The sequence below is a fragment of the Citrobacter sp. Cb004 genome (assembly GCF_030337065.1).
GTDB classification, from domain to species: Bacteria; Pseudomonadota; Gammaproteobacteria; order Enterobacterales; family Enterobacteriaceae; genus Citrobacter; species Citrobacter braakii.
Genome location: NZ_JAOWCH010000046.1, coordinates 229,697 through 345,039 on the forward strand (window position 1 = coordinate 229,697; position 115,343 = coordinate 345,039).

Annotated in this window: 107 protein-coding genes, 3 tRNA genes and 1 pseudogene (2 of these 111 running past the window's edge); 57 read left to right on the forward strand and 54 right to left on the reverse strand. The window is 50.6% G+C overall.

Annotation, left to right across the window (positions count from 1 at the left end; translation table 11 throughout):
* From pphA to yobA, 5 genes are all read right to left on the reverse strand, one after another.
* On the reverse strand, window positions 1–570 hold the 5' portion of the coding sequence (gene pphA, locus OGV65_RS06295) for a protein-serine/threonine phosphatase (protein WP_286454748.1). Its footprint begins 72 nt before the window's first position; 570 of the gene's 642 nt are visible here — the first part of the coding sequence; its start codon is at window positions 568–570; the stop codon falls past the left edge of the window.
* A gap of 77 nt (window positions 571–647) precedes the next feature.
* Window positions 648–1,928 carry a hypothetical protein gene (locus OGV65_RS06300; protein WP_181220538.1) on the reverse strand — a complete coding sequence of 427 codons (1,281 nt, stop codon included), beginning with the start codon at window positions 1,926–1,928 and terminating at the stop codon, window positions 648–650.
* 581 nt (window positions 1,929–2,509) lie between these two features.
* A complete protein-coding gene (locus tag OGV65_RS06305; RefSeq protein WP_003833793.1) occupies window positions 2,510–2,848 on the reverse strand; it encodes a YebY family protein in 339 nt (112 codons plus the stop codon).
* 20 nt (window positions 2,849–2,868) lie between these two features.
* Window positions 2,869–3,741: a copper homeostasis membrane protein CopD gene (gene copD / locus OGV65_RS06310; protein WP_049271209.1), complete on the reverse strand. Its 873-nt coding sequence runs from the start codon at window positions 3,739–3,741 to the stop codon at window positions 2,869–2,871.
* 3 nt (window positions 3,742–3,744) lie between these two features.
* The gene (gene yobA, locus OGV65_RS06315; protein ID WP_047415373.1) at window positions 3,745–4,119 is read right to left on the reverse strand and encodes a CopC domain-containing protein YobA; all 375 of its coding nucleotides are present in this window, start codon (window positions 4,117–4,119) and stop codon (window positions 3,745–3,747) included.
* Between the two features lie 143 nt (window positions 4,120–4,262).
* On the opposite strand from yobA, the gene OGV65_RS06320 reads away from it, so the two are divergent.
* The 3 genes from OGV65_RS06320 to exoX all read left to right on the forward strand — a co-directional run bounded on the left by OGV65_RS06320 (window position 4,263) and on the right by exoX (window position 5,942).
* Window positions 4,263–4,493, forward strand: coding sequence for a DNA polymerase III subunit theta (locus tag OGV65_RS06320; protein WP_286454750.1), 231 nt, complete (start codon window positions 4,263–4,265; stop codon window positions 4,491–4,493).
* A 106-nt stretch (window positions 4,494–4,599) separates the two neighbouring features.
* Window positions 4,600–5,256, forward strand: a complete 657-nt coding sequence (locus OGV65_RS06325; RefSeq protein WP_047415371.1) for a carbon-nitrogen hydrolase family protein — start codon at window positions 4,600–4,602, stop codon at window positions 5,254–5,256.
* Between the two features lie 23 nt (window positions 5,257–5,279).
* A complete protein-coding gene (exoX, locus tag OGV65_RS06330; protein ID WP_181220539.1) occupies window positions 5,280–5,942 on the forward strand; it encodes an exodeoxyribonuclease X in 663 nt (220 codons plus the stop codon).
* Here exoX and ptrB read toward each other — a convergent pair.
* From ptrB to yebG, 4 genes are all read right to left on the reverse strand, one after another.
* Window positions 5,924–7,999: an oligopeptidase B gene (gene ptrB, locus OGV65_RS06335; protein ID WP_286454752.1), complete on the reverse strand. Its 2,076-nt coding sequence runs from the start codon at window positions 7,997–7,999 to the stop codon at window positions 5,924–5,926. The genes exoX and ptrB overlap by 19 nt on opposite strands.
* An 86-nt stretch (window positions 8,000–8,085) precedes the next feature.
* A complete protein-coding gene (locus OGV65_RS06340) occupies window positions 8,086–8,745 on the reverse strand; it encodes a tellurite resistance TerB family protein (protein ID WP_016156220.1) in 660 nt (219 codons plus the stop codon).
* A gap of 101 nt (window positions 8,746–8,846) precedes the next feature.
* Complete coding sequence (gene yebF / locus OGV65_RS06345) at window positions 8,847–9,200, reverse strand: protein YebF (RefSeq protein ID WP_103766151.1); 354 nt, start codon at window positions 9,198–9,200, stop codon at window positions 8,847–8,849.
* 121 nt (window positions 9,201–9,321) lie between these two features.
* Entirely contained in the window at window positions 9,322–9,612 is a 291-nt protein-coding gene (gene yebG / locus OGV65_RS06350) for a DNA damage-inducible protein YebG (protein WP_003833810.1), read from the reverse strand.
* 132 nt (window positions 9,613–9,744) lie between these two features.
* On the opposite strand from yebG, the gene purT reads away from it, so the two are divergent.
* Window positions 9,745–10,923 (forward strand): formate-dependent phosphoribosylglycinamide formyltransferase, encoded by a 1,179-nt coding sequence (gene purT, locus OGV65_RS06355; RefSeq protein ID WP_286454753.1) that lies wholly within the window; start codon window positions 9,745–9,747, stop codon window positions 10,921–10,923.
* A gap of 66 nt (window positions 10,924–10,989) precedes the next feature.
* On the opposite strand, the gene kdgA is transcribed toward purT, so the two are convergent.
* From kdgA to zwf, 3 genes are all read right to left on the reverse strand, one after another.
* Window positions 10,990–11,631: a bifunctional 4-hydroxy-2-oxoglutarate aldolase/2-dehydro-3-deoxy-phosphogluconate aldolase gene (gene kdgA, locus OGV65_RS06360; protein WP_016152768.1), complete on the reverse strand. Its 642-nt coding sequence runs from the start codon at window positions 11,629–11,631 to the stop codon at window positions 10,990–10,992.
* Between the two features lie 34 nt (window positions 11,632–11,665).
* Window positions 11,666–13,477, reverse strand: a complete 1,812-nt coding sequence (gene edd, locus OGV65_RS06365; RefSeq protein ID WP_047358576.1) for a phosphogluconate dehydratase — start codon at window positions 13,475–13,477, stop codon at window positions 11,666–11,668.
* 232 nt (window positions 13,478–13,709) lie between these two features.
* A complete protein-coding gene (gene zwf, locus OGV65_RS06370) occupies window positions 13,710–15,185 on the reverse strand; it encodes a glucose-6-phosphate dehydrogenase (protein WP_003034896.1) in 1,476 nt (491 codons plus the stop codon).
* 367 nt (window positions 15,186–15,552) lie between these two features.
* Between zwf and OGV65_RS06375 the strand changes: the two genes are divergently transcribed.
* Both OGV65_RS06375 and pyk read left to right on the forward strand, forming a co-directional pair.
* Window positions 15,553–16,422, forward strand: a complete 870-nt coding sequence (locus tag OGV65_RS06375) for a MurR/RpiR family transcriptional regulator (protein WP_019076523.1) — start codon at window positions 15,553–15,555, stop codon at window positions 16,420–16,422.
* Between the two features lie 118 nt (window positions 16,423–16,540).
* On the forward strand, window positions 16,541–17,983 hold the full coding sequence (gene pyk / locus OGV65_RS06380; RefSeq protein WP_016152765.1) for a pyruvate kinase: 1,443 nt from the start codon (window positions 16,541–16,543) through the stop codon (window positions 17,981–17,983).
* A 45-nt stretch (window positions 17,984–18,028) separates the two neighbouring features.
* Here the strand turns inward: pyk and lpxM are convergent, their stop codons facing one another.
* The 3 genes from lpxM to znuA all read right to left on the reverse strand — a co-directional run bounded on the left by lpxM (window position 18,029) and on the right by znuA (window position 21,399).
* Complete coding sequence (gene lpxM / locus OGV65_RS06385) at window positions 18,029–19,000, reverse strand: lauroyl-Kdo(2)-lipid IV(A) myristoyltransferase (protein WP_286454754.1); 972 nt, start codon at window positions 18,998–19,000, stop codon at window positions 18,029–18,031.
* A 119-nt stretch (window positions 19,001–19,119) separates the two neighbouring features.
* Window positions 19,120–20,439, reverse strand: a complete 1,320-nt coding sequence (mepM, locus tag OGV65_RS06390) for a murein DD-endopeptidase MepM (protein WP_016152763.1) — start codon at window positions 20,437–20,439, stop codon at window positions 19,120–19,122.
* Between the two features lie 15 nt (window positions 20,440–20,454).
* A complete protein-coding gene (gene znuA / locus OGV65_RS06395; protein WP_019076521.1) occupies window positions 20,455–21,399 on the reverse strand; it encodes a zinc ABC transporter substrate-binding protein ZnuA in 945 nt (314 codons plus the stop codon).
* 78 nt (window positions 21,400–21,477) lie between these two features.
* Here znuA and znuC point away from each other — a divergent pair, with 78 nt between their 5' ends.
* The 5 genes from znuC (at window position 21,478) to roxA (ending at window position 26,517) form a co-directional block, all read left to right on the forward strand.
* Window positions 21,478–22,233, forward strand: coding sequence for a zinc ABC transporter ATP-binding protein ZnuC (znuC, locus tag OGV65_RS06400; RefSeq protein ID WP_016152761.1), 756 nt, complete (start codon window positions 21,478–21,480; stop codon window positions 22,231–22,233).
* On the forward strand, window positions 22,230–23,015 hold the full coding sequence (gene znuB / locus OGV65_RS06405; RefSeq protein WP_016152760.1) for a zinc ABC transporter permease subunit ZnuB: 786 nt from the start codon (window positions 22,230–22,232) through the stop codon (window positions 23,013–23,015). The genes znuC and znuB overlap by 4 nt, the downstream gene beginning before the upstream one ends.
* A 153-nt stretch (window positions 23,016–23,168) precedes the next feature.
* Complete coding sequence (phoP, locus tag OGV65_RS06410; protein ID WP_003846709.1) at window positions 23,169–23,840, forward strand: two-component system response regulator PhoP; 672 nt, start codon at window positions 23,169–23,171, stop codon at window positions 23,838–23,840.
* The gene (gene phoQ, locus OGV65_RS06415) at window positions 23,840–25,303 is read left to right on the forward strand and encodes a two-component system sensor histidine kinase PhoQ (RefSeq protein WP_016152698.1); all 1,464 of its coding nucleotides are present in this window, start codon (window positions 23,840–23,842) and stop codon (window positions 25,301–25,303) included. Before phoP ends, phoQ begins: the two co-directional genes overlap by 1 nt.
* Before the next feature lie 92 nt (window positions 25,304–25,395).
* Window positions 25,396–26,517: a [50S ribosomal protein L16]-arginine 3-hydroxylase gene (gene roxA / locus OGV65_RS06420; protein WP_016152697.1), complete on the forward strand. Its 1,122-nt coding sequence runs from the start codon at window positions 25,396–25,398 to the stop codon at window positions 26,515–26,517.
* Window positions 26,518–26,621: 104 nt separating this feature from the next.
* On the opposite strand, the gene pepT is transcribed toward roxA, so the two are convergent.
* Window positions 26,622–27,848: a peptidase T gene (gene pepT / locus OGV65_RS06425; protein ID WP_016152696.1), complete on the reverse strand. Its 1,227-nt coding sequence runs from the start codon at window positions 27,846–27,848 to the stop codon at window positions 26,622–26,624.
* A 250-nt stretch (window positions 27,849–28,098) separates the two neighbouring features.
* Between pepT and potA the strand changes: the two genes are divergently transcribed.
* Window positions 28,099–29,235, forward strand: coding sequence for a spermidine/putrescine ABC transporter ATP-binding protein PotA (potA, locus tag OGV65_RS06430; protein ID WP_047501985.1), 1,137 nt, complete (start codon window positions 28,099–28,101; stop codon window positions 29,233–29,235).
* The gene (potB, locus tag OGV65_RS06435; protein WP_286454755.1) at window positions 29,219–30,082 is read left to right on the forward strand and encodes a spermidine/putrescine ABC transporter permease PotB; all 864 of its coding nucleotides are present in this window, start codon (window positions 29,219–29,221) and stop codon (window positions 30,080–30,082) included. Before potA ends, potB begins: the two co-directional genes overlap by 17 nt.
* A 150-nt stretch (window positions 30,083–30,232) precedes the next feature.
* Here potB and OGV65_RS06440 read toward each other — a convergent pair whose 3' ends face one another.
* Together OGV65_RS06440 and OGV65_RS06445 are read right to left on the reverse strand one after the other, a co-directional pair.
* Complete coding sequence (locus OGV65_RS06440) at window positions 30,233–30,511, reverse strand: hypothetical protein (protein ID WP_227021707.1); 279 nt, start codon at window positions 30,509–30,511, stop codon at window positions 30,233–30,235.
* A gap of 73 nt (window positions 30,512–30,584) precedes the next feature.
* Entirely contained in the window at window positions 30,585–30,761 is a 177-nt protein-coding gene (locus OGV65_RS06445; protein ID WP_213083733.1) for a YnfU family zinc-binding protein, read from the reverse strand.
* 153 nt (window positions 30,762–30,914) lie between these two features.
* On the opposite strand from OGV65_RS06445, the gene OGV65_RS06450 reads away from it, so the two are divergent.
* Window positions 30,915–31,148, forward strand: coding sequence for a YnaE/YdfK family cold shock protein (locus tag OGV65_RS06450; RefSeq protein WP_029139493.1), 234 nt, complete (start codon window positions 30,915–30,917; stop codon window positions 31,146–31,148).
* 19 nt (window positions 31,149–31,167) lie between these two features.
* Here the strand turns inward: OGV65_RS06450 and OGV65_RS06455 are convergent, their stop codons facing one another.
* Together OGV65_RS06455 and OGV65_RS06460 are read right to left on the reverse strand one after the other, a co-directional pair.
* Window positions 31,168–39,750: a GH36-type glycosyl hydrolase domain-containing protein gene (locus tag OGV65_RS06455; protein ID WP_286454756.1), complete on the reverse strand. Its 8,583-nt coding sequence runs from the start codon at window positions 39,748–39,750 to the stop codon at window positions 31,168–31,170.
* 156 nt (window positions 39,751–39,906) lie between these two features.
* Window positions 39,907–40,071 carry a YnfU family zinc-binding protein gene (locus OGV65_RS06460; protein WP_175299807.1) on the reverse strand — a complete coding sequence of 55 codons (165 nt, stop codon included), beginning with the start codon at window positions 40,069–40,071 and terminating at the stop codon, window positions 39,907–39,909.
* 318 nt (window positions 40,072–40,389) lie between these two features.
* On the opposite strand from OGV65_RS06460, the gene OGV65_RS25410 reads away from it, so the two are divergent.
* On the forward strand, window positions 40,390–40,506 hold the full coding sequence (locus OGV65_RS25410; protein WP_350185928.1) for a YnaM/YnfT family protein: 117 nt from the start codon (window positions 40,390–40,392) through the stop codon (window positions 40,504–40,506).
* Between the two features lie 262 nt (window positions 40,507–40,768).
* Here the strand turns inward: OGV65_RS25410 and OGV65_RS06465 are convergent, their stop codons facing one another.
* The 4 genes from OGV65_RS06465 to cspG form a co-directional block, all read right to left on the reverse strand.
* Window positions 40,769–40,942 (reverse strand): GnsA/GnsB family addiction module toxin, encoded by a 174-nt coding sequence (locus tag OGV65_RS06465; protein ID WP_016152691.1) that lies wholly within the window; start codon window positions 40,940–40,942, stop codon window positions 40,769–40,771.
* A gap of 206 nt (window positions 40,943–41,148) precedes the next feature.
* Complete coding sequence (locus tag OGV65_RS06470) at window positions 41,149–41,379, reverse strand: hypothetical protein (protein ID WP_019076503.1); 231 nt, start codon at window positions 41,377–41,379, stop codon at window positions 41,149–41,151.
* A 73-nt stretch (window positions 41,380–41,452) separates the two neighbouring features.
* Entirely contained in the window at window positions 41,453–41,641 is a 189-nt protein-coding gene (gene ymcF / locus OGV65_RS06475; protein WP_286454808.1) for a cold shock small protein YmcF, read from the reverse strand.
* A 10-nt stretch (window positions 41,642–41,651) separates the two neighbouring features.
* The gene (gene cspG / locus OGV65_RS06480) at window positions 41,652–41,864 is read right to left on the reverse strand and encodes a cold shock protein CspG (protein ID WP_016152690.1); all 213 of its coding nucleotides are present in this window, start codon (window positions 41,862–41,864) and stop codon (window positions 41,652–41,654) included.
* A gap of 1,301 nt (window positions 41,865–43,165) precedes the next feature.
* Between cspG and OGV65_RS06485 the strand changes: the two genes are divergently transcribed.
* Window positions 43,166–44,257: an FUSC family protein gene (locus OGV65_RS06485; protein WP_200051658.1), complete on the forward strand. Its 1,092-nt coding sequence runs from the start codon at window positions 43,166–43,168 to the stop codon at window positions 44,255–44,257.
* A gap of 490 nt (window positions 44,258–44,747) precedes the next feature.
* Here OGV65_RS06485 and ymcF (OGV65_RS06490) read toward each other — a convergent pair whose 3' ends face one another.
* Window positions 44,748–44,936, reverse strand: a complete 189-nt coding sequence (gene ymcF, locus OGV65_RS06490; RefSeq protein ID WP_286454757.1) for a cold shock small protein YmcF — start codon at window positions 44,934–44,936, stop codon at window positions 44,748–44,750.
* A gap of 428 nt (window positions 44,937–45,364) precedes the next feature.
* Window positions 45,365–45,577 (reverse strand): transcription antiterminator/RNA stability regulator CspE, encoded by a 213-nt coding sequence (cspE, locus tag OGV65_RS06495; protein WP_005127641.1) that lies wholly within the window; start codon window positions 45,575–45,577, stop codon window positions 45,365–45,367.
* 552 nt (window positions 45,578–46,129) lie between these two features.
* Between cspE and OGV65_RS06500 the strand changes: the two genes are divergently transcribed.
* The gene (locus OGV65_RS06500; protein WP_016152687.1) at window positions 46,130–46,342 is read left to right on the forward strand and encodes a KTSC domain-containing protein; all 213 of its coding nucleotides are present in this window, start codon (window positions 46,130–46,132) and stop codon (window positions 46,340–46,342) included.
* A 139-nt stretch (window positions 46,343–46,481) separates the two neighbouring features.
* Here OGV65_RS06500 and OGV65_RS06505 read toward each other — a convergent pair.
* A pseudogene (locus tag OGV65_RS06505) lies at window positions 46,482–46,589 on the reverse strand (antitermination protein Q); the annotation flags it as partial.
* Window positions 46,590–46,841: 252 nt separating this feature from the next.
* On the opposite strand from OGV65_RS06505, the gene potC reads away from it, so the two are divergent.
* Both potC and potD read left to right on the forward strand, forming a co-directional pair.
* On the forward strand, window positions 46,842–47,621 hold the full coding sequence (gene potC, locus OGV65_RS06510) for a spermidine/putrescine ABC transporter permease PotC (RefSeq protein ID WP_003030794.1): 780 nt from the start codon (window positions 46,842–46,844) through the stop codon (window positions 47,619–47,621).
* Between the two features lie 27 nt (window positions 47,622–47,648).
* Window positions 47,649–48,695 carry a spermidine/putrescine ABC transporter substrate-binding protein PotD gene (gene potD / locus OGV65_RS06515; RefSeq protein WP_029139492.1) on the forward strand — a complete coding sequence of 349 codons (1,047 nt, stop codon included), beginning with the start codon at window positions 47,649–47,651 and terminating at the stop codon, window positions 48,693–48,695.
* A 51-nt stretch (window positions 48,696–48,746) separates the two neighbouring features.
* Here the strand turns inward: potD and cobB are convergent, their stop codons facing one another.
* The 5 genes from cobB to lolC all read right to left on the reverse strand — a co-directional run bounded on the left by cobB (window position 48,747) and on the right by lolC (window position 53,774).
* Complete coding sequence (gene cobB, locus OGV65_RS06520) at window positions 48,747–49,568, reverse strand: Sir2 family NAD+-dependent deacetylase (RefSeq protein WP_016152685.1); 822 nt, start codon at window positions 49,566–49,568, stop codon at window positions 48,747–48,749.
* Between the two features lie 15 nt (window positions 49,569–49,583).
* A complete protein-coding gene (gene nagK, locus OGV65_RS06525) occupies window positions 49,584–50,495 on the reverse strand; it encodes an N-acetylglucosamine kinase (RefSeq protein ID WP_016152684.1) in 912 nt (303 codons plus the stop codon).
* A 141-nt stretch (window positions 50,496–50,636) separates the two neighbouring features.
* Window positions 50,637–51,881 carry a lipoprotein-releasing ABC transporter permease subunit LolE gene (gene lolE / locus OGV65_RS06530; RefSeq protein ID WP_016152683.1) on the reverse strand — a complete coding sequence of 415 codons (1,245 nt, stop codon included), beginning with the start codon at window positions 51,879–51,881 and terminating at the stop codon, window positions 50,637–50,639.
* The gene (gene lolD / locus OGV65_RS06535) at window positions 51,881–52,582 is read right to left on the reverse strand and encodes a lipoprotein-releasing ABC transporter ATP-binding protein LolD (RefSeq protein ID WP_003832278.1); all 702 of its coding nucleotides are present in this window, start codon (window positions 52,580–52,582) and stop codon (window positions 51,881–51,883) included. The genes lolE and lolD overlap by 1 nt, the downstream gene beginning before the upstream one ends.
* Window positions 52,575–53,774: a lipoprotein-releasing ABC transporter permease subunit LolC gene (gene lolC / locus OGV65_RS06540; RefSeq protein WP_003030806.1), complete on the reverse strand. Its 1,200-nt coding sequence runs from the start codon at window positions 53,772–53,774 to the stop codon at window positions 52,575–52,577. Before lolC ends, lolD begins: the two co-directional genes overlap by 8 nt.
* Window positions 53,775–54,035: 261 nt before the next feature.
* Between lolC and OGV65_RS06545 the strand changes: the two genes are divergently transcribed.
* From OGV65_RS06545 to ldtC, 3 genes are all read left to right on the forward strand, one after another.
* Window positions 54,036–55,100, forward strand: a complete 1,065-nt coding sequence (locus OGV65_RS06545; protein ID WP_181220547.1) for an acyltransferase family protein — start codon at window positions 54,036–54,038, stop codon at window positions 55,098–55,100.
* A gap of 118 nt (window positions 55,101–55,218) precedes the next feature.
* Window positions 55,219–58,665, forward strand: a complete 3,447-nt coding sequence (gene mfd / locus OGV65_RS06550; RefSeq protein WP_181598336.1) for a transcription-repair coupling factor — start codon at window positions 55,219–55,221, stop codon at window positions 58,663–58,665.
* Between the two features lie 148 nt (window positions 58,666–58,813).
* A complete protein-coding gene (gene ldtC, locus OGV65_RS06555) occupies window positions 58,814–59,779 on the forward strand; it encodes a L,D-transpeptidase LdtC (protein WP_016156209.1) in 966 nt (321 codons plus the stop codon).
* Between the two features lie 85 nt (window positions 59,780–59,864).
* On the opposite strand, the gene bhsA is transcribed toward ldtC, so the two are convergent.
* Window positions 59,865–60,122 (reverse strand): multiple stress resistance protein BhsA, encoded by a 258-nt coding sequence (gene bhsA, locus OGV65_RS06560; RefSeq protein ID WP_029139491.1) that lies wholly within the window; start codon window positions 60,120–60,122, stop codon window positions 59,865–59,867.
* Window positions 60,123–60,365: 243 nt separating this feature from the next.
* Between bhsA and comR the strand changes: the two genes are divergently transcribed.
* Window positions 60,366–61,001 carry a TetR family copper-responsive transcriptional repressor ComR gene (comR, locus tag OGV65_RS06565; protein ID WP_016156207.1) on the forward strand — a complete coding sequence of 212 codons (636 nt, stop codon included), beginning with the start codon at window positions 60,366–60,368 and terminating at the stop codon, window positions 60,999–61,001.
* 254 nt (window positions 61,002–61,255) lie between these two features.
* Complete coding sequence (locus OGV65_RS06570; protein WP_019076496.1) at window positions 61,256–63,436, forward strand: TonB-dependent siderophore receptor; 2,181 nt, start codon at window positions 61,256–61,258, stop codon at window positions 63,434–63,436.
* A 57-nt stretch (window positions 63,437–63,493) separates the two neighbouring features.
* Here OGV65_RS06570 and OGV65_RS06575 read toward each other — a convergent pair whose 3' ends face one another.
* The 8 genes from OGV65_RS06575 to hinT form a co-directional block, all read right to left on the reverse strand.
* Window positions 63,494–64,033 carry a glycine zipper 2TM domain-containing protein gene (locus tag OGV65_RS06575; protein ID WP_003030814.1) on the reverse strand — a complete coding sequence of 180 codons (540 nt, stop codon included), beginning with the start codon at window positions 64,031–64,033 and terminating at the stop codon, window positions 63,494–63,496.
* Window positions 64,034–64,200: 167 nt separating this feature from the next.
* Window positions 64,201–65,505, reverse strand: a complete 1,305-nt coding sequence (gene ndh / locus OGV65_RS06580; RefSeq protein ID WP_286454758.1) for an NADH-quinone dehydrogenase — start codon at window positions 65,503–65,505, stop codon at window positions 64,201–64,203.
* A 236-nt stretch (window positions 65,506–65,741) separates the two neighbouring features.
* The gene (gene ycfP, locus OGV65_RS06585) at window positions 65,742–66,284 is read right to left on the reverse strand and encodes an alpha/beta hydrolase YcfP (protein ID WP_003030817.1); all 543 of its coding nucleotides are present in this window, start codon (window positions 66,282–66,284) and stop codon (window positions 65,742–65,744) included.
* 21 nt (window positions 66,285–66,305) lie between these two features.
* A complete protein-coding gene (gene nagZ, locus OGV65_RS06590; RefSeq protein WP_047501964.1) occupies window positions 66,306–67,331 on the reverse strand; it encodes a beta-N-acetylhexosaminidase in 1,026 nt (341 codons plus the stop codon).
* Between the two features lie 10 nt (window positions 67,332–67,341).
* Window positions 67,342–68,166: a thiamine kinase gene (gene thiK, locus OGV65_RS06595; protein WP_286454761.1), complete on the reverse strand. Its 825-nt coding sequence runs from the start codon at window positions 68,164–68,166 to the stop codon at window positions 67,342–67,344.
* Window positions 68,147–68,788, reverse strand: a complete 642-nt coding sequence (gene lpoB / locus OGV65_RS06600; RefSeq protein WP_016152673.1) for a penicillin-binding protein activator LpoB — start codon at window positions 68,786–68,788, stop codon at window positions 68,147–68,149. Before lpoB ends, thiK begins: the two co-directional genes overlap by 20 nt.
* Before the next feature lie 13 nt (window positions 68,789–68,801).
* The gene (locus tag OGV65_RS06605; RefSeq protein WP_019076489.1) at window positions 68,802–69,176 is read right to left on the reverse strand and encodes a YcfL family putative periplasmic lipoprotein; all 375 of its coding nucleotides are present in this window, start codon (window positions 69,174–69,176) and stop codon (window positions 68,802–68,804) included.
* Between the two features lie 2 nt (window positions 69,177–69,178).
* Complete coding sequence (gene hinT, locus OGV65_RS06610) at window positions 69,179–69,538, reverse strand: purine nucleoside phosphoramidase (RefSeq protein WP_016156204.1); 360 nt, start codon at window positions 69,536–69,538, stop codon at window positions 69,179–69,181.
* A 348-nt stretch (window positions 69,539–69,886) separates the two neighbouring features.
* Between hinT and fhuE the strand changes: the two genes are divergently transcribed.
* A complete protein-coding gene (gene fhuE, locus OGV65_RS06615; RefSeq protein ID WP_286454762.1) occupies window positions 69,887–72,073 on the forward strand; it encodes a ferric-rhodotorulic acid/ferric-coprogen receptor FhuE in 2,187 nt (728 codons plus the stop codon).
* Window positions 72,074–72,148: 75 nt separating this feature from the next.
* On the opposite strand, the gene OGV65_RS06620 is transcribed toward fhuE, so the two are convergent.
* Window positions 72,149–73,039 (reverse strand): LysR family transcriptional regulator, encoded by an 891-nt coding sequence (locus tag OGV65_RS06620; RefSeq protein ID WP_286454764.1) that lies wholly within the window; start codon window positions 73,037–73,039, stop codon window positions 72,149–72,151.
* 145 nt (window positions 73,040–73,184) lie between these two features.
* Here OGV65_RS06620 and OGV65_RS06625 point away from each other — a divergent pair, with 145 nt between their 5' ends.
* From OGV65_RS06625 to OGV65_RS06645, 5 genes are read left to right on the forward strand one after another with little or no spacing between them, the layout of a single operon-like run.
* Complete coding sequence (locus OGV65_RS06625; RefSeq protein WP_047501958.1) at window positions 73,185–73,784, forward strand: cysteine hydrolase family protein; 600 nt, start codon at window positions 73,185–73,187, stop codon at window positions 73,782–73,784.
* Window positions 73,781–74,818 carry a hydrogenase expression/formation protein HypE gene (gene hypE / locus OGV65_RS06630; protein ID WP_049282090.1) on the forward strand — a complete coding sequence of 346 codons (1,038 nt, stop codon included), beginning with the start codon at window positions 73,781–73,783 and terminating at the stop codon, window positions 74,816–74,818. The genes OGV65_RS06625 and hypE overlap by 4 nt, the downstream gene beginning before the upstream one ends.
* Complete coding sequence (hypF, locus tag OGV65_RS06635; RefSeq protein WP_286454766.1) at window positions 74,793–77,126, forward strand: carbamoyltransferase HypF; 2,334 nt, start codon at window positions 74,793–74,795, stop codon at window positions 77,124–77,126. Before hypE ends, hypF begins: the two co-directional genes overlap by 26 nt.
* A 22-nt stretch (window positions 77,127–77,148) precedes the next feature.
* Window positions 77,149–77,868 (forward strand): HAD family hydrolase, encoded by a 720-nt coding sequence (locus OGV65_RS06640; protein WP_200010154.1) that lies wholly within the window; start codon window positions 77,149–77,151, stop codon window positions 77,866–77,868.
* A gap of 17 nt (window positions 77,869–77,885) precedes the next feature.
* On the forward strand, window positions 77,886–79,034 hold the full coding sequence (locus OGV65_RS06645) for an MFS transporter (RefSeq protein ID WP_235116484.1): 1,149 nt from the start codon (window positions 77,886–77,888) through the stop codon (window positions 79,032–79,034).
* 98 nt (window positions 79,035–79,132) lie between these two features.
* Here the strand turns inward: OGV65_RS06645 and OGV65_RS06650 are convergent.
* A tRNA-Asn gene (locus OGV65_RS06650) sits at window positions 79,133–79,208 on the reverse strand.
* A 160-nt stretch (window positions 79,209–79,368) separates the two neighbouring features.
* Here OGV65_RS06650 and OGV65_RS06655 point away from each other — a divergent pair.
* Together OGV65_RS06655 and OGV65_RS06660 are read left to right on the forward strand one after the other, a co-directional pair.
* Entirely contained in the window at window positions 79,369–80,856 is a 1,488-nt protein-coding gene (locus OGV65_RS06655) for an EmmdR/YeeO family multidrug/toxin efflux MATE transporter (protein WP_286454767.1), read from the forward strand.
* 99 nt (window positions 80,857–80,955) lie between these two features.
* A tRNA-Asn gene (locus tag OGV65_RS06660) sits at window positions 80,956–81,031 on the forward strand.
* 42 nt (window positions 81,032–81,073) lie between these two features.
* On the opposite strand, the gene cbl is transcribed toward OGV65_RS06660, so the two are convergent.
* Both cbl and nac read right to left on the reverse strand, forming a co-directional pair.
* Window positions 81,074–82,024 carry an HTH-type transcriptional regulator Cbl gene (cbl, locus tag OGV65_RS06665; protein ID WP_016152661.1) on the reverse strand — a complete coding sequence of 317 codons (951 nt, stop codon included), beginning with the start codon at window positions 82,022–82,024 and terminating at the stop codon, window positions 81,074–81,076.
* A gap of 101 nt (window positions 82,025–82,125) precedes the next feature.
* Complete coding sequence (nac, locus tag OGV65_RS06670) at window positions 82,126–83,043, reverse strand: nitrogen assimilation transcriptional regulator NAC (RefSeq protein WP_016156200.1); 918 nt, start codon at window positions 83,041–83,043, stop codon at window positions 82,126–82,128.
* Between the two features lie 60 nt (window positions 83,044–83,103).
* Here nac and OGV65_RS06675 point away from each other — a divergent pair, with 60 nt between their 5' ends.
* The 3 genes from OGV65_RS06675 (at window position 83,104) to OGV65_RS06685 (ending at window position 84,875) form a co-directional block, all read left to right on the forward strand.
* Window positions 83,104–83,256, forward strand: coding sequence for a hypothetical protein (locus OGV65_RS06675; RefSeq protein ID WP_194831205.1), 153 nt, complete (start codon window positions 83,104–83,106; stop codon window positions 83,254–83,256).
* A gap of 113 nt (window positions 83,257–83,369) precedes the next feature.
* Window positions 83,370–83,445 (forward strand) — tRNA-Asn (locus tag OGV65_RS06680).
* A gap of 161 nt (window positions 83,446–83,606) precedes the next feature.
* On the forward strand, window positions 83,607–84,875 hold the full coding sequence (locus OGV65_RS06685; RefSeq protein ID WP_003030858.1) for a tyrosine-type recombinase/integrase: 1,269 nt from the start codon (window positions 83,607–83,609) through the stop codon (window positions 84,873–84,875).
* Between the two features lie 179 nt (window positions 84,876–85,054).
* On the opposite strand, the gene OGV65_RS06690 is transcribed toward OGV65_RS06685, so the two are convergent.
* From OGV65_RS06690 to OGV65_RS06725, 8 genes are all read right to left on the reverse strand, one after another.
* Complete coding sequence (locus tag OGV65_RS06690) at window positions 85,055–85,447, reverse strand: helix-turn-helix domain-containing protein (protein WP_003030860.1); 393 nt, start codon at window positions 85,445–85,447, stop codon at window positions 85,055–85,057.
* Between the two features lie 54 nt (window positions 85,448–85,501).
* Window positions 85,502–85,825, reverse strand: coding sequence for a cytochrome o ubiquinol oxidase subunit IV (cyoD, locus tag OGV65_RS06695; protein ID WP_023137324.1), 324 nt, complete (start codon window positions 85,823–85,825; stop codon window positions 85,502–85,504).
* On the reverse strand, window positions 85,822–86,439 hold the full coding sequence (gene cyoC / locus OGV65_RS06700; RefSeq protein ID WP_023137325.1) for a cytochrome o ubiquinol oxidase subunit III: 618 nt from the start codon (window positions 86,437–86,439) through the stop codon (window positions 85,822–85,824). The genes cyoD and cyoC overlap by 4 nt, the downstream gene beginning before the upstream one ends.
* Window positions 86,429–88,426, reverse strand: coding sequence for a cytochrome o ubiquinol oxidase subunit I (gene cyoB / locus OGV65_RS06705; protein WP_023137326.1), 1,998 nt, complete (start codon window positions 88,424–88,426; stop codon window positions 86,429–86,431). Before cyoB ends, cyoC begins: the two co-directional genes overlap by 11 nt.
* A 2-nt stretch (window positions 88,427–88,428) precedes the next feature.
* Entirely contained in the window at window positions 88,429–89,355 is a 927-nt protein-coding gene (cyoA, locus tag OGV65_RS06710; protein ID WP_023137327.1) for a ubiquinol oxidase subunit II, read from the reverse strand.
* A 105-nt stretch (window positions 89,356–89,460) separates the two neighbouring features.
* A complete protein-coding gene (locus OGV65_RS06715) occupies window positions 89,461–90,993 on the reverse strand; it encodes a DHA2 family efflux MFS transporter permease subunit (RefSeq protein ID WP_023888190.1) in 1,533 nt (510 codons plus the stop codon).
* A gap of 3 nt (window positions 90,994–90,996) precedes the next feature.
* Window positions 90,997–92,196, reverse strand: coding sequence for an HlyD family secretion protein (locus tag OGV65_RS06720; protein WP_003036413.1), 1,200 nt, complete (start codon window positions 92,194–92,196; stop codon window positions 90,997–90,999).
* Complete coding sequence (locus OGV65_RS06725) at window positions 92,196–93,608, reverse strand: efflux transporter outer membrane subunit (RefSeq protein WP_003036410.1); 1,413 nt, start codon at window positions 93,606–93,608, stop codon at window positions 92,196–92,198. The genes OGV65_RS06720 and OGV65_RS06725 overlap by 1 nt, the downstream gene beginning before the upstream one ends.
* A gap of 272 nt (window positions 93,609–93,880) precedes the next feature.
* Between OGV65_RS06725 and OGV65_RS06730 the strand changes: the two genes are divergently transcribed.
* The 20 genes from OGV65_RS06730 to mobC all read left to right on the forward strand — a co-directional run bounded on the left by OGV65_RS06730 (window position 93,881) and on the right by mobC (window position 111,753).
* On the forward strand, window positions 93,881–94,555 hold the full coding sequence (locus OGV65_RS06730; RefSeq protein ID WP_003036407.1) for a TetR/AcrR family transcriptional regulator: 675 nt from the start codon (window positions 93,881–93,883) through the stop codon (window positions 94,553–94,555).
* Window positions 94,556–95,293: 738 nt separating this feature from the next.
* A complete protein-coding gene (locus tag OGV65_RS06735) occupies window positions 95,294–96,220 on the forward strand; it encodes a hypothetical protein (protein WP_003036404.1) in 927 nt (308 codons plus the stop codon).
* Between the two features lie 146 nt (window positions 96,221–96,366).
* Entirely contained in the window at window positions 96,367–96,552 is a 186-nt protein-coding gene (locus OGV65_RS06740; protein WP_003036401.1) for an AlpA family transcriptional regulator, read from the forward strand.
* 121 nt (window positions 96,553–96,673) lie between these two features.
* Entirely contained in the window at window positions 96,674–97,261 is a 588-nt protein-coding gene (locus OGV65_RS06745) for a DUF2857 domain-containing protein (protein WP_003036399.1), read from the forward strand.
* Window positions 97,251–97,460: a TraR/DksA family transcriptional regulator gene (locus tag OGV65_RS06750; protein WP_003036397.1), complete on the forward strand. Its 210-nt coding sequence runs from the start codon at window positions 97,251–97,253 to the stop codon at window positions 97,458–97,460. Before OGV65_RS06745 ends, OGV65_RS06750 begins: the two co-directional genes overlap by 11 nt.
* Before the next feature lie 396 nt (window positions 97,461–97,856).
* The gene (locus OGV65_RS06755) at window positions 97,857–98,078 is read left to right on the forward strand and encodes a hypothetical protein (RefSeq protein WP_003036394.1); all 222 of its coding nucleotides are present in this window, start codon (window positions 97,857–97,859) and stop codon (window positions 98,076–98,078) included.
* A 70-nt stretch (window positions 98,079–98,148) separates the two neighbouring features.
* Complete coding sequence (locus OGV65_RS06760) at window positions 98,149–98,793, forward strand: lytic transglycosylase domain-containing protein (protein WP_003036391.1); 645 nt, start codon at window positions 98,149–98,151, stop codon at window positions 98,791–98,793.
* Window positions 98,790–99,068 (forward strand): TrbC/VirB2 family protein, encoded by a 279-nt coding sequence (locus tag OGV65_RS06765; protein ID WP_003036389.1) that lies wholly within the window; start codon window positions 98,790–98,792, stop codon window positions 99,066–99,068. Before OGV65_RS06760 ends, OGV65_RS06765 begins: the two co-directional genes overlap by 4 nt.
* A gap of 11 nt (window positions 99,069–99,079) precedes the next feature.
* Window positions 99,080–101,827 (forward strand): VirB4 family type IV secretion/conjugal transfer ATPase, encoded by a 2,748-nt coding sequence (locus OGV65_RS06770; protein WP_003036386.1) that lies wholly within the window; start codon window positions 99,080–99,082, stop codon window positions 101,825–101,827.
* A gap of 22 nt (window positions 101,828–101,849) precedes the next feature.
* A complete protein-coding gene (locus OGV65_RS06775) occupies window positions 101,850–102,578 on the forward strand; it encodes a TrbJ/VirB5 family protein (protein ID WP_003036383.1) in 729 nt (242 codons plus the stop codon).
* Window positions 102,579–102,589: 11 nt separating this feature from the next.
* Entirely contained in the window at window positions 102,590–102,862 is a 273-nt protein-coding gene (locus tag OGV65_RS06780) for an EexN family lipoprotein (protein WP_003036380.1), read from the forward strand.
* A gap of 78 nt (window positions 102,863–102,940) precedes the next feature.
* Window positions 102,941–103,972 (forward strand): TrbL/VirB6 family protein, encoded by a 1,032-nt coding sequence (locus OGV65_RS06785; protein WP_003036377.1) that lies wholly within the window; start codon window positions 102,941–102,943, stop codon window positions 103,970–103,972.
* 89 nt (window positions 103,973–104,061) lie between these two features.
* Complete coding sequence (locus tag OGV65_RS06790; RefSeq protein WP_020078407.1) at window positions 104,062–104,202, forward strand: hypothetical protein; 141 nt, start codon at window positions 104,062–104,064, stop codon at window positions 104,200–104,202.
* Complete coding sequence (locus tag OGV65_RS06795) at window positions 104,195–104,878, forward strand: VirB8 family type IV secretion system protein (RefSeq protein WP_003036371.1); 684 nt, start codon at window positions 104,195–104,197, stop codon at window positions 104,876–104,878. The genes OGV65_RS06790 and OGV65_RS06795 overlap by 8 nt, the downstream gene beginning before the upstream one ends.
* Window positions 104,875–105,765, forward strand: coding sequence for a P-type conjugative transfer protein VirB9 (virB9, locus tag OGV65_RS06800; protein WP_003036368.1), 891 nt, complete (start codon window positions 104,875–104,877; stop codon window positions 105,763–105,765). The genes OGV65_RS06795 and virB9 overlap by 4 nt, the downstream gene beginning before the upstream one ends.
* Entirely contained in the window at window positions 105,762–107,066 is a 1,305-nt protein-coding gene (virB10, locus tag OGV65_RS06805; protein ID WP_003036367.1) for a VirB10/TraB/TrbI family type IV secretion system protein, read from the forward strand. Before virB9 ends, virB10 begins: the two co-directional genes overlap by 4 nt.
* A complete protein-coding gene (gene virB11, locus OGV65_RS06810) occupies window positions 107,056–108,075 on the forward strand; it encodes a P-type DNA transfer ATPase VirB11 (protein ID WP_003036362.1) in 1,020 nt (339 codons plus the stop codon). The genes virB10 and virB11 overlap by 11 nt, the downstream gene beginning before the upstream one ends.
* Before the next feature lie 60 nt (window positions 108,076–108,135).
* Entirely contained in the window at window positions 108,136–108,438 is a 303-nt protein-coding gene (locus OGV65_RS06815) for a TrbM/KikA/MpfK family conjugal transfer protein (protein WP_003036360.1), read from the forward strand.
* Between the two features lie 699 nt (window positions 108,439–109,137).
* Entirely contained in the window at window positions 109,138–110,997 is a 1,860-nt protein-coding gene (locus OGV65_RS06820) for a type IV secretory system conjugative DNA transfer family protein (protein WP_023337491.1), read from the forward strand.
* Between the two features lie 9 nt (window positions 110,998–111,006).
* Window positions 111,007–111,753, forward strand: coding sequence for a MobC family replication-relaxation protein (gene mobC / locus OGV65_RS06825; RefSeq protein WP_003036354.1), 747 nt, complete (start codon window positions 111,007–111,009; stop codon window positions 111,751–111,753).
* A 193-nt stretch (window positions 111,754–111,946) separates the two neighbouring features.
* Here the strand turns inward: mobC and OGV65_RS06830 are convergent, their stop codons facing one another.
* Window positions 111,947–112,894 (reverse strand): ArdC family protein, encoded by a 948-nt coding sequence (locus OGV65_RS06830; RefSeq protein ID WP_003036351.1) that lies wholly within the window; start codon window positions 112,892–112,894, stop codon window positions 111,947–111,949.
* A 514-nt stretch (window positions 112,895–113,408) separates the two neighbouring features.
* Between OGV65_RS06830 and OGV65_RS06835 the strand changes: the two genes are divergently transcribed.
* Together OGV65_RS06835 and OGV65_RS06840 are read left to right on the forward strand one after the other, a co-directional pair.
* The gene (locus OGV65_RS06835) at window positions 113,409–114,443 is read left to right on the forward strand and encodes an SIR2 family protein (protein WP_003036348.1); all 1,035 of its coding nucleotides are present in this window, start codon (window positions 113,409–113,411) and stop codon (window positions 114,441–114,443) included.
* A gap of 2 nt (window positions 114,444–114,445) precedes the next feature.
* Window positions 114,446–115,343 carry the start of an ATP-binding protein gene (locus OGV65_RS06840; RefSeq protein WP_003036345.1) on the forward strand. It continues 914 nt past the right edge of the window, so 898 of the gene's 1,812 nt are visible here — the first part of the coding sequence; it begins with the start codon at window positions 114,446–114,448; its stop codon lies off the right edge, out of view.

The following is a 115,343-nucleotide window of genomic DNA, read 5'->3' on the forward strand; positions in this document are numbered from 1 at the left end:
ATCCAGCCGCTGACGCAGAGGCGTATGACCAAACCAAAAGTGATCCGCGCCGCGAATGCCGTTGCCTTTATTCATCAGCCTTGTGCGATCCCACAGTACCCGCTGTAAATCGACCTCTTTTTGCCACTGATAATTATCATCAGGGTAATCTGCGTGAGCAACAACGTGTATGCCGTTCTGGCAACGCAGCTCCAGAATCCAGGGTAATTGCCGACACGTTTCAAGAGCGGCTGTCGCCGCTGGCTGCTCCGCCTGCGCAAACCACGAACCGCCATTCATAAACCACAGGAATTGCTCCCCGGTTGCCAGCGCGTCCAGCCCCATCTGTTCATGATTCCCTCTGACCGCGATAATCCAGCGTTTACGCAGTAGTTTCAGGCAACGCAGACTGTCTGGTCCGCGGTCGATAACATCCCCCACTGAAACCAGCAGGTCCTGCCACGGATCAAAATGACACAGGCGCAATTTCGCCATCAATAATGAGAAGCAACCGTGGATATCCCCAACCACCCAAACATGTCGCCAGCGCGTCGCTTCCACTCTTTGATAAGCATTGTCAGGCAGTCCCATTTGACCTCCTGTACACAAATATTGCCCTGTTCTAAATTAAACCATAGCAGTAAAAAACAGAGCGACCGAATCATACATCACGGTCCTACGCTATCCACGCGTCGACGAGGTACTAACGCAACAGCTTCCAGTTCTGCTTCCAGTTCAGCTACTATAGATTGCAGGTCATAAGTGGGTGCATTACGCGCACGAGCTCTTTCTTCTCTTTTCTGTTTACAACACAATTCCTGATAGAAATCATTAACCGCAGGGATATCCCCGGTAATTTTTATCACATCATGTTCATGATAAAACAGCAACGGCGGCCCACCTTTGGTATCAAATGCAACGGCCTTAAGCGGCGTGAGCTCCATCGCCTCAATAAAACCTTTGTCACAAGTCAATATTCCAGGGAAAAAATATCGCTCATCATTTCCTGTATTGAAGGTAAGTGCTTGCTCTAAATACCGACAATGAGTCAGATCCCAGGCCATACCATGTAATGCCGACCACATATTTTTCGACTTTTTATGTATTTTGTTAAAAAACCTAAATTCTGTCCCTCGTATAAAAAACTCACTCGCTAGAATTAACTCTCTTGTCGCCAAAAAGCATACTTTGGTGTGAGCAAAACTTAATAGATCGATCAATTTATTTTTGAGCGATCTGGCAGGCGATTTGATTTGGATGATACTCATCATAAGAACATAAGCGTAAATACTATCGTGCCTGTCTCTTAACGCACGCCTGAACTCAGAGTCTTTGTTTTTAGTGAGCAGTGAGCTAAAATGTCTGTCGGTATTAATAAAAAGCTCACCTTGCGATATTTTTGAGGTCAATATTCCGCTGGTTCCTGACTTAACGAGATCAACATCTTTTATAAATTCGTAACCCATCAACTTATCGAATATTTTATGGTGATTCTCTTTCTCATCCAGATTTTTAAGGTTCTCCAGCTCATATAACACAGAGTCTACTTGTGTATTCTGATGAGAAATAAATTTAAATATTTCTTCGATGTCATCATCCAGACCAGAACCTTTACCATTGATATATGGTCTGAGATAACTTAATGCCTGGCTATCAAGAGATATTGAGTAATCTATTTTAAATGTGGAGTGTCCTTTATCGCTGAACATTTCCTCTATGGTTTGAGGATCCATAACGAAAACATTTTCATCATTGAATAAAGAGCGTATAGACGCCCCATGCTTGAATTTCTTGTTAGTTTGAAACCCTGGATATGGCCCTTTAGGCGATGAAAAGACAAATTTATACTCTGGGATTAATAGATAGAAACTGGTGTATAGTTTTAATGCTGCAGAGAGATCTTCAGCATTACCAATCTCCATCACGAGTCTTTCTTTTAACTTTTCCATTTCTTATATCTCGTTATTGAGAAACTGAGTCCATGTATCAGGGGCCAGAACGGCATCAATTGATGGATAATTATACCGCTATTGATACAAGTGAGTCTAAACCTCTCGGCACTAGTGACAACTGAAATGCTGGCGCATAAGCAGACCATACGCCTGGAGAACAGGAAAAAATGGGCATCACGATCTGATCTTTTTCTGCGCAAATGAAGTGTAAATGTTAAAAGCAGTGTGGTATAAGGAAGAAATCCCGAATTGTGATATGCGGACAAATTTCGGAAACTTTCGGACATGATGTCCTAAGTGATTGAAATAAAATCCACACAAAAAGAGACCGAATACGATTCCTGTATTCGGTCCAGGGAAATGGCTCTTGGGAGAGAGCCGTGCGCTAAAAGTTGGCATTAATGCAGGCTAAGTTACCCTGCCATTTAAGAATAGATGACAGCGCCAGGTTTTCCAGTCCGCGACTAAAGTGGCCTGAAAAAAAGGACGATTGTCACACATCCAAACGTAAAAACCGCAAGTTCTCCTGAGAGAGACTTGCGGTTTTTTATTGGAAATCAGAACGCTACATCTGACAATTAGCAGAGCTTTTCTGCACGCTCCACAAACGGTGCGAGGCTCATTTTTTCGCCCGGTTTCGCCGGGTCGTCAATCTGGATAATCTCGATCGGCTTCGCCGTAGTTTTCCCACTCTCTACCTGCTGTCTGGCAACATCATTCAATGGGTATTGCACCAGCGTACTGGGATTGATGACATACAGCGCGTTACCAGGACGGCAGGTCAGCATCACCTCTTCCCGATTAAACGCCCACTTATCTTTGCCAACCTCAAAACGGCTGACGGTGATGACCTGTGGCGCAGCCAGCGCGGCCCCTGAACTTGCCAGTAGTAATAACGAGATAATGATTTTTTTCATGCGTTTCGCCAATCCATCAATCAGAAAGGTTCGAGGGTTGCAAACAGGCTGACAATCGCCAGCACAACGGCCCCAATTCCCCATTCCAGCTTAGTCATCCAAACAAAATAGAGTGTCATACTGCGGTTATCCTGCCGCATGCGTGGTACCAGAACATACCTATTCACCAGCGCAATCGCCACCATTAGCATCACCAGAGCACCTTTTAACAAAAGCAGTTGCCCGTAAGCCATGTGCCAGGGAACAGAAAAACCGACAATAAACAGCGCATTCATGATACCGGTAAGTAAAACTCCGATAACGAAAAGATGCCCGTAGCGGGAGAAACGCATCATAGTATTGATGGCCTGTTCCCGCCAGCGGCCTTGCGCCATTTGCATACAGTAAAGTACGGGCAGCAAACCGCCGAACCAGGCGGCAGCGCATACCAAATGCAAGGCGTGGTTAACCTGCTGGATTGCACCAGCGATACCGCTATGCAGCGTCGCGTGTCCGACGCCAGCCAGCAAAATAAACTGCGCAATCGTCAGCATTAACAGCCTTCGCGGCATGCTGCGCGGCACTATAATTACCACCACCAGCGTGACCAACGCGAGGATAATCTGCCATAACCAGACGCCGCCAAACTGCGTTTGCAACACGGCGCCCCATATGTCACTAGAAATAACATCCCGCCAGCCTGAGCCCATTAAACCACCCTGGATCGCCAGCATCAGCGTCGCGCTAATAAAGCTCCACGCTGCGGCATGTCGTTGCAGACGCAAAAAACGACGCATCATTAAACGACGAACCGAAACGGGAGCCAGCCATGCGCCGTAGAGCGCACAGCCAAAGACCAGCATCAACGTGGTAAAATGGATAAACCGTAGTGCAACCCAGGTAAATTCCAGCATCGGTTATTTCACGCTAAAGGTATATTGCCCCTTTGTCTTATGGCCATCCACGGAGACGACGTGCCAGTCGACAGTATATTTTCCGGCCTCAAGCGTTTGAGCAAGCGGAATAATCAGTTGTGTTTTGTCCTGTTCACTGCGTGATGCCTTGCCCGTTTTGATCTGTTCTTTGTTTGGGCCTGTTAGCGTTGCGCCGCTGAATCCCGGCTCGACACCTTCAGAGAAATTCAGCGTCAACGCCTGAGGAGATACCGCAACATCGGCATTAGCCGCCGGGCTTTGTTTCGTCAGGTGAGCATGAGCCAGGGCGGCGGGAGTTGCCAGAAGGCTGGCGAGTACGATGAGAGCGTTGCGAAGCATAGATGCAGATGAAGCCATTTCAACTATTCCTTTTTGTTATGTCTAATCTATAGAGAATAACCTTCTACAATGATCGAGTCGAGAATCATCATTTCGGTCTTGCCATTAATGCACACTCTTAGTAACTTTGCGCGCCGAAAGACAGAGAAAAGGAGAAGCCCATGAACATCAATCTGGCCAAACTTGAGCAAGCTGAAATGGAAAAGGTCAATGTTGACCTGGCCGCGGCGGGTGTCGCATTTAAGGAGCGATACAACATGCCGGTTGTTGCCGAAGTCGTTGAGCGTGAACAGCCCGAACATTTACGCGACTGGTTTCGGGAAAGACTGATCGCGCACCGTCTGGCATCCGTTTCCCTTTCACGTTTACCCTACGAGCCTAAAGTTAAATAAAACTTATATTACGTTACGATTCCTTACATGATGCCTGCTACAGTATAAGTATATTCTTAATCTATACTTTAAAGATGGTTGTAGACACTATGAAAAGGAAATCATTATGTCGCACTGGAAAATCGCAGCAGCACAGTACGAACCTCTTCAAACCTCAGTTACCGAACATGTCGCGCATCACCTGCAATTCATTCAGGCAGCCGCTCAATGCCAATGTGAATTGCTGGTTTTCCCCTCCCTTTCCCTGTTGGGTTGTGTTGATGAGAATGACGCGCTCCCTGCCCCACCCGATGAAGCGTTGTTAGAACCTCTCGCGCATGCAGCCGTGACTTATCGCATGACGATTATTGCGGGGCTATCGGTAGAACATAACAATCGGTTCGTAAAAGGTATCGCGCTTTTCTCTCCCTGGATGACCTCCCCCTTAATGTTTCATCAGAGCCACGGGGCCTGTATCGCCAGACAGCAAAATGCCATCAGTGTTGTGGATAGCCAGCCGGAAGGTATCGATATCGACCCGGCGTACTCGCTATTCACCAGCAGTCAGTCTGTCAGTGAGCCCGAATTGCTCTCCTCCACATCTCGTCTACAGAGTTTCTCGCATAAATTTGCCATTGCGGTATTAATGGCCAATGCGCGTGGCAGCAGCGCGTTATGGGATGAGCAAGGTCGATTGATTGTTCGCGCAGACAGCGGTTCCTTACTCTTAACCGGTCAACGCACGCCACGGGGTTGGCAAGGTGATATCATTCCTTTACGCTAATCGTTTTGGGTCAGGAGCATGGCATGTTGCGCATAATAGATACGGAAACCTGTGGTCTGCAGGGAGGCATTGTTGAGATTGCTTCTGTCGATGTGGTTGACGGAAAAATAGTCAACCCCATGAGCCACCTGGTGCGTCCTGACCGCCCCATCAGCCCTGAGGCGATGGCAATTCATCGCATTACGGAAGCGATGGTGGCCGATAAGCCGTGGATTGAAGATGTCATCCCCCAATATTACGGCAGCGAATGGTACGTGGCGCACAATGCAAGTTTTGATCGCCGCGTATTACCCGACATGCCCGGGGAGTGGATTTGCACCATGAAACTCTCCCGTCGTTTGTGGCCAGGAATCAAATACAGCAACATGGCGCTGTATAAATCGCGCAAACTGAGCGTGCAGACTCCAGCTGGCCTGCATCATCACCGTGCCCTGTACGACTGCTACATCACCGCGGCACTGCTGATCGACATCATACAAACGTCAGGCTGGTCAGCAGAACAGATGGTCGATATTACCGGCCGTCCTGCGTTACTCACTACTTTCACTTTTGGTAAGTATCGCGGAAAACCTGTATCAGAAGTGGCTGAACGCGATCCGGGCTATCTGCGCTGGTTATTTAATAACCTCGACAGTATGAGCCCGGAGCTGCGCTTAACGCTGAAGCACTATCTGGATAACGCCTGAGCAGACGCCTGCCCAGGCAGTGTCCCCTGCGCCAGTCCGATCAAAAACGCGTATTCCAGGGCCACGCCTTCGTATGATTTAAAACGCCCGGATTTTCCGCCATGCCCGGAATCCATATCCGTGCAGAGTAACAGCAGACGATCGTCCGTTTTCAGCTCACGCAGTTTTGCCACCCATTTTGCCGGTTCCCAGTATTGCACCTGGGAGTCGTGTAATCCCGTCGTAACCAGCAGATGAGGATAAGCCTGCGCTGTAACATTGTCATACGGGCTGTAGCTTTTCATGTAGGTGTAATACTCTTCGTCCTGCGGATTCCCCCACTCTTCAAACTCACCGGTCGTCAGGGGAATGGACTCATCCAGCATCGTGGTCACCACATCGACAAAAGGCACTTGCGCAATGACGCCATGGAAGAGTTCCGGGCGCTCATTAATGGCAACACCCATTAACATTCCTCCGGCGCTCCCCCCCATGCCATAACACAGCGAAGGCGCGCCATAACCCATTTTTAGCAGCGCGTCGCAGACGTCGAGGTAGTCATTGAAGGTATTTTTCTTGAGCAGAAACTTACCGTCTTCGTACCACTGCTGTCCTAACTCGCCGCCGCCACGCACATGAGCAATGGCATAAACAAAGCCGCGATCCAGTAAGCTCAAGCGGCTGCTGCTGAAATCGGCGTCCATGCTGGCGCCATACGAGCCATAGCCGTAGACCAGTAACGGGTTTTTCCCTTTCAGGAAATACTTTTGATGGTAAACCAGCGAAACCGGAACCTCGGTGCCATCACGCGCGGTGATCCAGACGTGTTCGCTACGGTAGTTCGCCGCATCAAACCCTGGGACCTCCGTCTGTTTGAGTACGCGACGTTCTCCGGTGTCCATATCCAGTTCAAACAGCGTGTCCGGTGTGGTCATGGAGGAATAGCCATAACGCAGACGCAATGTCTCAGGTTCTGGATTATAGGCAAGCCATGTCACATACGCCGGATCATCAAAAGCGATGCCGACCACTTCGCGCGTTTTACGATTAATCTGTCGCAGGCTGGTTAAGCCCCGCTGACGCTCTTCCACCACCAGCCAGTCTGTGAACAGCGTAAAGCCCTCCAACATGACGCTGTCGCGCGGCGGGATCAGCGTCTCCCAGGCTTGTTCATCACGCACACGGGTACGGTACAGGCCGAAGTTTTTACCCTGACGGTTGGAACGCAGATAAAACGTATGCTGATAGTGATCGAGGCTGTACTCGTGATCTTTGCGTCGCGCTAAAAAGACTAACGGCTCGGCATCCGCCAGTTCTGCGTCAAGCAGCAAAACCTCACTGGTGGTCGCGCTGGCGATATGAATAACCACATAATGTAACGAGGTGGTTTTATGCAGACTGACATAAAACATGTCATCGGCTTCTTCATACACCAGCTCATCCAGTGATGACGGCGAGCCGACGGTATGCCGCCACACTTGATACGGGAGCAGCGTCGTTGCGTGTTTGCGCACGTAATAGAAGGTTTGCGAGTCATTCGCCCAGACCAGATCCGCTTCAACGTTTTCCAGCACTTCCGGATACCAGTTGCCGCTTTGCAGATTGCGAAAACGCACACCATATTGCCGACGAGAGAGATAATCTTCGGCCAACGCCATGATGGTGTTATCCGGAGATATCGCCAGTCCCCCCAGCGTATAAAACTCACTGTGGGCCGCGCGCTGGTTACCATCCAGCAAGGTGTCCCATTCATCCCACTCTTCACTGAAGGCAGACTGACGCTGATAAATGGCATATTCGCACCCCGGTTCATAAATATGCCGGTAGCGATAACCATTCTTCACATAGGGGGCGGAAGCATCCTGAGGCGGGATACGGTCGATAATCTCTTTCAGGACGCGATCCTGCAATGCCTGCTGCGAGGCCATAATCTGGCGGCCATACGCATTTTCTTGTTGCAGATAATCCAGCACTTCTGGCTGCGAGCGGGTGTCATCTCGCAGCCAGTAATAATTATCAACACGGGTATCGCCATGATTCGTCATGGCGTGGGGAATACGAGAAGCTTTTGGTAGCATGTCATTGTTCTTTTGCTTAAACATCCTATAAGGGTGGCAAAAGACAGCAATGATGCAAGCGAAACATGCGCCTTAACGGTAAGTAATTAACCCGGTAAAGCCTGTTTTTGTTCCTTGAGATCCTGTTCAATGCCTTCACGAACATCCTGCGGGATCTTCAACGCATCGCCCAGCGCGTTCAGATAGCTACGCTCCATAAAGTGGTCGATATCAATCGCCGCACAGCTCAGGAAGTAAATTTCCAGCGCCTCTTCTTCGTTGCGGATCCCTTGTGCCAGGCGCTGAGGATCTAACGGTTGTTCAATGGCGCGTTCGATCAGAACGCGGCCCTGCTCTTCCACGCCTGCTTCACGGAGCTGCTGCTCAATGGCGGTACGTTCTTTGGCATCAATATGACCATCGCTTTTCGCCGCAAAAACCAGCGCCAGGATCAGTCGTTCGGTTCGCTCATCCAGCGGCGAGCTTTGTGCACCGAACTGCGGCTCACCCTGATGCGCCGCGCGAACCTTATCTTTGTATTTGTTCCATAACACGGTACCGGCAACCGCACCGCCGCCCACCAGAAGCGCGCTGGTGCCGTATTTACTCAGTAATTTACGTGAAGATTTGTTGGCAACCAGTAATCCTGCCAGACCGCCTAACGCGCCGGGAACCAGAAGTTTACTCAGCCCTTGCTCACCAGAAGATGACGCGGAAGATCCTTTTTGCCCAAGAAGAGATTGAAGTTGATTCAGCCAGTTAGCCATGTTGCCCCTCAAGTACAGACGAATAATCATCAAAGCGTACCCGAGGGGATGTCAGGAAGTGTTCAGGTCATCAAAAGAAGTGCAAATACCTTCTACCTTCGTTACTGCGACTGATACTCCGCCGTTCCGGCTTTGCAGTCGACTTTTACCTGGTAGTGAATATCCGCGCTTTTACCGCGAACCGTGAGGGGAACTGACCATTTCCCATCTTTGCCCGTAATATCGGGCGTGTTGACCCAGGCGACAGGATCGGCTTGCCCGACACGTTTTTGATCGTCAGCCCAGCGCGCGATGCGATTTTGCTGATAATCACGTTTCACGCTCGCCGCGATACCGTCAGCATTCAGTCCTTCGCACTTGGGGAACTGAACTTTCTTGCTTTCCATATTTGCCGCAAATACAGCTACGCTGGCAGACAACAACAGCAGGCTCAACAACGCTCTTTTTTTATACATTCTTTTCTCCTTAATCTCCCCTTCGTCCTTCAGGTTGCCTGTTGCAACGTGAAAAGACGTCAGGGATTGCACAATGATTCAGGGAAAAGCATGGTACAAAACGTCAGGAGCGCAAGTCGTTTCAGGCAGCCTGAGTATCATCCTCAGCGTGCGCATCGTTTTCGACCGCCTGCGGAGAGGGCAGCTTGCCGTTTTTCAGAATGGCGCTCAGCACATCTTTCTGCTCAGCCAGCCACAGGGAAAGCGCTTCGCGCTGCTCGTCTTCCAGCGCTACCGGCGATTGCTCCAGCCATGTGTCGAGCAAATCTGCTGTATCAAGCATTTTGTCATACGCATCGGCTTCCTTTTTGCTGGTAAACGACATTTTTTCCTCACCTTCCCGAATGACTACGTATTTAACTTCAACCGCCATTTTTGCAGCCTCTTAAATTACCTGTATTTATGTACAGTATATTCTTTTTGCGCCTTGAAATCAACCTGGTAATAAAGACAGACGCAAACGTTTTCGTATATACTGCGCCCAGATAAAACAGGGGATTAATTTATGACGTTATTAGGCACAGCGCTGCGTCCCGCAGCAACGCGAGTGATGTTATTAGGTTCAGGTGAACTGGGTAAAGAGGTGGCGATTGAATGCCAACGCCTGGGTGTGGAAGTCATTGCCGTGGATCGTTACCCCGACGCGCCAGCCATGCACGTTGCCCATCGCTCATACGTAATCAACATGCTGGATGGCGATGCTTTACGCCAGCTCGTCGAGCGTGAAAAACCACATTATATCGTGCCGGAAATAGAGGCGATTGCCACGGATATGCTGGTAAAACTGGAACAGGACGGTCAAAACATCGTGCCGTGCGCCCGGGCGACGCAGTTGACCATGAACCGCGAAGGAATCCGTCGTCTCGCCGCCGAAGAATTATCTCTACCGACCTCTTCTTACCGCTTTGCTGACAGCGAAGCCCGCTTTCGCGAGGCCGTCGCCGAAATCGGCTATCCCTGCATCGTGAAGCCGGTAATGAGTTCCTCCGGTAAGGGACAGAGCTTTATCCGTTCCGCCGATCAACTCACTGAAGCCTGGAATTATGCTCAACAAGGCGGCCGAGCAGGTGCCGGACGCGTTATCGTCGAAGGCGTAGTGAATTTTGATTTTGAAATCACCCTGCTTACCGTCAGCGCCGTTGATGGCGTGCATTTCTGCGCACCGGTAGGACATCGTCAGGAAGATGGCGATTATCGCGAATCATGGCAGCCGCAGCAAATGAGTGACCTGGCGCTGGCTCGAGCGCAGGAGATTGCCCGTAAGGTGGTGCTGGCGCTGGGCGGCCACGGTCTGTTTGGGGTAGAGCTATTTGTCTGCGGTGATGAGGTCATTTTCAGCGAAGTTTCCCCTCGCCCTCACGACACGGGTATGGTGACCTTGATTTCGCAGGATCTGTCTGAGTTTGCCCTGCATGTACGCGCATTTCTCGGTCTGCCGGTTGGCGCAATCCGTCAGTATGGGCCTTCTGCTTCTGCCGTTATTCTGCCGCAGCTTACCAGCCAGAATGTCACGTTTGATAACGTACAGGCCGCTGTGGGCACAGGTATGCAAGTCAGATTCTTCGGCAAGCCAGACATCGACGGGAGCCGTCGTATGGGCGTTGTGCTGGCCACAGCGCAGAGTATTGAAGACGCGGTGACACGCGCGAAAGACGCGGCGGCACAGGTGAAAGTCGCAGGATAAAAAACGGGCCAGATGGCCCGTTTCAGACTCGCAGGCCCGGTAATGATTACCGGGCATTTTGCGTTATTACAGCTTCGCGCCTTCGACTGCTTCACGAGCCAGCTTGGTAATGCGTGCGTAATCACCAGCTTCCAGCGCATCTGCCGGAACCAGCCAGGAACCACCGATGCACAGCACGCTTTTCAGTGCCAGGTAATCACGGTAGTTCGCTGGAGAGATACCGCCGGTTGGGCAGAAACGGACCTGAGAGAACGGACCCGCAATTGCCTGCAGCGCTTTAGTACCGCCGTTTGCTTCCGCCGGGAAGAATTTGAACTCTTTCAAACCGTAGTCCATACCCAGCATCAGTTCAGACACGGTGCTGATGCCTGGGATCAGCGGAATAGTGCCTTCAGTTGCAGCTTTCAACAGCGGCTCGGTCAGGCCCGGGCTGATAGCAAACTGCGCACCCGCTTCAGTGACTTCAGCCAGCTGTTGTGGATTCAGTACGGTACCCGCACCAACGATAGCGTCGGGAACTTCTTTTGCGATCGCGCGAATGGCATCCATCGCACATGCGGTACGTAAGGTCACTTCCAGAACGCGCACGCCCCCTGCAACCAGCGCTTTTGCCATTGGCACCGCGTGTTCCAGTTTATTAACCACGATAACCGGTACAACCGGGCCAGTGGTCAGGATTGCTTCTGCACTTGTCTTCCAGTTTTTCATCAGAGTTTTCTCTCGCCTGATTACAAAATAAGTCTTAAAAAGTGATACAGGTTGCGCCCTGCTCCGCACCGGACAGCTTTTCACGCAACGCGCTGAACATTTCACGTCCCGTACCCACGCGCGATGCGCTGAGATCAGGAATGTGTGGCTGACGGGAGGCAAGTTCCTCTTCATCCACCAGCAGCGTCAATTCACCTGTCTGTCCATTCACACGAATGATGTCGCCATCGCGTACTTTTGCCAGCAGCCCGCCATCATAGGCTTCCGGGGTTACATGGATTGCTGAAGGCACTTTACCTGAAGCACCTGAAAGTCGTCCATCGGTAACTAACGCAATTTTGAAACAACGGTCCAATAATACACCAAGTGGCGGCATGAGTTTATGTAATTCTGGCATTCCGTTCGCTTTTGGCCCCTGATGGCGCACAACCACCACGCAATCCCGGTCAAGCAGACCGGCATCGAACGCGGGTAACACATCATGCTGACTTTCAAAGACGACTGCCGGTGCTTCAATAATCTGGTTTTCTACCGGTACCGCCGACGTTTTCATCACCGCACGCCCGAGGTTGCCGCTCAGCACTTTGGTGCCGCCGTGGTGGGAGAATGGTTGGTCAAAGGTGGCGATCACGTTGCTGTCCAGAGACTTCACCGCCCCTTCGCGCCAGTCCAGTTCACCCTCGTTAAGCCACGGTTCCATGGTGTAGCGGGATAAACCGAATCCGGCAACGGTGTTCACATCTTCATGTAGCAGACCCGCATTAAGCAGTTCACGCATTAACACCGGTACGCCACCCGCCGCCTGGAAGTGGTTAATATCTGCCGGACCATTCGGGTACAGACGCGCCATCAGCGGCACGATATCGGACAGATCGGAGAAATCATCCCAGTTAATCAGAATCCCGGCCGCACGCGCCATAGCCACCAGGTGCATCGTATGGTTGGTAGAGCCCCCGGTCGCCAGCAGCGCCACAATACCGTTCACTACCACTTTTTCATCGATCATTTTACCGATCGGCATCCATTCATTGCCGTTGCCGGTCAGGCGTGTTACCTGACGGGCTGCAGCCGCGGTCAGCGCTTCACGCAGCGGCGCATCAGGATGTACAAATGAGGAGCCAGGCAGTTGCATACCCATAAACTCCACCACCATCTGGTTAGTGTTCGCCGTGCCGTAGAACGTACAGGTACCCGGAGCGTGATAAGACGCCGCTTCGGATTCAAGGAGCGCCATGCGATCGACTTTACCTTCAGCATACAGCTGACGGATACGCACTTTTTCTTTGTTCGCCAGACCGCTCGCCATCGGACCGGAAGGAATAAAGATTGACGGCAGATGACCAAATGACAGCGCAGCCATTACCAGGCCCGGGACAATTTTGTCGCACACGCCGAGGAACAACGCGCCGTCGAACATGTTGTGGGAAAGGCCCACTGCAGCAGACATCGCAATCACTTCACGACTGAGCAGCGAAAGCTCCATACCATCCTGTCCCTGGGTCACACCGTCGCACATTGCAGGTACACCGCCAGCAACCTGGCCTACTGCATTGGCTTCATGCAGTGCTTTACGAATGATGGCCGGATAGTGTTCATACGGCTGATGCGCGGAAAGCATGTCGTTATAGGAGGTAATGATCGCGATATTGTTACGCAGCATGCTTTTCAGCGAGGCCTTATCGTCCGGCTGACACGCAGCAAAACCATGCGCCAGGTTACCGCATGCCAGTTGCGAGCGATGAACGGTAGTTGATTTCGCTTGTTCAATACGGGCGAGGTAGGCGGAACGTGTGTCACGAGAACGTTCGACGATACGTTGTGTTACGCGTAACAAATTCGGATTCATAGAGGCTCCTAAAATTTATCTGTCAGAGCGTTGGATCAACAATGTGTTTCAGTTGGGTAAAAATAGCTGAATCGCTTGTTGGCCGTAGCTCAGGGGCAAAATCGTTTCAGGCAGTGTAATAAAAAAAGCCCCGCGGGTGAATCCACGCGGAGCTTAAAAGTGCAAAAATTATTCTACAATCTGTGTTAGATCATGTTACCGGTAAAATAACACCTATGGGCTAGATGATATTTTACTCGAATTCGTTCCAGGAACGACCATCTCGGGTAATCATCGCCACAGAAGCAACCGGGCCCCAGGTCCCTGCCTGATACGGCTTCGGCGCGTCGTTGTCCATCGCCCAGGCTTCGGTAATTGAGTCGACCCACTTCCATGCTTCTTCAACTTCATCACGACGCACAAACAGCGCCTGAATTCCGCGCATTGTTTCAAGCAGCAGACGCTCATAGGCATCGGCAAGGTGCGTCTGGTTGAAGGTTTCGGAATAGCTCAGATCAAGCTTGGTAATTTGCAGATTATGCTTGTGATCCAGACCCGGCACTTTGTTCAGTACCTGGATATCGACACCTTCATCAGGCTGCAAACGGATGGTCAACTTGTTCTGCGGCAGATCCTGCCAGGATTCTCTGAACAGATTCAGCTCAGGCGTTTTGAAGTAAACCACCACTTCAGAGCACTTCGTCGGTAAACGTTTACCGGTACGCAGGTAGAACGGAACTCCCGCCCAGCGCCAGTTATCGATATCCACACGGATCGCCACAAACGTTTCCGTATTGCTGCTCTTGTTCGCGCCTTCTTCTTCCAGATACCCCGGCACTTTTTTGCCCTGGGCAAAACCCGCGGTGTACTGACCGCGAACCGTTTTTTCACGTACGTTCGAACGATCGATACGACGCAGCGATTTCAGTACCTTCACTTTTTCATCACGAATGCTGTCGGCGCTCAGATCGGACGGCGGAGACATCGCAATCATGCACAGGATCTGCAGCAGGTGGTTCTGAATCATGTCGCGCATTTGACCTGCCTGGTCAAAATAGCCCCAACGGCCTTCAATACCCACTTCTTCCGCCACGGTAATTTCTACGTGATCGATAGTGCGGTTATCCCAGTTGTTCACAAACAGGGAGTTGGCAAAACGCAGTGCCAGCAGATTCAGGACCGTCTCTTTGCCAAGATAGTGGTCGATACGATAAACCTGACACTCTTCGAAATACTCGCCGACCTGATCGTTGATTTCACGGGATGTTGCCAGCGACGTACCCAGCGGTTTTTCCATCACAACACGGGCTGGTTTAGCATTCAGCTTTGCTTCACCCAGGCCTTTGCAGATCGCGCCAAAGGTGCTCGGCGGCATCGCGAAATAGTTAATGGTGGTACGTGATTTTTGATCCAGCATTTCGCCCAGACGGCTAAACGCGGCGGTGTCATTGACGTCCAGATTACAAAACTCCAGACGACCGCTGAGAGTCTCCCACAAACCTTCGTCGATTTTTTCTTTCATGAAGGTTTCGAGCGCTTCACGCACAACCTTGGTATAGGCTGCTTTGTCCCAGTCGGCACGCCCTACCCCAATGATACGGGTTTCCGGGTTAATCTGGCCGGCCTTTTCCAGTTGATACAGGGAAGGCAGCAATTTCCGCCGCGCCAGGTCGCCCTTCGCGCCGAAAATGACCAGGTCACATGCCTGGGCTGTTTGCGTTACCGCCATGTCATTCTCCTCAATTAAGTGCCTGGTGCTTTTGCCAGACACTGGTTGTAATTTTATTACAGTGCACTGTACTGCTTTTACGTGAATCCGGAAACCGTAAACGCTTATCCAGCCGTGCTGTTACCGCGAACAGTCGCTTTATGGGCGTTTGTCGTCGCAAATTGGACAAAAAAGTCATCTTTTTTCGTACCCCTGAAGACGTAAGAAAACCCGACTCCGATCATGTAATGAAAAAAAACAACAACTATTCTGTCCATTTTGCCCCGTTGCTGCATTAGCAGGGGTAATATCTATACACGAAATTATGCCCCGATTTCTCCGTATCATTGAAATCGTTTTGCCCATGACCCATGAGTCTACCTACATCATGAATATGCTGGAAAAAATCCAGTTAAAACTGGAACAGTTGAGCAAGTCAGAGCGTAAAGTCGCCGACATTATTCTTGCCTCTCCCGAGCGGGCAATCCATTCAAGCATCGCCACACTTGCTGTGGAAGCCAATGTCAGCGAACCGACGGTGAACCGTTTCTGTCGCAGCATGGATACCCGCGGCTTCCCTGATTTTAAACTGCATCTGGCGCAAAGTCTGGCAAATGGCACCCCATATGTTAATCGCAATGTGGATGAGGATGACAGCGTAGAATCTTACACGGGGAAAATCTTCGAGTCAGCGATGGCAAGCCTCGACCACGTCCGCCAGTCTCTGGATAACGCAGCGGTAAACCGGGCAGTAGATTTATTAACTCAGGCGAAAAAAATTGCCTTCTTTGGCCTCGGTTCTTCTGCCGCAGTGGCGCATGACGCAATGAATAAATTTTTCCGGTTTAACGTACCGGTAATCTATTCCGACGATATTGTTCTGCAACGCATGAGTTGCATGAATTGTAGTGACGACGACGTTATTGTGCTTATTTCTCATACTGGAAGAACCAAAAGTCTGGTGGAACTGGCGCAGTTGGCGCGGGAAAATGACGCCATGGTTATCGCCCTCACCTCTCCCGGCACGCCACTGGCGCGTGAAGCAACGCTGGCAATTACTCTCGATGTACCGGAAGATACTGACATTTATATGCCCATGGTCTCTCGACTTGCTCAACTGACCGTGATAGATGTGCTGGCTACAGGATTTACTTTGCGCCGTGGGGCAAAATTTAGAGATAACTTGAAGCGTGTCAAGGAAGCGCTCAAGGAATCGCGTTTTGATAAAGAATTACTCATCAAGAGTGATGACCGCTAAAAGCAATAACAATGTTCTACCCTTTTATCATCCGGGTCGTTCATTTACCGTTAATATTTGAGAACGACCGGATTAATGTTCACGCAACACCAAGTTGTTTCAGTCAACGGAGTATTACATGTCCAGAAGGCTTCGCAGAACCAAAATCGTTACCACGTTAGGCCCGGCAACTGACCGCGATAATAACCTTGAAAAGATTATCGCCGCGGGTGCGAACGTCGTACGTATGAACTTTTCTCACGGCTCTCCAGAAGATCACAAACTGCGGGCGGATAAAGTCCGTGAAATTGCCGCAAAACTGGGACGTCATGTAGCTATTTTGGGTGACCTGCAGGGACCTAAAATCCGCGTATCAACCTTTAAAGAAGGTAAAGTATTTCTTAACGTTGGCGACAAGTTCCTGTTAGACGCCAACCTCGGCAAAGGCGAAGGCGACAAAGAAAAAGTCGGTATTGATTATAAAGGACTGCCTGCTGACGTCGTCCCAGGCGATATCCTGCTGCTCGACGACGGCCGCGTACAGCTTAAAGTGCTGGAAGTTCAGGGCATGAAAGTCTTCACCGAAGTTACCGTCGGTGGCCCGCTGTCCAACAATAAGGGCATTAACAAACTGGGCGGCGGTCTCTCTGCTGAAGCCCTGACCGAAAAAGACAAAGCCGACATCGTCACCGCTGCGCAAATCAGCGTTGACTATCTGGCCGTCTCCTTCCCGCGCTGCGGCGAAGATCTGAACTATGCCCGCCGTCTGGCGCGCGACGCTGGCTGCGATGCGAAAATTGTCGCCAAGGTAGAACGTGCAGAAGCCGTCTGCGACCAGAATGCGATGGATGACATCATCCTTGCCTCCGACGTGGTGATGGTGGCGCGTGGCGACCTGGGCGTTGAAATTGGCGATCCTGAGCTGGTAGGTATTCAGAAAGCGTTGATTCGCCGCGCACGTCAGCTGAACCGTGCGGTCATTACCGCCACGCAGATGATGGAGTCGATGATCACCAACCCAATGCCGACCCGTGCGGAAGTGATGGACGTGGCTAACGCCGTCCTCGACGGTACCGATGCCGTTATGCTCTCTGCAGAAACTGCAGCAGGTCAGTACCCGGCTGAAACCGTCGCGGCTATGGCGCGCGTCTGTTTGGGTGCTGAGAAGATCCCGAGCATCAACGTCTCTAAACACCGCCTTGACGTGCAGTTTGATAACGTTGAAGAAGCGATTGCCATGTCAGCGATGTATGCCGCTAACCACCTGAAAGGGGTCACCGCTATCATCACAATGACGGAATCCGGTCGTACTGCGCTGATGACTTCACGTATCAGTTCTGGTCTGCCGATTTTCGCGATGTCTCGTCATGAACGTACGCTGAATCTGACTTCCCTGTATCGCGGTGTCACCCCGGTTCACTTTGACAGCGAAACAGACGGCGTCGTTGCCGCCAGTGAAGCAGTGAACCTGCTGCGCGATAAAGGCTATCTGGTTTCCGGCGACCTGGTCATTGTGACGCAAGGCGATGTCATGAGCACCATTGGCTCAACGAATACCACGCGTATTCTGACCGTCGAGTAACGCCCCGTTTGATGTAAAAAAGCCTCTCGATTGAGAGGCTTTTTTTTATTTCTTCGGATAAAGATCTTTACGCTTATAAGGCTCAATTTCACCGGGTTTGCGCGTCTTAAGCAGTTTTAGAATCCAGGTGTATTGCTCGAGATGCGGCGTCACAAAGATTTCCACTTCTTCGTTCATTCGTCTGGCAATGGTGTGGTCATCCGCCGTCAGGATGTCATCCATCGGAGGACGAACCTGAATCGTTAAGCGATGCGTTTTACTATTGTATACTGGGAACAGCGGCACCACACGGGCATGACACACCTTCATCAGGCGGCCAATCGCCGGTAACGTGGCTTTATAGGTAGCAAAAAAATCCACAAACTCGCTGTGCTCAGGGCCATGGTCCTGATCCGGCAGGTAGTATCCCCAATATCCCTGACGTACAGACTGAATAAACGGTTTGATGCCATCATTACGCGCATGCAAACGACCACCGAAACGACGGCGTACCGTGTTCCACACATAATCGAATACCGGATTTCCCTGATTGTGGAACATCGCAGCCATTTTCTGTCCCTGGGAAGCCATCAGCATCGCTGGGATATCTACGCCCCAACCATGAGGAACCAGAAAAATCACTTTTTCATCGTTGCGACGCATCTCTTCGATGATTTCCAGCCCCTGCCAGTCGACCCGATGCTGAATTTTTTCCGGGCCGCGTATGGCGAGTTCCGACATCATGACCATCGCCTGAGGTGCAGTCGCAAACATCTCATCGACAATAGCTTCACGCTCAGCTTCGCTGCGTTCAGGAAAGCAGAGGGATAAATTGATCAGTGCTCTGCGACGCGAGCTTTTTCCCAGCCGCCCGGCCATTCTTCCGAGCTTTGCCAGAATTGGATCGCGAAATGATGCCGGCGTTAACGAAATACCTGCTATCGCCGCCACACCAAGCCATGCACCCCAGTAGCGCGGATGGCGAAATGATTTGTGAAACTCAGGGATATATTCAATATTCTTTTTTTTCGTTTCCATGCTCTTCCAGTGTCTGGTGCGGCGAAAAGTAGATCTGCTGATAGTGTAGCGGCGCGCGATGCGCCGTACAAAATAAAAAAGCCGGCACGCATAACGTACCGGCTCTGTCAGCGTGTTAATTAATCGAAACGCAACTGAGGAACAACCTCTTTCACCTGTGCCAGGTAATCGGTGCGATCCGACCCGGTCAGACCTTCTGTGCGCGGCAGTTTCGCCGTCAGAGGATTCACTGCCTGCTGGTTGATCCAGACTTCGTAGTGCAGATGCGGACCCGTTGAACGCCCGGTATTGCCAGACAGCGCGATACGATCGCCACGTTTCACTTTTTGTCCTGGTTTGACCAACAACTTACGCAGGTGCATATAACGCGTGGTATAGGTGCGACCATGACGAACCGCAACATAGTATCCGGCTGCGCCGCTGCGCTTGGCTACAACCACTTCGCCATCACCCACCGACAGCACCGGCGTCCCCTGCGGCATCGCAAAGTCGACACCTTTGTGCGGCGCAACGCGTCCGGTCACTGGGTTCAGACGACGCGGGTTAAAGTTGGAAGAGATGCGGAACTGCTTAGCCGTCGGGAAACGCATGAAGCCTTTCGCCAGTCCGGTACCGTTGCGGTCATAGAACTTACCGTCTTCAGCACGGATAGCGTAATAATCTTTACCTTCAGAACGCAAGCGTACGCCCAACAGTTGGCTTTGCTCACGCTTACCGTCCAGCATTTCGCGAGACATCAGTACCGAGAACTCATCGCCTTTTTTCAGTTTGCGGAAATCCATCTGCCACTGCATGGCCTTAATCACTGCGCTGATTTCAGAGCTGGTCAGTCCGGCATCTTTGGCACTGGCGACAAAACTTCCGCCCACGGTGCCTTTGATTCGGCTGTTAACCCAATCGCCCTGCTGCATTTCGCTGCTCATTTTGAAACCCGTCGCGGTGCGATCGTAAGTACGGGTTTCACGTCGGGAGACTTCCCAGGTCAGGCGCTGCAAATCACCTTCCGCGCCTAACGTCCAGGAAAGTTGCTGACCAATTTTCAGGTTACGCAGTTGTTTGTCGGAAGCCGCGAGTTGGCTGATGTCACCCATATCGATGCCGTACTGATTCAGAATACTGCTCAGCGTATCGCCCGTGGAGACGACATACTCATGCACGCCGGCTTCACCAGACGTTTTGTCATCCAGTTCGTCCTGTGGGATGGCTTCGTCTTCCTGAGCGGCCTGATCGATAGGTTCGCTGGCCTCAGGCAATAGTGAACGAATCTCGCTTTTTTCCAGCTCGATAGTTTTGACGATGGGTGCAGAATCAGGATGGTAAACATAGGGCCGCCAGACAGCGACGGCCAATGTCAGTACGGTAAGCGACCCCAGCATAACGCGATGGGGCCGCGGCAGATTATTAAATGCCAGAGCGACAGAGCGGGCTATCTGTTGCACGTAATCACTTCCTCATTAATCTCCTTTCAGGCAGCTCGCATACTGGTTGGCTAATTGGTTCAAAAACGCTGAATAGCTTGTTTTACCCAGTTTGATATTCGTTCCGAGCGGATCCAACGTTCCCATTCGAACGGATGTCCCTCTCGCGACGGCTTCAACGACCGCTGGCCTGAACTGTGGCTCAGCAAAAACGCAGGTTGCTTTTTGCTCAACCAACTGTGTTCTTATTTCATGTAAACGCTGCGCACCAGGTTGAATCTCAGGGTTCACGGTAAAGTGACCAAGCGGTGTTAGTCCGTAGTGTTTTTCGTAGTAGCCATAGGCGTCATGAAAAACGAAGTAACCTTTTCCCTTGAGCGGCGCGAGCTCGTTACCTACCTGCTTATCGGTTGCGGCTAATTGTGCCTCAAAATCCTTCAGGTTGGCGTCAAGTTTGGCTCGACTTTGCGGCATAAGTTCCACTAATTTTTCATGGATTGCAACCGCTGAGGCCCGTGCTATCTCTGGGGAAAGCCAAAGATGCATGTTGTAATCGCCGTGATGGTGATGCTCGTCACTTTTTTCACTGCCGGCATCATTATGTCCATGATCGTCATCATCGTCGTCAGCACCTTTCATGAGTAACGGTTTCACGTCATTGAGCTGCGCAATCGTTACCTGTTTTGCGTTAGGAATATTCTTGACTGATTTTTCCATAAACGCTTCCATCTCAGGTCCAATCCAAACGACTAAGTCCGCGCCCTGTAAGCGTTTTACGTCTGAAGGACGCAATGAGTAATCGTGTTCGGAAGCCCCGTCAGGCAGCAGAACCTGGGTGTCAGTAACCCCGTCAGCAATGGCTGAAGCGATAAACCCCAGTGGCTTAAGAGAAGCCACGACAGCGGCATTTGCCGACTGTGTTGCACTACCCCAAAGAGCAGCGGATAATGCTGCGAAAAGAAGCGTATTTTTATGTAACATAATGCGACCAATCATCGTAATGAATGTGAGAATTGTGATATTATAACATTCTATAACTTCTGCAAGACTAAAATTGATATGACGACTTTGGTTTCACTGGAAAATGTCTCGGTCTCTTATGGTCAACGCCGCGTCCTCTCTGACGTATCGCTTGAACTTCGACCCGGTAAAATATTGACGCTTCTCGGTCCAAATGGTGCCGGGAAATCTACGCTGGTGCGCGTTGTATTAGGGCTGGTAGAGGCTGATGAGGGAGTTATCAAGCGTAATGGTCGATTGCGGATTGGCTATGTGCCGCAAAAACTGTACCTCGATACGACGCTTCCGCTGACGGTAAGTCGGTTTATGCGCCTACGTCCCGGCACCAAAAAAGAAGATATCCTTCCGGCACTGAAGCGTGTTCAGGCCGGACATCTGATGAATGCGCCGATGCAAAAACTCTCTGGCGGGGAGACACAACGCGTCCTGTTGGCCCGTGCTTTATTGAATAAACCTCAGCTACTGGTGCTTGATGAGCCAACCCAGGGCGTGGATGTCAATGGGCAGGTCGCACTGTACGATCTTATCGACCAGTTGCGACGTGAACTGGATTGCGCCGTACTGATGGTTTCTCATGACCTGCATCTGGTGATGGCAAAAACCGATGAGGTACTGTGCCTGAACCATCATATTTGTTGTTCTGGTGCGCCGGAAGTGGTTTCCATGCACCCGGAATTCATCTCAATGTTCGGACAACGCGGTGCCGAACAACTCGGAATTTACCGTCATAATCATAATCACCGCCACGATTTACAGGGTCGTATCGTCTTACGCCGGGGAAATGGTCACTCATGATTGAATTGTTATTACCCGGTTGGTTAGCCGGGATCATGCTGGCCTGTGCCGCTGGCCCGCTCGGCTCGTTTGTGGTCTGGCGTAGAATGTCTTATTTCGGTGATACGCTGGCCCACGCTTCGCTACTGGGGGTCGCCTTTGGCCTGCTGCTGGATGTAAACCCTTTCTATGCGGTCATCGTCGTCACCTTATTGCTGGCAGGCGGTCTGGTATGGCTGGAAAAGCGCCCTCACCTTGCGATCGATACTTTATTGGGCATTATGGCCCACAGCGCGCTGTCATTAGGGCTGGTTGTCGTCAGCCTGATGTCCAATATCCGTGTGGATCTGATGGCCTATCTGTTTGGTGATTTGCTCGCCGTGACGCCAGAAGATCTTATCTCCATCGCCATTGGGGTGGTTATCGTTCTGGCGATTTTGTTCTGGCAGTGGCGCAACCTGCTGTCGATGACCATCAGTCCGGATCTGGCATTTGTGGATGGCGTGAAGCTGCAACGCGTTAAGCTACTGCTGATGCTGGTCACAGCATTAACTATTGGCGTGGCGATGAAATTTGTCGGGGCGTTAATTATCACCTCGCTGCTTATTATCCCTGCGGCAACCGCCCGTCGCTTTGCCCGTACGCCAGAACAGATGGCAGGGGTTGCCGTTGGTGTGGGAATGATAGCGGTTACAGGCGGGCTGACCTTCTCGGCCTTCTATGACACCCCGGCAGGTCCTTCCGTGGTGCTGTGTGCTGCGCTGCTGTTTATCTTCAGCATGATGAAAAAACAGGCGAGCTAATGCGTATTTTAGCCGGATGGAGGCTATCGCCTTATCCGGCTTTTTATTTCATGAACGAAATGACTCCCTTCCCGCGGTTTATTAAATGTTTATCCCCACAGCCACATAATCAGCGTTAAACTATTTATACCGTTATTTTAGGGAGAAACGATGATGCGCGTACTGGTTGTCGAGGATAATGCTTTATTACGCCACCACCTCAAGGTTCAGTTACAGGATTTAGGGCATCAGGTGGATGATGCAGAAGATGCGAAGGAAGCGGACTATTATCTGAATGAACATCTGCCGGATATCGCGATCGTTGATTTAGGACTCCCCGATGAAGACGGTTTGTCATTGATCCGCCGTTGGCGCAGCAATGAGGTTTCGTTGCCGATTCTGGTGTTAACCGCGCGTGAAGGCTGGCAAGACAAGGTGGAAGTACTCAGCGCCGGAGCCGACGATTACGTCACAAAACCGTTTCATATCGAAGAGGTGGCTGCGCGCATGCAGGCACTGATGCGTCGCAACAGCGGTCTGGCATCGCAGATTATTTCTCTTCCTCCTTTCCAGGTGGACCTCTCTCGACGCGAGTTATCCGTCAATGATGAAGTTATCAAGCTCACGGCGTTCGAATACACCATTATGGAAACACTTATCCGTAACAACGGCAAAGTGGTCAGTAAAGATTCGCTCATGTTACAGCTTTACCCGGATGCCGAGCTGCGTGAAAGCCACACCATTGATGTTCTGATGGGGCGTCTGCGTAAAAAAATACAGGCGCAATACCCAGATGATGTCATCACCACCGTGCGTGGCCAGGGATATCTTTTTGAACTGCGCTAATGAATAAATTATTGCGTCATTTTTTCCCGTTATCACTGCGGTTGCGCTTTTTACTGGCAACCGCGGGCGTGGTATTGGTGCTTTCGCTGGCCTACGGCATGGTTGCCCTGGTGGGCTACAGCGTCAGCTTTGATAAAACAACGTTCCGCCTGCTGCGGGGTGAAAGTAACCTGTTCTATACCCTGGCAAAATGGGAGAACGGTAAGATAAACGTCGAGCTGCCTGAGAATCTCGATATGCAAAGCCCAACAATGTCGCTGATCTATAACGAAGACGGTGAGTTGTTGTGGGCGCAGCGCAATGTTCCCTGGCTGACGCACAGTATCCAACCGGAATGGCTAAAAGCGAACGGTTTTCATGAGATTGAAGCCAATGTAGATGCCACCAGCACCTTACTGGGCGAAGATCACTCCGCTCAGCAGCAGCTAAAAGAAGTCAGAGAAGATGACGACGATGCCGAAATGACCCACTCGGTCGCCGTGAACGTCTACCCCGCCACTGCCAGAATGCCACAGTTGACCATTGTGGTTGTCGATACCATTCCTATTGAGCTAAAGCGCTCGTATATGGTCTGGAGTTGGTTTATTTATGTGCTGGTCGCCAATCTGTTGCTGGTCATTCCGCTGTTATGGGTAGCCGCCTGGTGGAGTCTGCGGCCTATCGAATCGCTGGCGCGTGAAGTCCGTGAGCTTGAGGAACATCATCGAGAGATGCTAAACCCCGCCACCACGCGCGAACTGACCAGCCTGGTCCGCAATCTTAATCGACTTTTAAAAAGCGAACGCGAGCGCTACGACAAATACCGTACGACGTTAACAGACCTCACCCATAGCCTGAAAACACCGCTGGCGGTATTACAGAGTACGCTCCGCTCGATGCGTAATGAAAAAATGAACGTAAGCGACGCGGAACCCATCATGCTGGAACAAATCAGCCGTATTTCCCAGCAGATTGGCTATTACCTGCATCGCGCCAGCATGCGTGGCAGCAGCGTGCTGCTTAGCCGCGAACTGCATCCGGTCGCGCCGTTGCTGGATAAACTCACCTCGGCGCTAAATAAGGTGTATCAGCGTAAAGGCGTCAACATAAATCTCGATATCTCACCCGAAATCAGTTTTGTGGGCGAACAGAACGATTTTGTCGAAGTGATGGGCAACGTGCTGGATAACGCATGTAAATATTGTCTGGAGTTTGTCGAGATTTCAGCGCATTTGTCCGAGGATCAGCTACACATTCTGGTTGAAGATGATGGTCCTGGTATTCCGCAAAGCAAACGGGAAGTGGTGTTTGACCGTGGACAGCGTGTCGATACGCTACGACCAGGGCAAGGCGTTGGACTGGCGGTGGCGCGAGAAATCACCGAACAGTATGACGGGCAGATTATTGCAGGCGATAGCCTGCTGGGTGGCGCGCGCATGGAAGTTATTTTTGGCCGCCAGCAGCCGGGGCAGATAGACGAGTAATCGCCGCATGTAATAAATATGTACTGATTTCCCGCTTGCGGTTAAGTATCCGTTATAATCGGTTGCAGATACCAGCCTGCGGGATGCTCATTATGGAATACCAACTCACACTTAACTGGCCCGATTTTCTTGAACGCCACTGGCAGAAACGCCCGGTGGTCTTAAAACGCGGGTTTAACAACTTTATTGATCCACTCTCTCCTGACGAACTGGCTGGACTGGCAATGGAAAGCGAAGTCGACAGTCGACTCGTCAGCCACCAGGACGGTAAATGGCAGGTTAGCCACGGTCCGTTCGAAAGCTATGATCATCTCGGCGAGAACAACTGGTCGCTGCTGGTACAGGCGGTCAATCACTGGCATGAGCCAACCGCCGCGCTGATGCGCCCGTTTCGCGAACTGCCGGACTGGCGGATTGACGATCTGATGATCTCCTTCTCCGTACCCGGTGGCGGCGTTGGCCCACATCTTGATCAGTACGATGTGTTTATCATTCAGGGAACCGGGCGACGTCGCTGGCGCGTGGGCGAAAAACTGCAGTTGAAGCAGCACTGCCCTCACCCGGACCTGCTGCAGGTCGCCCCGTTTGAAGCCATCATCGATGAAGAGCTGGAACCCGGCGATATCCTGTACATTCCACCAGGATTCCCGCACGAAGGCTATGCGCTGGAAAACGCCATGAACTATTCGGTCGGTTTCCGCGCGCCGAATACTCGCGAACTGATCAGCGGCTTCGCCGATTACGTTTTGCAACGTGAGCTGGGCAGCACGTATTACAGCGATCCTGACCTGCCGCCGCGCGATCATCCGGCTGACGTTCTGCCGCAGGAAATGGACAAGCTGCGTGAAATGATGCTTGGACTGATTAATCAGCCGGAACATTTCCAGCAGTGGTTTGGCGAGTTTATATCTCAGTCTCGTCATGAGCTGGATATTGCTCCACCGGAGCCGCCGTATCAGCCAGACGAAATTTACGATGCCCTGAAGCAAGGGGATGTGTTAGTGCGTCTGGGCGGATTGCGCGTATTGCGTATCGGCGATGACGTCTACGCCAACGGTGAGAAAATTGATTCACCGCATCGCCCTGCCCTGGAAGCGCTTGCCAGCCATATTGTTCTGACAGCCGAGAACTTTGAGGATGCGCTGGAAGATCCGTCTTTCCTTGCCATGCTTGCCGCACTGGTTAACAGCGGATACTGGTTCTTCGAAGGATAATACGAACGGTGCCTGATGCGACGCTAGCGCGTCCTATCAGGCCTTCTGGAGTGAAATACTGTAGGCCGGATAAGCGAAGCGCTATCCGGCATCTATCGATAAATTTACTGCTGCTTTGCGGTTAACTCCGCAATACGTACAATCACCCGCACCGCTTTTTCCATTCCTTCCAGAGTTACAAACTCATGTTTACCATGATAGTTGTAGCCTCCGGTGAACAGATTCGGACACGGTAATCCCATAAACGACAGCTGCGCGCCGTCGGTGCCGCCACGAATAGGCTTCAGCACCGGCTCAATATCGCAATCGCGCATCGCCTTCTGAGCGATATCCAGCACGTGCGGATGCTCAATCACTTTTTCGCGCATATTGTAGTAGCTGTCTTCAATCACCAGTTCGATATAGCAATCCGGGTGTAACCCTTTACCGACCTTTTTGGCGATCTCCATGATCTTGCGTTTGCGCGCTTCAAACTGCTTGCGGTCAAAATCACGGATGATGTAGTGCATATCCGCCCGATCGACCGTCCCTTTCATGCTCGCCAGATGATAAAAACCTTCGTAGCCTTCCGTCGTTTCCGGGCTTTCGTCTGCCGGAACCTCAGCATGAATACGAGCAGCCAGCGACAGCGCATTCACCATCACCCCTTTTGCGGTACCGGGATGGACATTGTTGCCGACAATTTTGATATTAACCGACGCGGCGTTGAAGTTTTCAAATTCCAGCTCTCCCACGCCACCGCCGTCAACGGTATAGGCCCACTGCGCATCAAATGCCGCAACGTCAAAATGCTTCGCCCCTTTACCAACCTCTTCGTCCGGCGTAAAGGCCACGCGGATATCACCGTGCGGAATATCTTTTTGGATGAGCACCGCCAGCGCGGTCATGATTTCCGCCACGCCTGCTTTATCATCCGCGCCCAGCAGCGTTTTACCGTCTGTAGTGATCAGCGTCTGACCCAGAAGTTGATGCAGCACCGGGAACATCACCGGCGACAGAACTTCATCACCAATGCCTAACGCAATATCGCCGCCGCGATAGTTTTCAACGATTTGCGGATTAACGTTTTTACCGCTGAAATCCGGTGAGGTATCCACATGGGAAATAAAGCCGATCGCGGGAATATTGCCAGCAACGTTAGCGGGCAACGTGGCCATCAGCGTCCCCTTCTCGCTCAGTGAAATGTTAACCAGCCCCATCTCTTCGAGCTGTTGTTTGAGCAGTTGTAATAACTTCCACTGTCCTTCGGTGCTGGGTACCTGCCGCACGCCCGATTTTGATTGGGTGTCCAGCGACACGTAGTGTAAAAAACGCTCAAGTAGTTTATCCATGCAGTCACCCTCACTTTTTGTGACAACATTATCAATAAGCAACAAAAGACAAATATTGCGTCAGGTCACTTTTATCCCCGCAAGTGAGAATATTTCGCCCTGACATCCCCTCTGAATATAGGGCTAAGTCAGTAATTCGCAACAAGGATTGGCGATTACCATGGTTTGCCGTAGAATAACGGCCCTCATTAAGAGTCATCAAGGTGGTTAACCACGAACCCCGCAGCGGTCAGCCATCCGTTGCGTTTACATGGGACAGAGTAAAAAATTGAATAAACAACCGCGTTCGCTTTCTCCACTGGTGCAATTAGCGGGAATTCGCAAAAGTTTCGATGGCAAAGAGGTGATTTCCAGCCTGGATTTGACCATCAATAATGGCGAGTTTCTCACGCTGCTTGGCCCCTCTGGCTGCGGTAAAACAACCGTTCTTCGCCTGATTGCCGGTCTGGAAACGGTTGATTCCGGTCATATCATGTTGGACAACCAGGACATCACTCACGTTCCTGCGGAAAACCGCTACGTGAACACCGTCTTCCAAAGCTATGCGTTATTTCCCCACATGTCCGTATTTGAGAATGTGGCCTTTGGCTTACGCATGCAAAAAACGCCCGCAGCCGACATTACCCCGCGCGTTACCGAAGCTCTGCGCATGGTGCAGCTGGAAGAGTTCGCCCAGCGAAAACCGCATCAACTCTCCGGTGGACAGCAGCAGCGCGTGGCGATTGCCCGAGCGGTGGTCAATAAACCCCGTTTACTCCTGTTAGACGAATCTCTCTCTGCGCTGGACTACAAACTGCGCAAGCAGATGCAGAACGAACTGAAAGCGCTGCAACGTAAGCTTGGTATCACCTTTGTCTTTGTCACTCACGATCAGGAAGAGGCGCTGACCATGTCAGACCGTATCGTGGTGATGCGCGATGGCAAGATTGAGCAGGACGGTACGCCGCGCGAAATCTACGAAGAGCCGAAAAATCTGTTCGTCGCCGGGTTTATCGGTGAGATCAATATGTTTAACGCGACGGTGATAGAACGTCTGGACGAACAGCGCGTTCGTGCTAACGTTGAAGGTCGCGAGTGCAATATTTATGTCAACTTCGCGGTGATTCCCGGGCAGAAGCTGCACGTCCTGTTACGCCCTGAAGATCTGCGCGTTGATGAAATCAACGACGACAATCATATCGAAGGCCTGATCGGCTACGTGCGTGAACGCAACTACAAGGGCATGACGCTGGAGTCGGTTGTGGAACTGGAAAATGGCAAGATGGTGATGGTCAGTGAATTCTTCAACGAAGACGATCCTGACTTTGACCACTCTCTCGACCAGAAAATGGCGATTAACTGGGTAGAAAGCTGGGAGGTCGTACTGGCTGATGAAGAACACAAGTAAATTCCAGAGTGTGGTGATCGTCACCATTGTCGGTTGGCTTGTGTTATTTGTCTTTCTGCCCAACCTGATGATCATCGGCACCAGCTTTTTGACCCGCGACGACGCCAATTTCGTCAAAATGGTCTTTACGCTGGAAAACTATACACGCCTGCTCGATCCGCTCTATTTTGAGGTACTGGTTCACTCCCTCAATATGGCGCTGATTGCCACGCTCGCCTGTCTGGTGCTCGGCTATCCGTTTGCCTGGTTTTTGGTGAAACTGCCGGAAAAAGTGCGTCCATTGCTGCTGTTCCTGCTGATTGTTCCGTTCTGGACCAACTCGCTTATTCGCATCTACGGACTCAAAATATTCCTCAGTACCAAGGGCTACCTCAACGAATTTCTGTTGTGGATCGGCGTTATCGATACCCCCATTCGCATCATGTTTACCCCCAGCGCGGTGATTATCGGCCTGGTGTACATCCTGCTGCCGTTTATGGTGATGCCGCTCTATTCCAGCATTGAAAAGCTCGATAAACCGCTGCTGGAAGCCGCGCGCGATTTGGGCGCCAGTAAACTTCAGACCTTCACCCGCATCATTATTCCGTTAACGATGCCGGGAATTATCGCCGGATGCCTGCTGGTTATGCTGCCCGCAATGGGGCTGTTTTACGTTTCCGACTTAATGGGCGGGGCGAAAAACCTGCTGATTGGCAACGTGATTAAAGTTCAGTTCCTGAACATCCGCGATTGGCCGTTCGGTGCTGCCACCAGCATTACGCTGACCATCGTCATGGGTCTGATGCTGCTGATCTACTGGCGCGCCTCCCGCTTGCTGAACAAGAAGGTTAGCGACATTGATAGTTAACCGCTATTACTCAAAAAGTTAAAATGATCATGGCATGCAGTTTACCCTCAAGTAAACTGCATGCCAGGTCAGGAACGGGGATAAGATTTGTAAAATCAGAAAGGAATTGTAAACCCGCCAAAATATGCCGTCATGATACGCATGAATTTATTATCGATATTCAAGAAATTGTCTTCTGGATTCATCATCTTCAAGGTACTCAAATGAGAGAAGGCGAATTTTGGTAAGGTTATAAAACCACTCGCAATCGTTTCGTTGAATAATTTCGCCAGGCTTGAAACATATTCCTGATGCTTCCCGGATAATCGCATATTTACCATTATTAAACCTGGCCCTGTGGATACAGAAAGATTGACCAACCTGCCCATGACAGCTGTTCGAAAGGATATGTCCTTCAATAAAAATAGATTTTTTAGATTTCATCATCATATCCTCTCAAACTACAGTACAGGAGCAATATTGTCATTTCCCAACATCACTCACGTTAGGTGGCAGAAGCCGATCAGCCGCCGATACACCAGCATTCTGATGGTCTGAACAACAGCCCGCAGGCAGGGCACTCCAGAACCGCATCTTTTCTTAGTTTACCTGCTTTCTGATCGGCTCTGTATGCGCATACCGGGCAGGCAACATGCACCGGTCTTTCTTTAAAGTGCCTGAGTCCTTTTGTATAAGACATAAATAATTCTCTGAGGAACACAGTAATTATTATACGCCTTAATATAAAAATAACTGGCTTAAGTTATGTTAATTTATAATTAAATCAGGAGATCAGATATTGAAAATTAAACGTCTGATTTATGATATAATACCCTTCCGTGAGAAATTTATCATGAAATCAGAAGACACCCTTGACTGGTACCCGGCCCAGTTGCCACCAGTGAAAATTATTCTTGGCGAAGCCGTGCTGGCAGTCGGCAAACAGGGCCGACCTATTAATACCCGAACTTTGCTGGAATACCTTCAGGTCATGCAGGACAAGCAAAAAAAACGAGATGACAAAATCGCCATGCAGACAGCGATTGAGGTTCTCAGGGATAATCAGCGCATTAACGGCAGACGTTAATGCGCGTCCGGACTCAGTATCAGTTCTGAATAATCTCAACCGTATGGTTTTGTCCATCATCCCGCAGCGGTATTCTGTCATCAGGGAGGAGAGCACCATCCAGTGTAACGCGATATTCTGCATCGCCGCGTGAGACACTAATCTGATAATGGCTTTCGCCATATTGATAAGCCATAGAAAAAGACGGCCACCCATCCGGCAACCGGGCATGAACCGTCAGGTCAGCACCGGAACGTTTTATCCCCAGTAATTCCTCGGTAAGTAAACGCCAGGCCCAGCCTGATGAACCGGTATACCAGCTCCATCCGGCACGTCCGATATGGGGAGCGACGCTGTAAACATCAGCGCTCATGACATAAGGCTCGGCTTTATAGATCCCGACGGAGTTCACATTCAGAGTATGATTTATCGGGCTGAGCATGGACCAGAGTTGCCAGGCACGTTCGGCATTCCCCATTCGGGCAAATGCCATCACAGCCCAGATAGCGCCATGTGTATACTGCCCTCCGTTTTCCCGCACACCAGGCAGGTAGCCCTGTATGTACCCCGGATTTGGACCGTGCCCATCGAAAGGCGGTGTTAATAGTTTTATCAGTCCCCCCTCGCTATCCACAAGGTGCTTATCCAGCGCCTGCATGGCCTTTGCGCACCGTCCCGGGCTAGCGGCCCCGGACAATACTGACCAGCTCTGGGCAATCGCATCAATCCGGCAATCCTGTGATGCTTTCGACCCCAGGGGAGTACCATCGTCAAAATATCCACGCCGGTACCATTCGCCATCCCAGGCGTGGACTTCGAGATTACTTTGCAGGCGCACAGCCTGTGAACGGCACATTGAGGCGACACTTTCATCCAGCCTGCGATCAGCCAGCGCCGCAAACCGCTGCAAAATGTCGAACAGGAAGAAGCCCAGCCAGACGCTTTCACCCTTGCCGTCGATCCCCACCCGGTTCATGCCGTCATTCCAGTCACCCGCCCCCATCAGCGGCAGACCATGCTCCCCGAACTGTTGTCCATACTTAATGGCTTTGACGCAGTGTAACCAGAGCGTCTCTTCGGTACCGCTGATCACCGGCGTATCATAGGCAGACTCTTCACCAGGCTGAAGCGGACGTCCCTCCAGATAAGGAATACGTGTTTCCAGTACATCCATATCCCCCGTCGTTTCAACATAGTGGCAAACGGCAAGCGGAAGCCACAGATAGTCATCGGAACAGCGCGTGCGCACCCCGTTGCCGTGTGGCGGGTGCCACCAGTGCTGTACATCACCCTCAATAAATTGCCGTGATGCACACAGGATTATCTGTTCTCGCATCCGGTTCGGATCAGCATGGCTCAGCGCCAGCGTATCCTGCAGTTGATCGCGAAAACCAAATGCGCCGCCGGACTGGTAGTAACCGCTGCGAGCCATCAGGCGGCAGGCTACCGTCTGGTACAATAGCCAGCCATTCACCAGTAAATTTACCGATGTGTCGGGGGTGTTAACCACGATTTTATCGAGCACATTGTGCCAGTGGTTGTGAACCCGGTTCAGCTCCTCGCGGACCGTCTCCTCATTCATATAACGGGCAAGCGTCTCCTGAGCTCGAATATGATTCTCCTCTGCGCCGAGGATAAAAATAAACGTCCTCTGATCCCCATCAATTAAGGTAACCGCCGATTGTACTGCCCCGCAGGGATCCAGACCGGCGCCCGTTTTACCTGAAAGCCTGCGTAGCTTCATGACCGACGGGGCGTGCAGAGAACCATTACGACCGATAAATTCCCGGCGGTCCCCGGTCAACGAACAGTCATTACCGCTGACGGCAAAAAAGGCAGTACGACCGCTACCGTTATCACCATAAAAATTGTTCGCCAGCACTCCGCAGCCGCCAGGCGGTCTGGCCGCATGTGTCACAATGTGAGGGGCTGAGCGAGTTCGTGTTCCTCCGAGCGTCCACTCCACATAGCCGGTGACGGAAAGTTTGCGTGTCCGCCCCGAAGAGTTACTGAGCGTCAGGAGCGCTAGCTTAACTGGTGCCTCTTCGGCAACCAGGACCGTCAGCTCGCTGTCTATACCATTCTCTCGATGGGCAAACACGCTGTAACCGAAACCATGGCGGGTCAGGTAATCACCATGTCCGCGAACAGGTAAAGCCGTCGGTGACCAACACTCACCGCTCTCTTCATCGCGCAGATAAAACGCCTCGCCGCTGCGATCGCTCACCGGCTCGTTCTCCCACGGTGTCAACCGGTATTCATGTGCATTCTCATACCAGGAGTAGGCCTGTCCCGCCTCTGAAATCACAGTGCCAAAACGGGCATTTGCCAGTACGTTTGACCAGGGTGCCGGTGTCTGCGCATCTTCCCGCAGGACAATCTGATATTCCCGACCATCCTGAGAAAATCCACCGTACCCATTGAAATGGCATAACTGACTGATATCGGGACTCCAGTCCGTATGTTGATTACGCTCGCGTACAGCCCGTGGAATGAGTGCTCTGGCCTGAGGTTTAAGGGTGTGAGTACGCTGATTAAGCTGCTCATTAATACTGCCTGTGCGGTCATCAAGATAAAGACAGGCCACGCTCATCAAAAGCAACTTATCCTCAGCAGAGAGATGCTCGCCATTACGAACAAAAATACCGCCCGTTTTGTCCAGCAGGCTGGCTTCAGACCCGGCATAAATTAAGTCCATAATCTGATTTTGTAAGCCCTGCTGGTAGCCGCCGGGACTGTTATTCAGGATAACCAAATCAACATCCAGTCCTTTCTGTCTCCAGTAACGGTGCGCCTGAATCAGTGTGGTCACTGAAGCAATACTTTCCTCGCTGGTAATACTGATCAGCACTATCGGCAGATCGCCTGAAATTGCCCAGCCCCACAGACCGGACTGACCACGCCGGTTGCGGCTGATCGCCTGGCCTTCGGCACGCAGCTCCTGGACAGGGTAAAGCACCGCACTGGCAAGACGATTAAACAAAGTGGCATCATCTTCACTGGCGTTCATCTGGCGTAATACCACCAGACTGTGAGACCAGGCCAGTTCAAAGACGCGATCAGCAATAGGGTAATCGCGGTATTTTTCCAGCAACGCCAGACTCTGCTGGCGGGTCTCGCTGATGCCATAAATGATATCAATCGTGACCGGCTGCCCCGGCTGCAGGGTGATGGCGTGGCGTATTGCCAGGATCGGATCCAGCACTGACCCCGACGTGTTGCTGAGCGCCCCGCCTGCCTTTATTGCCTGGGCATCAGCAGGGTTTCTGCCACGACCAAGAAATTTTGCCCTGTCTGTTTCAAACGAAACGTTATGACGGTTATCGCCATGCACCACCATCATGTGAAACAGGCAGGGACTCGCTTCACCCGGAGAACGCGGGCGCCGGTGGCAAAGAATAGCGTCACGCTCAGGATCCAGTTCCGTCTGAATAAACAGATTGCTAAATGCCGGGTGTGCCAGATCGCTGGCTTCAGGCGCCAGTACTACTTCGGCATAGGTTGTCAGTTCCAGAGAGCGAGGCTGGCGACCACGATGAATCAGTGTGAGCCGTCGCAACTCAATATCATCCTCCGGGGAGATCACAACCTGAGTTTTGACGCTGAGCCCATCGAAAGTGCGTCTGAATTCAGCACTCGCATCGGTGAATATCACTTCCTCGTCATGCCCGCTGGTGTGGGCTGTCGGTTGCCAGGTATTGCTCGACACATTCCCCGTCTGTATATCGCGGATATAGCAGAATGCTCCCCAGTTATCGCGGGTGGTATCACTGCGCCAGCGCGTAAGCGCAATATTATTCCAGCGACTGTAGCCGCCGCCGCCCGTGGTCAACATCAGATGATAATGGTTGTTGGACAGCAGTTGAATATCCGGGGCCGGCGTGTCCACACCATAGAAAATACGGGGTTCATAGCGAACGGGTTTGACCCTGCCCTCATGAGATTCAAAATGACGGCGCGGACTGTACAGATCGACTGCATCCGGCACGCGTTCCTGTAACAGCAGGCTCGCTGATCGGAAGACCGTACTGGACATGAAGCGTTCAGTCATCGGGGCGTCAAGTAGCACATGAGCCAGCGCCTGAAACGCCATGCCCTGGTGATGCGCCATCCAGGACTGAACCACCGCATAGAGCTGACCGGTTGCGAGGCGAGAGGGAGTATAGTCCAGCGCTTCATAAAAACCGTATTCACCATGTGCGCCATTTTTTTGCAGCCTGATCAGGTTCTCACAGGCTTTCTGTGGGGAGACCATCAACGCCAGCAGTGTGGCGTAAGGGGCGACTACCATGTCATCGGCAAGCCCCCTGCGCAGGCCGAGACCCGGCACACCAAATGCCTGATATTGATAATTATGCTGAACATCAAAAGCATGATAACCAGACTCTGAAACGCCCCACGGTACTCCGCGTTCTTTCCCCCAATGAATCTGGCGCATAACCGCCGACTGACTCATTTCATCGAGCAGGCTGCCAGGCCAGGTGGGCATTACCAGATTCGGCATCAGGTATTCAAACATTGACCCGCTCCATGACATCAGGGCGGTTTCATTGTCAATGGTGGTGAACAGTCGCCCCAGCGCGTACCAGCTTTTAAGAGGTAGCTGATTAGTGGCAATGGCAAGAAAGCTGGTCAGGCGGATTTCAGACGGCAGAAGATCGTAGTGGCTCTTGTCAGGCATATTCGTGTCACAGTTATAGCCAACACTGAGCAGACTGGTTGCTTCGCTGTACAGAAAGGCGAAATCCATCCGGGCATGCTCATCCAGCCGTTGTTCAAGTTCAGTGATAATATTGAGTCGCATCCGGGCCTGCTCCGTCGCTGACGCCGGGGGGGTTCCTACACCAGTAAATGTTGCGCGGGCAAGCTCGCACAAAGTCGGCAGCGTCTGTTCGTTCCAGGATGCAGGTAACCAGCCAAGCAGCAGCGACCACTCATGGCAAAGCTGAACCAGTTGATGCTCCAGATGTCCTGCCCAACGCATCTGAAGAGGAGATCCCTGATGGCATAGCGTGTTCAGGTGGTTGCACTGGGTGCGCATATTTATCAGCTCGCTGAAAAATGTCTGCGGAGAGAGCGACACCGCGCTCAGGCAGTGTTTTCGCAGCAACCGCAAGCTGTCAGGCGGGTTCTGACCCCACTGTTTTTCCAGAATATCCAGCGTATCGTTCAGTCCTGCCAGTATCTGTTGGCGGTTTAAAACTGGCTGATGACGCATGGCGGACAGCCCTGCACGCAGGGTCAACAAATGCGCTGCCATGTTGCCGCTGTCGACGCTTGAGATATAGCGTGGACTGAGGGGGGCCAGCGTACGAGTGTCATACCAGTTGTAGAGATGGCCCCGGTAGTGCTCCATTTTATCCATTGTGTCGAGCGTGAGCGACACGCGCCGGAGCACTTCCCCGCCGGGCAGGTAGCCAAAGTCCCATGCCGTCAGGTTAGCCATGAGAGAAAGGCCAATATTGGTAGGAGAAGTTCGATGGGCCACCGTCGGCTGCGGTATTTCCTGGTAATTATCAGGCGGAAGCCAGTTCTCTTTTTCTGTGGCAAAGGTTTCAAAAAACGCCCAGATTTCACGGCTTGTCTGGCGCAACAGCTGTTTTTGTTCCGGATTGGGCGAAAACACCTTACGCGCAGGCTGGCGACTCAGCCAGCTCATCAGCAGCGGTGCCACACACCATAACAAACCGATCGGCAACGCAATCCCCAGCAGTTGTGGAGCAAATTGTCCGGTCAGAATTATCAGCATCACACCACATGCAACATTCAGCCACATCGCCTGATAAAAACGCGCGACAGTGGGGCCGGCCTGATTGCTGTCCTGGCTGTGGCTGACCCACTGGCTGAGGTGACGCCTGCTGATCCCCAATCGCCATAACGTCACGGCGATCGCTTTTAGCGAATATCCGGCTTCGTGCGGCAATATCGCAAAATTAAGGCCGATACCTGACAAACGCTTCAGCGCGCCCGCCCCTACCAGTAACAGATGCGGCTTCAGGCGGCGACGCAGAGGTTTATGCAGCAGGTCATGGGTGATGCAGAGGATGGTTGGCAACAGCCATATCAGCGACAGTACGCCCAGCCAGTAAACCGGATTAGGTACCCCGAGCAGGGTGAAGAACAGCAATACCAGTAATGAGGGGGCGACCAGACTGCGACGCAGATTATCGAGTAATTTCCAGTAAGAAAGCGCAGTCAGCGGATTCCTGGTCCGGGTTCCATCGGCTCTTCTGACACGTGGTTTCAGCCAGTTAAGCAGTTGCCAGTCACCCCGGATCCAGCGTGAACGGCGTGCAACATCCGACAGATAATTATTCGGGTACTGTTCATAGAGTAACACCTCACTCAGCAGACCCGAACGTGCATAGCATCCTTCGAGTAGATCATGGCTGAGAACCAGATTTTCCGGGCAGGTGTTGGCCGTGGCCTGCATAAAAATGTCAACATCGTAAATCCCTTTGCCCACGAACGATCCTTCCCCAAAAAGATCCTGATAGATATCCGAAGACATCATCGAATAGGGATTATTGCCCGGTATGCTGCTGCGCATGGCGGCGTAACGTCCCTGGCCGTTGCGTGGAATCTCCTCCGCAAGACCGGGTTGTAAAATGCCAAATCCTTTGACAACCCTCTGGCGTACCGGATCATACTCTGGCGTATTCAGCGGATGCGCCATCGTCGCGACCAGTTTGTGCGCCGTATCGCGCGGCAGCACCGTATCACTGTCCAGGGTAATGACGTATTTAATGTGGCCCGGTAAAAGGTTAGCAGGCATGTCTGCAACGCTGACGAATTGTGTCCCCGGATGGCGCAACCAGCTGTTCAGTAACGCCAGCTTTCCCCGCTTGCGTTCATAGCCCATCCACGTTCCTTCAGCGGGGTTCCATTCAGGCTGGCGGTGTAGCAGGTAAAAACGCGGGCGGCTGGAGGGATAGCGGCGATTCAGCACCTGCGTATCGGCGATCGCCTGTCTGAGCAGCATCTGGCTTTCCGGCGAGGGTTCATTTACAGAATCAGCGAAATCAGTGAGCAGCGCAAACCTGAGATTTTCGTTTTCATTCCCCAGCCAGCAGACTTCAAGACTGGTGAGGAGTTGGCTGAAACTTGAGTGGCTGGTCAGCATGCAGGGGATGACTAACAGAGTGGCGCTGTCAGGGGGAATGCCGGTTGAGAAATCCATCCGCGGCAAGGGGCGAGGAACGCGAAAACGGGTGGTGGCGTCACTGAGTAGATCGCTCATTAACTGAGTTACAGCGATAATCAGAGGGAATATCACCGCGATCAACAGCCAGTCTGCGCCCTGCATGGCTGTTTCGTGCAAAATTGCCGCGGTCGTTGCGGTTGTCAACAACGCCAGGCTTCCAAGCCATGACAGCAGGGTTATTCTGTTGAAACTGTGCCGCAGGCGCATGAGCCTTGAGGTGTCTGCTAACAGATGAATTTCCAGCGCCTGCCGACCTTCGCCTGCGAGATAATAACCAACATGATGTTCCAGTGTATCGGGAGCACTGTTTCCTGAAAGCGTCAGCACCCTGTCAGCAACTTCAGGCTCGCTGAGACCACTGTCTCTGGCCAGTACCTCAACAACGTGCCGATAATGATCCCGGGTATTGAAGTGCATCCGAGGATAGATACCGGCAGGATCATTGCGTAATGCCTGTTCGACGACACTTATCGTTTCGGCGAAATCAGCCCAATCCGTTTCACTCAGTAATCGCAGACCCGCGATGCTGTTACTGACAGATAGCTGGCTGGCGGCAAGCTGTTGATTGAAATTATGTATGAGAACGTCGGTGGTGATCCCCTGTTCCCGAAGGCACTGATCAACCCAGGTCAGAGGTAACGACAACGCATTGCCATGCCCCTGCAGGCGCCGCACCAGCTCTGCGACAAACGCACTGGTTAACGTAGGTCGGGAGCGTGCCATATCGGCAACCACCATGATTAAATCTCCAGGGGCATTCTCTGCACATCCGAAAATCTTTGTTATCCACATATCAGCCAGCGTTCTGTCCTGCTGCGCTTTGATCACTTCGATACTGATACGACGAAGATTTTCAATCAGCGCCAGGCGCAGCATTCCCGGTAACGCCCAGACTTCACCTAATGTCAGCGGGGTCACCTGTTGATAGGCGGTGAGATAGCTGGTCAGGCTGGCGGCATCCCAGCGCCCGTCACCGTGAGCAATGGCCTCTGATGCAATATTGTAAATTCGTGGGCAATTCAGCGGCGACATCAGCGACGGGAGACCTTTACCAAAGCTTTTCGGCAAGTGCTGGCGGACAGTGCGGATTTGTTCCTCAATCAGATAATAATTGTCCAGCAACCACTCCCCGGCAGGCATGATGCTGGTCTTTTTACCCGCGTTAAGCTCATAACAGCTTTGGGTAATGATGGCCTCATTCTCGCCGAGTCTTTTTAGAAGATAATAAGGATGTTTATCCGGCGATAATTTATGGGTCCGTGCGAGCTTCTGACCGTAGCGTTCCATCTGGGCGGTCGAAAAGAGTTCTGACTGCAGCGTGCTTTCACCGGCAGGATCGTTCGCCGAAAACGTTACGCTTTCGGTAGCATTCATCGGAATATGGGAGCGGTTAAACCACGCCCTGGGGTTCATTTTCATAGCATTGCTCTGATGCAGAGTTAGCATGCAGGAGCAGTTGCGAAATCAGTTCAGAAACGTTCTCTCAGGATGGGCGTAAGGCATCAGGGATTTAACAGCTGCCGGGATTTGACTTAAGTATAGAACACCGGGTTTAGGTGCAACTAAGTGTCAGGGTTATCGTGGTGAAACAAACAGTGTTTTACAGCCAGGACACAGCATTGTCTGCTTAAGGCGAATTTTAGAAATAGATTGGGATGAACGTAAGCCGCAGGCCGGGCAGATGACAGTAGTCGTCGATACGCCGCCGAGGTACTTCATTGCGTAATCGATGAGAGACATGGTGATTACCCTTTCGATGAATGAGATTCACTGTACCACGTTTGGATAAAATTTAACCATTTAATTTATCGTCCTATTCTTTATCCAAAAGGGGGATATCACAGGGTAGATGACGACGTTTGCCAAGATAGATATTTGCAGCCACAGGGGCCGTTGAGACCGTTGACCCGCCACTCTTGGATACGGCTCCCTGCAGCCCGCTCTGGTATACAATGACCCGCTTCGATATTTTTTCCGGGAAATACTATGATATTTACCCTGAACTTTTCCTTTATGCCTTAGTCTAATAATCAAATCCATCTGAAATGAAGAAAATTTATGATTACCAGCCTTTCATTGGTATTTACCGTCATTACCGCTCTGTGCATTATGTTGTTTGCTGCGGTAAAAGTAGGAGTTGGGTTATCTAACAATCCCGACCGAAATGATAATTAACCCATTCGCAGGCTACTACGTCATCCCACTCTCCTCAATGTGATACCCACTGACCACGAAATTTCCGACAAGTGCATTCCCTGCCCTGAGCCAGCAGTAGCCCGATAGCGCGGACTGGCATCGGAAAGGCCCCATTAAAAAGTCAGGCCTTGTCTCTATGATTAAAAATGAAGGTTTTGACAACATCCAAATTTTTTGACAGCAATAAAAAAGCATTACCTTTTAAGATAATGCTTTTCATTCAAGCTGGGTCTTTTAACAATTAGATCAATGTAATTTTAATATCATAGCTTTCAAGCCCAGTCATTTTTTCACGAGCAGTAAACTGGATGTCGGAAACTTCTTTGCCTGTCTTTTTTTTGAGTTCAACAATTTTTTTTGTAATGAATTCAGAAATATCCGCTTCAGTTTTTGTTTTTAACTCTTCGACGTTCATTATTTACCTCTCTTGATCTCTAACGTATCAACGCCAAGTATGTAACATTCCCCGTGGAGCACTTATAACAGCGCTGACATGTTTAAAAGATAGAATGGAAAGACTCAATAATCAAGAGGTTGCAGTACAATCTTCATACAAGAAAAGCGCAAAACATCTGCAAACCACTGGACTACTATCTTGGTCGGTAAAGAAACAATCAGATGTCACTTCAAAAGCTTCGATGCTGCCTCGAGAATCTCTTCGGAACTGACATCGCGATCAGAGGCAACATAAACTATTTTATGGTCTCCTGTCAGAGATGGAAATCCTGCTGACATCACGGACAGGTGTGCTTTTTCCCCATTGGGAAACTCACGCATTATTGAAGTAATTCCCTTCATTACGGATACAACAACTGCCGGTTCTGAGTTAAAAAAAACGATTACTTTTTTCATAATGATACCGTGATGGTTCGTACAGAGATGAACGGTTTAGCATACAAAAAAGGCTCCATAAGGAACCTGAACTTTATTTTCTAAAATCTAACGAAGTCTGACCAGAACGAATGTATAGCGCAACATTGTCAAATGTAATCATTACCGATTTGCAAAAAATACATTTTGCTCCGAAAGGATTTTTTTCAATAACATCAAAGCTCGACGTTCTGTACTGAGATCCGTGGCAACACGGGCATCTGAAGTGAATATGATGTGTAATAACAGTTACCTTATACAACCACGACATTAACTGCTGAGGGGCCTTTAGGTCCCTGTTCAACACTAAACTCAACTTCCTGATTCTCATTCAGTGTCTTGAAATCGTTACTCTGGATAGCAGAAAAGTGGACAAACACATCTTTACTGCCATCTTTAGGGGTGATAAACCCAAAACCTTTTTCAGGATTGAACCATTTAACTAAGCCAGTCATTTTATTAGACATAATTATTACCTTTCTTGAGTAAGCCCTTGGGTAGAATGGTCCGAAAAAAATCATCAGAGAGAAAAGCCAGCAAGGAAATCTCAACAGGAACAAGAAATAAAATTAATACAGCACTTGCTTTAGATAAATTCGTTACAAACCAAGAATTCATTAACGCATGATTAACCAAACATAGCAAGATTTAGTTTTATAGGGAAATCGCACATGATTCTTATCATAAAAATGAATTTAAATAGCTTAAATCGAAAATTATGTCATGCTGCTTAAGACCTTTATCTATCACCCTAAGTTTTCAGGGATTTTGACTCACGGAAGAGTCGTATTTCCTCCATCTCAGGATAATATTTAGCGTCTACCACGAAATTTCCGAGCATGTCAGAGAGGATTACAACGTCAGCTCCGGCTGTTTTGCTTTTGGCGGGAACAGCAAGCTTTGTTGCATCGGTGCGCAGCCGGCAAAGAGTGACAGACAGGATAGAAAAAGCCGCATATGGCTGCCTGGGTTATATTTATCAGTAGATTGATCGCGTCTTAATGCCCGGCTGACACTAAGCTCACCATAACAATGCAAGAATCCTATTGTTGGTGCAAACGCACCGTCATAGCGCATCACTGAAACAATATGAAACAATCAAACAATCAATGCCCATGCTTTTTTGTTTGTTGTTGACATTTAAATCTGCCATTAATTAGGAACTGAATCTGTGGAGGATATTTATGCTCAAACTTTTCCATTACCATTCTCAATACTGGATATTTCTCGCACTTGCACTTTCTGTTTACGTAGTTGCTTTTCGATAACACATGAATAGGTTGTGTACTGCTTCCATCTAATGTAGCCAGAACTTATATTTCATGAGCTTTGGTCCGGGCCTTAGCTCATCAAAGTGCATTGTTATTAATATAATGATACCGTTGCTGATATAAAGCCGTGCACAGACACCATTTGACCTGTTTTGCTTAGCCTTATAACAACCTGTAAAAGAAAACGTTTTAAACATGCTAACCAGTATTTTAGAAGTCCACAACTTTTAAATATCTGTCAAAGTCAACATGTTGAATTTAAGTCAGGGGCCACTCAAGATGTGTAGAACCGCTTACCACCATAATGGCAAATCCACAGATAATGTGGGTATTAAAAAATACCTCTTCTTTCGCTACTGCATTAGCAATTGATTAACAATAACCTATGTCAGGCATCGCCCTCCTTTTTTATAAGTTAAAAAAGTAAGACGAGATTATTTTTTCAGTGTATATCTGAACATTCTTTATAATTCTGTCTATGTTAAAGATTTTAACCAATGAAAAACAATATTTTTTCCATTGAACGGAATAAACCGATAAGTCCTTTAGAACTTAAGATTTACCGCAACTATCGCGTAGTTCATGGGATCCGTATTGCTTTAGCATTTGTTATAACTTTCTTACTGATAAGAATGTTGAATTTACCAGACCACTCCTGGCCCCTGATTACACTGGTTGTGGTCATGGGACCAATTAGTTACATGGGCAATGTGATACCCAGGGCACTTGAACGTATGGCGGGAACTGTAGGGGGTGCGATTTTGGGGATCATCGCATTACACATTGAAATGTACTCTCTCACTATGATGATGCTGTGGTGTGGATGCGCAGCTTTCCTTTGTGGTTTTCTGGCCATGAGTAAACGTCCCTATGCCGCATTATTGATTGGTATCACGCTGGCGGTTGTCAGCAGCGCTCCTGCAGGAGACTTACAAACAGCATTGTGGCGAAGCACCAACATTATTATAGGATGCATTCTGGCGATGTTGTTTACCAGCATTTTTCCCCAAAGAGCATTCATTAACTGGCGTATACAACTTGCTGACTTTCTTTCTGATTATCTAAAAATAACAACTGCGGGAGTCTCCCGAAACGTTCTTGCGCCCCCGAGAATGGCCAAACTTCAAACGCGAGCGCTGAATAATGTAGTAAAAATGCGCAGCCTTATTACACCAGTAAATAAAGAAACAAAGATTGCGAAGAGTCTACTTGAAGATATTCAATCGATAACCCGCGATATGATAGCGGCGCAAAAATTTCAGATAAATGCCCACTGGGCATCTCGTGGCAGTCGATTTCTCATATTGAATACTCATACGCTGTCAGATATGGAACAATTGACCCGTAGCACCCTCAACACCCTCGCACATGCCTTGCATGAAGGAAACCCAACGCCGATAGCATCAAATAGCGAGCATCTTCTCGAAATTACTAAAGAGTTGCATTGTCTTTTACTCGCCAATGAGGGCGAGGAAATCATTGAAAGCGCCGTTCACGGATATGTTTGGTTGAGCATTCAGCTTGCTATCCAACTTGAAGCACTATCAACCTTAATCACAAAAGCGCTTACAGAACCGATTTTTTCCTGATAAATATCAATATTTCTCTTATCTCATCGGCCTTTTGACCGTGCAAGGCATGACTTTTCCGTTCGAGCAAATCAATGATATTCCCTGTCGTAACCCTTTTGCCATTTTCAAGTAGCTGGATAACTGTTTCACCAATTTCCTGGGCCATAATATGGTTTTGTATGATTCTCAATGCGTTGCCCTTTATATGGTTATTAGTAATACCGTTACACATCAGACATGATGTTAATAGCAAAACAAAAAATACAATTCTTTGCCCAACTTACTTGTATGTTGCACGGATAACCCTGAAATGACAAAACCCCGTTAGAACGAGGTTTTTATTCATGGTGTAACCATAGAGGATCAAACCCTCGTCTCCTGCAAGTTCAAAAGTCGCCCGCTCAATTCGATGAGGTAGTAGCTGACTGACGGCCCTTGTTGGACTTAAACCAGTGCCTGGCAATGATAATGAATCTTGCCGCCTTAACTGGAAGGTCAGAGCTAAATGTTACTTTCGCAACCCCTGTTCATTTGATTTACTGGAAGTATATGGCGCATAGTTATCTGGTGTAATCATTGATGATTTACAAAAAATACACTTTGCACCAAAGGGATTTTTCTCAGTCACATCAAAATGGGAAGTTCTGTACTGTGACCCATGACAACAAGGGCACTTAAAATAAATATGGTCGGTCATGATGTTAGCCTTTATTTGCTACAACACTCACTACCGCAGTGATATCCAAAAGATCTATTTAACTAATAATTTCTCTTGGTTTTCAGTATCAGGTTACAACTCACTATTAAAAGCAATAAAAAATAAATATTTCTTATCAGTTCACATGAGGAATCTAAAATAATATAATTTTCTTTATATTATAGCACCAGCGATTTTTGGGATGTTGTTAGCTTTTACGAATGCACTTAAGCGTGCAAGAAAAACTACAGAGGTAAAACAACAAATGACATTTATAAAATAATCATTTCAACTGTTCTACCCAATGATTAGACTCAAACATCTGTTCAGCTTTATGTTGACAGATGTTGAGTTTCTGAAAAACCAATATATCTACTCGGGCATTCACCGTCTTCGCTATCGTATATTGGTTTACATCAGGAAAAATATCAGGCAGCTACAACGTTTTCAGCTGACGGCCCTTTTGCACCAGCAGTAATGCTGAACTCAACTTTTTGGCCTTCATTCAGCGTTTTAAAGCCACCACTCTGAATAGCAGAGAAGTGTACAAACACATCTTTACTACCATTGTCAGGGGTAATAAAACCAAAACCTTTGGACTCGTTAAACCATTTTACTAAACCAGTCATTTTATTAGACACAGGTAATTCCTTAAATTCTATGTAGCCTTACGGCGAAAAGGGCTTCGCACACAATCTAATTAGTAACGATAAGAAGGCTCAAAAGAAAGGATTATCTGTGGATAACGCTTGAGATGAGAACTGCTTTACTAAACCGCTTTAATGGGTCTGTGTACCTAACCAACCCCTCATTAATCACACACCCCACAAACAATAGCAAGTTATTTTTTCATTTAATTTTTCGCAAAATCTTAGAAATGGAAACTGAGACAGCATAATCAATGAGTTCTGTTCACCAGCAATAACATACAGCCGGTCGCCCCCTGGATAACGAAAAATAAAATAGAATATATTTATCAGTTACTTAAAGGAAAGCCCGTGTCAATCCGTAAAAATCCAGCAACGAATTTTCGTGCTATTTTTCGCAGTTCAGGAAATTAAAGCAACAAAGAAAATCATTTCATCCAACCAGTAAACTCTGAAACAACCATAACATTTACAAAACTATGCTCCTTTTGTTTCATATCAGTGTATTATCAGAGAAGGAAAATTAAAAAAATTGAAGGAGAAAAAATGCAACGACAGGCAATGATTTCATCAAAAATAAAATTTATTGGTTACTACCCATTAGAAAAGATTCTGGAGATAGGGTTCGTAAATTCTTCAACTTTCCAGTATGTGGGCGTTCCAGAAAGCATCTATAACTCTTTTCTCACGGTGCAATCTAAAGGCCGTTTCTTTGACGGTGTCATTAAAGGTAAATTCTTGTGTCGTAAAACAGGGTGATTCAAGAAATTTACGCTGTAGATAGCGTAAAACGCCGTTCTGGTGTTTTCTGTTTTTTGTTACCACCGGGCCAGGAAATTGATATCCAAAAAACCACTATTCCCGTCAATTTCGTTACCCTTCGTTAAGCATGCTCCCTGCAGCGTTCACAGGTTTCAAACACTGGGACGCCATGCTCTTTCGTGGCTTTGCAGTCAAGTACCTCCCCTTTACCACCACAGCGGTAGCGTGCGCTAATTGTTCCCTGAACCGATTGCTATACCGACACTCGCAGTCAGGAATGGGTAAAGCGGGTCATTTAAATGGCCTTTTTTTCCCGATCATCCTAAAAATTGTTGTAAAATTCGCGGCCTTAGTGATAGCTGCTTCTTTTTTGGCTATCTGTTTTGGCGAGAAGTTTTGGCGAGAAGTTTTGGAGAGATTTTGGAGAAGAGAAAAAGTTGATTATTTTCAATACTCTGAAAACATCGCGCCTTCTGAACAAGAAGGTGAAACGCGAATGATCGGTCGGCTGCTCAGAGGCGGTTTTATGACCGCCATCTACGCGTATCTGTATATTCCAATCATTATTTTGATTGTGAACTCCTTTAACAGCTCGCGCTTTGGCATCAACTGGCAGGGTTTTACCACCAAATGGTACGGCCTGCTGATGAACAACGACAGCCTGCTACAGGCAGCGCAACACTCGCTGACGATGGCGGTGCTATCCGCCACGTTTGCCACGCTGATCGGCTCACTCACAGCGGTTGCACTGTACCGCTACCGTTTTCGCGGTAAACCGTTTGTCAGCGGCATGCTGTTCGTGGTGATGATGTCGCCGGATATCGTAATGGCGATTTCTTTGCTGGTGCTGTTTATGCTGATCGGCATTCAACTGGGTTTCTGGTCACTGCTGTTCTCGCATATCACTTTTTGTCTACCTTTTGTGGTGGTGACGGTTTACTCACGTCTGAAAGGTTTTGATGTACGAATGCTTGAAGCCGCCAAAGATCTCGGCGCCAGTGAAGTGACTATTCTGCGCAAGATTATACTGCCTCTGGCAATGCCTGCAGTGGCTGCCGGCTGGTTGCTGAGCTTTACGTTGTCGATGGATGATGTCGTCGTGTCGTCCTTCGTTACCGGGCCTGGTTATGAAATTTTGCCGTTAAAAATCTACTCAATGGTAAAAGTCGGCGTATCACCAGAGGTGAACGCGCTGGCGACCATTTTGTTGGTTCTGTCGCTGGTTATGGTGATTGCCAGCCAGCTTATTGCACGTGATAAAACCAAGGGCCGCTAAGGCCCTTAATTCAGGGGACGTTAAATGATGAAAAAATGGTCACGCCACCTGCTCGCGGCGGGTGCTCTGGCACTGGGCATGAGCGCCGCTCACGCTAATGACAACAACACGCTCTATTTCTATAACTGGACCGAGTATGTCCCGCCTGGACTGCTGGAGCAGTTCACCAAAGAGACCGGCATTAAGGTTATCTATTCGACCTACGAGTCGAACGAAACCATGTACGCCAAGCTCAAAACCTATAAAGACGGCGCATACGATCTGGTGGTTCCGTCCACCTATTACGTCGATAAAATGCGCAAAGAAGGCATGATCCAGAAGATCGACAAGTCGACGTTGACCAACTTCCACAACCTCGATCCGGAAATGCTCAACAAGCCATTCGACCCCAACAATGACTACTCTATCCCGTATATCTGGGGTGCGACGGCCATTGGCATCAATAGCGATGCCATCGACCCGAAAACAGTAACCAGCTGGGCCGACCTGTGGAAACCGGAGTACAAAGGTAGCCTGCTGTTAACGGATGATGCGCGTGAAGTGTTCCAGATGGCGCTGCGCAAGCTGGGATACTCCGGCAATACCACCGATCCTAAAGAGATTGAAGCCGCCTATAACGAGTTGAAGAAGCTGATGCCTAACGTCGCGGCATTTAACTCTGACAACCCGGCCAACCCGTATATGGAAGGCGAAGTCAATCTGGGGATGGTGTGGAACGGCTCCGCGTATGTTGCGCGTCAGGCAGGTACACCGCTGGAAGTGGTATGGCCGAAAGAAGGTGGGATTTTCTGGATGGACAGCCTGTCTATTCCAGCAAACGCAAAAAATAAAGAAGGTGCGCTGAAGCTGATTAACTTCCTGCTACGCCCGGACGTGGCGAAAGAAGTCGCGGAAACCATCGGTTATCCGACGCCAAACCTGGCAGCACGTAAGCTGTTAAGCCCTGAAGTAGCGAACGATAAAACCCTCTACCCTGATGCAGAAACCATCAACAAAGGGGAATGGCAGAACGATGTTGGTTCCGCCAGCGCTATCTATGAAGAGTATTATCAGAAGCTGAAAGCAGGACGCTAATTCAGCGTTGTAAGGAATGCCCGATAGCGCTGCGCGTATCGGGCAAAAAAATCACAGTCCTTTCAATAATTTCTCAACAAACTCAGGCACCACCTGGCTTGCCGGACCGTAATACTTCTCTTCAAACTCGCTTCCTACCTGGCTCGGTTCGAGATTTAGCTCTACCGTATGCGCCCCATGTAGTCGAGCTTCATGCACAAACCCCGCTGCCGGGTATACATGGCCCGATGTACCAATCGCAATGAACACATCGGCCATTGCCAGTGCCATATAAATTTCATCCATGCCCAGCGGCATTTCACCAAACCACACCACGTGCGGGCGCAGCGGCGCCGGAAACTGGCAACAATGGCATTTATCTTCCGCAGTCACATCGCCAGTCCACTCCAGAATCTGCCCGCTTTGCGAACAGCGAACTTTGAGCAGTTCGCCGTGCATATGGATTACGTTCTGGCTGCCCGCACGTTCATGCAGGTTATCAATATTCTGCGTCACCAGTAAAAAACGGTCGCCCAGCTCGGCTTCGAGTTTTGCCAGCGCGATATGCGCCGCGTTAGGCTGGATTTCTGATTGTTGCAACTGATGACGACGGGCGTTATAAAACGACTGGACCAGTTGCGGATTACGACTAAATCCTTCCGGAGTCGCAACGTCCTCTACCCGATGTTCTTCCCAGAGACCATCCGCCGCGCGAAAGGTTCGAATTCCTGACTCAGCGGAGATTCCCGCTCCCGTCAGTACCAGCACTCTTGGTTTTTCCATCAATTCAGGCACCACTCTGTCTCTGAAAAAGATTCGTTGACGCAGGCGATCGCGCATATGGCGTTTATTTTTACGAAAGCGGCTTAACCGATGACCCCGGCGCGACAGCATAACAACCTCTTTGTATTAATCGGTAAGATGTAGGAAAGCGGCTCCGCGCATCCCGCCCGCATCACCGTGTCGCGCCTGCTCAATACGCGGCACCCGGGCAACCGGCAGCAGATGACGTGGCAGTCGGTCCGCCAGTTGCGTCGTAATAGCGGTAAAATTCGACAAGCCTCCGCCAATCACCACCAAATCAGGATCGACGATAGTCAGGATATTCCCAAGGCACACCGCCAGCAAATCCAGATAGCGTTCAACATGGGCACGTGCTTGTTCATCACCCTGCTCCCACAGGGCGATAATTTCCCGGGCATCCAGCGATTGATGGTAGTAATGCTGATACAACCACGCAAATCCACCGCCGGAAAGATAGCTTTCGATGCATCCCAGTTGACCGCACCCGCAGCGGCGCAATGGGAAATCAAAGCCCATCAACGTCAGCGCATCGACTGGCAAACGGATATGACCAAACTCGCCGGTGATATAACTGCGCCCGGTGATGGATTTCCCGTTAAGCACCAGACCGCCGCCAACACCGGTGCCGAGGATCAACCCCATCACGAGCGGATATTGGGTGAACTCGTCATCCCAGGCTTCGGAAAGAGCAAAACAGTTAGCATCGTTATCCAGACGCACATCGCGGTCAAGGCGAGCGCTGAGATCGGCTCGGAGCGGCTTACCACTGGCAGCAGGAACGTTGGCCGCATACAGCGTGCCGTCTTCCGTTTCTGGCATACCAGGAATGCCGATGCCTACCGAACCTTTAACGCCGAACCGCTGGTCCGCTTCCGTCACCAGATTGCAGACCGCATCAAGGAAAGCGTCATAGCTGTCGCGAGGCGTAGGGACGCGTGTTTCCCATTGCAAACGACGTTGCTTATCAAACACGCCCAGCGCAATTTTGGTTCCGCCGATGTCAAATCCGTAATACATCACCGCTCCTTGATACACGTCATCCTTCAAGATGCCTTGGGGTTGGCTGCGCCCTCACCCTCCAGTCACATCGTTATCTATGCTCATGGAGATTTCGGTTTGCCGCCTTACCGCCGCATGAATGCTTTCGTGTATATATTGTTATTGGCCGCTAAGTACTCTCGCAGGATCAATATTGCTGGCGCGACGCGCCGGATACCAACTTGCCAAAAGACTCAGCACGAGTGCTGTCACCAGCACGTAAATCACATCCAGCCAGTGTAATTCCGATGGCAGGAAGTCAATGAAATAGATATCGCCGGACAGGAACTGATGGCCGATAAGCGCCTCAATCCCGTTAATGATCGGCGTCAGTTGCAGCGAGACAACCACCCCAATGACGACGCCTATCAGGCTACCGAACAGACCCGCCAGCAGGCCGTACCAGACAAAAATGGCACGGATAAGGCCATCTTTAGCCCCCAGGGTTCTTAATACCGCAATATCGCCGCTTTTGTCTTTTACCGCCATCACTAACGTGGAAACGATATTAAAACAGGCCACGCCAATCACCAGCACCATCGCCAGATACATAATGGCGCGGATCATCTGGATATCGCGATACATATAGCCGTATGTACCGATCCAGCTCTTAATGTACACATAGTTATTGGTGACTTCACCCGCGTCTCGCACCAGCTTATTGGCGTTAAACACGTCGTTCACTTTCAGCGCGATCCCGGAAACGCTGGATCCCATATCCAGGTATTGCTGCGCATCTTCCATTGGGATCATGGCAAAGCTGTGATCGAGCTGACCGCTCAGTTGCAGGATCCCCGTGACGTGCAAACGCACGCGTTTAGGCTGCTGTAACTTATGATCCGCACTGGCGTTAGGGATCATAATCGATACCCAGTCGCCCTGCTTCACCTTCAGCGCATCGGCAATTCCCTTACCAATAATGATTTGTTGCTCACCCGCTTTGAAATTATCCCATGCGTGGTTTTGCACAAACGAGGGTAGCGCGCTTAAACGCTGCTCCTGCTGCGGATCAACGCCCTTCACCTGCACTGCGCGTAGATTCGCCCCACTCTCCACCAGCCCGGTAAAGTTAATATAAGGCGCCGCAGCAGCAATGCCTGGTACCTTCTGTACCTTGTCGAGCGCTTCCTGCCAGTTGTTCCACGGCTGATTTACGGCTTCAATCTCACCGTGCGGCACCACGGCCAGAATACGGTTGTTAAGCTCACGCTCAAATCCGTTCATGGCGCTTAAGCCGACGATCAACACCGCGACGCCCAACGCAATGCCAACGGTGGAAATCACGGAAATCAGCGAGACCATGCCACCGCGCCGCCGACCACGGCTAAAACGCAAACCAATCAATAACGATAAAGGCGAAGCCATTACTCAGCTCCCATCAGGCTCAGTTCAGCCGTCAGGCGACCATCGCGCATTTCAAGCTGGCGGCTCATGCGCTTCGCCAGTTGCAGATCGTGTGTCACCACCAAAAATGCCGTGCCCTGAGAGCGGTTCAGCTCACCCAGAAGCTCGAAAATGCTGTCCGCGTTACGCGCATCAAGGTTACCCGTTGGCTCATCCGCCAGTACCAGGCGCGGGTTATTCACCAGCGCACGAGCGATGGCCACGCGCTGGCGTTCACCGCCTGACAGTTCAGACGGGCGATGGCTGGCACGATGGTCCAGCCCTACTGCTTTCAGCATATCCCGTGCGCGCTCGGTGATTTCAGCCGGTTTTTTCTTGCCGATCAGCAACGGCATCGCCACGTTTTCCAGCGCGGTAAAGTCCGGCAGCAGATGGTGGAACTGATAAATGAAGCCCAGCTTCTGATTGCGCAGTTCCGCTTTCGCCGCCGACGAGAGTTTGCTCATCGGCTGACCGCTAAAAATGACATCGCCGGAAGTTGGCGTATCCAGCCCGCCTAACAGATGCAACAACGTACTCTTACCGGAACCGGAGCTGCCGACAATCGCCATCATCTCACCTTCACCGACGCAAAAACTGACATCGTGCAGTACATCGGTCTGCACTGTGCCTTCCTGATAGCGTTTGCACAGGTTGTCGCATTGCAACAGGATCTTATTCATAACGTAAAGCCTCAGCGGGTTGAGTGGCGGCAGCGCGCCAGGAAGGATAAAGCGTAGACAGCAGCGCGATGGCCATCGCCACCAGCGCAATGACGATAACCTGCAGCGGCTCAATGGCGACCGGCAGCGCAGCCCCATCCAGAAGCACACCGATAATTGGCATCAGGTTGTTCAGTTGACTGGCGAGTAATGCGCCCAGCACCGCGCCCAGCAGCGCGCCGATAATCCCGGCACTGGCCCCCTGAACCATAAACACCATCATTATCTGCCGCGGCGTCAGCCCCTGCGTTTGTAGAATCGCCACTTCCCCTTGCTTCTCCATTACCATCAGACCCAGCGAGGTAATAATATTAAATGCCGCCACCGCCACGATCAGGCTAAGCAGCAGCCCCATCATGTTTTTCTCCATACGCACGGCCTGGAACAATTCCCCTTTGCGCTCGCGCCAGTCCTGCCATTTGGTGCCTTGCGGCAGCGTTTGCTGGCTCAGCGTATCAACCTTTAACGGTTCGTTCAGCCACAGACGCCAGCCGGTAATATTGCCCACCGGGTAACGCATCAAACGTGACGCATCCTGGATGTTGGTCAGCATCTGGTAGCCGTCGACTTCGCTGTTGGCGGCGAAGGTGCCAATTACCGTAAACAGACGCTGGCTCGGCAGACGCCCCATCGGGGTAAACTGGCTGGCTGAGGGCACCATCACGCGAATTTGATCGCCACGATTAACACCCAGTTGCCCGGCAAGCTGCTCTCCGAGGATGACATTATACTTACCCGGCTGCAGATCTGTTTGCTTCACATTGACCAGATATGGCGTTAATGGATCTTTTTGCGCCGGGTCAATACCCAGCATCACGCCGACTGCCACGCTACGCGCACTTTGCAGTACCACATCCCCCGTGGTTATCGGTGCAACGCGGTTGACGCCGTTCAACACCACCGCTTTTTCCGGTAGCTGTTGCGGGTTTAGGGAACCCTGTTCAGACGATAGGACGGCCTGAGGCATCAGGCCAAGAATATTGTTTTGCAGCTCGCGCTCGAAACCGTTCATCACCGACAACACCGTAACCAGCGCCATTACCCCGAGAGTAATGCCAATGGTGGAGAGCCAGGAAACGAAGCGACCGAAGCGATCTGCTGCACGCCCACGCATATAACGCAGGCCGATGAATAGAGCGACAGGTTGGTACATGAAATCCGTCTGGTTGCTGTTAGCAAAGTCACGAGTATATAAGCGAAAGCGGAATGGGTAAATGACTGAACCGTAAGTGTTCGTCAGCACTATTCTTAAAAGTATAAATAAATCAAACCGCTAAAGTTGTCCCTCTCGCCTGCAACCCTGATCCCTGACCTTTATCCTAAAAAAACAAAATGCAGACAGTTACGCATTACAGCGCACAGCGGGTTGCGCAGGATGGCAGGCTATTGCAATCAATATGGATGCGCCGTCTCAATGAATAAAAAAGAACTATGGATTAATCAAATCAAGGGGTTATGCATTTGTCTGGTGGTGATTTACCACTCGGTGATCACATTTTACCCGCACCTCACCACTTTTCAGCATCCACTGTCAGAGGTGTTGAGCAAATGCTGGATTTACCTCAATTTGTACCTGGCACCGTTTCGCATGCCGGTGTTTTTCTTTATTTCGGGGTATCTGATCCGCCGCTACATCGATAACGTCCCGTGGACAACCTGCGTGGATAAACGGATCTGGAGTATCGCCTGGGTGCTGGTGCTTTGGGGAGTGGTGCAATGGCTGGCGTTGGTGGCGCTCAATAACTGGCTCGCCCCGCAGCGCGATCTGACCCATGCCGCCAACGCCGCTTATGCGGATTCGATTGCGGGTTTTACCCACGGGATGCTGACCGCCAGTACCAGCCTGTGGTATCTGTACGCACTGATTGTCTATTTTGTTCTGTGTAAAATTTTCAGCCGTTGGGCGATGCCGCTGTTAGCGTTATTTGTGGCGCTGAGCGTGGCGATCAATTTTTTCCCGACCCCGTGGTGGGGAATGAACAGCGTGATTCGCAATTTGCCCTGGTATAGCCTCGGCGCATGGTTTGGCGCAATGTTGATGGCGTGGATCAAGGAGGTGCCCCTGCGCCGCCATGCGGTCATTGTTTTGGGTTGCACAATCGTCGCCATCATCGCGTGGCTGGCAAATGTCTCGCTATTGCTTTCTCTCCTTTCCATTGTGCTGATCATGAAGCTGTTTTATCAGTTCGAGCTCCACTTTGGCATGCGCGCGTCCAGTCCGTTAAGCGTGATTGGCGCCAATACCATCGCCATCTACACCACTCACCGTATTCTGGTTGAGCTGTTCAGCTTAACGCTTATCCCCAAAATCAATCATGCCACCTGGCCTGCATACGCGGAGCTGGCCCTGCTACTGGTGTATCCGTTCGCCTGTCTGCTGCTGTGCACCCTGTTTGGCCTGCTGGTGCGTAAGATTTCACAAAAAACCGTGGCCGATCTGCTCTTTTCCCCGCCCTCTTTATCGCTCGCCTCGCGCTAACCCCTACGCGCTTTTTGCCCCCATTCGGGGGCGAATCAATTTGCTTATGAGAAACGATCACGGATAATAAAGAACATTGCTTATCAGATGTATATCTAAACGAGATCCTGACAACCGAATGCCTGAACAACATCGTTACACGCTCCCAACGGGCGCTTCCGATCAGCGCCAGTTGGGTGAGCTTACGGGTGCCGCCTGCGCAACGCTGGTCGCCGAAATCGCCGAACGTCACGCGGGTCCAGTGGTGCTGATCGCGCCGGACATGCAAAATGCTTTGCGTCTGCATGATGAAATTCGTCAGTTTACTGACCAGATGGTGATGAACCTGCCCGACTGGGAAACGCTTCCCTATGACAGCTTTTCTCCCCATCAGGAGATTATCTCCTCACGGCTCTCCACGCTGTATCAACTGCCCGCCATGCAGCGCGGCGTGCTGATCGTTCCGGTAAATACGCTGATGCAGCGTGTCTGTCCGCACAGCTATCTGCACGGTCATGCGCTGGTCATGAAAAAAGGCCAGCGGCTTTCGCGCGACGCCCTGCGCGAACAACTGGACAGTGCTGGCTATCGCCATGTTGATCAGGTCATGGAACACGGCGAATACGCCACGCGTGGCGCATTGTTAGATCTGTTCCCGATGGGCAGCGAATTGCCTTATCGTCTGGATTTCTTTGATGACGAAATCGACAGCCTGCGTCTGTTTGATACTGACACTCAGCGCACGCTGGAAGAAGTCGATGCCATTAATTTGCTGCCCGCACACGAATTCCCGACTGACAAAACGGCCATTGAGCTGTTCCGTAGTCAGTGGCGTGATACGTTTGAGGTAAAACGCGACGCCGAGCATATTTATCAACAGGTCAGCAAAGGCACGTTACCTACGGGGATTGAATACTGGCAGCCGCTGTTTTTCAGCGAGCCGCTGCCGCCGCTGTTCAGCTACTTCCCCGCCAATACGTTGTTGGTAAATACCGGCGATATCGAGACCAGCGCTGCACGCTTCCAGGCCGATACCCTGTCACGCTTTGAGAATCGCGGCGTTGATCCGATGCGCCCGCTTCTGCCACCGGAATCGCTGTGGCTGCGGGTTGATGAGCTGTTTTCTGAACTTAAACGCTGGCCGCGTGTTCAGCTGAAAACCGAGAGTCTGCCGAAGAAAGCGGCGAATACCAACCTCGGGTTCCAGAAGCTGCCAGATATCGCCGTTCAGGCACAGCAAAAAGCACCGTTAGATGCATTACGTAAATTCCTTGAAGGCTTTACCGGTCCGGTAATTTTCTCGGTGGAAAGTGAAGGACGCCGGGAAGCGCTAGGCGAACTGCTCGCCCGCATCAAAGTCGCGCCGAAGCGGATATTGCGACTCGACGAAGCCGTAGACAACGGTCGTTATCTGATGATTGGCTCAGCCGAGCACGGCTTCATCGATAGCAAACGCAATCTGGCGTTGATTTGTGAAAGCGATCTGCTCGGTGAACGTGTGGCGCGTCGCCGCCAGGATTCTCGTCGCACCATCAACCCGGACACGTTAATTCGTAACCTCGCGGAGCTGCATCCCGGTCAGCCAGTTGTGCATCTGGAGCACGGCGTGGGTCGCTATGCCGGTATGACCACGCTGGAAGCAGGCGGCATTACCGGTGAATACCTGATGCTCACCTATGCCAACGACGCCAAACTGTATGTGCCGGTGTCGTCGCTGCATCTGATCAGCCGCTACGCCGGCGGCGCGGAAGAGAATGCGCCGCTGCATAAACTGGGCGGTGATGCCTGGTCACGCGCCCGACAGAAAGCCGCTGAGAAGGTTCGCGATGTCGCGGCAGAGCTGCTGGATATTTATGCCCAGCGCGCAGCGAAAGAAGGCTTTGCCTTTAAGCATGACCGTGAACAGTATCAGCTGTTTTGCGACAGCTTCCCGTTTGAAACCACGCCGGACCAGGCGCAGGCGATCAACGCGGTACTCAGCGATATGTGTCAACCGCTGGCCATGGACCGCCTGGTGTGTGGCGATGTCGGCTTTGGTAAAACCGAAGTCGCGATGCGTGCCGCCTTTCTCGCCGTAGAGAATCACAAGCAGGTTGCCGTGTTGGTACCGACCACTCTGCTCGCTCAGCAGCACTTCGACAACTTCCGCGACCGCTTTGCCAACTGGCCGGTACGCATTGAGATGCTGTCCCGTTTCCGTAGCGCCAAAGAGCAAGCGCAGATTCTGGAGCAGGTTGCCGAAGGTAAAATCGATATTCTCATCGGCACTCACAAACTGCTGCAAGCGGATGTGAAGCTAAAAGATCTGGGGCTGCTAATTGTCGATGAAGAGCACCGTTTCGGCGTTCGCCACAAAGAGCGTATCAAGGCAATGCGCGCGGATGTAGATATTCTGACTCTGACGGCAACGCCAATTCCGCGCACGCTCAACATGGCGATGAGCGGCATGCGCGATCTGTCGATCATCGCCACACCGCCCGCTCGTCGTCTGGCGGTCAAAACCTTCGTGCGCGAATATGACAACCTGGTGGTACGCGAGGCTATCCTGCGTGAAGTTATGCGCGGGGGACAAGTTTATTATCTCTTTAACGACGTCGAAAATATCCAGAAAACCGCTGACAGATTAGCGGAACTGGTGCCGGAAGCGCGCATTGGTATCGGCCACGGGCAAATGCGCGAGCGCGAGCTGGAACGCGTGATGAACGATTTCCACCACCAGCGTTTTAACGTGCTGGTGTGTACCACCATTATCGAAACCGGGCTCGACATTCCCACTGCCAACACCATCATCATTGAACGAGCTGACCACTTCGGTTTAGCGCAATTGCATCAGCTACGGGGTCGTGTGGGACGCTCACACCATCAGGCATACGCCTGGCTGCTAACGCCGCATCCAAAAGCGATGACCACCGACGCACAAAAACGCCTGGAAGCCATCGCCTCACTGGAAGATTTAGGTGCAGGTTTTGCGTTGGCGACCCACGACCTCGAAATTCGTGGCGCTGGGGAACTGCTGGGCGAAGATCAAAGTGGCTCCATGGAAAGCATCGGTTTCTCACTGTATATGGAGCTGCTGGAAAACGCTGTCGATGCGCTCAAAGAAGGGCGTGAACCGTCGCTGGAAGATCTCACCAGCCAGCAAACCGAAGTCGAACTGCGCATGCCATCGCTTCTGCCGGATAACTATATCCCGGATGTCAACACGCGACTGTCGTTCTACAAGCGCATTGCCAGTGCGAAAGGCGAAACCGAGCTGGAAGAAATTAAGGTCGAGCTGATAGACCGTTTTGGCCTGCTGCCCGACCCGGCCCGGACGTTGCTGGATATTGCCCGTTTACGCCAGCAGGCACAGAAGCTGGGGATCAGAAAGCTCGAAGGCAATGAAAAAGGCGGTACTATTGAGTTTGCCGAGAAAAACCACGTTAACCCGGTCTGGCTAATTGGTTTACTGCAAAAACAACCGCAACACTTCCGTCTGGATGGTCCAACACGCCTGAAATTCATGCAGGAGTTGGGCGAGCGTAAAGCACGGATCGACTGGGTTCGCCAGTTTATGCGCCAGCTTGAAGAGAACGCCGTAGCCTAGCGTCAAGCCGGGTGAGCCCTACGCTCACCCGGCCTGATGAATTTACAAACTCTTTGCACTTCCCTGCACTTCCCGACACTGCAAACCGCCATAATTCTTGTTTACTTTTACATAATAAAAACCACGTAAAAACAATGGATTTATGGTGATGTTAAACAATAAACGACTCTCTCGCTGGTTAGCATTTTTTACGCTTGCCGCGACCTTCGCGTTAGCACTTCCGGCCCAGGCAAACACCTGGCCGCTACCGCCACCGGGAAGCCGCGTGGTGGGTCAGAATGCCGTTCATGTTGTCGAAGACAATGGCGGTTCTCTGGAAGCGATTGCGAAAAAATACAATGTCGGCTTTCTGGCGCTGCTACAGGCCAACCCCGGCGTTGACCCTTACGTACCACGTCCGGGCAGCGTGCTGACTATTCCGCTGCAAACCCTGCTGCCGGACGCGCCGCGAGAAGGCATTGTTATCAACCTCGCCGAACTGCGTCTTTATTATTACCAGCCGGGGACAAATTCGGTGACCGTGTATCCTATTGGTATTGGCCAGTTAGGCGGTGACACGCTGACGCCCACAATGGTAACCACCATCTCTGATAAACGTGCCAACCCAACCTGGACGCCTACGGCAAATATCCGCGCGCGATACAAAGCGAACGGGATCGACCTTCCTGCCGTGGTGCCTGCCGGGCCGGATAACCCGATGGGCCATCATGCCATTCGCTTAGCGGCATACGGCGGCGTGTATCTGCTGCACGGAACTAATGCTGATTTTGGCATCGGAATGCGCGTCAGTTCCGGCTGTATTCGTCTACGCGACGGTGATATCGAAACCCTGTTCCGTCAGGTGAAGCCAGGGACCAAGGTCAATATTATCAATACGCCAATCAAAGCATCTGTTGAACCTAACGGCGTGCGCCTGGTTGAAGTACACCAGCCGTTGTCCGAAAAAATCAATGACGACCCGCAATTGCTGCCGATCGTGCTGAACGCATCCATGCAGACGTTTAAGAATGCGGCGCAAACGGACTCTGCCGTCATGGAACATGCGATGGAGATTCGCTCAGGCATGCCGGTCGATGTCACCCGTCATCACGACGTTGCTCAACAACCGCTGTAAACTCAGCGCATAAAAAACCCCCGCTGGATTTTATTCCGCGGGGGTTTTTTATTTAACTCGCAGTGGCATTGCGATGGGTTAAATCTTATTTGTAGATAACTGCAGTCCCGTGGAGGGTGTTAGGACCGGTAACGGAAGTAATACGGAAAGACTTCGCCCCCATCTCATCCGCTTTCTGCGCCAGTTGATCTTCCAGAGAACCTAAGTTAGTCCCCGCATTCGCAGAAATAGTACCGACTTTCTGTTGGCCCGCAGGTGTGGCCTGAACTTCAACGGCAGCAAAGCTTGCAAATGAGAGTGAGCTAAGAACAGCAGCAACAAACAGAGTTTTTACGTTTTTCATGATAGTGACCTTTAGCAGATGAATGTGTGTCGCAAAGATTAACTTAACGATCGATAGGTAAATCATAGATGTGATCCAGGTCACACGTCAACACTTTTTTATAATGATCGTTATATAAAATACAAAGACCTTATTTTTCATATCAATAGCGTTAAATTATTTTTATCGCTAATCCGCTGGAGTGTGCAGTCGAATATTTTTATAATGGTTATTCAATAAACCCAACAAAGGTACATCGGCGCCATGACAACTGAAATGACAGGTTGTGCTAAAAAAAGCCGTGGCCGACCAAAAGTGTTCGACAGGGAAGCCGCGCTTGATAAGGCCATGACACTCTTCTGGCAGCACGGGTATGAAGCGACATCGCTCGCCGATCTGGTAGAAGCAACCGGCGCAAAAGCGCCCACGCTGTATGCGGAGTTCACCAATAAAGAGGGGTTGTTTCGTGCCGTACTGGACCGCTACATCACCCGCTTCGCGGCGAAACATGAAGCCCAGTTATTTTGTGAAGAAAAAAGTCTTGAGTGCGCGCTGGAAGACTATTTCACCGCAATAGCGACCTGCTTTACCAGTAAAGACACCCCGGCGGGATGTTTCATGATTAACACATCCGCGACACTGGCGGCCTCTTCCCGGGATATTGCGCACACGGTGAAATCCCGCCATGCAATGCAGGAACAGACGCTTACCCAGTTCCTTCACCAGCGCCAGCAACGAGGCGAAATTCCGGCCCATTGCGACGTGCAAAAACTGGCCGAATACCTGAACTGTATTTTACAGGGTATGTCGATCAGCGCCCGTGAAGGCGCGACGTTTGAAAAACTGATGCAGATCGCACACACGACTCTGCGACTGTGGCCTGAACTTATCAAAGTTTAACCCTTTCCCGCTATTTCCCCGCAGTACTGACACCATCGGGAGCTGATTAAGCCCCCGGTTAGATTCCCGCGGATTATCCCTACATTATTCAGTGTTTTCAGCATCTTATCCGATCATTTTTTGTAAAATGTATTGATAACAACAATTATTATCAGCAATATTCGCATTTGTTTTAACGCCTGTTTCACAATGTAACCATCGGTTTCTCTACCGCCATAACAAAAACAGATCGACTCTTTTTAAAAGGAATACAAATGCATAAGCGTCTCTGGGTGCTCAATCCTCTCTTGTTGTCTTTAACTCTCCCAGCCATCGCGGCTGAGGAAGATAACCTCATCGTCAGTGCCAACCGTAGTCAACGCACCGTGGCAGAAATGGCGCAAACGACCTGGGTTATTGAAGGAAGCGAGATTGAACAGCAGGTTCAGGGGGGGAAAGAGTTCAAAGATGTTCTTGCTCAGTTAATCCCAGGAATCGATGTCAGCAGCCAGGGGCGCACAAACTACGGCATGAATATGCGCGGTCGTGCCATCGTAGTACTGATAGACGGTGTCCGTCTGAACTCCTCGCGTACTGACAGTCGTCAACTGGATTCTATTGATCCGTTTAACATCGCACACATTGAAGTCATCTCAGGTGCAACCTCACTGTATGGCGGCGGCAGTACCGGTGGGTTAATCAACATTGTCACCAAAAAAGGCCAGCCGGAGCGTGAAGTAGAACTCGAACTGGGGAGTAAAAGCGGCTTCAATAACAGTAACGATCATGATGAACGCGTTGCCGCGGCGGTGAGCGGAGGAACCGATCGCGCTTCCGGGCGCATGTCCGTCGCGTATCAACGGTTTGGCGGCTGGTATGACGGCAATCACGATGCCCTGCTGCTGGATAACACCCAAACCGGCCTGCAGCACTCCGATCGTCTGGACGTGATGGGCACCGGAACGATTGAGCTTGACGACAACCGTCAGTTACAACTGGTTACGCAGTATTATAAGAGCCAGGGGGACGACGATTACGGACTGGATCTTGGCGAGAACATGTCCGCCGTGACGGGAAACGGTAAGGCTTATACCAGCAGCGGACTGAATTCCGATCGTATTCCCGGCACCGAGCGTCATCTGATCAGCCTGCAGTATTCAGACGCGGATTTCTTCGGCCAGAACCTGGTCAGCCAAATCTATTACCGTGACGAATCGCTGAAATTCTACCCCTTCCCTACGCTAAGCAAAGGCAAGGTCACCAGTTTCTCCGCATCGCAGCAGGACACAGACCAGTTTGGTGCCAAAATCACCCTCAACAGCCAGCTGATGGATAACTGGGAGCTGACGTGGGGTGTCGATGCCGATCACGAAACCTTCGATTCCAATCAGAAATTCTTCGATCTGGCCTGGTCCCTGCCCTCCGGCGGTATGGACAACCGAACCGCTTATACCACCGGGCGTTACCCCGGTTATAGCATCACCAACTTCGCGCCTTTCCTGCAGAACAGCTATGACATTAACGACATCTTTACCCTCAGCGGCGGTGTGCGCTATCAATGGACCGAAAACAGGGTGGATGATTTCGTTGGCTATGCCCAACAACAGGGAATTGCCACCGGCCTGGCAAACTCCGCCGATACCATTCCTGGCGGTAAAACCGATTACGATAATTTCCTGTTTAACGCCGGTATCCTCGCCCACCTGACCGACCGTCAGCAGACATGGTTTAACTTCTCTCAGGGCGTGGAGCTTCCGGACCCGGGGAAATATTACGGTAACGGCACCTATTCCCTGGTTGGCGATCATTACCAGCTCCAGCGCAGCGTCAACGTGGCGGACTCGCGCCTGGAGGGGATTAAAGTTAACTCCTACGAACTGGGATGGCGCTACACTGGCGACAGTCTGCGCACGCAGCTGGCCGCTTACTACTCTACTTCGGATAAATCGATCGTTATCAACCGCAGCGATATGACCATTAACGTCCAGCCCGACGATCGCCGTATTTATGGCCTTGAAGGTGCGGTGGATTATTTCATTGCGGATACGGACTGGAGTCTGGGCGGCAACTTCAACGTCATTAAATCGGAAGTGAAGCAAAACGGTAAGTGGCAGAAATGGGATGTCACCCTGGCTTCCCCGTCCAAAGCCACCGCGTGGGTCGGCTGGGCACCTGAACCGTGGACATTGCGCGTACAGAGCCAGCAAACATTTGATCTGACGGACGCCAGCGGCAATAAGCTGGACGGCTATAACACGATGGACTTTATCGGCAGCTATCAGCTCCCGTTGGGTAAACTGACCTTTAGCGTAGAAAACCTGCTGAATGAAGAGTACACCACGCTGTGGGGACAACGTGCGCCACTGCTGTACAGCCCAACCTACGGTAGCCCGTCACTGTATGAATACAAAGGCCGGGGCCGCACCTTTGGTCTGAACTACGCCTTAACCTTCTGATAAAAAAAGCCCCCCAGCCTGAGCGAATGGGGGGCTAATGTTCAGGATAATGCTATTTTACGCTTTGTTATTCAGTACCAACTGTCCGTTGTTATCCAACGGAATTTGCGCGCCGGGGTCCTTATCCATACGGATTTTCCCCTGCTGATCGCCAATTTTGTACGTCACGTCGTAGCCCAGCATTTTTTCAGATTTGTCATACACCGTTTTACAACGCTGCTGCGTAGTAGTGTACGTATCATTTTCTTGCATCGAACCCTGGATCTGGTTACCTGCATAACCGCCGCCTAAAGCACCGGCCACGGTAGCAATATCTTTACCGCGTCCGCCGCCAAACTGATGGCCGATAACGCCACCAGCAACCGCACCCAGCACGGAACCCGCGATACGGTTTTCATCTTGTACCGGCTTACGGTGCGTGACCGTCACGTTCCGACACTCCTGGCGCGGTGTTTTTACCGACTCTTTAATCGGTGTTGCAGAGACAACTTGTGCATACTGTGGGCCACGCTCGAAAACGTTAAGACTGGCCACCGCTGCAACACCCAGCGCAGCAGCTACGCCAATCCCTATACCCGCCAACATAGATTTATTCACGGGACTTCCTCCTTTTTTGCTATTAGCAACAACTTTGCAACAGAAGGTAAGGAATGCCAATCAGATTACGGATGAAAATAGCACGAGGAGGAGCGAAGGCAGGATGATTCGGAGAACTCTGAAGGAAGGCGCCGGATAAGTACAAACATCCGACGCCATAAGCCGTATTAATGCAGTTTCAGACGCGGGCGGATCACCCGGTTAATGCTGCCAACCAGCATCATCAGACCGGTTTTAAAGTAACCGTGCAGAGCAATCTGGTGCATGCGGTACAGTGAGATGTACACAAAGCGCGCAATACGCCCTTCTACCATCATCGAACCGCGGGTCAAGTTGCCCATCAGGCTACCCACGGTAGAGAAGTTAGAAAGTGAAACCAGAGAGCCGTGGTCTTTGTACTGATACGCTTTCAGCGGCTTGCCGTTCATCTGCGCCAAAATGTTGTTCATTGCGCAGCTTGCCATCTGGTGCGCAGCCTGAGCGCGCGGCGGCACAAAACCACCTTCCGGGCGAGCGCAGGAAGCGCAGTCGCCAATCGCGTACACGTCGGGATCGCGCGTGGTCCGCAGAGTCGGCTCAACCACCAGTTGGTTAATACGATTGGTTTCCAGACCGCCAATGTCTTTCATAAAGTCTGGCGCTTTGATCCCCGCAGCCCACACCATCAGATCGGCTTCAATGTACTCGCCATCCTTGGTATGCAGTCCGCCTTCATCAGCGCTGGTTACCATCGTCTGGGTCAGTACGCGTACGCCCAGTTTGGTTAACTCATTATGCGCAGCACTGGAAATACGCGGCGGCAACGCAGGCAGAATACGCTCACCGGCTTCTACCAGCGTAACGTTCAGCGCTTCGTTGGTCAGCCCTTTGTAACCATAGCTGTGCAGCTGTTTTACCGCATTGTGCAGCTCGGCTGAGAGTTCAACCCCCGTCGCACCGCCGCCGACAATGGCGATATTTACTTTGCCATTAGCGCCCAGATTCGCGGAATACTTCAGGAACAGATTCAGCATCTCCTGGTGGAAACGACGCGCCTGATGCGGGTTATCCAGGAAAATGCAGTTTTCTTTGACGCCCGGCGTATTGAAATCGTTGGAGGTACTACCCAACGCCATCACCAGCGTGTCATACGGGACTTTGCGCTCAGGAACCAGCAGCTCGCCCTTCTCATCGCGCAGCTCGGCAAGAGTAATGGTTTTCGCTTCGCGATCGATATCCACCACCGAACCCAACTGAAACTGGAAACCGTGGTTACGGGCATGCGCCAGATAGCTCAGCGCATCCACGCCTTCGTCCAGGGAACCCGTCGCGACTTCATGCAGTAACGGTTTCCATAAATGGCTGTGGTTTCTGTCCACCAGCGTGATTTTGGCCCTTTTCTTGCGCCCCAGCTTTTTACCCAGCTGCGTCGCCATTTCCAGTCCGCCAGCACCGCCGCCGACAATCACGATTCTTTTTAATGGTGTAGTCAACGTGACCCCCTTAAATTTATTAACCAATTGTTAATTAAAAGTTATAGGCATAGCCTTTAATTAACAACAAGTTACGATAATGAAAATGTTCTTCGAGAGTGAGAATAACACGAACGGTGCATTGGTCATACCAAAATTGATGTGTATCAAGTTTTGATGCTGAAAAGATAGACAACACAAACTTTAAGAACAAAAAAACCAGCCCGAAGGCTGGTTTTTTACACGTTCATTGAGGATTAACCTAACGTCTTGAACGCTTTGATGCGCTGCAAATGCGGGGAGATATTCTTAAACTTGTGCGTCTGCTCTTCGTCCCAGACTATCTCGTAAAAATGATGCAGCTCTTCTGACGAACGCTGACTATTGAGCGCTTCATCATGACGTGACAGGATCACCAGGCAGCGATCGCGATTCTTTTCGCGGAAATTGGTCACGCATTTTGTCGCGATATCGGCATACTCTTCAGGCCTGTCGATTTTTCCCTCCATGTTCTCATACGGGAACAGGTTGGGATTAAACACTACCTGACGAATATCACACAGGAAACCAATCCGTTCAGCCCAATATCCCCCGAGCCCCACGCCACAAATCAGCGGACGGTCGTCCACATTAAGCTGCAGCATTTTGTCCACTTCTTTCAGTAGATGCTGCATGTCATGTTTAGGATGCCGCGTACTGTAGCTAATCAGCCTGACATCCGGGTCGATGAACTGCAGCTGCAACACCTTTTCGTGGTTGCCCGGGCTGTTAGAGTCAAAACCGTGTAAATAGATAATCATCGCATCCTCGCCAAACTTGCGTTAATGACCTGCTTTCTCTTCCTGCCAGCGCTCATGAAGCTGGTTGAGCTGGGCGCTTACCGTCTTCCAGCGTGCCGAGTCCATCAGTTCCTGACGTGAAAATGAACCTTTATGATACAAACGTGTAACACGTTCTGCATTGATCGGCGACAGATTATCTAACACACTGACCGCTCCCTTACGATTATTGCAGACCAGGATCATATCGCAACCCGCATCCAGCGATGCCTGACCACGCTCAGCATAGCTTCCCATAATCGCCGCCCCTTCCATCGACAAATCATCGGAGAAAATGACGCCATCGAAACCAAGCTCCTGACGCAGCACCGTTTTCAGCCAGTGTGGCGAACCGCTCGCCGGACGCGGGTCCACGTCACTGTAGATGACATGCGCAGGCATAATGGCATCGAGTTTGTTTTCCGTAATCAACGTCTGGAACACGGACATATCTTTTGCACGAATTTCGGCTTCTGAACGTGGATCGGTTGGGGTTTCTTTATGCGAATCCGCCGTCACAGCCCCATGCCCGGGGAAATGTTTACCGGTAGTTTTCATGCCAGCAGCATGCATACCGTCAATGAAGCGAGTCGCCATAGCCAGCGCTTTCCGCGGATCGGCATGGTAAGAGCGTTCGCCAATCGCCGCGCTGATATGCCCCACATCCAGCACCGGCGCAAAACTGATATCTATATCCATTGCGATCATTTCGCTGGCCATTAGCCATCCGGCGTCCTGAGCCAGATTGCCGCCTTCTTCCAGACCGTGCAGCGCAGCAAAGGATTGGGCCGCGGGCAGACGCGTAAATCCTTCGCGAAAACGCTGTACCCTGCCGCCTTCCTGATCTACCGCCACCACCAGATGATTGCGTGATGCCTCGCGAATCTGGCGCACTAATTCACGCAACTGTTCCGGGTCATGATAATTTCGGGTAAAGAGGATCAACCCACCTACCAGCGGATGCGCCAGAATCTCGCGCTCTTCAGCGTCCAGCTCATACCCTTCGACATCCAACATTACTGGGCCCACACTGCTCTCCTTATCCTTTCATTATTAGCTGCCGCCAGGTTTCATCGGCCAGCCTGATAAATTGTCGATCGCCGGTTTGTCGCCAGCGATACTCAAACCACCCCGCTTTCAGCATTATGACCCAGGGCCGCCATCGTCTGACCTGCCGCCACAGCGCGTTTTGTTCAATGTACGCTCGTTGGGCGTAGGCGCTCACCAGCCGTTGGTGCTGAGATTCGTCGTTGACCCAAACCGCCGCCAGTTCCAGAGCGATATCACCGTCTCCGGCATATTCCCAGTCAATCAGCCGCAGTCCTGATGCTGTACGTACGATGTTGTCACCGTGGACATCCATATGCAGAGGCCCCAGACGCAAAGGTCGAGGCTCACCGCTTTTCCTGAGTCGCTTCAACGCTCGCAACCAGCATGGCGTACGACGCGCCGGATCGCCACACTGCCAGTACTGTTCGAGTAGCGGCAGCAGACTGATTCGCCAGCCCAATTGGGGTTGTTGGTGCAGATGATACAATAAGCCAGCGAGTTCGTCGGCGTCCGGCAATCTGGATTCTACCTTACCGTGAAAAAAGTCGACCGCCATCCACCCACGTATATAAAAGCGGGGGCGCGGCGCAAGGCTTTCAGGCAGGTGCTTTAACGCGTGATAGTGGCGTAAGAAATACGATTCCGGTGCGTCAGGGTCGTGATGACAGCGCAACACTAAGCGGTGGGTATCGTGTTCGATGATGCAGCTCCCGCCGCTCAGGCCGCTATGGTTGGCTACGACGGGATGATACTGCGGGAAATAGCGCGACAACACCTCGTCGCGCGTTAGCCGGTTATTGTTGCTGTACGGCACCTTTACCTGACCAGATTATCTCGCCAGTTTGTACCAGCATTAATTGCATTTGCAGCGCCGGCGAATTGACGTTGCCGGAGGCGCTGGAATAGAGCACATACTGTGCGCCAACGTTACGGGCGATACCAATCGCTTTGCTGCGCGTTCCCAGACTGTCGTTCGGCGACAAACCTAACTGCTGTTTGGCGACGGCCAACTGCTGGGCGGAAACCAGGGTAAACTTGCCGTTATTCGCCAGCGCGTTCCTCAAGGTCTCGGTGGCTTCACCGGCATTCAACGAGCCGTTGGTCCGGTTATTCACGCTATCAACCAGCAGAACGCCTCCCGCTTTGACGCCGTCAGCCTGCAGCATTTTACCGACCATCGGCTGCATAGCCCCGTTCCAGTCATAATGACGTTGACGCGGCGTCGGCTGCGCCGTTTGGTCCTCGTGCTCAATCGGACCCGGCTGCTGCGGTATGCTTGGCACCGTTGGTACAACCGGCACCGGCTGTTGCGGCTGCGCGGGCTGTTCCGGCACCGGCTTCACTTCCTCTACGGGTGCGGGCTCACGTTGCGCCACACAGCCAGAGAGAAACATCGCCAGCGCGGCAATCAGTGCGTAGCGATTCATTTTGATCATCAAGATTCACCCCTTACAAATAAAGATAAAGTCTAACCTTGTGCGCCCCCAGAAAATTGGCGCTGCCGTACAGCGTCACCGACGAATGAGCCGGGATAGTCACGCTGCGTGGCGCTTCCAGAGGATGCATTTCCAGTCCTCTGGCGTCATACCAGTAAAACCGATAATGAACGGTAACGGGTTCTTGTCTTTCGTTATAAAGTCGCGAGGATGCTGAGGCCTGAATATCAGACGTGGTTAACGTCGGCTGTTCTGCTGTAATGCCCGACGCCAGAATCGTTGATTCCATCACCAGCGACTGTTCATCACTTACCGGGATTTCAGGATGTGCCCGACAGCCAGCCAGTAGCAGCAAGCTCAGTGAAAGTGCAATGCATCCTCTGGTCATGCTTACAGACCTTTATGCGCAAGCATTGGACCCAGCGCACGTCCACCCAGCAGGTGCATATGAATGTGATACACCTCCTGACCGCCGTGACGATTGGTATTCATAATTAAACGATACCCATCCGCAGCAATGCCTTCCTGCTCGGCGATTTTCGCCGCTACGGTGATCATGCGACCCAACGCCTGCTCGTGTTCCGCTGTCACATCGTTGACGGTCGGGATCAGGACGTTAGGAATGATCAGAATGTGCGTAGGTGCCTGAGGGGAAATATCACGAAACGCAGTGACCAGTTCATCCTGGTACACGATATCTGACGGAATTTCACGACGGATAATTTTGCTGAATATAGTTTCTTCTGCCACGACGTTTTCCTTTTTCATTAACAGCCCAAGCGTTATGCCATGCTACGCTGGGTCACTCTGCGAGTATAGAGTATGAGCGAGTTACTCACGCTCTTTCAACTTTAACCCTCGATTTTTTAAGCAAAAAGCCCTGCCACTGCTGTTCTTATAACCATTTCCCGTCGCTATTGCTTAAGCATAGTACTGAAACAACATTTCACTTATGCCGTAGCATCTGTTTACACACTGAATGTGAATGCGTATATTTCGCATTTGTATTCGCGTGCGAACTTAATAATTTACAACCAAAAAGTTCATCGCAACCTCAGTGATTCAAACTTAATATTAATAATTATCAAGGACTTTTCGATGTCTTTCACAACACACAACGGGGATGACCAACGCAAACCTGGGCTTGCCCCTTCTGTACTGGCAGCCTGCATCACGTTAGCACTATTGCCTTCCACCAGCCTCGCAGCCCCTGCTGAAGAGACGGTTATCGTTGAGGGCTCTGCTCCAGCCACATCCAGTGAGGAGCAAGATTACAGCGTTAAATCAACGACTGCTGGCACCAAAATGCAGATGACGCAGCGCGATATTCCGCAATCAGTCAGTATTATCAGTCAGCAGCGCATGGAAGATCAGCAACTGCAAACGCTGGGCGATGTGATGGACAACACGTTGGGGATAAGCAGAAGTCAGGCGGATTCAGATCGCAGTAGCTATTACTCTCGCGGATTTCAGATTGATAACTACATGGTCGATGGGATTCCGACCTATTTTGAATCCCGCTGGAATCTCGGTGATGCCCTTTCCGACACGGCCCTTTTTGAGCGTATCGAAGTGGTCCGTGGCGCAAACGGGCTAATGACCGGGACGGGTAACCCCTCAGCCTCGATTAATATGATCCGTAAGCATGCCACCAGCCGCGAGTTCACCGGTAATGTTTCTGCGGAATATGGCAGTTGGAATAAACAACGATATGTGACCGATCTTCAAAGCCCGCTCACGGCAGACGGCAACGTGCGCGGGCGCATCGTGGCGGGCTACCAGAATAACGACTCCTGGCTTGATCGCTACAATAGCGAAAAAATGTTCTTCTCCGGGATTGTCGATGCCGATCTGGGCGACACCACCAGCCTGTCTGCGGGTTATGAATACCAGCGCATTGATATCAACAGTCCAACCTGGGGTGGATTGCCGCGCTGGAATACCGACGGCAGTAAAAACAGCTATGACCGCTCGCGCAGCACTGCGCCGGACTGGGCGTACAACGATAAAGACTTCAACAAAGTGTTTGTCACCATCAAGCAACGTTTTGCCGATACCTGGCAGGCGACCATGAATGCCACCCACTCCGAGGTCAAGTTTGACAGTAAAATGATGTACGTCGATGCCTATGTCAATAAAGCCGATGGCACGCTGATTGGCCCGTATGGCAGCTATGGTCCGGGCTATGACTACGTCGGAGGTACCGGCTGGAACAGCGGCAAGCGTAAGGTGGATGCCGTCGATCTGTTCGCCGACGGCGGTTACGACCTGTTTGGTCGTCAGCATAATCTGATGCTGGGCGGCAGCTACAGCAAACAGAATAACCGTTACGAAAGCGCGTGGGCGAACGTATTCCCCAACGAAATCGGCAGTTTCTATACCTTCGATGGTAACTTCCCGGAAACCAACTGGAACCCGCAGTCATTGGCCCAGGACGATACCACGCACATGAAATCGCTCTACGCCGCAACACGTATTTCGCTGGCCGACCCACTGCATTTGATTGTCGGCGCGCGTTATACCAACTGGCGTATCGACACCCTCGCCTACAGCATGGAACAAAACCACACCACGCCGTATGCGGGCCTGGTGTATGACATTGACGATAACTGGTCTACCTACGCCAGCTACACCTCAATCTTCCAGCCGCAGAACAAGCGCGACAGTTCCGGTAAATATCTCTCCCCAATTACCGGCAATAACTATGAGCTTGGCCTGAAGTCCGACTGGATGAACAGCCGTTTAACCACCACCCTCGCGGTGTTCCGCATTGAACAGGATAACGTGGGCCAATCAACCGGCGTACCAATTGCCGGTAGCAATGGCGACACGGCCTATAGAGCGATGGATGGAACGGTCAGCAAAGGGGTCGAATTCGAAGTTAACGGTGCGATCACCGATAACTGGCAGATGACGTTCGGCGCGACACGCTATGTTGCTGAAGACAACGAAGGCAATGCGGTAAACCCGAACCTACCGCGTACCACAGTAAAACTGTTTACCCGTTATCGCCTGCCAGCCATGCCGGAACTGACCGTGGGCGGTGGGGTTAACTGGCAGAATCGTGTTTATAGCGATACGGTCACGCCGTATGGCACATTCCGCGCGGAACAGGGAAGCTACGCCCTGGTCGATTTATTCACCCGCTATCAGGTGACGAAAAACTTCTCTGTGCAGGGTAACCTCAATAACCTGTTCGATAAAACCTACGACACCAATGTCGACGGATCTATCGTCTATGGCGAGCCGCGCAACGTCAGCGTCACCGCCAGCTATCAGTTCTGATTCGAAACACATCACGCTCCACCTGCTCGTCAGGTGGAGTGATATTGATACATTGCGGCGAAACCCCCCCCTTTTTTACACCACAATAGAGGTATCTCCTGCTACGACCAAGCGCAAAAAATCATCCCGAAGATGATTTTTTATTTTTGGGTTCCACACCACACCTATATCCCAGCGTATTTGCTTTTCCATAGGCATTAATAAATTAACATTGGCGGGCAAAAAAGTACGAACGCTTGCGGGTAAAAAGGCAACGCCGTTACCACCAGCAATTAATGCCAGTAACGACGTCATATCATCCGTAGCGGACACCGTAACAGCCTTCAACTGGTTACTTTGGAGAAAATATGCAGTTTGTTCAGCAAGGCAAGGGCTGGTAGACGGATCGAGTTGGAGTAAGGGATATGCCGATAGTGCACTCTGAATATTCATATTGTGTATATCGCTATTCGCCGGCATAGCAAGCGCCAGCGTTTCCTCATAAAGAATATATGAAACCAGACCTTTACTTACAGGTGCCCGCACAAAACCAATATGCAACCGCCCCTCCAACAGCATTTTCATTTGAACACTAGAAGGAAGATGATTAATAACAACCTCACACTCAGGAACTTGCTGATGAAATTGTCTTATCCACTTTGGAACTTGCTGAAATGACGAAATCCCAAAGCCCATAAATAACTTTTCACGATTTTTCGAATTTACCTCTCTCGCATAGTTCAGAAATTCAATATGGGATTGTAAAAGCTCATTTGCTTTAGAAAAAAGCTGCTGCCCCAATACAGTTAAACTTGCGCCATGACGTCCGCGCAAAAAAAGAACGCCACCTGTCAAATGTTCCAGCGTCTGTATCTGCTTTGATAGTGCTGGTTGCGTCAAGAAGAGTTCTTTTGCAGCATTGCTGTAACTTCCTTTCATCGCCAAGGTAACAAAAGCTCGAAGCAGTTTTATATCTATTCCTTTCATTTATTGAACCCTGAAAAAAATGGAATTATACAAATACCTATAACAGGCCCATGATAGCAAGGGATGGCAATAAAGAAAAATAACTGACCAGTAGAAAACTGTAAAAAAACTATCAATTAATATTTAATTATAAAGGAATATAAATATGCCAAATGTAGCCGTGCTAACAAATGATTTGCAATATGAGTTTACGTATAAAATCACCCGATCGGCTCAGGAATTAGAACAAAAACTAACAGCATTTAATCAATTTCTTGATGGTGTCAGAAACCAAAACCAGGCCGTCATCCATTTGCAGTTAATAAACGATCCCGACGACCCCGCAGTACAGCGCCGCTATAAAAATCGCGCTGCGGGTATTCCAGCTTTGGCCGGGCGGCCAGAAAACCAAATAATCGACAGTATTTACCACCCTTCTGACCTCATCGTAGTAAAAGGGAGAGACAGTGGTTTCTTTAACAATAACCTCGATGAAACGCTGCAAAATCTGGGCATCAAAACGGTTATCGTGACCGGTTTGCAAACGCACGTCTGCGTTCAAACCACCGCTGCAGATGCTTTTTTCCGCGGATACAATGTGTGGGTGCCAGAGGACTGCGTTTTTGCCCCTTCCACAGATGACACCACTCGCGCCTTAGAGTGGCTTGCCAACTATTGCGCAACCGTTGCCCCTTCAACTGAGATTTTATCGCTGTTGGCAAAACATAGCGATCTTCCTGAGCGCAATGAAGGGAAATCCGCATGAAAAATCCATTAATACAGGAACTGGAACCGACAGATACCGTTGTTCTGGACCATGGGACAGGCGCTCGCCTTAGTCGAGAACTTGTCGAACTAATTGCGGAAATTCTCGGCGATACCTATCTGGGTACCATGGAAGACAGCGCCTTACTCGATCTACCGTCGCGACAAATTGCATTTACTACCGACTCTTTCGTTGTTACACCACTGATCTTTGGTAATGGGGATATCGGTAAAATTGCGGTATGCGGTACCGTCAACGATCTTGCTGTGAGTGGTGCACGTCCGCTGTATCTGACGCTGAGTCTTATTATTGAGGACGGCATGCCCATATCCGAACTCGTCACTGTTATTGAATCGGTCCGCGATACTGCTATTGCGGCAGACGTCAAAATCGTTGCCGGGGACACCAAAGTTGTTGGGAAGGGAGAAGCCGATCGTCTGTTCATTAACACGGCTGGCTTGGGCGTTCTTGAACAGTCCCCTGTTTCAATTAAAAACGTTCGTCCTGGGCAAAAAATAATACTGAGTGGCTATATTGGAAATCACTCTATCCACCTGCTATCCCTGCGAGAAGGACTAGGATTTGAACGAAATATCCTCAGCGACTGCGCCCCACTCAACATGATGATTCGCCAACTTCTCGATACCGTTCCTGCCGGAAAAATTACCTCAATGAGGGATGTAACTCGCGGTGGCCTCTCTGCAGTGCTTCATGAATATGCGCGTGCAGCAAAACATGAAATGCGTTGCGAGCGACAATCTTTGCCGATCCAGCCTGAAACAGCGATGGCGGCAAATATGCTGGGCGTCGATGTCATCAATCTTGCTAACGAGGGATGCCTTTGCTTGTTTGTAGAATCGGATAGTGCAGAAGAAGTGCTCAAACTCTTACAAGCGCACCCGCTTGGCCAAAAGGCCGCGATTATTGGCGAGGTATTAACAATCCCTCAAGCCAAAGTCAGCATGCTTGAACAGGATGGAACCGTATCGACTATAGAGGAGCTCTACGGTGCAGAATTGCCACGACTCTGCTAAGCAATGCGACGCAGTGGAAACCCGGCGTTACCGCATTTGCGGTATCGTCCAGGGGGCAGGATTTCGTCCTTTAGTCCATCGACTGGCTCGCACCTTCGAAGCCACAGGCTGGGTACTTAATGATTCCGAAGGCGTATTGCTGGAGCTACAGGCCGCGTCCAGACATATCGCGCAACTCATTGATGAGCTAGTATCTAAACCGCCACCAATGGCCCGCATCAATAGTATTGTGGAAGTACCACGAGAAAATTCGGTTCAACAATACGCAGAATTTAGTATCCGTAAAAGCCGTCAGTTGGCGCGGATGGATACTATTATCCCACCAGATTCAAACGTCTGTCAGGATTGCCTTAATGAAATGTCTGACCCGCTAAACCCGAGGTATCGGTACGCTTTTATTAATTGCACCAACTGCGGGCCACGATACTCAATTATCCAGGCTATGCCTTATGATCGTTCACAAACAACAATGCAAGCCTTTGCAATGTGTCCTGCCTGTCAGCGTGAGTATGATGACATCAATAATCGCCGTTATCACGCGCAGCCCAATGCTTGTCCAGAATGCGGACCAAAACTGGACCTAAGGTCTTGCAACGGCGAAACGATAATCACAAACGATATCGTCAAATTTGCCCTAGCAAGGCTACAAGAGGGCGCGATTATTGCGATGAAAAGCCTTGGTGGTTTTCATCTGGTTGTTGATGCGAATAATGAAAATGCCGTTTCGCAACTGCGAAAGCGCAAGCACAGAGATGCCAAAGCTTTTGCTATTATGGTAAGGGATTCAAATCAGGCAGCTCGCATAGCCCGTGTCAGCGCGCATGAAAAAAAAATTCTGGAAAGTGTTGAGCGCCCAATCGTATTACTGCGTAAACGTAAAAATACACTGCCGGAAATTATCGCACCGCATAACCCCAATATTGGTGTCATGCTCCCATCCACACCACTTCAGTATTTAATGCTAGAAGATACCACAATGCCAGCCCTGGTGATGACCAGTGGTAATCTCTCAGGCCATCCAATCGTATTTGATAATACGAGTGCTATTGTGCAGTTGGGTGAAATCGCAGACTATTTTATTCTCAACGATCGTGACATTCATACTCGTGTCGATGATTCCGTTGTCCGTGTCATGACCCATGGTAATAACCTTTCATTCCTTCGGCGCTCACGAGGTTATGCCCCCTATCCTGTACACCTTACTTCCCGGGTTGATCCGATCATCGCTCTTGGCGCAGAACTAAAAACAACCGTGAGTATAGCGAAGGGTAATGAGGTGTTTATGAGCCAGCACATTGGCGATCTCAAAAATGATCTTACGTTTACATCACACCTTACGTGCGTTAATCATCTGCAAAAGCTTCTTAATATTGAGCCGAAGGTTGTGGCTTGCGATCTCCATCCAGCGTTTCGCTCGACGCGTCGTGCACTGGAACAATCGCAACTGCGGGTTATTCAGGTGCAGCATCATCATGCACACATGGCATCGTGCATGGCTGAAAACGGACTCAGTGGAAAAACTATTGGCGTTGTGTTCGACGGTACGGGCTACGGCGTTGATGGCACTATCTGGGGTGGCGAATTTCTTGTAGGGGATACCAGAAGCGTTAAACGTGCAGCACACCTTCGTTATATCGGCCTACCAGGCGGTGATAGCGCTGTTAAAGAACCCATTCGGATTGCTATTTCGTTATTAACGGAAATCTACGGGGAATATATTCCTGAGCTTTCTATTCCTGGCCTACAAACATTGTCGGCTGTCCAGAGGGACGTTTTCGCCAAAATGACTTACCGAAGGATCAATACACCAGTGACCAGCAGTATCGGCCGACTTTTCGATGGCATTTCCGCATTAATGGGCATTTGTACACATATTGAATATGAAGCACAGGCCGCCATTGAATTGGAAGCATTATTGCAGAGCGATCTTCATATGTCGCAACCTTTTTCTTTCTCGATTGTCGAGTCAGAAGACCATCTCGAGGTGGATTATCGCCCGATGGTTCATGAGATGATTACAGCATTAACAGTACACTCCCTCGATTTACCTGAATTAAGCAGGCGCTTTCATTCAACTATCGTAGAGATTATTACCGCAGTCTCTACCCGTTTATCTGCCCTTGCCATGACACGGCAAGTTGTACTGAGTGGAGGTGTCTTTTGTAATGCGTTCCTTCTCTACAATGCCCTTGACAGACTGCAAGCGGCCGGACTTAAAGTTTACTGCCATCAACTCGTCCCCACTAATGATGGTGGCATCTCTTTAGGGCAAATTGTCGTTGCATCCAGACTAAGCCAAACGAATTAACTTAATAATAAGGAAATAAAATATGTGTAATGCCATCCTGAAAGCTGCTGCCGTATTATTTGATATGGACGGTGTGCTTATTGATTCAAATGAAGTGATTGAAAGAGCCTGGCGTGAAGCGGCTGCAATGTATGGTAAAACAATATCGGAACAAGAAATTATTAAGCATATTCACGGACAGCCTGGTCCGCATACTATTCGGGCGCTCTTCAGTGACCTACCGCTCGTTGATCAGCAAAAGGTTCAGGCTCATATTATTCATGTTGAAAATACTGCGTCTTATAATCCTATCCCGGGAGTCGCAGAACTTATTACCGTACTGGATGCTTCAGGTATTCAGGTTGGCATTGTAACCAGCGGCTGGCGTGAGAAAATCGACCGTGTGACGGCGATGCTTCAGATTCAGTCCTGCATTTCTGTGATTGTTGAGCGCGATGACGTCGCCCGAGGGAAACCTTTCCCAGACCCTTATCTTCTTGCAGCCGAGCGTTTTGCTATTCCCGCGGAGAAAACAATCGTCTTTGAAGATTCCAAAAGTGGCGTCACGTCTGCTGTTGCAGCTGGAGCTTTTTGCGTCGGGATCGGTAGCGCTGAACTGATTTCCTGCGGAGCTCGGCTTACTATTTCGGACTTTACCGGTGTTGAAGTCATATCACGACTGGATGGAAACATCGCGATTTCATTTTGCCCAGGGCATGTTTTGATGATCGATAAAAAAGACGCATCTCAAGAAACAAAGTAGAGTAAAAAGGGCCATCAATGGAAATCGCGCAAAAAGGACGCTGGGCTGTTACAACATTATTTTTTGTTAATGGATTAGTTACCGGTGCCTGGGCTGTGCAAATTGCCCAACTGGTTTCACGTTTTCACATTACTGATAAAGTAATAGGCCATTTGATACTTATTTTCGGTCTGGGTGCATTATTTATGATGCCGCTGTCCGGCATGGCGATGGAAAAATATGGCTCACAACGCATCGTGCGTATTTTTTCCATCGCAGCCTCGCCTGCTCTTATTCCTGTGGGACTCGCACCTGATATCTACCTGTTAACACCGATACTCTTTTTTCTTGGTGCCATGATCGGGGCAATGAACGTTGCGATGAATTCGAATGCAGTTGCCGTCGAGAAAGCCTTATCACGCACAGTGTTATCTTCATGTCACTGTTTTTGGAGCATAGGGCTTTTCACTTCAGGCCTGATTGGGGGGTATCTGGTTAAGCAGTTCGGTTTTCTCACGCACCTTTTTTTGATTGGCACGTTTTCCTTAGCGATAACATTGTCGGTATGTCCACATGTCATCAAAGATAAATCGATAAGAATTAAACGTTCAATTAAAGAAAAACAGCCTCATCATTCGAGCACCATCTACGTTATCGGTGTTATTGCCCTGCTGGCCATGATCCCGGAATGTGCGGTCGTTGACTGGTCGTCACGTTATTTACTGAAAAACCTTAATGCAACTACGGAAACGGCAAGTCTTGCTTTTGCCTGCTTCGCGGGAACCATGGCGATTTTTCGCTTTATGGGGGATTTCATTCGCAATCGTTTCGATGCCATTTTTGTAATGCGCACATCCAGTCTGGTGGCTGGAATCGGATTGCTGGCAGCGGCAGCGGCAAATACCCCTTGGCAGGCTACCGTTGGTTTCGCTATTGCTGGTATCGGTATCGCCAATCTGGTACCGATTGCTTTTTCCGCGGCCGGAAACCAGCCTGATATCTCAACCAATGCAGGAATGGGTGTCGTTACCACCATTGGTTATCTGGGCACGTTGCTGGCACCTGCTCCTGTTGGTCTGGTCGCTGAACTGACGGGATTTCCTGTCGTATATATAGGGATGGCCGCCATGATGGGCGTGATTATGCTGCTTGCCCCTCTCGTTCGGGTAAAACCCTGCGAAACTTGAGGCAAGCTGGATGGGAAAGCCATTGGCAAGCCTGATGTCGCCTAACGCATTGAAAACAAAAAGCCCGCTTAAGTTTCCTTAAGCGGGCTTCTTAAATATGGCTCCTCTGACTGGACTCGAACCAGTGACATACGGATTAACAGTCCGCCGTTCTACCGACTGAACTACAGAGGAATCGTTGTGGAGGCTTATCTTAGCGGCGAAAAAATTTTTGTCAAACCCCATTTCCCCGAATAAGTTTCAATTGATGCTTCTCTCGACAGTTTGTTGCATTTCCAGACATTTTAAATGGAAAAAACTTTGCAGCTTTTTGGATTCTCCCTCATCATTTGAAATGAGGTTTCAACTTTCTTCTTTAAGGTCCACTTTGAACGTCTCCGCTGCCTTACGCCAGGTCGCTTCCCGCACACCCTGGTATGCCAAACGCAAGAGTTATAAGGTTCTCTTTTGGCGCGAAATCACTCCGCTTGCTGTCCCCATTTTTCTGGAAAACACCTGTGTGCTGTTGATGGGCGTACTGAGTACCTTCCTTGTTAGCTGGTTGGGAAAAGAAGCAATGGCTGGCGTTGGTCTCGCCGACAGTTTCAATATGGTCATCATGGCGTTTTTTGCCGCCATCGATCTGGGAACCACGGTGGTGGTAGCATTTAGCCTGGGAAAACGAGAGCGTCGACGGGCAAGGGCAGCAGCCAGACAATCGCTGGTGATCATGACGATTTTTGCTACCGTGCTGGCAGCGGTCATTCACTATTTTGGTGAACAGATTATTGACGTTGTCGCCGGTGAAGCAACCCCCGACGTTAAGGCTTTGGCACTCACCTATCTGGAGCTAACGGTGCTCAGCTACCCGGCGGCAGCTATTGCTTTGATCGGTAGCGGCGCACTCCGCGGAGCCGGAAATACCAAAATTCCGCTGTTGATTAATGGCGGTATGAATATCCTAAATATCATCATCAGCAGCATCCTGATCTACGGGGTCTTTTCCTGGCAAGGGCTGGGATTTGTGGGGGCAGGACTCGGGCTGACCATTTCACGCTACATCGGTGCGTTCGCCATTATCTGGGTGCTGATGATTGGTTTTAATCCGGCGCTGCGTATTCCCTTCAAAAGCTATTTTAAGCCGCTCAATCTCGCCATTATCTGGGAAGTTATGGGAATCGGTATTCCGGCAAGTATTGAGTCAGTGCTATTTAATGGCGGTAAACTGTTAACGCAGATGTTTGTCTCCGGCATGGGAACCAGCGTAATTGCCGGAAACTTCATTGCATTTTCCATCGCCGCACTCATCAACCTGCCGGGGAATGCTTTAGGCTCCGCGTCGACAATCATTACCGGCAGGCGTCTGGGAAATGGTCAGATAGCCCAAGCGGAAATCCAGTTACGCCATATATTCTGGCTCTCAACAATCGGCTTAACCGCCATCGCCTGGCTAACCGCCCCCTTTGCCGGCGTTATGGCCTCATTTTATACCCACGATCAGGATGTAAAAGAGGTCATAGTCATCCTAATTTGGCTCAACGCAGCGTTTATGCCGATATGGGCAGCATCCTGGGTGCTACCATCAGGGTTTAAGGGCGCGCGTGATGTGCGTTTTGCGATGTGGGTATCGATGTTGGGCATGTGGGGCTGTCGTGTTGTGGCGGGTTACACGTTGGGAATCGTATTAGGATGGGGTGTAGTCGGCGTTTGGTTAGGGATGTTCTTCGACTGGGCCGTGCGCGCCGCGTTATTTTACTGGCGTATGGTCACAGGCCGCTGGTTATGGAAATACCCTCGTCCCGAGCGTGAAAAGTGCATAAAACAACCGGTTGCGTCTGAATAAGCGGCGAAATGGGGAATATTTCAGCAAACGATCGCATTTATCTATTCAGGCTTTGACAACGCTGAGTGGCATCGCTAATATTCGCCTCGTTCACACGATTCCTCTGTAGTTCAGTCGGTAGAACGGCGGACTGTTAATCCGTATGTCACTGGTTCGAGTCCAGTCAGAGGAGCCATATTTAAGAAGCCTGCTTAGGAAACTAAGCAGGCTTTTTGCATTATATCTGATAATCAATCACGGCTTCATCTGGCTCCATCGCCTGGCGCTTGATTTCATCGACGGATAACCCTGCGTTGCATAGCTCAATGAATCGCCAAACGTAGTTGCGCTGCAGTTGCCCGCGTTTCAGGCCCAGCCAGACGGTATTTGCATCAAATAAGTGCCGGGTATCCAGACGTGTTAAGCTCCCCTCCTCCTGCTCTCCACTGGATTGTTCTGCCACCAGCCCGATTCCCAGCCCCAGCGACACATAGGTTTTAATCACATCCGAGTCCTGGGCGCTGAGGATAATATCCGGCACTAACCCTTTACGGGCAAATGCCTCATCGATACGGGAACGCCCCGTAATCCCCTGACGATACGTAATTAATGGCCAGTGGGCGATAGATTCCAGTGTGAGAGGAGACGTTTTCACCAAGGGATGGTCGTGAGGAACAAGCAGGCTGTGGTGCCAACGGAACCAGGGAAAAGCTACCAACAGCGGATCGCTGCTAAGTCGCTCGCTGGCAATCCCAATGTCTGCCCCACCGTTTTGCAACAGTACGTCAATCTCCTGCGGAGTACCCTGGATCAGTTCCAGACGCACCTCAGGGAAGAGCTCACGAAAGGCTTTAATCACCGCGGGCAGGCTATAGCGTGCCTGTGTATGCGTGGTGGCAATCGTCAGTACACCGGACGTGTCATTGGTAAACAGATCCGCCAGTCTGCGAACGTTGCTGGCCTCATTCAGAATACGCTCGGCAATAACCAGCAAGGCTTTGCCCGGTTCGGTCATGCCCAGCAGGCGTTTACCGCGACGGATAAAAATCTCAATGCCAAGTTCATCTTCAAGTTCACGAATATGTCGGCTGACTCCCGACTGCGAGGTGTACAGTATATTCGCGACTTCCGTCAGGTTGTAATCCTGACGGGCCGCCTCGCGGATTATTTTAAGTTGCTGGAAATTCACTTTTTGCTCCGGGCACATCAGACATTACGCTATTGTTAAAGTCTGATGCCCGGCATAACAAATAATAAAAACCCGCATCTTATTCCTGAAGGGAATAAGGTTTAGCTGACCAGCTGTAGCTCGCGGTTTTCCAGTGCCGGACGGCTTACCAGCGACAACAGGATCTCCTTCACGGCCTGTGCCTGCGGCGATAAGCTCCCTCTGGCTGAGACGTTCAGCGATAACGGCAGATTCATCGACGGGGTTGTTATCCGCGCCATCCAGCCGTTCGCGGCATTACATAATGAACGGGCCGCCGACTCAGGCAACACTGTGACGCCCATCCCACTGGCGATGGCAGCCGTTAAGGTGGCGATAGATTCAATTTCGCCAATCACTTTGGCCGTCAGGCGACGAAGCGAAAAAGCTTCATCTACACGCAGGCGAACTGCGCTGTAATCCCGTGGCAAAAACAGATTCATCTGCGCCACCGCGGCTAAATCGACGCTTTGCCCCGGGCAATCACGCGTCCCGACCAGATACAGATCCTCTTTAAGCAACGGTTGACTGCTGATACCCGCCACGGGAGAGCGCTCGTAGAGCACCGCCATGTCTAAATGCCCGCTGAGCAGCTTGTCATTCAGCACCGCCCCACTGTTTTCATGCAAATAGACCAGCACATCGGGCAGCTCTGCTCGTACTGTCTGCAATAACGGCATAGTGATGGCTGACGCCGCCGTCCCCGGCGCCAGGCCAATAGAGACCTGTCCCCCCAGGGTCTGACCTACGTTATTGACCGCAAGTTGCGCCTGCTCGCACTGGCGTAAAATCGTCCGCGCATGGGCATACAACACTTTCCCCGCTTCCGTCGGTGTGACGCCGCGTTTGGTGCGAATCAGCAGTTGCTGATCCAGTTCGCCTTCCAGCGTAGCAACCTGCTGGCTCAGCGCGGGTTGCGCGATATGCAACACTTCCGCTGCCTGGGTCAGGCTACCAATATCGACGATTTTCACGAAATATTTCAGTCGTCTGAAGTTCATTTTGCCTCCTGTCGGAATACCAGAACCCGTGCTGGCAGTCATTAAATTCAGGATTGCAAGATGCTTGCCAGTTTAGTCAGCAGCCGTGTTTTACGGTTAAAACCGCGTAAAGTCAGGATCAAAGGTGAAGAATGGACTTTTTGCACACCTGAATCTCTCATTCTGGCTGCCCTGGAAGAGGTAGGCGCGCACCAGAATGGGGCAAAAGCATAAAAAGACGGAAAGATCACCGCTTTGCTGATTTTGTCAGCAAACGAACGCACAAATGTATTTCCCCCTTTGACAAGCCTCATCGCCCTCGCTAATATGCGCCTCGTTCAAACGATTCCTCTGTAGTTCAGTCGGTAGAACGGCGGACTGTTAATCCGTATGTCACTGGTTCGAGTCCAGTCAGAGGAGCCAATTTCCTGCTTTCATGCATCCTTGCGAATCATTATATGATGTTGGTTCAACAGGTTAGCGTGAAAACTCTTCCCGATGCATTTTGATTTTATCCTCCGCATCGGGAGAATTTGGTGGTCAGATTTGGGGTCAGTTTGGTTCGATTATGGAGTGACCCCCATATGTCTCTCAACGACACGAAAATCCGCAGTCTCAAACCTTCTGAAAAATCCTTCAAAGTCTCCGATTCACACGGTCTATACCTCTTGGTCAATCCAGGCGGCTCACGTCTCTGGTATCTTAAGTATCGAATTAACGGTAAAGAATCCCGCCTTGGCTTAGGCGCTTATCCCGATGTATCCCTTTCCGACGCCCGGCAACAACGAGACGGTATCCGCAAGTTGCTGGCGCAGAACATTAACCCCGCTCAGCAACGTATAGCCGAAAGAGCCGCCCGCTCACCGGAAAAGGTCTTTAAGACAGTGGCGCTGGCGTGGCATAAAAGCAATAAAAAATGGTCGCAGAATACCGCTGACCGTCTGCTTGCCAGCATGCACAATCATATTTTTCCGGTTATCGGACATCTGTCCGTCACGGAACTTAAACCCCGTCATTTCATTGACCTGCTGAAAAGCATTGAGAAAAAAGGTCTGCTGGAAGTCGCGTCCCGCACGCGGCAGCACCTCTGTAACATCATGCGTCATGCGGTTCATCAGGGATTCATTGACAGCAACCCGGCGGCAAACCTTGACGGCGTGACAGCGCCCCCCGTTAAGCGCCACTACCCCGCCCTGCCGCTGGAACGCCTGCCGGAATTGCTGGGGCGCATTGATGGTTATCAGCAGGGACGAGGGTTAACCCGTCAAGCGGTCCTTCTGACCCTTCACCTGTTTATCCGTTCCAGTGAACTGCGTTTCGCCCGATGGAGCGAGTTTGATTTCAGGAACTGTATCTGGACCATCCCCGCTACCCGCGAAGCTCTTCCCGGTGTTCGTTATTCCGGACGCGGAGCCAAAATGCGCACGCCCCACATTGTTCCATTATCCCGGCAAGCCATCGTTATCCTGAAACAAGTAGAGGAAATCTCAGGTCATCTGGAACTAGTGTTCCCCGGTGACCATAACCCTTACAGGCCAATGTGTGAAAATACAGTCAACAAGGCACTGCGACTGATGGGCTATGACACAAAAATGGACATTTGCGGCCATGGCTTTCGGGCAATGGCATGCAGCGCCTTAATGGAATCCGGACTCTGGTCGAAGGATGCTGTTGAACGCCAAATGAGTCATCAGGAACGCAACAGCGTGCGGATAGCTTATATCCACAAAGCTGAACATCTGGAAGCCCGTAAAGCGATGATGCAGTGGTGGTCTGATTATCTTTATACGTGCCGGGAAAACTATGTTCCCCCATATATATATAGTAAAAATATCAGTCATGAAGCTACCTGAGTCAGCAAAAAACTAATCAGGATTACGATAACAACAGCATCTGACAACGCAGATGCTGTTGTTATTTTTCTGTATCTTCTTCATGGTATTTCCCCTTCCATTTATCCTTGTCAGTTGGTATTAAAATCCGCCCTGTAATTTTAGAACAAAACAATGAGGGGTATGATATTCACAGAGGGTTATAACTCATCACGCTTTATACCAGAACTCTTTTTCAGAACAGGTTTATTCCTTCTGACAGCCCCTGGTGTATGATGCATTTCATTTCTCATCGCTCGGGTAAATACCTGCTGACTGGTAAACCCGAGCATAAAGCACACCTCTATGACGGGTATATCCGTATTCTCCAGTAAAAAATAAGCACGTCTTAGTTTTTCAAGCTTTATATATTTCCCTAGACTTATTCCTGCCACCTCCTTGAACATCCGTTGAAAATGCCATTTTGAATAACCAGCTTTTGCAGAAACATCCTCAACCTTCAGCGGCTCCTCCAGATGCTCATCAATCCATTGCATAATTTCATACACCACAAGTCGGTTTATCTTTTCCTTCCGTATTTTTTTTATGTCCATATATAGCCCCCCACAATGAGGCAGACAGGAATAACAGAAAGGCCAAAGCCCTGTTCACATCATCTGATGATTGAGATTCCACATGATCCACAACGACCCGGTAATAATGATAAAGATAATGACAGCGGAAAAGACAATGGTTACGAGGTTCCAGCGCATTTCAGAAGAAGCATTCAGGTGAAGAAAATACACCAGATGTACCAGCACCTGAACAACGGCACACGTCATGACCCCGCCTGCGATGATCCCTGCGGAAACACCACTGTCCATAACCAGCCAGAACGGGATCACCGTCAGAATGACCGACAGGAGAAAGCCGGTTATATAAGACATCGTATTGCCGTAAGCTACGCCCTGTGCGTCTGCAGAATGTCTCATGGCATTGCTCCCATCAGGTAAACAATACTGAACACGCAAATCCAGATGACATCGAGGAAATGCCAGAACAGACTCAGGCATATCAGACGGGGGCGACTGAATCCTGACAGACCTCGTCGGGCAACCTGATACATCAGGATCAGCATCCAGATCAGTCCACATGTCACATGCAGACCATGGGTGCCCACCAGAGTAAACAGCGCTGACAGGAAGCCACTGCGCTGTGGGCCGAAACCCTCAGCAGTCAGGTGACTGAACTCCCAGACTTCCATTCCGATAAAACCCAGACCACACAGAAATGTCAGGGTCAGCCATCCAAGTACACCGCCCTCGCGGTCTTTATCCATGCTGATAACAGCAAAACCATAGGTAATCGAGCTAAACAGAAGCAGCACAGTTTCCGCCAGTACAAACGGAGGTTCGAAAATATCCTTACCCGCCGGACCACCTGCAATGTTATGAACCATGACGCCGTAAGTCGCGAACTGGGTGGCGAAGATAATGCAGTCGCTCATCAGGTAGATCCAGAAGCCGAAGACCTTACTGGTACCTGTACCCTGATGCCCGTGCTCAGCACGGGTGCGGAAGGATGAATCCAGGGCTTCACTTACCATATGTCACACCGGCTTTGTTTATTTCTGCAAAGTGCTGATCCTCGATTTTTTTTATCTCGGCGACGGGTACGTAATAATCCACATCTTCATCGAAGCTTTTAATAACCCAGGTCAGGATAATCCCGAGGAATGACAATCCCGCCAGCCACCAGATATGCCAGATAGCCCCGAAGCCAAACCCGATGCAGAGCAGACCAATAATCAGCCCCGCCCCGCTGTTTTTCGGCATATGGATTTCGGCATAGTTAGCAGGTTGCTTGTATGCCTCCCCTCTTTCCTTCATTTCCCAGAACGCATCACGTTCGTGGACAAAAGGCACTTCAGCAAAGTTATAGAATGGCGGCGGGGAAGAGGTGGACCACTCCAGTGTCCGTCCGCCCCACGGGTCGCCGGTCATATCCCGGTTTTCGTGGCGGTCGCGCACCGACACCCAGAACATAATGACCTGGCACAGTATCCCGCAGGCTATCAGCGCAGCACCGCTGGCTGCCACGACCAGCAGGGGATGGAACTGGGGGTCAATATTCTGACTCAAGCGGCGGGTCATCCCCATGAACCCCAGCACATAGAGCGGCATAAACGCCACATAAAATCCGATGATCCAGAACCAGAACGCCCTCTTGTTCCATTTTTCATTCAGGGTGAACCCCATCGCTTTCGGGAACCAGTAGGACACACCAGCCATACTGCCGAACACCACTCCGCCGATAATGACATTATGGAAGTGGGCAATCAGGAACAGGCTGTTGTGCAGGACAAAGTCAGCTCCCGGCACGGCCAGCAGGACGCCGGTCATACCCCCTATAGAAAAGGTGACAATAAAACCTACCGTCCATAACATAGCGGAGTGCATCTGAATGCGCCCCTGATACATGGTGAACAACCAGTTGAAGATTTTCACACCAGTCGGGATAGCGATAATCATCGTCATGATCCCGAAGAAGGCGTTAACGTTCGCACCGGCTCCCATGGTGAAGAAGTGATGCAGCCATACCAGGAAGGAAAGCAAAGTGATGGCGACCGTTGCCCACACCAGCGAGGTATAACCGAACAGACGTTTCCTGGAAAAGGTTGCCACCACTTCCGAGTAGACCCCGAAGACCGGCAACACCAGTATATACACTTCCGGATGGCCCCACGCCCAAATCAGGTTGACGTACATCATCATGTTGCCGCCCATATCATTGGTGAAGAAATGGAAGCCCAGATAGCGGTCAAGGGTCAGCAATGTCAGCGTGACGGTCAGCACAGGGAAAGAAGCGATAATCAGCACGTTGGTACACAACGACGCCCAGGTGAACACCGGCATCTTAAACATCGTCATACCCGGTGCACGCATTTTCAGTATGGTGACGAAGAAGTTAATCCCGGTCAGTGTGGTCCCGATCCCCGACAGCTGGAGTGTCCATATCCAGTAATCCACCCCGACACCGGGACTGTACGCTAACTCCGAAAGCGGCGGATATGCCAGCCAGCCGGTGGTCGCAAACTCCCCCACTCCCAGGCAGAGATTAACCAGCACCACGCCTACCACCGTTAACCAGAAACTCAGGTTGTTCAGGAAAGGAAAAGCCACATCACGCGCGCCAATCTGCAGGGGCACCACAATATTCATCAGGCCGATAACGAAAGGCATCGCCACGAAAAAAATCATGATTACACCGTGACCCGTAAAAATTTGATCGTAGTGCCAGGGCGGCAGATACCCCGCCCCTTCCACTCCGGATGAGGCCAGTACCTGCTGGCTGCGCATCATGATTGCATCGGAAAAGCCGCGCAGTAACATCACGAACGCGACGATGATGTACATGATCCCGAGCTTTTTATGGTCAACGGAGGTCAGCCATTCGGACCATAAATATTTCCACTTACCGTAATATGTGATGGCGGCAACAATTGCCACACCAAGTATCAGAATAGCAACGATCGTTACCCTGACAATCGGGTCCTCAGGTATGGCATCCAGCGTCAGTTTTCCTGTGAGCATAATTAATTTCCCCGCGCTCTGTGTGAGAGGTGTTGTTCCGGCTCTGACCCAGTCATTCCCGTCTCCTTATCGTGATCGTGTGCTTTAAATTTTTCAGTCACGTATCTGAACAACGTCGGATCGATGACAGAGAAGAATTCAACCGGGTGGTTTTCGTCAGGCTCAGCCAGTTTTTCAAAATCAGCCGGACCGAGCAGCATATCCGGTGATTTCTTCACATCAGCGATCCACTGTTCAAACGCGGTATTATCCGGTACGGCAGTCGCTTTAAATTTCATGCCGGAAAAGCCCCTGCCGCTGTAACTGGACGAGATTCCGTTGAAGGTTCCCGTTTCACCGGCGATCAGATGCAGCCGGGTCTGCATGCCCGGCATCGCATAAATCTGGCTGCCGAGTGCCGGAATAAAAAAGCCATTCATCACGGAATTGGATGTAATACGCAAATTCAAGGGGGTATTTACCGGGAATACAATCTGATTGACGGTGGCAATGCCCTGTTGGGGATAAATAAACAACCATTTCCAGTCCAGGGAGATGACTTCGATATCGATGGGTTTCACCGCAGAGGTCAGTGGCCTGGATGGGTCAAGCGCATGGGTGGACTTCCATGTCAGCACGGCCAGAAACAGAATAATCAGGACGGGCACCGTCCAGACCACCGCCTCCACTTTATTGGAGTGGGACCAGTCAGGCGTATATTTCGCCGTGGTATTCGTGGTCCGGTATTTCCAGGTAAACACAACTGCCATCAGAACCACGGGAATAACGACCACTAACATCAGACAAAAAGCCGTAATGATTAGCGCCCGTTGTTCAATAGCGATTTGCCCTTTGGGATCAAGTAAAACAGCATGACATCCGCTTAGTAATAACGTCCCTGTTATTACCGGCAGGCATTTCACAATGGTCTTATATTTATGATATCGCATGGGACAACCTCATTTCACGGACTTGCAGACCGGCAATAAATAATGAAACCTTTTCACGGGGAGATACTCTGCCCTTCTCATTCCCGCTACCGCCATTCCTGTTATTTAATGGCCCGACATCTTCTGAAGCGGCCCTTTCGGTTTTTTGATTAGCCAGATAATGCCTATGGACCCCAGCATCAGAACGGTGGCCGACTGATAGAAATCGTTCGTTGCCAGCATGATGGCCTGACTGTCGATCATTCTCGAAAACAGAGCCGCTGACGTGTCTGTCGGAATACCGGCCGCGCCCAGCGTGTTGCTGACAATCCCTGGCACGTCAGGATTGATTGCCGTCACCAGCTCCGCTCGGTTAAATTTTGTCATATGTTCCCAGTAGGTCTGGGTCAGGGAAGAGCCTACCGCCATGCACATGACACGCAGGAAGTTCTGCAGCCCGGAACCGGCTGCCACTTTCTCCGGCGGCAGTTCGGACACGCCCAGCGAGGTGAGCGTGATAAGGCAGGCGGGAACTCCGGCCCCCAGAACGAACATGGGAACGGCAACTGACATAAAGTCAGCCTGCGACGTCAGCAGGGCACGCATCACAAAGGAGACCGCCAGTACCCCCATGCCATAGCTCACCAGCAGACGGGGATCGACCTTCGGCAGCAGACGACCAATTATGGGCGAGCTCAGGACGGCCAGGATCCCTATGGGGCCCGTCGCATACCCGGCCCAGGTTGCCGTGTATCCCATCCATTGCTGTAACCAGAGGGGGGTCAGCACGATATTCCCGAAGAAAATACCGAACATCAGACAGAGCGTGACGGTAGATACCACCCAGTTACGTGACTTAAATACGCTCAGATCCAGCACCGGTTGCTCAGCGGTGAGCTCCCAGATAATCAGCGAGATCAGGGCAATAGCGGCCACAATGGCGCAGACAATGATAATATCCGAGGAAAACCAGTCCAGTTCACGTCCTTTATCCAGCATGATCTGAAAGGCTGCCACAAAGATGACGAGCAGACCCAGCCCCACGCCGTCCAGCCGGGAACGGCTGATATGTGTTTCTTTCCCCTTCAGCACCCACCAGGTCCCAAACCCCACAATCAGACCAAAGCCGATATTGATGTAAAATACCCACTGCCAGCTCCAGTTATCCGAGATAAGCCCACCCAGTATCGGACCGAATATAGGCGCTACTACCGTCATCATTCCCCAGAGCGCCACGGCAATGTTGGCCTGTTTCTTCGGGAAGGCTGCAAGCAGCAACGTGGAAGAAAGCGGGATCAGCGGGCCACCGGCAAGCCCCTGCAGCACACGGAAAATGGCCAGGCTCGGTAGTGACCAGGAAAGACCGCAGCAGACAGAAAAAATCACAAATGCAACAACAGAAAAAAGGAATACGCGCACCTGACCGAACTGCATCGCCAGCCAGCCGGTCAGCGGCACCGTGATGGCTTCAGCCACCGCATAGGCGGTGATGATCCAGATTCCTTCTGTTGTCGACACGCCCAGGTAACCGGATATTGTGGGCATCGCGACGTTAGCAATGGTGGTATCGAGTACCACCATAAAATTCCCGAGCGAGAGCACGATTGCCGCAACAACCAGTTTGAATCCGGACAGAGGTGGAAATGCTGAACCAGACATACCTTATTTCTCCGTGTGGTCATCTCTGGCATTCGATGTCAGGTCCACCGTCACTTCCATGGACAGCCCGATGCGCAGAGGATTTTTACGCAGTTCTTCCCGCTCCAGACGAACACGCACCGGCAGTCGCTGCACGACCTTAATCCAGTTACCCGTGGCATTCTGCGCCGGTATCAGTGAAAGCGCGGAACCGGAGCCTCCGTCAAATCCCTGAACCACACCGTGATAAACAACACCGCTGCCGTACAGGTCTGAAGTCAGCTCTACCTTCTGGCCCGGTCTGACGTCGCTGAGCTGACCTTCCTTGAAATTCGCATCAACATAAATATCCTCGATGGGCACAACCCGCATCAGCCGGTTTCCAGCCTGAACATGCTGCCCGATATCCACTGAGCGCTGTGTTACCACTCCATCCACCGGGGCCCGGATAACCATACGCGCCAGGTTTATACGGGCCTGATCGAGACGGGTTCTGGCCGCCACCACAATGGGGTTAGTTTCAACGGTACTGTTCAGAAACAGGGCCTCGTTCGCCTGCCGGGATCCTTTTGCTTCGACACTGCCAGCGCGAGCAGCTTTCAGACTGGCTTCCGCTTCTCCCAGCGCGGCCGTTGCCTCCCGTAATTCTGTCTGCGCATCCGTAAAATCCTGCTCAGATACGGCCCCGGCTTTCACCAGATTCCGGCGACGTCGCTCATCAAGGGTGGCCTTATCAAACCGGGCTCGTGCCCTCGCCACATCATGTTCGGCGCTCTGAATACCTGCTTCACGCGAATCAAGCTGTCCGCTCAGAGCGGTGTCATTGGCCATAATCTGCATCACCTTCCGCCGGGCGCTGCCAAGCTCAGCTTCAGCCTGTGACACCGCAATTCTGGCGTCCGTCTCATCAAGCACGACCAGTACATCACCGGCATGCACAAGCTGCGTGTTGACCACATTTACTTTCTTCACCGGTCCGCCGACAAGCGGCGTGACGTCTGCGACTTCGGCAGCGGTATAGGCGTTATCCGTTGAGACGGATTTACCGGCAAAGAAAATCAGCCAGATGGCATAACCGATGGCGATAAGAATCAGGACGCCACCAAACAAAGCGAATAATTTACGGCGATGCTTTTTTTTATCACCGCTATCCGGTTTTGCATTCGTGTTATCCAGAGCCCTGTCCATATCCTGTGGGCCGTTTTTATCTTTATCTTCAGTCATTACGGTTTCACCTGCGCATCAAATGTTGAACTGGATTCAAATCCGCCCCCAAGGGCCTTGACGAGTGACACATCCAAGACATAACCCCGGGAATGCATGGCTGTATTCGCCAGCTCAGCCTGGAGTAACGCATCTTCAGAAATGAGAACTTCCTGATAATCGGCCAGCCCCCCCTGATACCGGGCTTTTGCCAGATGATAAGCTTCCTCGCTGTGGGACAAAGCAGATGCGGTTGCTTCTGACCTGCCCACCAGAGCAGCAAGGCTCCGTGTAACATCAGCAGTTTCACGTAATGCCTGTGTCAGCGCCTCGTTATACGACGCCACCGCATATTCATATTCCGCTCTCGCACCTTTATAGTTGGCGCGTAAACGCCCGCCTTCAAAAAGGGGTAAGCTGATGGCAGGTCCGACGCTCCCGATATCAGAGCCCGAGCTGAACAGGTTATTCAGCCCCAGTGACTGGTATCCGACGAAGGCCATCAGGTTCACGTTCGGGTAAAACTGCGCTCTGGCAACACCGATATTGCTGGCGGCGGCTTCAACCCGCCACCGTGCGGCCACCACTTCCGGATTGCGTCCGAGCAGGTTTGCGTTCAGCGCATCAGGTAACCCGACAGGGCGGCGCATCTGCAACCGGGGTCTGAGGATATCCAGCCCTCTGTCCGGCCCCCGGCCCAGTAAAGCCGCGATGCCGTTTTGGGTTAATTTGATTTGCTCATCGGCTTCAGCCAGCGCCGCTCTGGCGACATCCAGCCGGGCACCGCTTTCTTCCACGGAGACTCTGGAATCAAGTCCCTGAGCATGGCGTAACTGCACCAGCCTGACGGTATCCGTCCGGTTACGCAGTTGTCGGGCCGCAATGTCACGACTGTCATACTGGTACTGCAGACGGATATAAGCGTCCGCGAGCATCGTCGTCAGCATCAGTTTCGCGGCGGCGGCATCTGCCTCAGCAGCGCTGGCTTCGGATGTCGCGGCACGCAGCGCATCCCGGTTTTTACCCCAGAAATCCAGTTCCCAGCTAAAGTTGAGGCTGGCCTGCCCCATATCATTCCATCCGTGCGGCACGGCTGTTTTAGGGTAGATGTAGTTGTAGCTGAGCTTCTCTTTATCAATGGACGCGCTGGCGTCCATTGACGGGTATAACCGGGAACGGGCGACACCGGTTCTGGCCGTGGCTTCACGCACCCGGGCTTCTGCCTGTGCCAGAGAAGGTGAATGCGCGGTGGCTTCACTCATCAGCTGGTTAAGCTGCGTATCGCCGAAGGCCATCCACCATTTTTCCTGCGGCCAGTCAGCATGCGGAGCGGAAAAACTGCGTTGTGAAATCAGCGCCGCAGCCTGCTCCGGCTGAGGAGCAGTTCCCAGATCGGGGATCGCAGCACATGACCCCAAAGCAAGACTGAGCACGGAGATAACACATCCTTTCAGATAATGCGGACGGTACCTTACTGACTTCGTCCCATGTGCAAATCTGTAACCTGACACACACCTCATTCTTGATCGCCCTGTTTATTCTAGTTTACGGCGAACAAAGTAAACCGATCGGTTCGGTACAGTCAAGACCAAATTTCACTCAACTACGTCGCAAAAATACGTGAGTAGCACTCAGGCCTGAACGATATGATTTCGAGTTTCATCTTATGGTAAGATCAAGCTTTATTCCGGATAAGGAAGTGCAGATGTCGGTATCAACAAAGACCTCAATTGACACTAGAAGAAAAAATAAAATACTTTCTAATGATATAGTTAGTAACTTACCTGAAAAAGCACAACGCGTGCTTGAAGGAGCAAAAGCTATTTTTCTGGAAAGAGGCTATGCAGCAGCATCAACAGATATGATCCAACAGGCTGCTGGAGTCTCAAAATCAACCGTATATGCATATTATCCAAATAAAGAAGCATTATTTACAGCAGTGATTGAAATAGAATGTGAGCGTTTTCTTCAAAAAGTACATAAAATTAAAATTTCGGGAAAAGATATTTATGATAAATTATTTAAAATAGCCCGAACGTATCTGGATATTGTGCTTTCGGAAAATGGCCTCGCTCTCTACCGTGTTGTAGCTTCTGAAACACCGCGTTTTCCTGAATTAGGTAGACGTTTCTATTTAGCAGGTCCAGAAAAGATAAATAACATTGTTGAAGAAATACTACAACAAGCTGAATCTAAAGGAGAAATCTCGTTAGGTGGTATTGGGCGAAATGCAGTTGCTTCCTTATTCGTGAATATGGTACGCGGTGAGCCTCAAATACAGTGCTTAATGCATCCAAAATCTTCCACTTCTGCTGCACAGCGTGATCAATGGGCAAAGGATGCGGTCAATGCCTTTTTATTAGCCTTTCGTAAAGGATAATTATAATCTCCAGTTTTAAAGAAATTAGAAGATGCTCAGGAGTTTATAATATTATCAATTTGTTCCATATTATTATATGGAACACTACCATCAAGTGGATTACATTTTCCGAATCGTTCTTCTCTATAACTCCAGGCGACTAAATTTAGTTAGCGCCCTAACTTGCCTCTTGACAGAAATTTTGTCTATCCTGATCAAATCGAACCGTACCGTTCGTTTTAGTCAGGAGACGTTAGCATGATCGGAGTAGTAAGGTTTTCAGAACTAATGGAGCACTGGGAGGCAATTTCTCTACCAGCACCAGGAAGCATCTATGAGCCAAAGCAGCGCTCAAGCAACTGCCTCAAACATAACCCTTGCAACATAAAAGATTGGATTACTATTGAATTCTCTCAACAGGGATCCTACAAACGAAAATATGAAAATTTTCGCCATAAAGATCTTGTACTACTACTCTTTATTATTTCGGCTCGATATTTTATTCATAGAGTTTTATCTTCGTTAGTCTTAATATTATTCAGTTCATCCTTCATTATGCTCTCAGGAAATTGTCTCCTCATCCATAGTTACGAGAGAAAATTTCATAGCGAACTAAAAACTAGTTTAACAATTTTATTTTTAAACTCTTTACTTTATAAAATAGGGTTCATTTGTACATTATCGATAATATTCATGAATAATGAAACAGTGAATCGTAATTTAAGTTTTGCATAGAAAAATATGTAAAAGGAGTTTTTCATGTTGAAAAGCAGCGAGATCATAAACGGTTCGCTTCCGAAACCTGACTGGGTAACCATACAAGAAGCCGTTAACATAATTAATACAGAGAGCAACGAAAGAATCAAAGAGAGTGATATTTACCGTTATGCATTATATAATAAAATTAATCTCGCCATATACTTTCAATCTCCAATTATTCTGAGAAAAATAAAATATGCATTTCAAAAAGTAAAAATGCATCCAGCTAGAGGGACATTGATTCATCGTTTATGTCTGCTAGAAAAAAATAGCTTTATTAATGGATGGGACTCAATTTTCAGTACTGAGGGCAGATACGTCCACTCCACACAAAATATTATTGATACATCACTTATTGGGTTTGAATGTATTTTAATAAAGCAATTTCTCGCATGCTCATTGAATATACCATTACCAATTATTGGGAAAAACACGGTAAATTATGGCATCACTGTTACTATGTCCAATGAAGTTTTTCAGCTGTTTGAAAAAACAACCTGGAAGTGTAGAATTGAACATCAAATAAAAAACCTACCAACAGATCTGGCGTTTGATATTATGGAGAGAATTTCTTCAGAGGGAACGATAAATCAAAATACAAAGCAAGAATATTTCCCCCTCTATAATTTGCCTCAGGATTCCTGCTTTGTTATTCGTTACTCAGAGATTGAGAAACTAATTAGCACCCAGGTTACAGAGAAATCCCTCCCCTCTTCAACTAGAATATCCACACCCTTGTCAAGGTTATTTTGGCTCGCTTGTAGGCACAATGATGTTATCAGTCCATTAATAAAACAACCCTATAAATTATTGACAATTTTTGAAGAATGGGCGGCAGCTGATGGTATCACTGACCGTCTAAGCGGTGATACTTTAAAAACAGCACTAGAGCGTGGCTCCCCTCCGTCCTCATCCTTATTAAATTGATATTGTGTTTATCTGTCAACAATATGATCCCGTATTTAGTTTATTAAACCCCGTAATACGGGGTTTACCACTACCACTTCTCCTTCCGTTATGCTTTTTTATTATCTCCAGGCATACCAATGTTTGTTTTGCTACAGGAGACAATCATGACATCACATCAGTTATTACGCTTAAAAAAGGTTGAAGAAAAAACCGGCTTGAAACGTTCACAAATCTATCTGTATATGAAAGAGGGTACATTTCCTCGTTCAATAAAAATCGGACCAGCCAGTGTGGCCTGGCTGGAATCAGAAATTGACGAATGGATCAATATTAAATTGTCCCGGCGCTAAACGCGGTCAAGGGAAGGCGAATTAAAGCAACTGATTCAACTAAATACCCTCCAACAGGCTATATACCCAGATATTTCTGCATCTATCTTGCCTGTTGAACAAAATATACGGAATACATATTATGATCCCTTCACTAAATTACGCCGTACTCACCAATGCCCTGCAGGCGCTTAATGAAGGCAATATTCGTCACTGTGAAGATCTCGGTTTCACATTTGACGAAATGAATGCCCTCAGCCAGCTCTCGCCAGATGCACTCTTTACGCTGAGCCGAGCAGCCGCGCCTTTTATCGCAGTCTCGCTACGCCACGATGTTCTGCACCAGTTGCTGGCCCATTCTGGTCAGGAAGAACAGCGCCGACAACTAATTGACCGGGCCATACGACTGGGCGGCTCCATCGCACTGATGAACCACTATTTTGGTCTCACCTCCAATGAAGTCTGCCTTCGCCGTCGGTTGCTGGGTGTCAGCGTGCCGTATGGCCGAACGCCTGAACCGGATGAAAAGACAGATGTGGCTATCTGGTTGCAATGGCAGCAGCGCAGGGTAGAAAACCTTGAATCGCCCGATGCACTGATCACCATGATGCAGGTGACGGAAATCCTGCAGCCAGAGGCCGAAGCGCTGTCACTCACCACGGTCTGGAAACGTATCGCACTGTGCGAACAGGAAGCCGCTACTGGCAGGAGGACTCTCCATGCCGGATGAGATCGACCGCGATCAGGAATTTAATGAACAGCGACTGGAGGAGATGATTGAGCAGAACCGTTTTAAGCCGGGTTCAACACCATCATTATTTCACTGTCGTATATGTGGTAAACCTATTCCTGAAAAACGACGGCAGACTCTGCCGGGCATAACCACCTGTACAGAATGTCAGGAACAACTTGAGCATCGCAGACGCTAATAATAGCGATAAAGACGTTCGGGGATATTATTTCTCTGCACGTCTTTCTGTTTCCATTAAAATAGAATGCCTTCTTTATTATCTGTTCTGCATCCTTCTCCCTCTTTCCGCATCTGATAATCCTCGCCAGTTTATCTCTCTTATTTTTGTTTTGAATTTATCGTTTATATCCCGCACTGAATATCTGATTCTGAAAATGCCATAACAACATGGTTGCCCTGATGGACGTTCATTCGTCCAGGCCGGGGATTGTTCTTTAACAAATTGGATCGGGCTGTCACGTAACCACAATTCAGGGTGCCGCTGAATGTTCTCGCTGACCCGTTAAAACCGGAATGCAGAACCGGGATGTGACCTTTTTATTGCTTTCACGGCTATTTTATTAAAGGAAATACCATGAGAAAACCCAATTATCACGTCTTTATCACTCAGGAAAGTCAGCCCGATGCACAGGGCGAGAAAAACACGTACTGGACCAGGGTTGGTGTGGCCTTCGCACATAACGGTAAGCCTGGCCTGAATATCGTGCTGATCCCCGGTATTGCGGTTTCAGGCAGGCTGGTACTGCTTGAACCGAGAGAAGAGAGTGACATTTCACAGGATGCCGCAGCCGTTTAACCCGCTTTTGTCCTTCTCCCCGGTAACGTGTTTTTGTATACGCTGCCGGACCCACGGTTACGAGGCCACTATGCTTTCCACCACAGCCTTTCTGGCGCTGGCGACGCAGTGCGCCACCAGTGTTCACCCGTCCACGGCACTTGATGTGGCACGGGTCGAATCCGGTTTTCACCCTTACGCCATTGCTGAAATCGTGCCGGGCGGCAAAGGTGTGATTTCACATTTTCCCGCAAGCCATGATGAGGCGATGAGCCTCACCGGACGGCTGGCGGCGCAAGGCCGACGCTATTCGGTCGGCCTGATGCAAATCACCAGCACCAATTTCCGCCATTACGGCGTCACGGCCAGCGACTTACTTAACCCTTGCATCAATCTGTCGGTATTTGAGCGCATTCTCGCCGACTGTTACCGGCGCGGTAGCACTCTGAAACGAGCGCTCAGTTGTTACTACTCCGGCAACTTTGAAACCGGTCAGCGACCGGAATCCGCCTTTAACCAGACCAGCTACGTACAGCGCATTGGCTATGTCGTCCCGTCCACCCGGGAAGACCGGCAGCGAGCCCCTGACCCGAGCACACAACCGTCTGCCCGTTATCCCGCCGTTGTGCTGCGCGGCGAGCCTGCCGGTGCCACTGCGCCGATCCTGACTTCCCTGCATTATCCCGATTCCGTCATTCGCGGCGCTATCCCTGTTATCCCTGATGAGGAGAAATGATCATGCGTAAACGCCGTTACTCCGCTGTTGTTTCCGTGCTGCTGTCTGCCCCGGTGCTGGCGGCGAACAGTGGTTTTAACAAGGCCAATGAAACACTGAGCAATACCTCGACCGGCCTGCTGGGACTGGCCGCCGTCACCATCACACTGGCGACTATGTGGGTGGGCTACAAGGTGCTGTTCGACGGCAAGAGCCTGCATGACATGCGTAACATCATCATCGGCGCGATCCTGATCGTCGGCGCGTCCGGCTTCGGTGCCTACTGGGCGTCATAAGGGAGGCAACGATGGCTACGCTGAATAAAGCACTCACGCGGCCTGCCGCCATTATGGGTATTCCTCTGGTGCCGTTCGTTCTCGTCAGCGGGGCCATCGTCCTGCTGGCAGTCTATGTCAGCTATTACCTGGCGATTATGCTCATTCCTGCATGGGCGGAAATGAAAAATAAAACCCGAAAGGACATTCATTATTTCAGTCTGCTCTGGCTGGCGTTTAAAACCCGTGGGCGGCTTTTCACCAATACCCATTTTGGCGCGAATGCCCTGCTGGCAAACCAGTACGATAACGTTGATGTCTCGGAGTTTATTCAGAAAATGAAATTAAACGAGCGTATTACGCTGGATAAATATATTCCGTACTCCTCCCATATTCACCCTTACGTCATCAGAAACCGTCACCGTGATTTGGTTGCCACCTGGGAGCTGGACGGCACAGTCTTTGAATGTGAAGACGAACATCACCTGACCCTGATGGCCACGCACCTGAATAACGTTATTCGTTCGTATGAGGGTCTGCCGGTAACATTCTATATTCACCGGCTCCGTGAAAAATACCATGATGTTTTTGAAGCCTGTTCGGGTATTCCCTTTTCCGATGAGGTAACACGTCGGTATTACCAGCCGGTAAAAGACAAACCGTTATGGCGGCACCGGCTGTTTTTCACCGTCTGCTACGCGCCGTTCTCTCAGATTGAGAAGAAAACCATGAAAGCGCAGTCGCACAGTAAACGCCAGGCAGCACTGGATGACGCGCTCAAAATCATGCTGGAATACCGCGAAGCACTGGAATCTTCATTATCCCGCTATATGGCAACGCCGCTGGGGATATATGAAGAAAACGGGCGGGTGTATTCCTCACAACTGGCGTTCTTCCATCGTCTGCTTACCGGTCAGTGGCAGAAGGTGGCCGTAACGCGCTCACCATTTTATGAAACGCTCAGTACGCCAGACGTCTTTTTCACCACCGACACCGGTGAATGCCAGACGGTCAGCGGTTCCCGTTTCTTCCGCAGCCTGGAGATTAAGGATTATTCCCCGGAAACCCATACCGGTATGCTGGATGCGCTGCTGTACGCCGAAAGCGAGTATGTTCTGACGCAGTCCTTTACCTGCATGGCACGGGATGAGGCGCAGAATCATATCCGTCTGGCGGAAAAACGGCTTAACTCCACGGACGACGACGCGACTTCCCAGCGCGAAGAGCTGATTGTCCTGCGCGACCTGCTCCAGTCCGGACATGTGTCGTGCGGTAAATTCCACTTTTCCCTGCTGATCTCCTCAGACAGTGCCGGACAGGTGGTGAAGGACACTAACGTTCTGGCCCAGCCCTTCGCCGATCTTGGTATTATGACAACGCTCTCCACCCTGTCACTGCCCGCCGCGTATCTGGCGCAACTGCCGGGCGTGTATACGCTGCGACCCCGACTGGTGGCCGTCAGCAGCCAGAATTTTGCCGATATAGCCTGCCTGCATAACTTCCATCCCCACAAACGCAGCGGTAATCCGTGGGGGGAAGCCATCGCCATCCTCACATCTCCCGGCGGTGGCGGGTATTACCTGAACCTGCACGACAGCCAGGCCGGGCGGGATGACACCGGTGAGAAAACGCCGGGGAATACGGCGATTATCGGGAAAACCGGATCCGGCAAAACCCTGCTGATGACCATTATGCAACAACTGATGCAGAAGTACCGTAACCCGGCGTCGTTTGCGCCTTCTGCCACCATCAAACGGCTGACCACGGTGTATTTCGATAAGGACCGGGCGGCGGAGATGGCGATCCGCCAGGCGGGCGGGCGTTATTTCCGCATCCATACCGGCGAGCCCACCGGCTTCAACCCGTTTGCGCTGGAGCCAACCCGCCGGAACATCAGTTTCATCAAACGGCTGGTGCGCATGCTGTGCCGCCGCAACGGTAAGCCGCTCGATCCGCGCGATGAGGAGCGGATCAGTGCCGCCGTGGACACCATCATGCTGGACTATCCGCCGGAGTACCGCCGGTACGGGATCACCCGGCTGCTGGAAGTGCTGCCGGAGCCGCCGACCACAGACGCCCGCACCAACGGGCTGCGTATTCGCCTGAAACAGTGGGCGCAGAGGGGCGAGTTCGGCTGGGTGTTTGATAACGAGGCCGATACTTTCACCATCAGCGATGTCGATAACTTTGGTATCGACGGCACCGAATTTCTGGATGATGACGATATTCGCGGCCCCGTGACCTTTTACCTTCTGTACCGTGTGACCAGTCTTCTGGATGGTCGCCGCCTGGTGATGTTTATGGATGAGTTCTGGCGCTGGCTGGCCGATGTCGAATTTTCCCGCTTCTCCCTCAATATGCTGAAAGTCATCCGAAAGCTGAACGGTATCTTCGTTCCGGCAACACAGTCACCGGATGAAATCGTCAGACACCCCATCGCCCCGGCGATTATTGAGCAGTGCGGTACCCAGATTTTCCTCGCCAACCCGAAAGCCAGCCATGCGGATTACGTGGAGAAAATGAAAGTGCCGGAAAGTGTTTATGACACGGTCAGGAACCTGGATCCGGGCGAGCATTATATGGTCATCCTGAAAACACCGCTGCGGGCCGGGGAAACCCGCCCGTTTGTGGCGATGGCGAAAATGGATCTGTCCGGGATGGGTAAATTCACCCGGCTTCTCAGCGGCAGTGAGGACAACCTGAAAATATTCGATGCCATTTATCAGGATGGTATGCGACCTGATGAATGGAAAGATACTTTTTTTGACCGGGCAATCTGAAAGCCAACCTGAGGTACTATCAATGCGTTCCAGGAATCACCGTCTGGCATTATTGTTATTTTTCTCGGCGCAGGCGTTCAGCGCCGGAATACCGGTTTTCGACGCCGTGCAGAATACCGAATCCATTAACCAGTGGATGCAGAAACTACAGCAATGGGAGGGTACGGTTACCCATTATAAAAGCGAACTTAATGCGTATAAGAAACAACTGGCTACCGCAACCGGCGTGCGGGATATTCAGGGTTTTCTCAGTGATGCCCGAAGCCTGAAAACCGATATTGATAATCTCCGTAAGAACGGTATTTCACTGGATGATCTGCTGACCACGCAGAACAGTTCATATTCTTATGAACTGCAACACCTTTACAGTAAATACAAATCGTTCAGCGTATGCAGCGAGGAACAGGAAGGAATAAAATATCAGGCCCTGGCCGACAGTTGCAAACAGATAATCCTCAATCAAGCAATGGCGATTGAGAATACCACTGACGTTGAAAACAGGATTAACAGCACACTCAGCGATATATCAGACTTATCTGACCGTATATCGAATGCGCAGGACTCGAAAGAGTCTCAGGATCTGGCTAACGCCATCGCGGCGAAAAGCGTACAGTTAAATGCGCTGACGAATCAGTGGGAGATGTCTGTCAGGCAGGCTGAACAGCGAACGACATTGCTGGAACAGCAAAGACAGAAAGCCTTTGAACAGCAGCAGCTAACGGCACCTGTTGCTGACCTTAATAATTTATAAGGAGGTTATCCGTGCTCAGATCCTTATTCACCTTATGCACACTCTCAGGCGTGATATTACTGTCCGGCTGCAAGGAAACCAAATCCGAAGCCTGGTATAAGCAACATCCTGACGAAACTTATGCGGTTTATACGCAATGCCTGAAGGATGGCGAGGCAAGCGATAACTGCGAATTTGCCCACCGGGCAGCACTTATGTTTGCACAGGAAGGCCAGCCCGGGGTTAAGGAAAAATTCGAGGCGATATTTCAGCAGGAAGCTGCAAAACGAAATGCAGTGACATAGTAATAATATTTCCTCCAACAAAACAGGGAATTCTCCCTGTTTTTTTATTTCCTTTCTTTAAATATCAGGTGAGGCACCATGTCCGGTGGTATTTTTGTTGGTATGGACAAAAACATCATGGATGGACTGAATGCTGTACTGGAAGGTCAGTCTTCCACTTACGGCACGATGATCAGCGTCATCATTGTCAGCTCTTTTACCTTATTTATACTGTATCGCGGTTATCAGACACTGGCTGGCAAACTCCGGACCCCGGTTGAAGATGTCGTCTGGGATGTGGGGCGAATGTTGCTGATCACCACCTTTGTGTTAAACCGGGATGGCTGGCTTGATATGGCGGTAGCGGCTATCCAGGGACTCAAAGACGGTGTCAGCGGCGATGATAATATCTGGGCGCTGCTCGATACTGTCTGGGGAAAGGCACAGGCGCTGGGGCAAAAGTTATTTAATATGGACACATCAACTTACGTCAAACTGAATGGCGGCCTTGCCGAAGTGCTGGTATGGGGCGGCTCTATTGTCCTGCTGATGGCAGCCACCTTTGTCAACCTGCTCGCCGAAATCACCATCCTGTTAATGACCACCACCGCGCCGCTCTTTATTTTCTGCCTGCTGTACGGTTTTCTTAAACCGATGTTTGATAACTGGCTGAAAACGATTTTTGCGGCAATATTAACGATCATGTTTTCCGCCTTATCCATCCGTATCGCCATTAATTACCTGAATAAGATACTGGATGCTGCAACAAAAACATCCGCTGAAACCAATATGGTCACGCTGGCGGCGCAGTGCCTGCTGGCCGGGATAGCGGCAGGTGTGATGGTCTGGTTCTCCGCGAAGCTCGCCAGCGCACTCAGCGGGGCCGCCGTACAGGCGGTGCTGCAGGGGGCAGCCATGAGTGGCCTGAGCGGACTGGCGAACAAATCCGCCGACCTCGCCGGAGCGGGGGTAAAGGGCGGTGCCCGCCTGACTGCGAAAGGCGGCATGGCCGTCGCAGCGGCGACCGGCAGACTCACCGGCGCAGGCGCGGGTAAAACCGTGAGCGCCTGGCAGAAACGCGCCGCAGCCATCGAAAGCATGAAACGCCTGAACCGGCAGCGTCACCGTTAATCCTCCCGATCCTTAATTTCCTTTCCCCGTCACGCCGTGGCCTGCGCCACCGGTGCGGCATTCCTGCATCCATACGATAAGGGGCTTCCATGAAATTCAGCATCATCCTTCTGATGCTGTGCGCGCTCACGGGCTGCGCACGGCATCAGGGCGACCTCCCACCGGTATCCGGCGAACCCGAGCCAGTGAATTCCCCCGCCATCATTCAGGAGCTGACTCACCATGTCTGATATTCAGAACATTGTTAATGTTTCCCGCTCTTTTGAATCCATACTGCTGGAAAAGGAAGAACGTTCCCGAAAAACCGCCTGGCGGGTGGCCGCTGCCGGACTGGTTCTGGCCGCAATGGCGATTGCGGCCATTATTATTCTGCTGCCGCTGAAAACCTCCGACACTGAATTATGGTCAGTGGATAAACAGACCGGGCGCTATGAATATATGACCCGCGTGAAGGAGCGGGATATTGCTGCTGAAAAAGCGCTGGCACATTCACTGGCAGCACACTATGTCAGACTTCGCGAGGGATATAATTATTTCTCCCTCCAGCGTGATTATGACGACGTGCAGTTATTTAACAGCGACAGCGTGAACCGGGACTATCTGGACGGGTTTAACGGCGACCAGGCACCGGACGTGATTTTTAATAAGGCGGAATATGTCGTTTATATCGCCATTATTTCCAATGTGCATGCGCCTGCCACCGGGCCGGATAATCTGGCAACACTGCGTATTAAGCGCACAATCCGTCGTGTTGCTGATAATTCCGTGAAAACGGATGTGTGGAATATCCGCCTCACTTACCGCTACGTCCCGCACCGGCAACTGACCGACAGCCAGCGCGAAGTGAACCCGCTGGGCTTTATCGTCACCAGCTACCAGCGCGATAAAGAGCTGGGGGGGGAATGATGCTGAAACATCCCCTGCTCCTCTCTGGCTTAATGGTGTCATGCCTGGCATGGGGCGCAGCGACACCGCGCGGCAGCGCGTATGACAGCCGGATGCAGAACGTCACGTACAACAGCCAGAACGCCACGGTCGTCAGTACCCGCCCCGGCTACGTCACCATGCTGGTGTTTGATGACGGTGAAACCGTTATCGATGCGCAGGCGGGTTTCCCCAAAGGCTGGACCGTGACGAAAAGCGACAACCGGGTGGGCGTCAGCCCGAACCCGATTACCCAGCCGGTCACGGACGCCAGCGGCAACAACGTCAGCCAGGTGTTTCTGCCGACGGCAAAAGACTGGAAAACCAATCTGTTCGTGGTGACCTCGAAGCGCGATTACAGCCTGGAACTGAACGTGCTGGATAAAGACTCGCCCGCCCAGGCCTTTGTTATCCGCTACCGCTATCCCGACGAACTGCGAAAAAAGTCTGCCGCCGCCAGCGCCGCCCGTCAGCAACATCAGCAGGAAGCACTGGACCGGCAGCGGATAGCGGCGGCATTCGGGCAGGCCACCACGCCGCGCAACTGGCGCTATACAAAACGGGTGGCAGCTGGCTCAGCCTCCATCGCCCCGGACTTTACCTGGGATGACGGTCGTTTTGCGTATATCGGTTTTTCTCCTGCGAAAACCCTGCCATCCGTTTTCCGGGTGGTGAACGGCCTGGAGCAGGCGGTCACGCCCCGAACCATTAAACAGGGCAACTACACCGTGATGGCGGTTCCGGCATCGCCGCAACTGGTTCTGCGTTACGGCACCTCGGTGGTGGGGATCGAAAACGACGGATCCGGGCGTATCCCGCTGACCAACAGTGACACCGTTTCGCCGTCCGTTACGCTGGAGGCAAAATGACCGACAAATCTTTCCCGGACGAACCGGAAAAAACCACCGCAGAACGGGAAGCGGAAGCCCGTGAACGCGCCCACGCGGCAATGGCATATCAGGAGCCGGAGCAGAAAACGCCGCCCGGTCAGCCGGAAGTGACCCGTTTCCGTAAAGCTTCAGGTCGCCGCATGCTGATCGTCAGCCTGCTGAGTCTGGTCCTGGTCATCGCGCTGGCATCCGGTGGCGATCGTCTTCTCAGCGCCCTGAAAACGGGTGATGAGAAAGAATCTGGCACCGCGCCGCCCTCCTCCGGTACGGTGCAGCATGAGCGTAAGAATCTGGGTCTGGACAGTAACCCGTTTGGCCTGTTCGGGCCTGGGAGGCAGGAAAGCACAGACCCTGCCAGTCAGAGCGCCCCGGCCACTCCAGCTCTGCCGCCCGGGCCGCCCGCCCTGAACAAGGCGGCAGCACTGGCAGACGGGCTGAACAGCGACAGTACAGGGTCAGGCGACGATACACGCACGTCCCGAAGCGGATCGCGCAACAACGCGGGAACGTCGGGCAGCCCGTCAGCCTCCACGGCGTACACATCCTGTCAGTCTGTACTGGTCAGTGGCGAAGATGGACGTCTGCGCTGCCCGGATACGACAGCACCGGCAGGCAGCAATAACAACGACAATCCGGGCGTTGCCAGTGTCACTGGTGTCAGGCGGCTGGGCCTCGATCCCGATCTCTATATCCCGGTGGATCGTTATATTCCGTGTTCGATGATGCGGCGCTTCGTATCCGATGTTGGCGGTCATATCTCCTGCCTGATTGGGGAGGATGTCTGGAGCGCCAGCAACCATGTGAAGCTGATCCCGGCCGGAACAGTCGCCCGTGGCGTCTACCGCACCGGCGCACTGCAACACGGGCGCAGCCGGATGTTTGTGCTGTGGACGGAGCTGCGCACGCCGGAGCCCGGCAGCCTGCAAATCCCGCTCACCGATACGCAGGCCACCGGCCCGCTCGGCGAGGCAGGGATCGCGGGCTGGATCGACAGCCATTTCTGGGCGCGTTTCGGCAACGCCCTGATGCTCAGTACCGTGCAGGACGTGGCGGCAGCGGCATCAGATGCCGCGCCGGGTAAAGACCGCAATACCGACTATACCGAAAACACCCGCGCCGCCACGGCGGAAATGGCGAAAACGACGCTGGAAAACAGCATCAATATCCCGCCCACGATGTACCTGAACCAGGGCGATGTGATCGGCATCATGACCGGTACGGATATTGATTTTTCCTCTGTTTATCAACTACGGCTGAAAAAGAAATGGTATGAACGCTGAAAACCTGTCACTGGATTTTATGAAAAACCGGCTGTTTGGCGACTTTCTTGCTCAGGATGGCCTGACAGAAATTGCTGTTAACCGGCCGGGTGAGCTGCATACAAAAATTCGGGGAAAATGGCAAAAACAGGCATCCCCCATCACGTTGCGTCAGTGCCATGCTTTTGCCAGAGCGCTGGCGTCCTGGCATGACGATAATATTGACGATACATCACCCATCCTTTCTGCAACATTAGGATCTGGCGAACGTATTCAGGCGATTATTCCTCCGGCCTGTGAACGTAATACGGTGTCCATTACGCTGCGCAAACCCTCGTTTGAGCAGAAAACACATCAGTCATGGATTGATGCGGGATTTTATCAGCGCGTGGCCGGTCAGGAAAAAACGGAAAGTCAGGATAATGCACTAATCCGGTTATATCACAGCGGGGATATTCCCCACTTTATGGAAAAGGCGGTGGAATACGGCAAAACGATTTTTATTGTGGGTGAAACCGGCTCCGGCAAAACCACCTATATGAAAACGCTGCTGCATTATATTCCGCTGCATCTCCGTCTGGTAACGATTGAGGATAATCCCGAAATCCGTTTTTATCACCACAGCAATTATGTTCATCTTTTTTACCCGGCGGATGCCGGGGATAATGCTATTGTCACGCCCGGCAGGCTGATCCGTGCTAATTATCGTATGAACCCTGACCGGATATTACTGGCGGAAATTCGTGGGCGGGAAGCGTGGGACGCGCTGAAAATTGTCGGCTCCGGGCATGAGGGGTTAATCACCTCCCTGCATGCGGGCTGTCCGGCAGAATGTATTGAAGGGATCATTGACCGCTGCTATGAAAACCCCGACTGCCGGAACATTCCTTTTGATGTGTTGTTACGCAAGGTACTTAAAAGCATTGATGTCATCGTCAGCATTGATATACACGGCGATGTGCGCCGGATGAGTGATATTTACTTTAAGCCAGTTCATTTAAACAGCACGAAAGAGACATTCAGAAAATAACCCCGACAAATAACATTAGCCAAAAAACGCAACCTTTAATTAATCATAATGGTAACTGAAATGAAAAAAGCAATATCCTCCGTATTATTGTTCTGCGTTATTGCATCATGTTCAACATCTGTACTGGCTGCTGATGCCTGCGAGGTGGTGTTATGTATGTACGGTAAAGCAACCGGAAATGGCGGCGGCAGTGAATGTCATTCCGCTGAACGTGCATTCTTTAATATCGTGATAAAGAATAAACACGGCTTTCTTCCTGACCATACGGCCGATGCCAGACAATCATTTTTAAGTGAATGTGATTTGGCAGACCCTGCGGCTATCAGTCAGATCATCAGTAAATATGGCCGCATTCGTGGTTAATACTGGCGAGACGGGCACAGAGCATGACGGTTTTCAGGTTTTTACGGCTTCTATTTTTCGCGGATTAAGAAGCGAAGAAACAGGGGCCGTAAAAATGAGGCTGCGGACAGAAATATTTTCGCGGGTTAAGGAGCGAAAATAATTCAGGCACCGCACCTCACCTGCAAACAGCCGCGCCCACGCGGATTTTGCAGGCCGGGGGGAGCCGGATAAATTTCGCCGCCCCAGCGAGCGAAAAGCTGTCGCCCACGACAGCGGTTTACCCGGGGGGCGCAGCCCCGCACACCGTCGCAGCTAAGTCTCCGGCCCAAAGCCGGTAGCGTGGCGCGACCACCCTCTTTAAAGGTCAGCTTCCCTTTTATTCCCGCTGCGAGGAACGAGCAAAGGGAAGAAAAAGGCGAAAGCGACCGTCTTAAAGAGGGTGGTCGCGCGTAGCGGACGACGGTGTGCCGCCTTTGACCCTGGGGGTTTTGGCGTGGCGTCCAGCCGCGACATTACCCCCATGCACCGAGCAATAAGGGCGTCCAGCCCGCATGTACCGGCGCACGCCGTTTCGTGCAGGGAAGCATGCTTTCCTGCACATGGCCGCACAGCGGCCACCTTCTTTACCCCATACGCTCGCCCCGTCTTTTCGCCCGACACCGTGGGGCGAACTGATGGGGCGATGTCATGGGGCGAACTGCTGACGAAGGAGGCATCGTGATTTTGAATAAGCTGGCCGTTTCACTGTCGCCGATAGTGAATGGGATGCTGGCGGTGCTGGCTTTTGTGCAACAGCATCAGCTGATGCTGGCGCTGTTATCGGGGCTGACGATGCCGTTTTTCGCCTCGTTGAAAAGCGATGAACGGCAAAAAGCCCCGCTGTGGCAAAAGATGATTATTGCTTTTTCAATGCTGTGTTTTCTCTCCGGCACACTGGCCCCGATAGTTATCGGATCCTTCCAGTGGCTGTATAAGACCAGACTCACCAGTGATAATACGGTACTAGCCTGGTCAGCACGGATTGCTTTCACTGTGACCGGGATTATTTTTCATATTATACTTCGCCGGGTATTCACGCCGGAACTGGATAAAATAAAGAAACGCCTTGTTAAAAAAACCACCCTTGAACGGGAATTGCGCACCGATGTCCGCACCGTAAAGTCCCTGCTGCCGGAAACACTGCATTATGATCCGCTGGATTATATCGACCTGAATAAAGGCATTTTTACTGGCATGGACAGGGAGAACGAACCAATGTATCTCCCGTTAAATGACTGGCAGAAACAGCACGCGGATATTATCGGCACCACCGGAGCCGGTAAAGGGGTAGCTGCCGGGATATTGCTATATCAAAGTATTATTGCCGGTGAAGGAGTGTTTGTTATGGACCCCAAAGACGATGAATGGGCACCACACCTTTACCGGAAAGCCTGCGAGGATGCAGGAAAACCCTTTGCCTTAATTGACCTGCGAAAACAGCACTACCAGTTAAATCTGATTGAAGATATCACGCCCGATGAACTGGAAGAATTGTTCGTAGCAGGTTTCAGCCTGGCGGAAAAAGGGCAGGAATCGGATTTTTATCGCATTGATGACCGAAAAGCCGCGCGTATCGCCGCACAATTTGTCAGTGATAATCCATCGGCAACAATCCGTGATGTCTATAACGGTGATTACGTTCAGGGAGTTGCCGAAAAAATCAAAGCATTTTTCGGCAAGATTGAGGAACTGGCAATACTCAATGCCATTAACTCACCAGAAGGCTTTTCGCTTAAGCACATATTTGATGAGGGCGGCTGCTGTTATGTTGTCGGCTCCATGCGAAACAGCAAAATTATTACCGCCCAGCGCATGCTGCTGGTTCGCCTTTACCAACTGGCAGAAAAGCGCGATCGAGTAACAGACGTACCCCGCCCCATTGCTATTTATCTTTCCGAGCTGAAATACCATTTATCCAGACCAGCGCTGGAAGGTTTAGGTGCGGCGCGGGATAAAGGCGTACACATTATTATGGACCACCAGTCCATCGCCGATTTAAACGACTGCCCGGCAGATTTGAAAGGTGACGCCGTTGTCGGTGCGGTTGTTGAAAATGCAAAATTCAAGCTGGTATACCGGGTTATGGACCCGGATACAGCGGAATGGGTGGCGAGAATGTCAGGCACGATTCTGGTGGATGATGAACTCCGTAAAGCGAAAACGGATAATATGCTGACGGAAACGATCGACAGTGAGCGCACAATCCGCCAGGCCGAACGTTTCTTTATTGACAGCAATATGATCCTGAACCTGCCCGATTTTGTCAGCTTTATCTTTACGACAAAAACGCTACCTTCTGCTTCACTGATTTCACCGATAAAGGTCAGAAAGCGTCAGCTAAAAATCTTCTCGGTTTCCCCTGATATTGCCGCATCGGCGGCACCGGTGAAAATCGCACTGGATTTTGACGAGGATGATAAACCATCCATACAGGATGTAATGACAACGTACCCGGATCTTTTCTTCAACGGAAGCGAAGTCAAACCGGCAGAGCCCCAACCTGATGAGGGAGAACACCTGTCCCCGCTGGATTTTTAAGGAGCGGTTATGCTGATTTCGACATATCACGAGCGCCAGACACGCAACAGAGAAAAAATAAAACAACTGCTGAACTTCCTGAAAGAAGAAACCTACAGCGATTTCAAAACGCTGATGCTGCTATTTGGTTTCCGGGATCATAAATCGCTTTATTCGCTGCTGGCAAAAACTGAGAAAATGGGGTTAATCCAGAAGCATGTGCTTGAATCACGGACAATGAAGATTTCATTATGGGGGATCACCAGCGACGGGCTGGCGGTGGTGTTAACCCCGGATGATAAAATCTTTCCCGCGAGGTTTGAACCGTTCAGAATTACCGGCTGGACGCTGGAGCATCATCTTGATAATCAGGCCGCCAGACTTATTCTGGAGAAAAAAGGTGCTTCGGGATGGATTAACGGCGACCGGACCACTTTTATCAGCCAGTATCAGGTGAAACATCGCCCGGACGGGTTACTGACCCTGCCTGACGGTAACGTTATTGCCATTGAAACCGAGCGCCGCCTGAAAACCCGAGCTCGTTATCAGTCGATCATGGCAAGCCACCTGCTGGCCCGTACCCGCAAGCAGTGGATTTACGTTTTTTATGTTGTACCCGATCCACAGAAGAAGCGTGCACTTGAACTGCTGTTTGACAGCATCAGGCATGTCATCATCAACCATCAGCACGTCCCGCTGGAAGAACGCCACCGCCGGGTGTTTCGCATTTATACCCTTGATGAACTGAAACGCCTGTCATTAGACAGCTATACGTAAGCTTTTACACAGGCCAACATGGTGGCCTCACCGGCCTGGCGGCGATACCGCCAGGCCAGAAATTATTTATTCCACTGCGAGGCGCAGACTGTTCGGTACTCGCTGTGCTGCGTTCCGCCTCAGCCTGCGCCTTGCAGCGTTGCCGGTTAAAAACCATGTAACCGCATTCCCTTGCGGTTGTCCGGCTCCGGCCTCAGAGTTTATCCATCAGATAACGATGCGCTTTAGAGGCGGCGCTGGCCGCTTTGAAAATATAGCGCCTGTCGTTTTTCAGAGCTTTCAGCCAGGAAGCAATGTAGCTTTCATGTTGTACCTCTCCCTCAATCCCCAGGTCCGCCATCAGAAAAGCACTTCCCAGCTCCGCCACCAGTTCTTCCTCTGCATAATCCGCACTGCCAAACTTCCCTTTCATTTCACGGTTCAGGCGTTTTTTACCCCCACTCCAGTGGACAAGCTCATGCAGGCCGGTAGCATAGAAGTTAGCCGCATCAGCGAATAGATGGCGCTCCGGTAACCAGACTTCATCAGTTGATGGGCTGAAAAAGGCGTTTTGTCCTTTCTCAATGATGTTTGCGCCGCTCTTCCTGAACAGATTTTCAGCCTGCGGCAACGGGGCAAATGTCGCTTCCGGACTGACAGTTACCTTTGTCAGAGGCAAGCCGTCGATTTGCTGAACGTTAAACACGGTGAAAGTTTTCAGCATCGGGATATGGTCGATTTCTCCGGCGTCGTTTTCCTTCTCCAGCGTGGTGTAGAAAATGGCTGTAGTGCCACGTTCACGCGTGCGAACCTGTCCACCTACCGACTGGGCCTGTTTATAGGTCAACCAGCGTGAATCGCTGAACCCCTGTTTTGATGCACTGCTCCACAGCAACATGATATTCATGCCACTGTAGGCCACGCCGGTGGCGTAATTAGATGGCAATCCAGACATGCCGGATACACGCTGCCACGGGCAGGACCAGGGTTTAACACCGGCTTCCAGCGCTGCAATGATGTTGTCGGTAACGGTCTGATAAATATCCTTTCTGGTTTTAGAAAATTTCGTTTTTGAGGAGCCTGACGGGTCCAGCGGGGATACGCTGGTCGCCGCTGCGGTGTTAGGGGCGCTTGTCCGGGGGTAATGCAGGGAAATTGTCATGGTTTTTTCTCCGTCAGTGTGTGATTTTCGTCTTCGTATCGCCTGACGGTTCGCTTTCCCGGCATCGTTCTGTCCTGCAAGGGCGCAGCATGCGTGCCATTTACCCTTGCGGGACGGGTTGTGTTGGGAAACGATTAACCTGAAGTAGATACGGAGAACGAAAAGTGCACAGGAGAAAAAACTTGCCCCTGCATAGCGGGTGTAGCGCCCCTTAGTTCGCTGCGGTGAAATGTTGTTGGGAAAGGCAGTGTTTTGCATTAAAAATACGGTTCATGTTTTGCTTTCAGACTAGATGTTCACATGCCCTCTATTGATTATCGCACAGTGCTATATCTGCATATCTCTTAAGATCCGAGATACACGCTACCAGCTAAAGCTGAAGCAAAAAGAAGAAAATTAGTCCCAAAAAGTTCTCGATGACAGCTCGTAAAAGTGGTGCAATTATGTGCAGTAACGGTAAGATAATTCCTATCTACACACTAAAATTAAACTTAAGGAAGCGTTTACTGTGGCAATGCAACGAGCATACTACGGTCAGGATCGGGATCGAGAGTATTTTGAGCGTGTTTTTCAGTCAGCAAACATCAACTTTCTTATCGGCTCCGGAGCGTCACTACCAGCTATCCGCATACTAGGAGATATCGAAGCGCAACTAGAAGAGCACGTGCGTTCAGGAGATGACTTAGCCTATTTTCAGCAAGCAGGCGATTTTCTAACCTCAGTTTGGGAAGCTAATGACGTTCTACTCGATAGAACTCAGCAAGGTATACCGCATAGTCAACCCACGTTAGATAACGTAACTGTCACTCGCACCTATTACTCCAGTTTCCTACACTCTCTTGAAAAGATTCTTACCCAAAGAAGAACTGGCCTATTACCTAGGAGAATAAATCTCTTTACCACAAATTATGATCTGTTTATCGAAGATGCTGCCGTCAAAAGCTATAACGTTATCTTAAATGATGGGTTTAGTCGGCGAGGAAATTTGTATGGTGCACATTTATTTGATCCAGCCAGCTTCTACCATACGACTCATGCTACTGGAAACCTTTATAACTATAGCGTTGAGCTACCGACAATAAACCTGATTAAGCTTCATGGTTCTTTATCATGGCTTAAATATAAAAATGATTTTTACTACCAAGTACCCCCATTGAGACCTGTAGCTTTTGCTACCCATGAAGAACTAAGAAATTGGGTGCTATCACATGCACTCATTCTTCCCAGAAAGGATAAATTTCGCGAAACTCTTCTTGAAAATATCTATTACGATCTTCTTAGAAGTTATTCTAATGAATTAGACAAGGAAGGAGCATTGCTTATAGTTTTTGGTTTCTCATTTGCAGATGAACACATAGAGACGTTAACAAAAAAAGCGCTAAGAAACATGTCTCTTAAAGTTATAATATTTTCCTATAATGAAATTTCTCGAATCGCATTTATGGAAAAATTCAGAGACTACTCTAATGTGGAAATAGTTTACACTCCAGGTAAAGAATTAGATTTCACTAAGGTAAACGAAATTATAAATTGTTTTCTGAGGAGATAACTGTGGAACAAGAATTTATTCATGAAGAGGCAGTTCTCCGTGTCGGTGAAGTATGTGAGGTGTCAGGAAGAACAATAAGCATATTGGTCGATAAAAATAAAAACCTTAGCGATCTTTTTTTCCGTGGAAAAGTACTTAAGAACGTATCCGTTGGCGGATTTATCGAAATCAAGAAAGGATTCATGAGCCTAATCGGTAAAATAGAGGCAGAAAAGATACTTGAGGAGAAAAATCCATTAGGAAGCGGTGCTGAGTCCATACGTTTTCGCCGCTACCTGACTGTCTCTTTGTCGGGTTACGTTGATCGGAACGGTCATTTTACTGTCGGTACAAGGGAACTTCCCTTAATTGGAAACGAAGCATTTATAGTGACCGAAGAGATAATTCAGCTCATTCATCAGATAGTGAGAGCACAAACTTGTGCTATCACATTCGCCCGTACTGATCTTGAAGATATCGATATTACCCTACCTGTTAGCGGTTTATTAAATTCTCACATTGCTATTTTCGGTAATACCGGTAGTGGAAAGTCAAACACTCTGGCATCTCTGTACAAACACGGTTATGCCGCATTGTCTGAAATGCTAAAAGAGAGCTTTCAAAGCAAGTGTAAGTTTATATTGTTTGATTTCAATGGTGAATATGGTGCCGATGAATGCATAACCTCGGAGAAAATTGTCTATAACCTTAGCACTTATAATGATCAAGGGGATAAAATCCCTATGCCGGAAGGTGTATTACTTGAACATGAGATCCTTTCTGTCCTTACTGATGCAACAGACAAAACCCAGAAACCATTTTTAAGGCGAGTACTTGAACTCAAATCGGCAGTTCATCGCTCTGATGCCCCTATTGATTTTTTTAGAAATATACTCAAGAAAAAGATCAGGGAAACTTTGT

Bases quoted from the DNA above. Each gene is read 5' to 3' on its own strand.
- OGV65_RS06785 (WP_003036377.1), top strand. From the start codon at position 102,941: ATGTCCGGTGGTATTTTTGTTGGTATGGACAAAAACATCATGGATGGA.
- hypE (WP_049282090.1), top strand. From the start codon at position 73,781: ATGAAAAATCCATTAATACAGGAACTGGAACCGACAGATACCGTTGTT.
- OGV65_RS06775 (WP_003036383.1), top strand. From the start codon at position 101,850: ATGCGTTCCAGGAATCACCGTCTGGCATTATTGTTATTTTTCTCGGCG.
- OGV65_RS06470 (WP_019076503.1), bottom strand. From the start codon at position 41,379: ATGAAAAAAGTAATCGTTTTTTTTAACTCAGAACCGGCAGTTGTTGTA.
- OGV65_RS06815 (WP_003036360.1), top strand. From the start codon at position 108,136: ATGAAAAAAGCAATATCCTCCGTATTATTGTTCTGCGTTATTGCATCA.
- OGV65_RS06770 (WP_003036386.1), top strand. From the start codon at position 99,080: ATGGCTACGCTGAATAAAGCACTCACGCGGCCTGCCGCCATTATGGGT.
- cobB (WP_016152685.1), bottom strand. From the start codon at position 49,568: ATGCTGTCGCGCCGGGGTCATCGGTTAAGCCGCTTTCGTAAAAATAAA.
- ymcF (WP_286454757.1), bottom strand. From the start codon at position 44,936: ATGACCGACCATATTTATTTTAAGTGCCCTTGTTGTCATGGGTCACAG.
- comR (WP_016156207.1), top strand. From the start codon at position 60,366: ATGACAACTGAAATGACAGGTTGTGCTAAAAAAAGCCGTGGCCGACCA.
- OGV65_RS06320 (WP_286454750.1), top strand. From the start codon at position 4,263: ATGAACATCAATCTGGCCAAACTTGAGCAAGCTGAAATGGAAAAGGTC.
- OGV65_RS06735 (WP_003036404.1), top strand. From the start codon at position 95,294: ATGTTGAAAAGCAGCGAGATCATAAACGGTTCGCTTCCGAAACCTGAC.
- OGV65_RS06485 (WP_200051658.1), top strand. From the start codon at position 43,166: ATGAAAAACAATATTTTTTCCATTGAACGGAATAAACCGATAAGTCCT.
- ldtC (WP_016156209.1), top strand. From the start codon at position 58,814: ATGTTAAACAATAAACGACTCTCTCGCTGGTTAGCATTTTTTACGCTT.
- zwf (WP_003034896.1), bottom strand. From the start codon at position 15,185: ATGGCGGTAACGCAAACAGCCCAGGCATGTGACCTGGTCATTTTCGGC.
- OGV65_RS06305 (WP_003833793.1), bottom strand. From the start codon at position 2,848: ATGAAAAAAATCATTATCTCGTTATTACTACTGGCAAGTTCAGGGGCC.
- OGV65_RS06605 (WP_019076489.1), bottom strand. From the start codon at position 69,176: ATGACCAGAGGATGCATTGCACTTTCACTGAGCTTGCTGCTACTGGCT.
- OGV65_RS25410 (WP_350185928.1), top strand. From the start codon at position 40,390: ATGATTACCAGCCTTTCATTGGTATTTACCGTCATTACCGCTCTGTGC.
- OGV65_RS06730 (WP_003036407.1), top strand. From the start codon at position 93,881: ATGTCGGTATCAACAAAGACCTCAATTGACACTAGAAGAAAAAATAAA.
- OGV65_RS06645 (WP_235116484.1), top strand. From the start codon at position 77,886: ATGGAAATCGCGCAAAAAGGACGCTGGGCTGTTACAACATTATTTTTT.
- OGV65_RS06445 (WP_213083733.1), bottom strand. From the start codon at position 30,761: ATGTCTTATACAAAAGGACTCAGGCACTTTAAAGAAAGACCGGTGCAT.
- OGV65_RS06720 (WP_003036413.1), bottom strand. From the start codon at position 92,196: ATGACTGAAGATAAAGATAAAAACGGCCCACAGGATATGGACAGGGCT.
- phoP (WP_003846709.1), top strand. From the start codon at position 23,169: ATGCGCGTACTGGTTGTCGAGGATAATGCTTTATTACGCCACCACCTC.
- lolE (WP_016152683.1), bottom strand. From the start codon at position 51,881: ATGGCTTCGCCTTTATCGTTATTGATTGGTTTGCGTTTTAGCCGTGGT.
- OGV65_RS06325 (WP_047415371.1), top strand. From the start codon at position 4,600: ATGTCGCACTGGAAAATCGCAGCAGCACAGTACGAACCTCTTCAAACC.
- lolC (WP_003030806.1), bottom strand. From the start codon at position 53,774: ATGTACCAACCTGTCGCTCTATTCATCGGCCTGCGTTATATGCGTGGG.
- copD (WP_049271209.1), bottom strand. From the start codon at position 3,741: ATGCTGGAATTTACCTGGGTTGCACTACGGTTTATCCATTTTACCACG.
- OGV65_RS06640 (WP_200010154.1), top strand. From the start codon at position 77,149: ATGTGTAATGCCATCCTGAAAGCTGCTGCCGTATTATTTGATATGGAC.
- ycfP (WP_003030817.1), bottom strand. From the start codon at position 66,284: ATGATTATCTATTTACACGGTTTTGACTCTAACAGCCCGGGCAACCAC.
- OGV65_RS06455 (WP_286454756.1), bottom strand. From the start codon at position 39,750: ATGAAAATGAACCCCAGGGCGTGGTTTAACCGCTCCCATATTCCGATG.
- mfd (WP_181598336.1), top strand. From the start codon at position 55,219: ATGCCTGAACAACATCGTTACACGCTCCCAACGGGCGCTTCCGATCAG.
- OGV65_RS06450 (WP_029139493.1), top strand. From the start codon at position 30,915: ATGAAATCAGAAGACACCCTTGACTGGTACCCGGCCCAGTTGCCACCA.
- cyoB (WP_023137326.1), bottom strand. From the start codon at position 88,426: ATGCTCACAGGAAAACTGACGCTGGATGCCATACCTGAGGACCCGATT.
- OGV65_RS06715 (WP_023888190.1), bottom strand. From the start codon at position 90,993: ATGTCTGGTTCAGCATTTCCACCTCTGTCCGGATTCAAACTGGTTGTT.
- znuC (WP_016152761.1), top strand. From the start codon at position 21,478: ATGACGACTTTGGTTTCACTGGAAAATGTCTCGGTCTCTTATGGTCAA.
- lpxM (WP_286454754.1), bottom strand. From the start codon at position 19,000: ATGGAAACGAAAAAAAAGAATATTGAATATATCCCTGAGTTTCACAAA.
- OGV65_RS06300 (WP_181220538.1), bottom strand. From the start codon at position 1,928: ATGGAAAAGTTAAAAGAAAGACTCGTGATGGAGATTGGTAATGCTGAA.
- OGV65_RS06570 (WP_019076496.1), top strand. From the start codon at position 61,256: ATGCATAAGCGTCTCTGGGTGCTCAATCCTCTCTTGTTGTCTTTAACT.
- OGV65_RS06620 (WP_286454764.1), bottom strand. From the start codon at position 73,039: ATGAAAGGAATAGATATAAAACTGCTTCGAGCTTTTGTTACCTTGGCG.
- pepT (WP_016152696.1), bottom strand. From the start codon at position 27,848: ATGGATAAACTACTTGAGCGTTTTTTACACTACGTGTCGCTGGACACC.
- OGV65_RS06460 (WP_175299807.1), bottom strand. From the start codon at position 40,071: ATGTCTCTCATCGATTACGCAATGAAGTACCTCGGCGGCGTATCGACG.
- OGV65_RS06500 (WP_016152687.1), top strand. From the start codon at position 46,130: ATGCAACGACAGGCAATGATTTCATCAAAAATAAAATTTATTGGTTAC.
- cyoC (WP_023137325.1), bottom strand. From the start codon at position 86,439: ATGGTAAGTGAAGCCCTGGATTCATCCTTCCGCACCCGTGCTGAGCAC.
- fhuE (WP_286454762.1), top strand. From the start codon at position 69,887: ATGTCTTTCACAACACACAACGGGGATGACCAACGCAAACCTGGGCTT.
- nac (WP_016156200.1), bottom strand. From the start codon at position 83,043: ATGAACTTCAGACGACTGAAATATTTCGTGAAAATCGTCGATATTGGT.
- OGV65_RS06340 (WP_016156220.1), bottom strand. From the start codon at position 8,745: ATGGCTAACTGGCTGAATCAACTTCAATCTCTTCTTGGGCAAAAAGGA.
- kdgA (WP_016152768.1), bottom strand. From the start codon at position 11,631: ATGAAAAACTGGAAGACAAGTGCAGAAGCAATCCTGACCACTGGCCCG.
- OGV65_RS06625 (WP_047501958.1), top strand. From the start codon at position 73,185: ATGCCAAATGTAGCCGTGCTAACAAATGATTTGCAATATGAGTTTACG.
- potB (WP_286454755.1), top strand. From the start codon at position 29,219: ATGAAGAACACAAGTAAATTCCAGAGTGTGGTGATCGTCACCATTGTC.
- virB11 (WP_003036362.1), top strand. From the start codon at position 107,056: ATGAACGCTGAAAACCTGTCACTGGATTTTATGAAAAACCGGCTGTTT.
- pyk (WP_016152765.1), top strand. From the start codon at position 16,541: ATGTCCAGAAGGCTTCGCAGAACCAAAATCGTTACCACGTTAGGCCCG.
- edd (WP_047358576.1), bottom strand. From the start codon at position 13,477: ATGAATCCGAATTTGTTACGCGTAACACAACGTATCGTCGAACGTTCT.
- OGV65_RS06755 (WP_003036394.1), top strand. From the start codon at position 97,857: ATGAGAAAACCCAATTATCACGTCTTTATCACTCAGGAAAGTCAGCCC.
- potD (WP_029139492.1), top strand. From the start codon at position 47,649: ATGAAAAAATGGTCACGCCACCTGCTCGCGGCGGGTGCTCTGGCACTG.
- ptrB (WP_286454752.1), bottom strand. From the start codon at position 7,999: ATGCTACCAAAAGCTTCTCGTATTCCCCACGCCATGACGAATCATGGC.
- cspG (WP_016152690.1), bottom strand. From the start codon at position 41,864: ATGTCTAATAAAATGACTGGCTTAGTTAAATGGTTCAATCCTGAAAAA.
- OGV65_RS06790 (WP_020078407.1), top strand. From the start codon at position 104,062: ATGAAATTCAGCATCATCCTTCTGATGCTGTGCGCGCTCACGGGCTGC.
- exoX (WP_181220539.1), top strand. From the start codon at position 5,280: ATGTTGCGCATAATAGATACGGAAACCTGTGGTCTGCAGGGAGGCATT.
- potA (WP_047501985.1), top strand. From the start codon at position 28,099: ATGGGACAGAGTAAAAAATTGAATAAACAACCGCGTTCGCTTTCTCCA.
- OGV65_RS06685 (WP_003030858.1), top strand. From the start codon at position 83,607: ATGTCTCTCAACGACACGAAAATCCGCAGTCTCAAACCTTCTGAAAAA.
- OGV65_RS06830 (WP_003036351.1), bottom strand. From the start codon at position 112,894: ATGACAATTTCCCTGCATTACCCCCGGACAAGCGCCCCTAACACCGCA.
- OGV65_RS06375 (WP_019076523.1), top strand. From the start codon at position 15,553: ATGAATATGCTGGAAAAAATCCAGTTAAAACTGGAACAGTTGAGCAAG.
- znuB (WP_016152760.1), top strand. From the start codon at position 22,230: ATGATTGAATTGTTATTACCCGGTTGGTTAGCCGGGATCATGCTGGCC.
- OGV65_RS06745 (WP_003036399.1), top strand. From the start codon at position 96,674: ATGATCCCTTCACTAAATTACGCCGTACTCACCAATGCCCTGCAGGCG.
- OGV65_RS06795 (WP_003036371.1), top strand. From the start codon at position 104,195: ATGTCTGATATTCAGAACATTGTTAATGTTTCCCGCTCTTTTGAATCC.
- OGV65_RS06760 (WP_003036391.1), top strand. From the start codon at position 98,149: ATGCTTTCCACCACAGCCTTTCTGGCGCTGGCGACGCAGTGCGCCACC.
- yebF (WP_103766151.1), bottom strand. From the start codon at position 9,200: ATGTATAAAAAAAGAGCGTTGTTGAGCCTGCTGTTGTTGTCTGCCAGC.
- OGV65_RS06740 (WP_003036401.1), top strand. From the start codon at position 96,367: ATGACATCACATCAGTTATTACGCTTAAAAAAGGTTGAAGAAAAAACC.
- OGV65_RS06675 (WP_194831205.1), top strand. From the start codon at position 83,104: ATGCTTGCCAGTTTAGTCAGCAGCCGTGTTTTACGGTTAAAACCGCGT.
- virB10 (WP_003036367.1), top strand. From the start codon at position 105,762: ATGACCGACAAATCTTTCCCGGACGAACCGGAAAAAACCACCGCAGAA.
- OGV65_RS06750 (WP_003036397.1), top strand. From the start codon at position 97,251: ATGCCGGATGAGATCGACCGCGATCAGGAATTTAATGAACAGCGACTG.
- mobC (WP_003036354.1), top strand. From the start codon at position 111,007: ATGCTGATTTCGACATATCACGAGCGCCAGACACGCAACAGAGAAAAA.
- OGV65_RS06440 (WP_227021707.1), bottom strand. From the start codon at position 30,511: ATGATGATGAAATCTAAAAAATCTATTTTTATTGAAGGACATATCCTT.
- cyoA (WP_023137327.1), bottom strand. From the start codon at position 89,355: ATGCGATATCATAAATATAAGACCATTGTGAAATGCCTGCCGGTAATA.
- lpoB (WP_016152673.1), bottom strand. From the start codon at position 68,788: ATGATCAAAATGAATCGCTACGCACTGATTGCCGCGCTGGCGATGTTT.
- cyoD (WP_023137324.1), bottom strand. From the start codon at position 85,825: ATGAGACATTCTGCAGACGCACAGGGCGTAGCTTACGGCAATACGATG.
- yebG (WP_003833810.1), bottom strand. From the start codon at position 9,612: ATGGCGGTTGAAGTTAAATACGTAGTCATTCGGGAAGGTGAGGAAAAA.
- OGV65_RS06465 (WP_016152691.1), bottom strand. From the start codon at position 40,942: ATGAACGTCGAAGAGTTAAAAACAAAAACTGAAGCGGATATTTCTGAA.
- lolD (WP_003832278.1), bottom strand. From the start codon at position 52,582: ATGAATAAGATCCTGTTGCAATGCGACAACCTGTGCAAACGCTATCAG.
- OGV65_RS06545 (WP_181220547.1), top strand. From the start codon at position 54,036: ATGAATAAAAAAGAACTATGGATTAATCAAATCAAGGGGTTATGCATT.
- OGV65_RS06835 (WP_003036348.1), top strand. From the start codon at position 113,409: ATGCAACGAGCATACTACGGTCAGGATCGGGATCGAGAGTATTTTGAG.
- nagK (WP_016152684.1), bottom strand. From the start codon at position 50,495: ATGTATTACGGATTTGACATCGGCGGAACCAAAATTGCGCTGGGCGTG.
- virB9 (WP_003036368.1), top strand. From the start codon at position 104,875: ATGATGCTGAAACATCCCCTGCTCCTCTCTGGCTTAATGGTGTCATGC.
- phoQ (WP_016152698.1), top strand. From the start codon at position 23,840: ATGAATAAATTATTGCGTCATTTTTTCCCGTTATCACTGCGGTTGCGC.
- purT (WP_286454753.1), top strand. From the start codon at position 9,745: ATGACGTTATTAGGCACAGCGCTGCGTCCCGCAGCAACGCGAGTGATG.
- roxA (WP_016152697.1), top strand. From the start codon at position 25,396: ATGGAATACCAACTCACACTTAACTGGCCCGATTTTCTTGAACGCCAC.
- yobA (WP_047415373.1), bottom strand. From the start codon at position 4,119: ATGGCTTCATCTGCATCTATGCTTCGCAACGCTCTCATCGTACTCGCC.
- OGV65_RS06690 (WP_003030860.1), bottom strand. From the start codon at position 85,447: ATGGACATAAAAAAAATACGGAAGGAAAAGATAAACCGACTTGTGGTG.
- znuA (WP_019076521.1), bottom strand. From the start codon at position 21,399: ATGTTACATAAAAATACGCTTCTTTTCGCAGCATTATCCGCTGCTCTT.
- OGV65_RS06765 (WP_003036389.1), top strand. From the start codon at position 98,790: ATGATCATGCGTAAACGCCGTTACTCCGCTGTTGTTTCCGTGCTGCTG.
- OGV65_RS06655 (WP_286454767.1), top strand. From the start codon at position 79,369: ATGAGGTTTCAACTTTCTTCTTTAAGGTCCACTTTGAACGTCTCCGCT.
- potC (WP_003030794.1), top strand. From the start codon at position 46,842: ATGATCGGTCGGCTGCTCAGAGGCGGTTTTATGACCGCCATCTACGCG.
- bhsA (WP_029139491.1), bottom strand. From the start codon at position 60,122: ATGAAAAACGTAAAAACTCTGTTTGTTGCTGCTGTTCTTAGCTCACTC.